We start from the raw sequence: 113,279 nt of genomic DNA, 5'->3' as shown, positions 1-113,279 counted from the left end.
GTGGAGCTGCACCGGCGCTGGATTCTGGCGGACGGCGCCCGGAAGCGGGCGCGGGTGGAGGGCGCGGCTCCGGAGGCGGTGGCGGAGGCAGCCCCAGCAGCCCCCGAGATCGCGTCCGAGGTCGCGCCAGAAGCCGAGGCCGACGTCGCGCCACACGCCGACGCCACGCCGCCCGCCCGCGGCCCCAAGCGGCTGCGGATCGGCCTTGCCGCGGGGGCTGTTGTCGCCCTTGCCGTGCCCGCCGCAATCGTCGTCGGCCACGCGGTCACTGGGGACGAGAACGGGAAGAGGACCGGCGCCGTCGCCGGGGCCGGCGCCCCGCCAGACACCGCCCCGCCCCGTTCCACGTCCCCGAGCGCCTCGCCGAGCGGCAGTCCTTCCACGAGCGCGTCGCCGACCGGGAGCCCGTCGGCCGCGACGGCTCCGAGCCGCCGGGTCACGCCCGCGGCGACCGGCGGCGTACCGCTGCGGGTGGGCGTCAGCTCGTACAACTGGGACGAGCCCTGCGGGCAGTTCTATGTGCTGGACCAGGGCCCGGACGCCGTCCCGCCGCCGCCCGCACCGCAGGACGTCCGCAGCTGGGCCCGTGCGCTGGGAGGTATCGACGGCGGCCACATGCGGCTTCAGCTGACAGCGACGGGCAAGACCGCGGACTCGGTGGTGCTGAATGCCGTGCACGTACGGGTCGTCGGGCGCGGCGCACCTCTCGACCGGGATGCGTACTCGATGGGAGACGGCTGCGGCGGCGGTGTCACCCCGCAGACCTTCGACGTCGACCTGGACGCGTCGCATCCGCTGGTGAAGCCCGTGGCGGGGCAGGACGGCGACACCGTCGTGCCCGCCAAGGACTTCCCGTACAAGGTCGCGTCCAACGATCCGCAGGTGCTCAACCTCGACCTCCACACCGAGGGACACGACGTCAGCTGGTACCTGGAGCTCGACTGGAGCAGCGGGGACCGGCGCGGGACGGTACGTATCGACGACGGCGGGAAGCCGTTCCGCATGAGCGCGATCAAGGGATCGACCGAGTACGGGTACTGGCCGGACAAGAGCAGTTGGGTCGAACAGCCCAATTCCTCCTGAGGGCCCCTGGGGTCAGAGACGCTCGGGGGTGCGGATGCCGAGGAGTGCCATGCCCTGGTGGAGCGTACGGGCCGTGATGTCGCAGAGGAACAGACGGTTCTCGACCTGGGCCGGGGTGTCCGCCTTGAGGACCGGGCACTTGTCGTAGAACGTCGTGTAGAGCGACGCCAGCTGGTAGAGGTACGCGGCCAGCTTGTGGGGCTCGTACGAGGTCGCGACCTCCGCGAGGGTCTCACCGAACTGGTCCAGGTGAAGGCCCAACGCGCGCTCTGCCGGGGCCAGTTCGAGCTCCGGGTGCGCGGCAGGCTTGACCTCGCCCGCCTTCCGGAGGATCGACTGGATACGGGCGTACGCGTACTGGAGATACACGGACGTGTCGCCGTTGAGCGAGACCATCTGGTCCAGGTCGAACTTGTAGTCCCGCGCCGCCGACGTGGACAGGTCCGCGTACTTGATCGCGCCGATGCCCACCTGCGTACCGCGCTCCGCGATCTCCTCCTCGGTGAGCTGCTTCTGGACGTCCTTCTCGCGAACGACCGCCGTCGCCCGCTCGATCGCCTCGTCCAGCAGGTCCACCAGCCGCACCGTCTCGCCCTCACGGGTCTTGAACGGCTTGCCGTCCTTGCCGAGCACCGTGCCGAACGCCAGCTGGACGGCCTTCACCTCGTCGTTCAGCCAGCCCGCCCGGCGCGCGGTCTCGAAGACCATCTTGAAGTGCAGGGACTGCCGGGCGTCCACGACGTAGATGAGCGTGTTCGCCTTGAGGTTCTGCACCCGGTCCCGGATGGCGGAGAGGTCGGTGGCCGCATAGCCGTAGCCGCCGTTGCTCTTCTTGACGATGAGCGGGGTCGGGTTGCCGTCCGGTCCCTTCACGTCGTCGAAGAAGACGCACAGCGCACCCTCCGAGCGGACCGCCACGCCGGACTCCTCCAGGAGGCGGCAGGTCTCGTCGAGCATGTCGTTGTAGCCGGACTCGCCGACGATGTCGGGGTCGCGGATCTCCATGTCGAGCTTGTTGAAGACCGAGTAGAAGTAGATCTTCGACTCGTCGACGAAGCGCTGCCAGTGGGCACGCGTCTCCGGGTCCCCGGCCTGCAGGGCCACCACCCTGTTGCGGGCGCGGTCCTTGAACTCCTCGTCGGAGTCGAAGAGCGCGCGGGAGGCCTTGTAGATGCGGTCAAGGGACGACATGGCCTCCTCGCCGGAGACCTCCTCGACGCCCTCGTGGTCCAACTCGTGCGGGTGCTCGATCAGGTACTGGATGAGCATGCCGTACTGGGTGCCCCAGTCGCCGATGTGGTGGCGCCTGATCACCTTCTCGCCCGTGAACTCCAGGATCTGCACCATCGCGTCGCCGATCACCGCGGAGCGGAGGTGGCCGACGTGCATCTCCTTGGCCACGTTCGGCTGGGCGTAGTCGATGACCGTCGTGCCCGCGTGCTCGGCGTACGGAACTCCCAGCCGGTCGTCGGCGGTGCGGGCGGCCAGGGTCTCGGTGATCGCCTGGTCCGTGATCGTGATGTTCAGGAAGCCGGGGCCCGAGACCTCGATGTCCCCCAGCACATCATTGGCCGGGATCGCCTCGACGACCTGGGTCGCCAGCTCGCGCGGATTGCCCTTCAGCTTCTTGGCGAGGGCCAGGATGCCGTTGGCCTGGAAGTCGGCCCGATCGCTTCGGCGCAGCAGCGGGTCGGCGGAGTCGGCCTCCGGCAGAGCTGCCGAGAGGGCGTCCGCGAGGTGCTGCTGCACGGTCGAAGCGAGGGAAGGGACCGAGGCCATGAGCTTCCGTTCCTGTCGAGGGTGTCGTGGGGTGTCTGGACGGTTGTCAAGTATCCCATGGAGACACAAGCCATTTCCCGCGAGAATGGCGGGGGAGCGGGCAACCTCGGAGGGGTGCCTCCCGTCTGGGAGAATGGTTTACATCCCAAGCAACCGAACCAACCCGAGCAACCCGAGCATCAAGGACGAGGACGTGCCGATCGTGGCTCAGAGCAGCACCGAGACCGACTGGGTCTCCCGTTTCGCGGACGAGGTCATCGCCGAGTCGGAGCGACGTGCGCCTGGCAAACCGGTCGTCGTCGCGTCCGGCCTGTCGCCCTCCGGCCCGATCCACCTGGGCAATCTGCGTGAGGTGATGACCCCGCACCTGGTCGCCGACGAGGTCCGGCGGCGTGGGTACGAAGTCCGGCATCTGATCTCCTGGGACGACTATGACCGGTACCGCAAGGTGCCGGCCGGGGTCCCCGGCGTGGACGACTCGTGGAGTGAGCACATCGGCAAGCCGCTCACCTCGGTGCCCGCGCCGGCCGGGTCGGCGTACCCGAACTGGGCCGAGCACTTCAAGGCCGCGATGGTCGAGGCGCTGGCCGAGCTGGGTGTCGAATACGACGGCATCAGCCAGACCGAGCAGTACACGGCGGGTGCGTACCGCGAGCAGATCCTGCACGCGATGAAGAACCGGGCGAAGATCGACGCGATCCTCGACCAGTACCGGACCAAGAAGGCTCCCGCGAAGAAGTCGCAGAAGCCGGTGGACGAGGCGGAGCTGGAGGCGGCGGAGGGTTCCGGCGCGGCCGCCGAGGACGACGGCAGCGGGGGCGCCGGGGGCTACTTCCCGTACAAGCCCTACTGCGGGCAGTGCGGGAAGGACCTGACGACCGTCTCGTCGTACGACGACGAGACGACCGAGCTTGCGTACACCTGCTCGGCGTGCGGCTTCGGGGAGACGGTGCGGCTGAGCGAGTTCAACCGCGGCAAGCTGGTCTGGAAGGTCGACTGGCCGATGCGCTGGGCGTACGAGGGCGTGATCTTCGAGCCGAGCGGCGTCGACCACTCGTCGCCGGGGTCGTCGTTCGTCGTCGGCGGGCAGATCGTGCGGGAGATCTTCGACGGTGTGCAGCCGATCGGCCCGATGTACGCGTTCGTGGGTATCAGCGGCATGGCGAAGATGTCGTCCTCGCGCGGTGGCGTGCCGACGCCGGCCGACGCGCTGAAGATCATGGAGCCGCAGCTGCTGCGCTGGCTGTATGCGCGGCGGCGGCCGAACCAGTCCTTCAAGATCGCCTTCGACCAGGAGATCCAGCGGCTCTACGACGAGTGGGACAAGCTGGACGCCAAGGTCGCGGAGGGGACGGCGCTGCCCGCGGACGCCGCGGCGCACGCGCGGGCGGCGCGTACCGCCGCGGGTGAGCTGCCGCGTACGCCGCGCCCGCTGCCGTACCGCACGCTCGCCTCGGTCGTCGACATCACGGCGGGCCACGACGAGCAGACGATCCGCATCCTGAGCGACCTGGACCCGGCGAACCCGCTGTCCTCGCTGGACGAGGTCCGGCCCCGGCTGGACTGCGCCGAGAACTGGATCACCACCCAGGTCCCGGCCGACCAGCGCACCCTGGTGCGCGAGGAGCCGGACACGGAGCTGCTCAGCTCGCTGGACGACCAGGGGCGCGAGTCGCTGCGGCTGCTGCTCGAGGGGCTGGACACGCACTGGTCCCTGGACGGTCTGACGACGCTGGTCTACGGCGTACCGAAGGTGATGGCGGGCCTGGTGCCGGACGCCAAGCCGACGCCGGAGCTGAAGGTCGCGCAGCGGTCGTTCTTCGCGTTGCTGTACCACCTGCTGGTGGGCAAGGACACGGGGCCGCGGCTGCCGACGCTGCTGCTGGCGGTGGGCGCGGACCGGGTGCGGAAGCTTCTGGGGGCGTAGGGCTCGCCTGCGGCGGGCCTGTTCCCCAACCCTCCCCCTACGCCCTTTCGGGCGTGGGGGGACCCCCACTTCCCGAACTGGGGGCAAGCCCCCAGACCCCCGTACGCCCTTCGGGCGTTGTCCTCAAATGCCGGACGGGCTTGAATTTCCGCCCGTCCGGCGGAAACTTGAAGCCCGCCCGGGCAAATCAAGCCCCGTGGAGGTCCCCCCGGACGAAGTCTGGGGGAGATTGAGGCGCGGGGTCTGGGGCGGAGCCCCAGTTGCGGGAGGGGCGCGGCCCGGGCTACGCGATGTGTTCCGCCTCGAGATCCGACTGGTAGCGGTTCCTGAACGCCGGGATCAGCCGGCGCAGCAGCGCGGGGCTGCGGGGGTGCTGGACGCCGTGGCCGTCGTTGAGGTGTATGTCGAGCTGCTCGGCGCTGGGGAAGTCCCCGTGCTGCTGCACGTACGTCCGGAAGACCGGGTACGCGAGCTCGGCGAACTCCTCGTCCTCCGCCGGGCCGGGAACGGCAGGCACCTCCAGCACCTCGTCCACCGGCTCGGGGAAGGCCTGGGGCTCCGGCTGCTGGGCCTCCGTACGGGGGCCGGGGACCATGCCGCCGAGAGGGCGGGTGCGGCCCGGGCCCGCGGGGACGCGTACGGGGGTGGGCTCCAGGCCCTCGACGTACGTCGGGTTGAAGGCGGCGCTCTCGTATGCCTCCTGCGGCACCTGCGGCGCGGCGAACCAGGGGCTCTCGTGGATGTCTGAGCCGCCCTCACCGGGCTGCGACTGGGGCTGGGGCTGCTGCGCGGCGTACTGCTCCTGCTGCGCGACGTATTGCTGGTCGTACTGCTCGTACTGCTGGTCGTACTGCTCCTGGTACTCGTCGTGCTCCTGCGGCCACTCCTGCCCGCGCGGCAGCTCAGGATGGGGCTGCGGCTGGGCCTGGACCTGGACCTTCGGCTGGGGCTGCGCCTCGACCTGGGACTGGGGCGCCGGAGGCAGCAGCACCGGCTCGACGCCCGCCGCGGCCAGCCCCGCCGGGGCCGTCTCCGCGAGAGGTACGCCGTACTTCGCGAGCCGCAGCGGCATCAGCGACTCGATCGGAGCCTTGCGTCTCCAGCCCCGCCCGAACCGGGCCTGGAGGCGCGCCTGGTAGATCAGCCGGTCCTGCTCCAGCCTGATGACCTGCTCGTAACTGCGCAGCTCCCACAGCTTCATCCGGCGCCACAGCTTGAAAGTCGGGATGGGGGACAGCAGCCAGCGGGTGAGGCGCACGCCCTCCATGTGCTTGTCCGCCGTGATGTCCGCGATCCGGCCCACCGCGTGCCGCGCGGCCTCGACGGAGACCACGAACAGCACCGGGATGACCGCGTGCATGCCGACGCCGAGCGGGTCGGGCCAGGACGCCGCGCCGTTGAAGGCGATCGTGGCGACCGTCAGCAGCCAGGCCGTCTGGCGCAGCAGCGGGAACGGGATGCGCAGCCAGGTCAGCAGCAGATCCAGGGCGAGCAGGACGCAGATGCCTGCGTCGATGCCGATGGGGAAGACGAGGGAGAAGTCGCCGAAGCCCTTCCGCACGGCGAGCTCGCGTACGGCGGCGTACGACCCGGCGAAGCCGATCGCGGCGATGATCACCGCGCCCGCGACGACGAGCGCAATGAGTATTCGGTGCGTGCGTGTCAGCTGCATCGCGGCCACCCGCGATCCCCTCCCGTTTTCGAATCCAGCGGGCACAGCCTGGCACACGCTTGCGGAGCCCGTCGCTCCGGGCGTGCTTCGAAAGGGTTACGGGCTCCGTCAACAAGCGGTGGCCGGGACGTACTTGAGGCCGTGGCCGGAACTTACTTGTTGGCGACGCCGACCGAGGCCACGGCCTCCTTGGCGGCCGCCGTCGCGCTCGCCAGCAGGTCGGCGGAGTCCGGGGACTTCGCGCCCGCGTAGCCGGTGCCGTTGTAGGTGAGCGTGATCACTATGTTGTCCGTACGTGTCACGATCGTGGCGTAGGAGAAGTCCTCGCCGGTCTTCTTGAGCTCGTAACGGATGGCCGTGGCCGCCTCGCCGACGCCCTTCACGGCCGAAGTCCGGGCATTCTTCGCGCCCTCGGTGGCCTGCGTCTTGGCGATCTCCTTGGCGTAGTTGTCCTCGGCGCGCTTCTGGCCGCTGACGCCGAGGGAGGTCTCGGAGTCGTACCGGAGGAAGGAGACGTCGAACCAGCGGTACTGCGAGCCCTTCACGCCGTTGTCGTCCAGACCGTTCCAGGAGCAGCTTCCGCGGCTGGTGATATCGCTGGACTTGCCCGATGTGCCCGCCTTGGACTTCGTCGCCGGGACCAGCTTCTCGATCGTCTTCGTGGAGACCGACTTGCAGGGGTTGGGCAGCTTTGCGTACTTGGCGGGCGCGACGGTCGCGGGCTTCTGCCCGCCCTGCTGGTCCTTGGCGGAGGCGGAGGAGGACGAGCCCGAGTCCTTGCCGGAGTCCGAGCCGGAGTCCGAGGAGCAGCCGGCGACGACGAGCATCACCGGGACGGCTGCGCAGGCGAGTATGCGGGTGAGTCGCGGGGCTGAACGCTGCATGGTTCCTTCAGTGGATCGATTGTCGTGTCGTACGGGCTGTCCGGCTTCCGGCGGTCCGTCCGTCCGACTGCCCGTCCGGTCGGCGAGGCCACGGTACGCGGACATGGCGCGTCCGCGGGTGTGTCTGCCGATTCGTACGCCACTGACCGGCCGGTCCGCGGGGCCGGTCAGTCGCTGAACTCCTCGGCGAGTTTGCCGGCCAGACTCTGTGCCTTTTCCTGCAGTTCCTTGCTGTCCGGGACCTCTGTCGTACGGGCGGGCTGCGCGCCGTAGACGATGGTCACGATCACGTTCGATGTGCGGAAGACCACGCTCACGGTGCGGCGCTGGGCGGTCGATCCGGCACCCGCTCCGGTGAGGACGTCGTCGATGAAGGCGGCGTCGCCGAGGCTGTCGAGGACGCGGGGTTCGAGCCCGTCGGGGGTGCCGGACGGGGTGCCGGAGGGAGTACCCGTCGGCGTCGCGCTCCCCGTCGGTGTCGGCTTCGGCGTCGTGGACGGTGACTGGGGCTGGGAGGGGGAGGAGCCGGTGGCCGTGGACTCCTGGCCCTTCTCGTCGCGGGGATCGGCGGGGACCGGCAGCGCGGCCGCGGCCTGCTTCTTGGCGAAGACCTCTTGCGCCCGGTCGTCGTCGCTCACAGCCGGGTCGTACGAGACGACCCGCTCGAAGTCGACGCTGAGGATGTGGGAGGCGTCCGCGGAGTCCGCCTTCCAGCCGCAGCCGACGCGGCGGTCGGTGTCGTAGGTGACGACGGCCGTGCCGCGGAAGATCCTCTGCTGCTGTTCCTCGGGCAGCTCGGCGGCTCCGGGCAGCAGGTCCTTGAGGGTGGAGCGCCCGATGGAGCCGCAGGGCTCACGGAGCGTGCGGTACTTGCCGGGGGCGGCGACGGAGGACTTGGGACCGCCGGCCTTGGAGTCGATGGTGGAGCCGCCGGTGCCGGTGCCGGCGGTGCAGCCGGCGACGAGCGCCGCGAGGAGCGCCGCGAGGCCGGGTACGTACGCCTTTCGTTGCACGGTCCCAGGCTCCCTTCGAGAGGAAAAACGGTTGCCGCCCGACAGCGGCCGATGGACACAATGTCTATCGCACGCGCAGCCGTGGATGCCGGTCCGTTGAGTCTTTTGCGGGCCTTTGAGCAGGTTTTGCGCTTTGAGACTTTTATGGGCTTTCGGGGGAATCGAGGAAGTATGTCGTACGTAGAGGTACCGGGTGCCAAAGTCCCGATCCGGATGTGGACAGACCCTTCGACGGTCGAGGGCGGCGCCATGCAGCAGCTGCAGAACGTCGCCACCCTGCCGTGGATCAAGGGTCTCGCCGTGATGCCGGACGTCCACTACGGCAAGGGCGCGACGGTCGGCTCGGTGATCGCGATGCGCGGGGCGGTCTGCCCGGCGGCGGTCGGCGTCGACATCGGCTGTGGCATGTCGGCGGTGAAGACCTCGCTGACCGCGAACGACCTGCCGGGTGACCTTTCCCGGCTCCGCTCGAAGATCGAGCAGGCGATCCCGGTCGGCAGGGGGATGCACGACGATCCGGTGGACCCGGGTCGGCTGCACGGTTTTCCGACGGCGGGGTGGGGTGACTTCTGGAGCCGGTTCGACGGGGTGGCCGATGCGGTCAAGTTCCGTCAGGAGCGGGCGACGAAGCAGATGGGTTCGCTCGGAAGCGGAAATCACTTCATTGAGTTCTGCCTGGACGAGTCGGGATCGGTCTGGCTGATGCTGCACTCCGGATCCCGGAACATCGGCAAGGAGCTCGCCGAGTACCACATCGGCGAGGCCCAGAAGCTGCAGCACAACCAGGGTCTGATCGACCGTGACCTGGCGGTCTTCATCGCGGACACGCCGCAGATGGGGGCGTACCGTAACGATCTTTTCTGGGCGCAGGAGTACGCGAAGTACAACCGCGCGATCATGATGGGACTCTTCCAGGACGTGGTCCGCAAGGAGTTCAAGAAGGCGAAGGTGACCTTCGAGCCGGTCATCTCCTGCCAGCAGGAAGATGCTGAAGGTCAGATGAGGACCGTCGAGTACCGCCCTGGTGTGATCAGCTGCCATCACAACTATGTCAGCGAGGAGCGGTACGAGGGGATGGATCTGCTGGTCACCCGCAAGGGTGCGATCAGTGCGGGGTCGGGGGAGTGGGGGATCATCCCGGGTTCGATGGGTACCGGCTCGTACATCGTCCGTGGTCTGGGTAACCCAATGTCGTTCAACTCCGCTTCGCACGGGGCCGGCCGGAAGATGAGCCGGAACGCGGCGAAGCGGCGGTTCTCGACGAAAGATCTGGAGGAGCAGACGCGGGGTGTGGAGTGCCGTAAGGACTCCGGCGTCGTGGATGAGATCCCGGGTGCGTACAAGCCGATCGAGAAGGTGATGGAGCAGCAGCGGGACCTGGTGCAGGTCGTGGCCAAGCTCAAGCAGGTCATCTGCGTGAAGGGCTGAAGTCCTGTGCTGGTGAGTGAGGGCCCCGGTCGTTGTGTGCCGGGGCCTTCTGCTGCTCCTGGCTACTACCGCTGGATGAGGATGCAGGACCGGGATCAGCCTAGCTCGCGGCGCGAGCCCAGATCATCCAGCACCTGGCGCTGAGCTTGGCCCATATCCGGGCTTTGCACCTCGGCGAAAACGGCGATGAGCTGTCGGCCCCGGAGTCCTAAAGGATTCGGGTCAGGACAGATAGCGCTCGACCTGGTGGGCTCGCTCGTCCATCTGCGCCGTGATCGATTGTGCGACTTCCGTGACCAGGGAAGCGAGGTCCGTCGCCTCAAGCCCCAGCGCGTTCAAGGCCCGATTCATGCGCCATTCGGCATTCGCCTCCAAGCCCTTGCCAGCTGCTGCGACGGCGATGCCCCAGGCCAATGCAATCGCCTTGGCCTGCCAGTCCCCGCCTTCCATGTGCCGCATCCGGGCTTGGTGTAGACCTGCCTGCACGCCCATCCCACTCATGGTGCGGGCAGTTCGCAGCGTCCTCCAGCTGCCCTTGACCTGCCTGACCACGGTATCCGCGATGACGTTCGGTAGCGTGAACTCAATCCGAAACTTGCCGTCGGCGATTCCATACGACCGGCAGATATCCAGGACGATCGGCGTGAGCTTCCTTGTCAGTGAGCTATGCAGAGACGCCAACACCTTGTCCATATGTAAGACGTCGCGGATCAGCGCGTTAGTCTTTTTGCGTCCCCTCACCTCATTCCAGTTACCACCTGTGTCCGCCATGAACTGCATGTACAGCGTTTCCTTGATGGCCGCCAATGCAGCGAGCAGCGCACTGCGGATGTGCTTTTCGAACTCCGGCTGGCCGCTCAGTGCTCGGATATCGCGCCGGAAGCGGGCCACGTTGACACGGTGCCGTCCATTGCTCGCCAGTCCCCGTGCCACGGTCAGGGCAGGTTCCTTGTCATTCTCCACCTTCGTTTCGGGGAAAGCGGTGGCACACAAGTCGCGGACGCACGGCATCCGGGAACCGCCACCTGTGAGCACGATCAGCTGAGGCTGCGAGTCTCCCAGCTCAGTGCGTGCTATGGAGAGCAGGTCCGCGAAGCGGTCCGCCCAGCCGCCCCGCTCCACGACGATCCCTGGGATTTCGGCATTGATGAGCCACCTCCCGGCGAGGTGGACGATGGCAGAGAAGTCGCCGTCGTATGTCGAATCCCACTCCATAAACTCCGTTGGTCTGCGGGCGAACTGTGCCTCCTTTGCCCGTCGGCAGGTCAGAAGCAACATATCCCTGCCTCCGCCAGCCTTGAGTACGCGAGTGAATTCGGAGTTGTCGCCGCACGCCCTGCGTACCCGTTTGGCCAACTCCTGATCGATCTGCTGGCAGCCGAATTCGGAGCCGATGGACAGGTTGTGCGGTTTCAGGTCGTCCACGAAGGTGAAGTCGGTGGTGGATGAGCCGATGTCGATGACGAGCACCCGCTCGAGCTGCTTGTCCTCTTGCTGGCTCGCCTGCTTGTCACGTCCTGCCCTGTGGTCCCGCACATGCAACAGAGCCGAATGCGACTCGGGCATGAGCCGTAGATCCAACTGCATACCCGCGAAATGGCGTCGATAGGTGTCGACTGAGGGGCCGTCCCAGCCAGCCGGATGGCCGACGTACACCACGCAGTCGTTAATTATCCCGGGATGCTCGGCAAAGAACTCGGCCAGCAGTGTCTGCGCGAACAGAACAGCATCGGGCGTGACGATGCCGTTGGGGAGGGGCCGATCCTTGAAGTTGACGCTGAACTGGATTGCTCCACTGGCCAGGACGGCCTCCTCGCCGATCAGGCGGCCAGGAGGTGCGTCAGTGCGCGCCATAGCTGTCACGATGCTGGACTCGCCGGTGCGCGGCCGGACATAGATGCCAGCAGGTTCCGGAGCATTCCCGGTCAGCTCTTTTAGGGGCTTGGTCGACAGCCAGGACAGAGCGCTTTCCCCGTCGCCGATGTCCAGGCCGACTACGTGTCCCACATCCGGGTCGACATCTCCACTCATGGGAAGCCCCGCGCTCACTGGGGACTTCCGGAGCCTTGGGGGTCCAGCCCGCTTGTGATGGTGAGGACTTCGGTCAAGGTCCGAATCTGGTCGGTGGTCGGCGGCGCCGGGAAGTCGAACTCCGGGCGGCCGGCGGAGATTGCGGAGATCAGAGGCATCAGGTTCCGGTCGGCATCGGCTATGAGGGATTCCTCACGGCTGAGCGGGGCCACGCCACGATTGGCGCTGTCGAAGCGGGCCCAAATCTCCGGATCGCGCAGAACGCTTTGGAAGAAGTCCGGGTGCTGGATGCGCAGGGCGAGCAGCATGGCGGCATGCATCAGTCGCTCGCGTGATGGGTGATTGTGGAGCCTTAGAGTGAGTCCCGTGAGATTGAGCGCGTTGATAAAGCGCCTTACCCGGCGTGGGTTGGAGCCGAACGCGGTCCGGATGAGCGTCCACAGGGATTTGTCGTTGGCCAACTCCGGGTCCAGGATCTGCCCGCGCAGGTGGTGGTACATCGCTTCGTACGGGACTCCCGGCAGGTGGTACGGGAACTGGATGAGCTTCTCGAGGTATTGGCGGCCGCGCTCGGTATCGCCACCCAGCCGCTCTGCTGCAGCCTCGGCGATCAACTGGTGGTCCATCGCAAGTACGAAGACACACGATGCCTCGCCGAGGAACAGCTTGAGCGAGTCCAGAACTGTGACCGAGGCTTCGCGGGTGCACCGGTCCAGGTCATCGATGAAGAGTACGAGCCGCCCGTTGCCGGTGTAGGCATCAACGACGTCCCTAAAGTCCTTCTCGAACTCGTTGATGTGCCGATACCGCACGGCATCTACGGCGTCGGATACCGCTTGGAGTTTGTCGACGGTGTCCGGTGTGACCGTCCCGCCCGTGAGCGGACCGACGGAGTTACGAGCGAGCAGCCAGGCCATGGCCCGGCTTAGGCGCCGCGCCTTCTGCAGCGCTAGCGCCAACTTCTCCTTGCCCCCGACTTCTCCAGCGGCCTCTCGTACCTCAAGATCGTGGGCGATCTCGGTGAGCACTGTCTGGATGAGTGCGTGCCAGACCTCATCCTTCCTGTCGTATTTCCATGGGTTGAACGAAATCGTCCGAACGCCCTGCTGCCGAAGCAGATCGCCGCAGATGTTCATGAAACTTGACTTGCCCATACCCCAGGGCCCGAAGATCCCCACCGTCAGCGGCAGGTCGCTGGTCGCCTGGATAGCGTCGCAGAGGACATGGGCGTGCGTGCTGAAGCCAAACCGGTCGCCATCAGCGGTCAAGACAGCATTGTCTGTGAGCAAGATTCCCCCCAGATGGACGGCCGATCCGACGAGCGCAACCACTCTCCGGATTTGGCCGTATACCCATGGTGCCCGTGCTGCCCGACTGCTGGGGCGGTTTTGCCAAGGTTGCGGCGCCACTTCATCCAGGGGACAGCATGGGTTGCTGTCTTGGCTGTGGACCGTCGCTCAACTCGGCCGACGGCGAGCTATGACGGCAGCTCTATCGGGCAGCCCTTCGCTGAGAATCCCCACGTCAGCAGAAGCGGACGAGGACCTCAGAGCCTTGCGCCCGACCGTGGTGGATCAGTTGCACGAAGCGGGATGCAGATCTACGACAAGACCGTGCAAGATGATCACGAGAAGCTCGCGGCGGAATCACGTATCTCTTTGGCTTCGCAGAGGCTGCGGCAGCAGCTTCAACGTGGCGGCGGAGTACGCAGCCGCGAACTCCCTCGACGGAGCAGGTCAGTTGTAGTCACCACAACTATGTGGCGGAGGAGCGGTACGAGGGCATGGACCTGCTGGTGACCCGTAAGGGCGCGATCCGGGCGGGCAGCGGGGACTTCGGCATCATCCCGGGATCGATGGGCACCGGCTCGTACATCGTGAAGGGTCTGGGGAACGAGAAGTCGTTCAACTCGGCCTCGCACGGGGCGGGTCGGAAGATGAGCCGGAACGCTGCGAAGCGGCGGTTCTCGACGCGGGATCTGGAGGAGCAGACGCGGGGTGTGGAGTGCCGTAAGGACTCCGGCGTCGTGGATGAGATCCCGGGTGCGTACAAGCCGATCGAGAAGGGGGCTCGGTCACGTGCGTTGGGCCGAAATCACTTCGACCGACTTGAGGTCCCCGTGCGCTGCGAGGGCTGGTCCCTGGTCCGCACAGGCGCTCGGTCAGGCGGCTCGACCCAGGGCCCGGCAACCAGCAGCGCCGATGCCCAGGAAAATGCCGAGGATGCCGCCGGAGCTGGGCGAGAGGGCCACCTCGACCAGGAACTGCAGCAGGATGTCGCAGCCGGGTTCCGAGGGCTTCGTACAGACCGATCTCGCGGGTGCGCAAATCTCGCAACCGTGTCGTGGACCGGCAGCGGTCCGGGGGCCTGCCGCTGTGATCGTGATTGTCGGAGCCTGGTGTCACAGCGCCGCCTGTCCGGCCAGTCGTGGTGTTCTGGAGGTTGAGCGGCCCCCCACTCCGGTCGTCACACGCCGGCCTCCGCTGCCCAGTGATCACCAGCTGTGGTTACTTTGCGTAAGAGGCAGCCCGGCGTCCGCTGCGAGATGCTGATTGCACCGACAGCCGTGCTGGGTTCGGTGGCGAAGGAGGCCCTTACGGCATGCACCCCGATTACGCCGCGGCACTGCTCCACGCGCTGTTCACCGAGCCCCCGATCGGCCTGCACGTACTGGACCCTGATCTACGGATCGTGCGGTTCAACGCCGCCGCGCCGGGCGCGCAGGGCTTCAGCGAGAGTGAGGCCGTGGGCCGTACCTTTCGGGACCTTGGGTTCGTCGTGGACGACGTCGAGCGTATGCTCCGCGGGGTGCTCGCCACCGGGGAACCGGTCAGCAACTTCCAGTACGAAGGCCGTCTGCCCCGCGGTCCCGAGGGAGTGCGGGTGCTGGCTGTCTCGGCATTCCGCCTCCAGGGCACCGACGGCCGCACCCTGGGGGTCGCCGCCACGGTGGTCGACATCACCGAGCAGCATCGCGCCCAGCGACGGCTGGAACTTCTGTACCGCGCCGGTGAACAGATCGGGACCACCCTGGACGTGTTCCGTACGGCGCAGGAGCTGGCTGATATCGCCGCGCCGGGCCTGGCCGACGTGGTGGCGGTCGACGTTCTCGATACCGTGCTGCACGGCGAAGCCCCCGCTCCGGGGCCCTTGCTCAACCCGGTCACCCTGCGGCGGGCGGGCTTCCAGGCGGCCGCCCCGGAGGCAGTGCGGACCTCGTACGAGGTTGGGGATGTCAGGGTGTTGCGGTACGGCAGCCCGTACGCCCAGTCCCTGACAGACCTGCGGCCCCGTCTCATTCGCAGACTCGGTGCGGACGAAAGGTGGCCCACCAGGGATCCGGTTGCCGCCCAGATGCTGCGGGACGCGGGTGCGCACTCGCTCATGGCCGTGCCGCTGGCGGCGCGTGGAGTAGTCCTCGGGATGGCGGCCTTCTTCCGTACGAAGGGTTCATCGCCCTTCGAGGAAGCCGACCTGAGCGTCGCCGCTGACCTGGTGGCCCGTGCCGCGGTATGCATCGACAACGCCCGCCGCTACACGCGCGAGCACACCCTCGCCCGACTCACTCAACGGTCATTGGTGCCCACCCGGCTGCCCACACACACGGCCGTGGAGACCGCGTACACCTATTTGCCGGTGGCCTCCAGCGGCGCCTGGTACGACGTCATCCCGTTGTCCGGCGCGCGGGTCGCGCTCGTGGCCGGCGAAGTGTCCGGGCGGGGCATGGGGACCGTGACCACCATGGGGCGACTGCGTACGGCAGTCACGGCCTTCGCCGCCATGGACCTGCCGCCCGACGAGCTTCTCGAACGCCTCCACAGCCTGACCGAGGAACTCTCACACGGCTACCCGCCTGCGCGGGACGACCACAGGCCGGCGCTGACGGCGACCTGCCTCTACACCGTCTACGACCCCTCCGACGGCAGCTGTGTCCTCTCCCGCGCCGGCCACCCTCCGCCCATCCTCGGCGTACCCGATGGCACGGTGCGGATCGTTGAAAGCCCGACCGGCCCCGTCCTGGGACGAGGAGCCTCCTCGTACACGACCACGCGCGTGGACGTGCCCGAGGGCAGCATCCTCGCCCTCCACAACACCGGGCTCATCCAGGGCACCACGGAAAGCCGGCTCCCCCACTACCGGGAAGCACTCGGCAGACCCACGGGAACCCTGCAGGACACGTGCGACGCACTGGCTGCCGCACTGCTCCCCGAGCCCCCCGACGACGACGCCCTGCTGCTACTGGCACGTGCCCGCGCACTCGGCCCGGACAAGCTGGCCTCCTGGACGCTGGCCAACGCCCCGGAGAGCGCCGCCGAGGCCCGCCGTCTGGTCAGCGGCCGACTCGCGGAATGGGACCTCACCGACCTCGACTTCACCACCGGGCTCATCGCCAGCGAACTGGTGACCAATGCCGTCCGCTACTCCGAAGGGCCGATCGGGCTCCGCCTGATCCGCGACGCTGTTCTGACCTGTGAGGTCGCGGACTCCGGCAACGCCTCTCCACATCTGCGACACGCCGAGGACGACGACGAAGGCGGCCGCGGCCTGTACCTGGTCGCCCAGTTCACCCAGGACTGGGGCACCCGACGCACGGGGAGAGGCAAGACCATCTGGACGGAGCAGCCGCTCCACTGACGCAGGCATATGTGCAGGTGATCGACAGGCCCCGGACCGAAAGGGTCCGGGGGCGTCTGCTGCTTCGGCTCAGCCTTGCTGATATCCGGGAGGGATCTGGTCCATCGGCTCCAAAGCAGCCGACGGGTGGGGCTCTGGCCAGTCGGTGTCCCAGACGAGCTCGGCCACCTGAAACAGAAGCTTGTATGTCGACAGCTTTCCCGAGATGCGTACGTAGTACGAGTGCCCATCCGCATACCGGAAGACCTGACGGCGCTTCGCCTGAGAAAGGGTGTCGGGGAGGTATGTGCTTGCCACTTCGCCGAGCGCGGCCTCGGCTTCCTCCCGTGTGCCGTCCAACGTCTTCACCGTCTTGAAGCGGTACTTCTCGGAACCCACCGTCTGCGCGGTGATCACCCATTGAGCCACGTCAGACTCCCTCCCCTCAGTGGGACGCGACTGCGAGTCGCGCATGCTGCCGTGGAGATCATGGAGTGTGCGCGGCGCGTTTGCACAGAGCCGTCGGTAGCTGTGTGAGCCGAGGGGCGTAGGGGTCTATATGATCCGCCCATCATTAGATCGTTTCGAGTACACGTACTCGAAAGTTGCACACATCCTGGGGGGATTGGGTGCGTTTCTCTTCTTCGCGCGTCGTTCGCGGCGCGCTCACGGCCGGTGCCGCCGCGGGGCTGATCGCCACCGTCACCACCGCGCCGGCCCAGGCTTCGAGCGGGTATGACCGCTGTGTCTGGGGCAAGCTCTGCGTCTTCAGCGAGCCGCTGGGCCAGGGCGAGATGCTGGTCGTCAATGGGGGCACGCTCAAGCTCGGGGCGTGGGACAACCGCATCAGCTCGTTCGTGAACTCCACCGACTGGCCGGTGTGCTTCTACCCCGAGCCGGGGCTCGACCCGTCGGGTGCCACGCACTACTACTCGTCGCAGGTGTCCTTCGACGAGAGCACGAGGCCCGACCTCGACAACGCCGTCAGCTCCATCGACCTGGGTCCCGAGGCGGACGACTTCTGCGGGTCCGAGAGCCGGTTCGCGGTCTACCAGTGGGACAACCAGCCCAAGCCCCGGCCCGCCGGGCTGCCGGTCAACGGCGCCTTCGGCGATGCCAACGGCGACGGGTACGCCGATCTGTTCTCCCGTAACAAGTTCGGGCAGCTGTGGACGTCCCACGTCTACGAGAGCACGGGGCAGACCCGGCTTGTCGGGGCGGGCTGGAACTCCATGACCAAGCTCACCCGGCACGGCGACTACAACCAAGACGCCAAGGAGGACCTGTTCGCCCGGGACAGCGCCGGGGTGCTGTGGTTCTACCCCGGCACGGGCGCCGGCACCTTCGGTACGAGGGCCAGGATCGGCAGCGGCTGGAACACCATGCGCGACCTCGTCGCCGCCGGTGACCTGACCGGGGACAGCAAGGCCGATCTGCTTGCCGTCGACAGCGCGGGCGTCCTGTGGACGTACCCGGGCAACGGCAGGGGCTCCTTCGGGGCACGGCAGAAGGTCGGCACCGGCTGGAAGGTCATGAACGAGCTCGTCGGTGCGGGCGACATGAACTCCGACAAGCGGGCCGACCTCGTGGCCCGCGACACCGCCGGGAAGCTGTGGTTCTACCCGGGTAACGGCAAGGGCGCCTTCGGCGCCCGCAAGCTCATCGGGAGCGGCGGCTGGAACGGGCTCACCGAGCTCGCCGGCCTGGGCGACATCACCGGGGACGGGCGGCCGGACCTGGTCGCGCACGCGCCGGGCGAGAGCTCCGTCCGCGTGTACCCGGGGACGGGCGCGGCGGACGGCACCCTCAAGGCCCCGAAGACGCTCGCCTCGGCCCAGGCCACCCACCTCGTCTTCTGATCAGTCTTCTGCATCTCAGTCTTCTCAGTCTTCTGCATCGAACGGAGTTCGGTTCATGCTCGGATCCACCCTGGGCCGGCGCGCCCTCGGCACGGCTGCCGCCGTCGCCGCGTCGCTGGCCACGCTCGTCACCGCGGCCCCGGCGGCATCGGCCGCGGACAACTCCGCCCGCTGCCCCGCCGGCAAGTTCTGTGTCTTCCAGTACAAGGACTACCTGGGCGAGATGAAGATCTACTCGTCCTCCCAGCCCACGCTCGGCACGTGGAACGACAAGATCTCGTCGATCGTCAACAACAGCGGCCTGTGGGCGACGCTGTACGTGCAGCCCAACTACGGCACCGACCCCGACTTCCTGGTGGTCTCGCCGCACAACGGCGCGATCTCCCTCGGAGACGGCGCGTTCGACGGAGCATTCGACAACAAGATCAGCTCCATGCGGGTCACCACGACCGAGTACGAGGCCTTCCAGGGCGTCCCGTACATGTCCTGGTCCACTTTTCCCGAGGCCAAGCGGCCCGCCGGGCTGCCGGCCGTCGCCCAGTTCGGTGACCTGAACAACGACGGCCGCGCCGATCTCCTGGAGCGCGCGAACGACGGCCGGCTGTGGTTCCTGTCAGGCATCAGCGACGCCAATGGGGTTACGCAGGGGAAGCTCGTCGGCGGCGGCTGGAACGCCATGACCCAGCTGGTCCGCCACGGCGACTACAACGCCAACGGCAGGGAAGACCTCTTCGCCCGCGACAAGTCGGGGGTGCTGTGGTTCTACCCCGGCAGGGGCGACGGCACCTTCGGTACGAGGGTGAAGGTCGGCGCGGGCTGGAACACCATGCGCGAGATCAGCGCGGCCGGAGACCTGACCGGTGACGGGCGCCGGGACCTGCTCGCCCGCGACACGGCCGGTGTGCTGTGGACGTACCCGGGCAACGGTAAGGGTGCCTTCGGTGTCCGCAAGAAGGTCGGCGGCGGCTGGAACGTCATGAACCGGCTCACCTCGCCCGGCGACTTGACCGGTGACGGCAAGGCCGACCTGCTCGCCCGCGACGGAGCGCGGGCGCTGTGGCTGTACCCCGGCAACGGCCAGGGCGCCTTCGGCACGCGCAAGAAGCTCCCGTACGCCTGGCCCGCCGACCAGCCGGTCATGGCCACCGGCGACGTGAACGGCGACGGACTGTCCGACATCATGCGGCCCATCGACTACCAGCTGTTCCTCTACCACGGGAACGGGGCCGGCGGGATCAGCGGCCCGAACGCAGACATGCTCTGGGACTCCGCGCCCAACGTCCGCGTCTTCTGACGCCCAGGTGGTGTGGGTGAAGGGCTGAGGCCCAGCCCAGTACGGAAGGCCCCGGACCGTCGTCAACGGTCCGGGGCCCTCCGTTTGCCGTCACAGCTCCCTGTGGACCTTGGAGTTGGAGGCCTGGGCGCGGGGGCGGACCACCAGTAGGTCGATGTTCACGTGGGCGGGGCGGGTGACCGCCCAGGTGATGGTGTCGGCGACGTCGTCGGCGGTGAGGGGCTCGGCCACGCCCGCGTAGACCTTTGCGGCCTTCTCCTCGTCGCCGCGGAAGCGGGTCGTGGCGAACTCCTCCGTCTTGACCATGCCGGGGGCGATCTCGATCACGCGGACCGGGGTGCCGACGATCTCCAGGCGGAGGGTCTCGGCGAGGACGTGGGCGCCGTGCTTGGCCGCGACGTAGCCTCCGCCGCCCTCGTAGGTGGAGTGGCCCGCGGTGGAGGAGATGATCACAACGGTGCCGTCGCCGTCGGCGGTGAGGGCCGGGAGCAGGGCCTGCGTCGTGTTGAGGGTGCCAATCACGTTGACCTCGAACATCTGGCGCCAGTCGGCGGGGTCGCCGGTGGCGACGGGGTCCGCGCCGAGTGCGCCGCCCGCGTTGTTGACGAGGACGTCGCAGCGGTCGAGGGACGCGGCGAAGTCGTCGACGGCCGGGCGGTCGGTGACGTCGAGGACGTATGCGGTGGCCCGGTGGCCCGCGCCGGTGAGCTCGTCGGCGAGCGCTTCGATGCGGTCCTTGCGGCGGGCGGTGAGGACGACGTGGTAGCCGGCGGCCGCGAGCCGGCGTGCGGTGGCGGCGCCGATGCCGCTGCTGGCTCCGGTGATGACGGCGACGGCGGTCCCAGCGGCGGTCATGTCCTACTCCTCGCGCGTGTGATCGATACGCGGCCCAGGATAGGCGGCCGACCCGGCGGGCGGAGCGGTCGTGGCGGGCGGGCGGGCGGGTGGGTCGTGGCGGGGTGGGCGGTCGTGGCGTCAGCGGCCCCGCGGGGCGTACATGATCAAAGCCATGCCCGCGAGGCAGACCAGCGCGCCGATCACGTCCCACCGGTCCGGACGGTAGCCGTCCGCGACCATGCCCCAGGCGATGGAGCCCGCGACGAAGACTCCGCCGTACGCGGCGAGGATGCGGCCGAACTCGCCCTCCGGCTGGAGCGTGGCCACAAAGCCGTACGCACCGAGAGCGATGACGCCCGCGCCTATCCAGATCCAGCCCCGGTGTTCCCGGAACCCCTGCCAGACGAGCCAGGCGCCGCCGATCTCGAAGAGGGCGGCGAGGAGGAAGAGAGCGGCGGAACGGACGACGAGCATGGCGTCAGCGTGCCACGCGACGAACCCAAGACTCGCCGGAGCTGATGGACAATCAAGGGCAATAGCCTCCAACAGGTATCTTCGGGTTATGTGCCTGAAGCGCAAGGCGCTGTCGGCGGTTTCCGCCGCAGTGGTGATGGTGGTTGGTCTGGGTACGAGCGCGGGCGCCGGTGAGCGGGCAATCGCGCCGGAGGCGGACGTGGCGCACCACGGCCATGTCTCGTTGGCGAGCGGGCGGCTCGGGGTCTCGCTGGTCACCGAGAATCATGGTCCGTCGAGTCTCGCGAACGCGACGGTGCGGCTGTCCTTCTCGGTGCGGCTGCCCGCCGCTCAGGCGCTGCCCGCCGGGTGTCTGTGGGCTGGTGACGAGCTGGTGCTGTGTGCGACGGGCCCGCTGCGGGCCGCCGGCAGAGGACACCGGGTCACGCTCGATCTGCGGACGGTGGGTACGCCGGACGAGGTGATCGTGCGGGTCGGAACGCAGTGGAACGGCGGCGCGACCGACCGGAACCCGGACAACAACGAGCACGAGGTGCTGGTGCCGGCCACTGGCGACCGGTACGTGTTCTGACGTCTGCGTCAGGTGTCGGACGCGGCATGCGTCTGCTCCGTACAATCTCTGCATGACGCAGAAGAATGCGGCCGGGCGCGGCAGGCTGATGGACGAGCTGTCCACCGCCTCGCGCCGCTACATGGCCTCGTACGCGCTGTTCAACCAGGCTCTCGCCGACCATCTGCGGCTCCACCCCACGGATCTGCAGTGCCTCAACCTGCTGGGGCTCGAACCCGGTCCGGTCACCACCGGCAGGGTCGCCGAGCTGACCGGGCTGACCACCGGGTCCGCGACGCGGCTCGTCGACCGGCTGGAGCGGGCGGGGTATGTCACGCGCGAGCGTGACGCCGAGGACCGGCGGCGGGTGCTGGTGACGCTGGTGCCCGAGCGGATGGCGGAGTTCGGTGCGGTGTGGCAGAAGCTGAACGGCTCCTGGTTCGCCATGTTCGACGCGTACAGCGACGAGGAGATCGCCCTCCTCACCGCACATATGCGGCGGACCGTGGAGCTCAGCGCCGCGCAGGTCGAGCGCCTGCGGGAAGGTGAGCTGTAACGACTGTCCTGGGCGGCCGGGGCGAACTACGCGGCTGCGCCGCCGAATTCTCGCAGCGCCTCCGCGACGATGGCCTCCAGCCGGGCGTGGTGCGCGCCCCGCCAGTACACGCGCTCGCACGCCGTGCACTGTGCGAACACGTCGTACGTGCGCTGCGTGCCCTGCTCCAACTGGTCCTGGACCGAGTCCTTGTCGGCGTCCGTCAGCCGGCCGTTGCAGGCCGTGCAGCGGGTCCAGGGCGCAAGCGCGGGCGTGAACCGCTCCAGTACGTCGCGCAGTTGGTCCTCGGGCCGGTCGCTGTACACGTACGCCCCCGCCCAGATCTCCCGGCGCCGAAGCAGCCCGCGGTCCCGGGAGAGCAGCACCCGGCGCTCCTGCGCCGAGAGGGTGGCCAGCGCCGGGTCGCCGATGTCCTCGCTCTCGTACGCCGCATCGACGCCGAGGAGCCGCAGCCGCCGCGCCAGCGTGCCGAGGTGGACGTCGAGCAGGAACCGCAGCGGGGCGCCGGGGACCTGCTGCGGCCGTTCGACGCCGTACACCTCGACGTGTTCGCCCGCGCGGGGGATGTGCGAGGCGGCCACCTGGATGCCGTCGACAAGCAGTCGGCCCGCCTCGGTGAGCGGGACGCCGACCGACTCGACGACGTGGCCGAGCGTCGACGATCCGTCGGTGACCAGGGTCGTACGCCCCTGGCGGCGCTCCGGAGGGACGAAGAGGCGCAGCTCAGGAGCGACGCTGAGGTGGATTTCCGGTCCGTTCACGCTGTCAGCATGTCATCGGGCGGCGTGTGCCAGCCAGGCTGTTTCGGGGGACTCAGGCGCGGAAGGCGTCCGCGTTCTCCTTGGCCCAATCGGCGAAGGTGCGGGCGGGGTGGCCGGTCAGTTCCTCGACGCTGCGGGTGAGGGGAGCGGGCGAGTCGTCCGTCGAGGCCCAGTAGTCGAGCAGCGCGTCCGCGAAGGCGCTCGGCATGTACTGGGCCATGGACTCTTTCCATGCCTCACGGGTCACGGTGTTGAAGGGGACGGGTCGGCCTGAGGCGCGTTCGATGATCGCGATCTGCTGGGTGAAGGTGAGCGTTTCGGGGCCGGTCAGGTGGTACGTCGCGCCCCGCAGCGGCGGCCGGGTGAGGACGGCGAGCGCGGCTTCGGCGATGTCCCGTTCGTGGATGGGATCTCCGTAACTGCCCGGGTAGGGAAGGTCGATCGCGCCCGTGGACTTCAGCGCCCACGGCCACTGGAGCGTGTTGCTCGCGAACGCGCCCGGTTGCAGCACGGTCGTCTCGATCGGCGAGGCCGCCAGCGCCTGCTCGACCGCGAGGTGGGAGGCGGCGATCGGGTTGTCGGCGGCGTCGGGGTCCAGAACGGAGCTGGAGGAGAGCAGCACGATGTGTTCGACGCCCGCCGCCCCCGCCTCGTCGAGGAACGCGTCGATCTGCGACGCCTCGGCGTACAGGAACACGGAGGTCACGGAGGCCAGGGCGGCCGGGAAGGTCGCGGGGTCGTCGAGCGCGCACTTAACGGCGTCGACGTCCGCGGGGAGGCTGAGCTTCTCGGGGCTGCCGGACGCCGCCCGGACCGCGGCTCCCGCCTCGTGGAGGAGCGCGAGGAGGGTGGAGCCGACTTTGCCCCGGCTTCCGGTGATGAGGATGGTCATGTCTGGGGTTCCTTGAGGGAGTTGGGGGCAGCCTGAACACAAAGGAGCAATAGCCGATGTCACACAGAAGCTGCGTCGCGCAGATAAATATCCGCGAAAAGGGCTTGCTCGTCAAGCGGGTCCAACCCTGGCGCGGTTACGCCACAACGCGGTCACGCGCAGGGGGCGGGGAGCTACGGCGTCGGCTCCTCCTGGTCCCACCGCTCCTCCAGGTCAAACCGCCAGTCGTTCGACCGCAGCAGGTTCCCCGGTGGGTATTCGAAGTCGCACTCGCCCACCAGCGAGAAGCCCGCCTTCCTGCACACCGCGTTCGACGGCCCGTTGGCGAGGGACGGGAACGCGTGCAGATATCGGTGCTTGTGCTCCGCCCTCGCCTCCTCGACCACCGCCACCGTGCCCGCCGTGGCTATGCCCCGTCCCTGGAAGGCCGGCAGGACGCTCCAGCCCGTCTCGTACACCTGCTGCCCGCCCCACGTCTGCTCCCAGAAGCCGATCGTGCCCGCCGCCTCCCCGCCCGCCGACAGGACGATGCGGTACATCCGGCCCCTCCCCGTCCGGTCTCCGCTGAGATCGACATACCGCCCGTGCCGCTTGATCAGCTGTTCTTCCGTCTCAGGGCCTCCCAGGTGATCCATCAGCTCCGGCGCGTTAGCAGCGCGGAGCAGGTCGAAGTCGTCCTCGGACCATGGCTCGATCCGTACCGCCGGTGCTTTGATCTCCATGTCACGCACTGTAGGACGAGGGTCTGACAACCGGGGGTCGGACGATGAGCTTCATCGGCCTATGGGCGGTCGGCGCCGTCCCCGATGCCGAAGTCGCGGCCCTGCCGGGGCGGTTCGCGCACCTCGAGGGGGAGTGGACCACGCCCCCCAACTACGCCGCGGACCTGACTTGGTGGCTCAGCGGTGGCGACCGCGAGCCGTACTTCACACCCGAACCCACGCCCGCTGCCCGCCGTTTCGCCGCCTTCGCGCGCAGCGGCGGCCCCAGCGCACCGGCCGTCGCCGCCATGAAGGAGGCCGGAATGGATCTGCTCCGCGACGCAGAAGGGGCTGGGGATACGGAGGGCAGCGCCGCCTTTGCCGCCGCCGTGTGCAAGGGGGATCCGGCCGTCGCCCTCTGTTACGGCCTCGGGGCGGAGGCCGCGGCCCGGCTCCCCGGCTGGTTCGGCGACTTCCTGCTGACCGCCGCCGAGGTACGGGCCGTCCTCCCGCACGCCGAGTCCGTCCTCGCCGTCGCCGGGCCCCGCCGCACCGAGATCCTGGCCCGTATCGACGCCTGGATGTCGGCCATGAGCGACGACCCCGGCTTCGACGCGCACACGCTGCTCGACGGGCCGCTGCGGGTGCTGCGGTACGCGGCCGCCAATGGCAGGGGCGCGGTCGGCGTCACCGACTCCTACTGACAGTCATCAACTGCTACGGACAGCTACTGACCGCTTCTGGCAGCAGCTACATGGGTGCCGGGCGGGCGTATGCGGTCGGCGGCACGCCCACCGTCGCCGTGAAGTCCCGTACGAGATGGGCCTGATCGCTGTACCCGAGCTCGGCGGCCAGCGCCGCCCAGTCCAGCGCACCCGCCCCCGTCCCCGCCCCGGCCTCCACCCCCGCGCCCGGGTCCTGCGAGGCCTCACCCGACTCGGCGCGCTCCAGCGCCTCGTGGATGCGGTAGCGCAGGATGACCCACTTCGGTCCGACCCCGACGTACGCCGCGAAGAGCCGCTGCAGCGAACGCACCGAGTCCCCCTCCACCGTCGCCAACTCGGCGACCCGCCGGATCGTACGGTCCGTACGCACCAGGTCGACCAGCTCCATCGCGCGCACCGCCTGCGGATCCGCCACCGGTTCGAGCCCCAGCAGAAAGGCGTCCAGCGCGGCGACCCGCGTGTCCTCCCGCTCCGGTCCGAGGATTCCGCGCACAGTCTCCGGGTCCGCGCCCGCCAGGACGTCCGCGACCGGCACCCGCTGTCCCGTCCAGTCGGACACCGGCCGCTTGGGCGCGAACGGCCGGAAGCCGCCGGGCCGGAACTGCACCCCGCACACCCGCCCCCGCCCCTCCAGCTTCTGCGTGAACAGCCCAAGGCCGATGCCCGCGACCTCGCCCCACGGCGCCTCGTCGCCGTAGCGCTGGAAGACCACGTTCACTGACGGATGCGGCACCACATGGGAGGCATACGGCTCCGAAAGGTCCCAGTCGATGAGCCAGTAGTGCTCGAGATACGGACGCAGCGCCGGGGGCAGGCTCGCGGCGGCGGAATCGCACCCGCGCGAAGTGTTCGCGGGCTTCGACGATGCCCCTGGTGTCGCGTCGCGGACCTGCCATGCGGGGGATCCTATGTCGCGTTTGTTCAATACGCAGGGCGCAGGCCGCCCCTACCGTCGAGCCATGACGAATGCCATCAGTGACCTGCTCGAATCGGCGGCGCAGCGTGCCGTTCCGGTGGTGCTTGGCATCACCGACGAGCGGCTGGCCGACCCCACGCCGTGCAGCGAGTACGACGTACGCGCCCTGACGGATCACCTCATCCAGGTGGTGATCAACTTCCAGGCGCTGGCGGCGAAGAGGAACGCCGACTTCGCCGCCGTACCGCATTACATCGACGACGACGCCGGCGACTGGCGGGCCCGGTTCGCCGACGAGACCGCCAGGCTCGTCGCGGCGTGGGCGGCCCCCGGCGCCGAGGAGGGCACCTCGGGGACCATGGGTTTTCCGGCCAGGACCGTCGGCCACATGGTGCTGGGCGATCTGACCGTGCACGCCTGGGACCTGACCCGCGCGACCGGGCAGGAGTTCACGCCGGACCCGGCCGTGGTCGGTGAAATCGGGCCCGCGCTCGCGGAGATGGCGCCGATGGGCCGCAAGGGGGGCGTGTTCGGCGAGCCGTTCCCGCTGCCCGACGAGGAGGGAGTCTCGGACTTCGACCGGGTGCTGGCCCTGACCGGCCGGGACCCGTATTGGCAGCCGCCCGCGTAGCGCGCCCGTACCAAGCGGGACGGCGAGCGCGTGGACGCCGCCCCGCTGAGGCTCAGGGCCAGACCAGGCAGTACGGCTGGTGCCCCGCCTCGTGCAGTCGTACCGAGAAGTCCTGCCATTCGTGCAGCAGCTGGTAGACGTTGAACGCGTCCCGCGGCCCGCCCCGGTCCGGGACCGTCGACCAGATGAACGCCGCCGCGCCCACCGACTCCTCGCCAATGCCGCGCAGTGGGTCGACCACCGTCATCGGAAGTTTGACCACCGCATAGTCGGGGTGGAGCACCACCAGCTCCAGCGGCGGCACCTTGTTCAGCGGCATGCCCTGGATGCCGGTCAGCACCATCGCGGCTATGGTCTCCGGCTTGATCTTGGCGAACATCCCGCCCATGCCGAGCTCGTCGCCGCCCAGTTCCTCCGGGCGCATCGAGATCGGCACCCGTGCGGCCGTAGCTCCGTCAGGCGCGCCGAAATATTTGTAGGTCACCCCCACTCGGCCGCTCCTGCTTCCCATGGGCTCGTCCGCGCCCGCGTCGCCTCGCCGGTGCTTTCCACGCCGGGCAGGCTCAGGACCCAGGTCGTCGGTCCCCTCGCCCAGTCCGCCACCGCGATGCATATCTCCACCCGACCACTCGCAGCCCCCGCCGCGCAACCCGATCATCGTGACAGTGACCTCCCCCACGAACGTGCTGTGAAACACCACTCGCCAAGAACGTCAGGGCCTCTGACACCATGGATTCCGTGAGCTTTCCCTATGTCGCCCCAGTTTCGCAGACGCGAGAGGGGTGACGCCCTTTCGTAATACGAGGAGACCGCGCTCCCTGCTCACCGGTGGCCGAGATCCTCCGTCCCGGCCCCCCGCACATCCGAATCGCAGATCAGGACCAAAGTGGCGTATTCATACGAAGCCCCAGTTTCGCAGACGCTGTTCGACCGTGCGTCCCTTGTGACGCCCGGCGGCGTGAACTCTCCCGTCCGTGCCTTCCGAGCCGTGGGCGGTACGCCCCGGTTCATGGTGTCCGGTACCGGCCCGTACCTCACCGACGCGGACGGCCGCGAATATGTCGACCTCGTCTGCTCGTGGGGGCCGATGATCCTCGGCCACTCGCACCCGGCCGTCATCGAGGCGGTGCAGGCGGCGGTCGCCCGCGGCACGTCCTTCGGCACGCCCGGCGAGGGCGAGGTCGCACTCGCCGAGGAAATCGTGGCCCGGATCGAGCCCGTCGAGCAGGTACGGCTGGTTTCCAGCGGTACGGAAGCGACGATGTCCGCGATCCGGCTCGCCCGCGGCTTCACCGGCCGGGCCAAGGTCGTGAAGTTCGCCGGCTGCTACCACGGTCATGTCGACGCTCTGCTCGCCGCGGCCGGTTCGGGAGTGGCGACTTTCGGGCTGCCGGACACCCCGGGGGTCACGGGCGCGCAGGCCGGGGACACGATCGTCCTGCCGTACAACGATCTGGAAGCGGTGCACGAAGCCTTCCACGCGCACCCGGGCGAGATCGCCTGTGTGATCACCGAGGCGTCGCCGGGCAACATGGGCGTCGTGCCGCCGCGGCCGGGCTTCAACGAGGGGCTCAGGTCGGCCTGCGAGAAGAACGGTGCGCTTTACATCTCCGACGAGGTCATGACCGGCTTCCGTACATCGAAGGCCGGCTGGTACGGCGTCGACGGCGTCGCGCCCGACCTGATGACCTTCGGCAAGGTGATGGGCGGCGGCTTCCCCGCCGCGGCCTTCGGTGGCCGCGCGGACGTCATGGCGCACCTCGCACCCAGCGGGCCCGTCTACCAGGCGGGCACCCTCTCCGGTAACCCGGTTGCCACCGCGGCCGGGCTCGCGCAGCTGCGGCTGCTCGACGACGCCGCGTACGAGAAGGTCAACGCGGTCTCGGCCGAGATCCAGGCTCTGGTGACGGACGCGCTCGGCAAGGAGGGCGTGGCCCACCGGCTGCAGACGGCGAGCAACATGTTCTCGGTCTTCTTCACCGGCGCCGACGTCAGGAACTACGAGGACGCCAAGCGGCAGCAGTCCTTCCGCTTCACCGCCTTCTTCCACGCGATGCTCTCCCGGGGTGTCTATCTCCCGCCGTCCGCCTTCGAGTCCTGGTTCGTCTCCACGGCCCACGACGAGCGGGCGATCGAGCGGATCGCCGCCGCGCTGCCGGCCGCCGCGCGGGCCGCCGCCGAGGCGACGGAGGCATCGGCATGAGCGAGAACACCCTGAACAGCGAGAGCGGCGCCAACGGCGAGGGCAGCCGGGACAACGAGATCACCGTCGTCCACCTGGTGCGGCACGGCGAGGTCGAGAACCCCGACGGCGTTCTCTACGGCCGCCGGGCCGGCTACCACCTCTCCGAACTCGGCCGCCAGATGGCCGACCGGGTCGCCGAGCATCTCGCGGACCGCGACATCACCCATGTCGTCGCCTCCCCGCTGGAGCGCGCCCAGGAGACCGCGGCCCCCGTCGCCAAGAGCCACAGCCTCACCCTCGACACCGACGAGCGGCTGATCGAGGCGGCCAATGTCTTCGAGGGCAAGACCTTCGGGGTGGGCGACGGCGCGCTGCGCAAGCCGGCCAACTGGAAGCACCTGACCAATCCGTTCCGCCCGTCCTGGGGGGAGCCGTACGTCGATCAGGTCGTACGGATGATGGGCGCGCTGGGCGCCGCGCGCGACGCCGCCCGCGGGCACGAGGCCGTCTGCGTCAGCCACCAGCTGCCGATCTGGATCGTGCGGAGTTTCGTCGAGCGGCGCCGGCTGTGGCACGACCCGCGCCGCCGGCAGTGCACGCTCGCGTCGCTGACCACGTTCACGTATCAGGGCGACCGGATTGTCTCCGTCGGCTACTCCGAGCCCGCGCGAGATCTTGTTCCGGCGCATCTTCTCGCGGGTGCAAAACCCGTGAAGGGCAAGGCCAAAGCATTCGGCGCGTAGTTGGCTGCGTAGTTGGCCGTGTAATTGGCCGGGCAGTTCCTCCTGAATCCTTTCGAAAATAGGCGCCAGTCCACGGAACCCCCGTCTTCCGTACGGCATCTAAACCGGTAGCGGTTTGGATCGGCTCTCCGACCAGGAGAGCGCGGATGGGGGCGATATGCGCGACATCAGCCGAAGGGGCTTGCTCGGGGCGGGACTTGGGGCCGCAGCCGCGATCGGAATCGCGGGCTGCGGCCTGGCCGAACAGGACAGAGTCGGACAGGCCGGACATGACGGGAGTGCCGGCGAGGGTAGCGGCGGCAACCCCTCCCCCTCCAAGAGCGAGGGCCGGCCCATAGGCGACGGCTCCACGTCCGACACCGGAAAGCAGCCCAACCAGCCGGACAGGCCCGTGCCCCTCGAACCGGGTCAGACGCCGCCGCAATTCGTGATCTTTTCCTGGGACGGCGCGGGCGAGGTAGGCAATGGTCTCTTCCCGCGCTTCCTCGAACTCGCCAAGAACCACGACGCGGCGATGACCTTCTTTCTCTCCGGGATCTATCTGCTCCCCGAGTCCAAGAAGACGCTCTACCGCCCGCCGAACAATGGCATCGGCGCGTCCGACATCGGTTATCTCACGGACGGTCACATCAAGGAGACGCTGAAGTACGTACGCCAGGCATGGCTCGACGGCCATGAGATAGGCACGCACTTCAACGGACATTTCTGCGCGGGATCCGGATCGGTCGGCAACTGGACACCCGCGGACTGGCGGAACGAGATAGACCAGGCTGTGTCCTTCGTCACGCAGTGGCGTACGAACAGCGGCTGGCAGGACATCGATCCGCTGCCCTTCGACTACCGCAAGGAACTCGTCGGCGGCCGCACCCCCTGCCTGCTCGGCCAGGACAAGCTGCTGCCCACCGCCAAGAAGCTCGGCTGGCGCTACGACGCGAGCTCGCCCGGCGGCCTCCAGAAGTGGCCGGAGAAGCGTGAGGGCCTGTGGGATCTGCCGCTGCAGCAGGTGCCGTTCCCCGGGCGTTCCTTCGAAGTCCTCTCGATGGACTACAACATGCTCGCCAATCAGTCGCAGAATTCGACCCAGGGCGTGCCCGAGCGTTATCCCAGGTGGAAGAAGCAGGCCACCGAGGCGTACCTCGCCGGATTCAATCGCGCCTACGAGTCCAATCGCGCGCCCTTCTACATAGGCAACCACTTCGAGCGGTGGAACGGCGGCATCTACATGGACGCCGTCGAGGAAGCCCTCAAGGGCATGGCCGGCAAGAAGGACGTACGGCTCGTCTCCTTCCGGCAGTTCTGCGACTGGCTCGACGTCCAGGATCCGCAGATGCTCGCCAAGCTCCGTACGCTCGAGGTCGGCCAGTCCCCGGCGGGCGGCTGGAACACTTTCCTCAAGGCAGCCTGACAACGGGTTCCTCAGGCGCCTGTATCGGGTTCCTTAAGGCGGCCTGACATCGGGCCTTACGGGCACCCAGGGGGGCGCGGAAAGATCCCCGTATCGTCCATGCGAAACTTTTCACATGAGCCTTAGCCGTGCCCCCCGCGCTGCCCTGCTGACCGGCCTGGTCGCCGTCGGCGCGCTCACCCTGTCGGCCTGCGGCGGCGGGGGCGGCGCGAAGTCCGGCGGTGGCGGTGACACCAACTTCGTCACCGACACCGGCGGTATCTCCACCGCCGCGAAGGGGAAGCGCACGGCCCCCAACAGGCTCTCCGGCGAGACCCTCGAAGGCAAGCCGCTCGACGTCGCCGACTTCAAGGGCAAGGTCGTCGTGATGAACGTCTGGGGCTCGTGGTGCCCGCCCTGCCGCGCCGAGGCCCCGCATTTCGCCAAGGTCGCCCAGGAGACCAAGGCCAAGGGCGTGGAGTTCGTCGGGATCAATACCCGCGACGCCAACAAGGGCCCGGCGATCGCCTTCGAGACGGACTACAAGATCAGCTATCCGAGTCTGTACGACCCGATGGGCAAGCTGATCGTCAATGGCTTCCCCAAGGGCAGCCTCAATCCGCAGTCCATTCCCTCCACGATCGTGCTCGACCGCGAGGGGAAGATCGCGGCCCGCTCGCTGAAGGCGCTCGACGACGAAGAACTCCACAAGATCATCGATCCGTTGATCGCGGAGAAGTGATCCTGTGGACGTTGGTGAATACCGGTGAACGAGACGGTCTTCGGCGGGGCGCTGATCCTCGCACTGCCCATCGCCGTACTGGGCGGCCTGGTTTCCTTCTTCTCGCCCTGTGTGCTGCCGCTCGTACCCGGCTATCTCTCGTACGTCACCGGAGTCAGCGGCACTGACCTGGCCGAGGCCAAGCGCGGCCGGATGGTCGCGGGAGCCTCCCTCTTCGTACTCGGCTTCACCGCCGTCTTCGTCTCCGGCGGCGCGCTCTTCGGCTACTTCGGCTCGACCCTGCAGGGGCAGAAGGAGATCCTCACCAAGGTCCTCGGGGCTCTGATGATCCTGCTGGGCGTGTTCTTCATGGGGCTGATGCCCTGGCTCACCCAGCGTGAATTCCGCCTCCACAAGCGTCCGGTGACCGGGCTTGTGGGCGCGCCGCTGCTCGGCGCGCTGTTCGGCGTCGGCTGGACGCCGTGCATCGGACCGACGCTCGCGTCCGTGAACGCCCTCGCCGCCGAGCAGGCGAGCGCGGGCCGGGGGGCCATACTGACCGTCGCGTACTGCATCGGTCTCGGACTGCCCTTCGTGCTCGCGGCGGTGGCCTTCCGCAAGGCGCTCGGCGCGTTCGGCTGGGTCAAGCGCCACTACGCCTGGGTGATGCGGATCGGCGGCATCATGATGATCGCGACCGGTCTGCTGCTGCTGACCGGGGTCTGGGACAGCCTCGTGCAGGAGATGCAGGTCTGGTCCAACGGCTTCACGGTGGGGATCTAGTTCGATGAGCAGGACAGAGGCAGAGGCTCACAAGGCAGAGGCCGAGAAGCAGGACACAGGGCAGGGCACAGCGCAGGACCTCGGCGCGGCCGGTGCGCAGCTCTCCACCGCCCCCAGGGAAGAGCTCATCGGCGGGCCATCCCTCTCGGTCATCGGCTGGGCCCGCTGGTTCTGGCGGCAGCTGACCTCCATGCGGGTCGCCCTGATCCTGCTGTTCCTGCTCTCGCTCGGCGCGATCCCCGGCTCGCTCATCCCGCAGAACAGCGTGGACGAGCTCAAAGTGCAGACGTTCAAGGAAAACAACGAGTTCTGGACGCCGGTCTTCGAGAAGCTGCAGTTCTTCGACGTCTACAGCTCGGTCTGGTTCTCGGCGATCTACATACTGCTGTTCGTCTCACTCATCGGCTGCATCGTGCCGCGCTCCTGGCAGTTCGTCGGCCAGTTGCGCGGCCGCCCGCCGGGCGCCCCCGGCCGCCTGACCCGGCTGCCCGCGTACACCACCTGGCGCACCGACACCGGTCCCGAGCAGGTGCGCGAGGCGGCGCTCGCGATGCTGAAGAAGCGCCGCTTCCGCGCCCACACCGTCGGCGACGCGGTCGCCGCCGAGAAGGGCTATCTGCGTGAGGCCGGCAACCTCCTCTTCCACATCGCCCTGATCGTGATGCTGGTGGCCTTCGCCGCGGGCCAGCTCTTCAAGTCCGAGGGCGGCAAGCTGATCGTCGAGGGCGACGGCTTCTCCAACACCCTCACGCAGTACGACGACTTCAAGTCCGGATCGCTGTTCAGCACGGACGAACTCGCGCCGTTCAGCTTCCGGCTGGACGCCTTCACGGGGACGTACCAAAAGGGCGGCCCGCAGCGCGGCACCCCGCGTACCTTCGAGGCCGACGTCACCTACTCCAAGGGCGGCGGCCCGGACAAGAAGTCCGTCATCCAGGTGAACAAGCCCCTGGTCATCGACGGCACCAAGATCTATCTGCTCTCGCACGGATACGCGCCCGTCGTCACCGTCCGGGACGGCAAGGGAAACGTCGTCTTCAACGGCGCGGTGCCGCTGCTGCCGATCGACAACAACATCACCTCGACCGGCGCGATCAAGGTGATGGACGGCTACCGCGACAGAAACGGCAAGAAGGACCAGCTCGGTTTCCAGGCCTTCTTCGTGCCGACGTTCGGCGGCGCCGGCAAGGGCGACATGTTCTCGCAGTTCCCGGGCCTCGAGTTCCCGGTGCTCGCACTCACCGGGTACCACGGCAGCCTGGGCGTAGACGCGGGCCTGCCGCAGAACGTGTACCAGCTCGACACCGGCAAGCTGACCCAGTTCAAGGACGCGCACGGCCAGATCCTCAAGGCACGGCTGCTTCCCGGCGAGAAGATGACACTGCCGGACGGCGCGGGCTCCATCACCTTCGAGAAGGAAGTGAAGGAGTGGGCCAGCTTCCAGGTCTCGCAGCAGCCCGGCAACGGATGGGCTCTGACCGGTGCGATCGCCGCCATCGCGGGCCTCGTAGGCTCGCTGTTCATTCAGCGCCGCCGGGTCTGGGTCCGGGCCGTGGCGGGTGCGGACGGCGTCACCGTCGTCGAAATGGCGGGGCTCGGCCGCAGCGAGTCCGCGAAGCTGCCCGAAGAGCTGGCCGACCTGGCCGTAACCCTCAACTCCGAGGCGCCGACGGCGCCCGATCCCTCAGACGTACCTGCCGAAGGGGCTGAGAAGTGACTCTCGCCGCCGCAACCAACGAAAATCTGGCTCAGTTCAGCAATTCGCTGATCTACGCCTCGATGGCCGTCTACACGCTGGCGTTCTTCGCGCATATCGCGGAATGGGTCTTCGGCAGCCGCAGCAAGGTCGGCCGCACGGCCGCCGCGCTGACCGGCGCCGGGACGGCCGCCGCGGCTCCCGCGGTAAAGGTCCAGGTGAAGCAGCAGGGCGGGGGCACCGCCGTACTGGACAAGCCGAAGATCGTCACTCGCTCCGCGGTCGGCAGCCGGGACGTCCCGGACGGGCCCGGCGCGGCGGGCGGCACGGTGAAGGGCGATCTGTACGGGCGGATCGCGGTCTCGCTGACCGTACTGGCCTTCCTCATCGAGGCGACCGGGGTCGTCACCCGCGCGGTGGCGGTACAGCGTGCCCCCTGGGGCAACATGTACGAGTTCTCCACCACCTTCTCCACGGTGGCGGTCGGCGCGTACATCGGCTTCCTGCTCGCGAAGAAGCCCGTCCGCTGGATCGGTCTGCCGCTGGTCACCACGGTCCTGCTCGACCTGGGCGTCGCCGTCACCTGGCTGTACACAAAGAGCGACCAGCTGGTCCCGGCCCTGCACTCGTACTGGCTGTGGATCCATGTCTCCACCGCGATCTTCTGCGGCGCGGTCTTCTACCTCGGTGCGGTCGGCACGCTGCTCTACCTGTTCCGTGACTCGTACGAGAACAAGCTCGCCCGCGGCGGCAACCCGGGCGCCTTCGCCCGCTCCGTGCTGGAGCGGCTGCCCGCAGCGGCGAGCCTGGACAAGTTCTCGTACCGCATCAACGCCGCGGTCTTCCCGCTGTGGACCTTCACGATCATCGCCGGTGCGATCTGGGCCGGTGACGCCTGGGGCCGTTACTGGGGCTGGGACGCCAAGGAGGTCTGGTCCTTCATCACGTGGGTCGCCTACGCCGCGTATCTGCACGCCCGCGCGACGGCGGGCTGGAAGGGCCGCAAGGCCGCGTACATCGGTCTTGTCGCCTTCGCCTGCTTCCTCTTCAACTACTACGGCGTGAACATCTTTGTGAACAGCCTGCACTCGTACGCGGGCGTCTGAGCTAGCGCGTGGGCCGCCCCGGAGCGACGCTGGTGCCATGACCGTAGTCATCCGACATGGCACCAGCGAGACCCGGGACGGCGGCATTCACCTGCTGCACTTCGAGCTGCGGCTGCCGCACCCGGTGATCCGGGTATGGGCCGCCGTCGCCACGCCCGAGGGCCTGCCGACCTGGCTCGCCGCCGCCGACGTCCTCGAACCGCGCATCGGCGGTGCGGTCACCCTGCGCTGGCTCAACACCGATCCGCAGGGCCGCCACACCATCGCCCAGGGCACGGTCACCGCCTGGGACATGGAGCGGGTCGCCGAGTACACGGTCAGCGTCCACGGCCGGATCCGCTTCCACCTGGAGCCGTTCGGCTCGCGCGGGAGCGCGGACGGCACGGTGGTCCGCTTCACCAATGAGTTCCGCGGTACGGACGAGCTGCGTCTCGACTACCTGGCGGGCTGGCACCACCACTTCGAGCTGCTGGCGGACGCGCTGGACGGGCACCCGATGACGGCCGAGGACTGGGCGCAGTGGACGCCGGCGCGCCGGCAGGAGCTGCGGGACCAGTACGTCAGCCGGCCGTGATCGCGTCGAGCTGGGCGCGCAGATACGTGTGCGAATCGATGCCCCGGACGGCCGTGCCCGGATCGCACTCGTAGAAGTACACCAGCGAGATCAGCTCCTCGGCCGGTGCGTCCGCCGGCGGCGGCAGCACCCGGTGGCGGCCCGAGCGCCAGCGGTCGCCCGTCCAGCGGGCCATCAGATCGCCGATGTTGATGGTGAAGGCCTCCGGGTCGTACGGCGCGTCCTCCCAGCCGGCGCCTCCGTCCGCGGGGTCCGTGAAGACCTGGAGCCCGCCCTTGCCCGCCTGACGGTCGAGGACGGTGACGGTGCCGAAGTCGGTGTGCGGGCCGATGCGGAACTGGCCCGGCTGCGGTTCGCCCACCCGGTCCCGGCCCGGGTACCAGTTGACGTTGAAGCCCCAGGTCGGGTGCGTGGTGTGCCGGGTGAAGAAGTCCTCGGGCTCGCCCAGCGCGACGCCGAGAAGCTCAAGCAGCTGGTCGGAGAGGGTGCGCATACCGGCGAGGTAGGACTCCACCAGGTCCCTCAGGTGCGGCACCTCGGCGGGCCAGGTGTTGGGCAGGAACCACTCGGCGTCGACCGCCGGGTCGCCGGTCGGGTCCTCCGCGGCGAAGGACAGCGACTCCTTCAGGTCCGGGGGAGTCTCGGTCCCTTCCGCATACGCATTGGCCTCCGCGCCAGGACCCAGCCAGCCACGCCCGCCGACCTTCACGGCGTACGGCTCCTTGTCCCGGTCCGGAAGCCGGAAGAAGTCCCGCGCCGCCTCCCGGATCCCGCCGCGCAGCCCCGGATCGACTCCGTGTCCCGTGACCAGCAGGAAGCCGGCGGTCCGCAGGGCCTGGTCGACACGCTCCGCGGTCCGGGCGCGGGCCGCCGGATCCCCGGAGCGCCATGTGCGCAGGTCAATGGTGGGAATCCTGGCGTCAGTCACCGATGTCCTCACTCCACAGTTCGGGGTTGGCCCGGATGAAGTCGCGCATCAGGCCCTTGCACTCGACGTCGTCCAACAGCACGATCTCCACGCCGTGTTCGGCCAGCCAGTCGTGCCCTCCGCAGAAGGTCTCCGCCTCGCCGACCACCACCCGGGAGATCCCGAACTGCCGGACCAGACCACTGCAGTACCAGCAGGGCGAGAGGGTCGTCACCATCGTCGTACCCCGGTACGAGCGCTGTCTCCCGGCGGCGCGGAAGGCCGCGGTCTCCGCATGCATCGACGGATCGCCGTCCTGCACCCGCCGATTGCGCCCGCGCCCCAGCAGGGCCCCGTCCGCCCCGTACAGCGCGGCCCCGATCGGAATCCCGCCTTCGGCCAGCCCGGCCCTGGCCTCCTCGACGGCTGTCGTCAGCCACTTCGCGTACTCCATGGCGCTCACCATCCGAACGTACGTCATCGGCCGGGCCGATCGGGCCATCGGCAGGACGCCCCACTGGCTCGTGGACCGGCCGCTGCCCCGCTCGTAGCGTCAATGCCATGACAAGCGACAAGTCCCTCGAGAACAAGGGCACCCTCGAACTGACCGCGGCCATGGTGCTCTCCGGCACCCTCGGCATCTTCGTCGTCGAGTCCGGCGCGTCGGCCTTCAACGTCGTGTTCTTCCGCAGTCTCTTCGGCGCGCTGGCGCTGGGCGCCTACGCGCTGGCCCGCGGCTACTTCACGAACCACGGTTTCACCCCGAAGAAGCTCGCCCTTGCCGCGCTCGGCGGCGTGTTCATCGTCTTCAACTGGGTGTTTCTCTTCGAGGCGTACGAGGCCACCTCGATCTCGCTGGCGACCGTCGTCTACCACACCCAGCCGTTCTACGTGGTGCTGCTCGGCGCGCTGCTCTTCCGCGAGCGGCTGACCGCCGCCAAGCTCGGCTGGCTCGTGGTGGCCTTCGCCGGTCTTGTCCTCGTCTCCGGGGTGAGCCCCGCCGATCCCGGCTCCCTGTCCGGCCTCGGCCTCGCGCTCCTCGCCGCGCTCTTCTACGCGATCTCGACCGTGATCACCAAGCGGGTGAGCGGCGTACGGCCCCACCTCGTCGCCCTCGTCCAGGTTCTGGTGGGCATCCCGCTGCTGCTGCCCTTCGCCGACTTCGCCGCCGCGAGCGGACTGGGGAGTGGCTGGGCGTGGCTGGTGGGGCTCGGCCTGATCCACACCGGCCTGATGTACGTCCTGATGTACGCCGCGTACCAGAAGCTGCCCACCGCGAAGATCGCCGTGCTCGCCTTCACCTACCCGGCCGTCGCGATGGTCGCCGACTGGGCGGTGTACGGGCACCACATCGGCCTCGTCCAGGCGCTCGGCGTCCCGCTGATCGTGCTCGCGAGCCTGAAGGTCAACCTCGCCAAGGCGCCCCGTACGGTGGCTGGTTCGCCGACTCCTGCTCCCGTACCAGCCGCATCGTCTCGTCGATGAACAGCCGCACATGGCGCGGCAGCCGCTTCCCCTCCCGCCACGCCACCTGTGTGTACAGCTGGAACGGCGGCTCCCAGGGCAGTGCGACGAGCGTCCCCGACGCCAGCTCCTGACGTACCGCCATACGCGGCAGGAGCGCCACGCCCAGCCCGCCGGCCACGCCCCGCTTGGTCGCCTCGATCGTGCCGAACTCCATGAAGGGCGGGGGAGCGCCATTGCGCTCGCGCAGCTCGTCCTCGAACAGATCGCGGTACGGGCAGCCAGGCTCCGTACCCACCAGCTGCACCTGTGCCAGATCGACGGTCGCGAGCTTCGCCGCCCCGGCGAGCGCGTGCGTGGGCGCACAGACCAGCACCAGCGGCTCGGCGGTGAGCACCTCGCTCTGCAGGCCCGCGTGCACGGTGTCGGGCTCCATCAGGAAGCCGATGTCGTACACGCCCTGGCGCAGCGCCTGCCGGGTCTCGTCGCCGAGAGTGGGGCGCAGCGACAGCTTCACCTGCGGATAGCGGTGGTGGAACAGCTCCAGCAGCGCGGGCAGCCGGTAGGAGGTGAGCGATTCCATGGTGCCGATGTTGATCGTCCCGGCGGGCTGGTCGGCGCCGGTGACGGCGGCCCGGGCCTCGTCGGACAGCTCGATGATCCGGCGTGCGTACGGCAGCAGCCGCTCGCCCGCCTCGGTGAGCCGGATCCGGCTGCCGAGCCGGTCGAAGAGCTCCGCGCCGAGCGAGGTCTCCAGAGATCGGATCTGGCTCGTGACGCTGGACTGGGCGTACTTCAGCTCGGCGGCCGCCTGCGTGAAGCTGAGGACGGTGGCGACCTTCTCGAAGGTGACCAGCAGACGCAGCTCCATCAGGGCTGGTCTTCCCCGTCCTGCTTCTTCTTGTCGTTGTTCTCGTTGTGCTTCTCGTTCTGCTTCTCGTCCTTGAGGGACCGCAGGAAGTCGGGGTTGTCGTCGGGCGCGACCCAGCCGCGCGAGCCGGCCGAACTCCGCGAGCCGGGCACCGCATGGCGCTGCTTGCCCGCTACCAGCCAGACGACGGGGCCGACGATCGTGAAGATGAGGATGATCAGCACCCAGACGACCTTGGGCAGGTGCTTGACCTCTTCCTCGGGCGTGTTGAGGCAGTCGATGAAGGCGTAGATCGTCAGCGCCAGCATCAGAAGGAACGGCAGGTACCTGAGCATCGTGGAGCGGGTCCCCCCAAGTACGGCGGCAGGGGCTGGGTGCGGCCCCGGTGACAGGTCCAGGGTAGTCGGTGGCCGATACTGGGGGACATGGCTTATGACGATCTTCGCTCCCTGCTCCGGGCGCTGGAGCGCGAGGGAGACCTCAAGCGCATCAAGGCCGAGGTCGACCCGTATCTGGAGGTCGGGGAGATCGTCGACCGCGTGAACAAGGCGGGCGGCCCGGCCCTGCTGTTCGAGAACGTGCGCGGGTCGGCGATGCCGCTCGCGATGAACGTCTTCGGCACGGACCGCCGGCTCCTCAAGGCGCTCGGCCTCAAGTCCTATTCGGAGATCAGCGACAAGATCGGCGGGCTGCTCAAGCCCGAGCTGCCGCACGGCTTCGTCGGCGTGCGTGAGGCGTTCGGGAAGCTCGGCACGATGGTCCACGTACCGCCGAAGAAGGTGAAGGACGCGCCGGTGCAGGAGGTCGTCCTGCGCGGCGACGACGTCGACCTAGACCAGCTGCCGGCGCTGTTCACCTGGCCCGAGGACGGCGGGTCCTTCTTCAACTTGGGCCTGACACACACCAAGCACCCGGAGACGGGGGTGCGCAACCTCGGTCTGTACCGCCTCCAGCGCCACGACCGCCGCACCATCGGCATGCACTGGCAGATCCACAAGGACAGCCGCAACCACTACCAGGTGGCCGCCAAGCGCGGCGAGCGGCTGCCGGTCGCGATCGCCTTCGGCTGCCCGCCCGCGGTGACGTACGCGTCGACCGCACCGCTGCCCGGCGACATCGACGAGTACCTCTTCGCGGGCTTCGTGCAGGGCAAACGGATCGAGATGGTCGACTGCAAGACGGTCCCGCTGCAGGTGCCCGCGCAGGCCGAGGTCGTGATCGAGGGCTGGCTGGAGCCGGGGAAGATGCTGCCGGAGGGCCCGTTCGGCGACCACACCGGCTTCTACACCCCGCAGGAGCCCTTCCCGGCGCTGACCATCGACTGTCTGACGATGCGCAAGCGCCCGCTGCTCCAGTCGATCGTGGTGGGCCGCCCGCCGACGGAGGACGGGCCGCTGGGACGCGCGACGGAGCGTTTCTTCCTGCCCCTGCTCAAGATCATCGTGCCGGACATCGTGGACTACCACCTGCCCGAGTCCGGCGGCTTCCACAACTGCGCGATCGTCTCGATCGACAAGAAGTACCCGAAGCACGCGCAGAAGGTCATGCACGCGATCTGGGGCGCGCACATGATGTCGCTGACGAAGCTGATCGTGGTGGTGGACGCGGACTGCGACGTCCACGATCTGCACGAGGTCTCGTGGCGCGCGCTCGGCAACACGGACTACGCCCGCGACCTCACGGTGGTGGAGGGCCCGGTCGACCACCTTGACCACGCCTCGTACCAGCAGTTCTGGGGCGGCAAGGCGGGCATCGACGCGACGAAGAAGCTCCCCGAGGAGGGGTACGTCCGGGACGGCGGCTGGCCGAACATGGTCGAGTCCGACCCACAGACGGCGGCGAAGGTCGACCGCCGTTGGAAGGAGTACGGCCTGTGAGCGCGTCCGCCGCAGCGGTACCGGGTCCGGGCAGGACCAAGGCCTTCCTCCGGCTGGTGATGATCGAGCACTCGGTCTTCGCGCTGCCCTTCGCGTACATCGCCTCCCTCACCGCGATGTTCCAGCTCGACAGGAACATCCACTGGGGGCGGCTGCTCCTGGTGACGATCGCCATGGTCGGGCTGCGTACGTTCGCGATGGCCTGCAACCGGATCATCGACCGCGAGATCGACGCCCGTAATCCCCGTACCGCCGGGCGTGAGCTCGTCACCGGCGCGGTGTCGGTGAAGTCCGCCTGGACCGGCGCGCTGATCGCGGTGGTTGTCTTCCTGGGCGCCGCGGCCGCGCTGAACCCGCTGTGTCTCGCGCTCGCTCCCATCGCGGTGATCCCGATGGTGGTCTATCCGTACGGCAAGCGGTTCACGAACTTCCCGCACGCCATCCTCGGCCTCGCCCAGGCCATGGGCCCGGTCGGCGCGTGGATCGCGATCACCGGGCAGTGGTCCTGGGACGCGGTGATCCTCGGCCTCGCGGTCGGCATCTGGATCGGCGGCTTCGACCTGATCTTCGCCTGTCAGGACGTCGATGCCGACCGTGCCCACGGTGTGCTGTCGGTGCCTGCCCGTTTCGGCGTCCCGGCGGCGCTGTACGGTGCGCGGGCCTCGCATCTTGTGGCGGCGGTTCTGCTGGCCTGGTACGCGCTGGCGACGGACGCGGGTGTGTTCTTCTGGACGGGCCTGGTGATCGTCGCGGCGGCGTTCCTCTACGAGCACACGATCGTGAAGCCGAACGACCTGTCCCGCCTCAACCGCGCGTTCTTCACCGTCAACGGGTTCATCGGGATTGCCCTGTTCGGGTGTGCGCTGCTGGATCTCCTGGTTCGTGGCCTGACCGTTTAGCCACGGCGCGACATACCGTCGCCGGCCGACCCGAACGCCTGACGTATCGCTCCACAGGCCGCCGGATAGGCTCACCGGTGTGGAGCCAGGAGAAGTGAAGAGCCGCCGCCCCTGGATCGTCGGGGTCTCCGGCGCGTCCGGGACGCCGTACGCCGCCGCCGTGCTGCGTGGGCTGCTTGCCGCGGGCGAGAGCGTGGACCTGGTGGTCAGCCGTGCCTCGCGGCTGACGCTGCTCGACGAGACGGGGATCGCCTTCCGCGACGCGCACTGGCGCGAGGATCTGCGGGAGTGGCTGGCGCGAGGGGCCGACGGAAAGCCGGGTACCTTCCGGGTGGACATCGACGATGTCCGGCACTGGGCCGCCGGGGACCTGGCCGCTGGGCCTTCGTCAGGTTCGTATCCGGTCAAGGGGATGCTGGTCGTCCCGGCGTCCACGGCCTGTGTGGCCGGGGTCGCGCTCGGACTCTCGAAGGATCTGCTGCAGCGCGCCGCGAGCGTCACGCTCAAGGAACGGCGGAAGCTTGTGGTCGCGATCCGGGAGACGCCCTTGAACGGGCAGACCCTCAAGCATCTGGTGACGCTGGACGAGGCGGGCGCCGTGGTGCTGCCCGCCTCTCCGGCGTTCTATGCGGGAGCGACGCACATCCAGGATCTGGTGGACTTCGTCGCGGGGCGGGTGCTGGACGCGGCAGGCGTGCCGCATCAGCTGTACCGCCGTTGGGAGGGAGAGCTCGGTGGCTCTCGTACGGATTAGCCGGGTCAGCGCTTCTTGGCGCGGCGTGCGGTACGGGTCTTGTCGACGCGGTGCGCGGCAGCCGGCTGGTGGGCACGCGAGCGGTTGGCCAGCTCCTGCAGCTCTCGCATGTGGGCGTAGGCCATCTCGATCGTGTACACGGTGAGTGTCATCTCCTGAAAGATCGTCTTTGATCGTTTGAAAGATTCGCAGGGTGTTTGCCCTGCATGCCTTAGATTCTATACGTAGACTTGCGAGATTGCTAAACAATGGAAGGGTCCAGGCATATGGACACGGTGGACAGGCAGCTCATCCAGGCCCTCAGAGAGAACGGCAGGGCCTCGTACGCCGAGCTCGGCCGGCTCGTCGGGCTCTCCGGGCCCTCCGTCACCGATCGCATCAACCGCCTCGAGGCGGCAGGCGTCATCACCGGCTACCGCGCCACCGTCGACGCTGCCTCGCTCGGCCTCGGCGTCACCGCCCTGATCGGCATCTCGCTCTCCGACGCCGCAGACCACGAAGACGTGGCGCGCCGGCTGAAGGACCTCGCCGAGATCGAGGACTGCTGGTTCATCGCGGGCGACGACTCGTACATGCTCAAGGTGCGGGCGAGCGACGTGGACGGTCTGGAGAAGACGATCCGCCGGCTGTCCGGGACCAGGGGTGTGTCCCGTACGCGTACGACCATCGTGCTCTCCACCAAGTGGGAGAACCGGGTCGGGGATCTGCCCGAGGAGCGCTAGGGATACGGTGGGCGGAGCCTGTTACGAGACATATGGGAGGCGGCCGTCTATGGACGCGGGACTCAAGCGCGAGCTGGAGGAGAAGGTCCGGGCCGGGGAGCGGCTGACCCGTGAGGACGGCATCGCCCTCTACGAGTCGGACGACCTCGCGTGGCTCGGCGGCCTCGCGCACGAGGTGCGTACGCGCAAGAACGGTGACGTCGTCCACTTCAACGTCAACCGCCACCTCAATATGACAAATGTGTGCACCGCGTCGTGCGCGTACTGCTCGTTCCAGCGCAAGCCGGGCGAGAAGGACGCGTACACCATGCGCATCGAGGAGGCCGTCCGCCTCGCCAAGGCGATGGAGGGCGAGAACCTCACCGAGCTGCACATCGTCAACGGGCTCCACCCCAACCTGCCGTGGCGCTACTACCCGCGCTCCCTCAGCGAGCTGAAGAAGGCCCTGCCGAACGTCTCCCTCAAGGCCTTCACCGCCACCGAGATCCACCACTTCGAGACCATCTCCGGCCTGTCCGCGTCCGAGATCCTCGACGAGCTGATCGAGGCCGGTCTGGAGTCGCTGACCGGCGGCGGCGCCGAGATCTTCGACTGGGAGGTCCGGCAGCACATCGTCGACCACCGCACCCACTGGGAGGACTGGTCGCGCATCCACCGGCTCGCGCACGAGAAGGGTCTCAAGACCCCGTGCACGATGCTGTACGGGCACATCGAGGAGCCCCGCCACCGCGTCGATCATGTGCTGCGGCTGCGTGAGCTGCAGGACGAGACCGGCGGCTTCCAGGTCTTCATCCCGCTGCGCTACCAGCACGACTTCGTCGACATGCAGGACGGCAAGGTCCGCAACCGCCTGCAGGCCCGTACGACCATGGCGACCGGCGCGGAGGCGCTGAAGACCTTCGCGGTCTCGCGTCTCCTCTTCGACAACGTCCAGCACGTCAAGGTCTTCTGGGTGATGCACGGTGTGCAGACCGCCCAACTGGCCCTGCAGCACGGCGCGGACGACATGGACGGCTCGGTCGTCGAGTACAAGATCACGCACGACGCGGACAACTACGGCACGCCGAACAAGCTGACCCGCGACGATCTCCTCGACCTGATCCGCGACGCGGGCTTCCGCCCGGTCGAGCGGAACACCCGCTACGAGATCATCCGCGAGTACCCGGGCCCGGACGCCGACCGCCGTGAGTCGCCGCAGCCCATGCGGGTCTGAGGCCGCCGATGAGTCTTACGTTCCACCTCGACCCGCCGGTCGACCGCGCCCTGCGGGACGGGATCCTCGCGCTCTGGGCCGACGTGTCCAACGCCGACGGCGCGGTCGGCTTCGTGCCCCCGGTCGACCGCGAGGCCATACGGCCGGAGCTTGTGAAGCATCTGGCCTCGATGGCCGAGGGCCGCACCCGGCTGCTTGTGGGGTACGACGAGGAGGGGGCGGTCGCCGCCACCGCCTTTTTCACGCACAACCCGCACCGGCTGATGCTGCATTGGGTCTGGCTGTACACGGTCATGGTCCACCCGCGCCACCAGGGCATGGGCTATGGCCGCGATCTGATGGCCGCCGCCGCCGACGCGGCCCGCGGCTTCGAGGGCATCGAGGCGATACGGCTCACCTGCCGCGGCGGCACCGGCGTCGACCGCTTCTACGGGGCCTGCGGCTACAAGGAGGTCGGGCGGGTGCCCGGCGCGATCCGGGTGGCCGACGGTGACGACCGCGACGACATCACGATGCTGCTCCCGCTGCTCTGATGCCCGCTTGGAGCGGGCACTGCCGGCCGTGCTTCACTGGTTGGGCACGACCTGTCGTACGAAGAGAGAAGGCCCGCCGTGTCCGCTGCCAGGACGAGCGCCGCGATCCGGTACACCGCCATGCGCTTCGCCATCTTTATCGGCTGCCTCGTCGTCGTGGGCGGCCTGGTCCAGTTCGGCGTACTGCCCAAGGGGCTTGGCGACTCGAACTTCGTCTGGGTCGTCCTGCTCGCTCTCGTCCTGTCCGCGCCGCTCAGCTTCGTACTGCTGGGCAAGCAGCGTGACGCGATGTCCGAGCAGCTCGTCGGCAAGGTCGACAAGGCCAAGGCCCGCCTCGATGCGAACCGTACGCAGGAGGACGGCGCCGTCCAGTAGGCGCCGTGAGCACCGCGTAAGCCTCGTCATACTCAACTCGCGCCCCGGATCTCGTCCGATCCGGGGCGCTTCGGCGCGCACGACGTAGCCGCCACAGACGCCGCGCTCCCGCTCCGGCACAACAATTAAACGGGCAAACAGGGGAAAGCGGTCGTATTGGGTATGTTGTGCCTCCTGTTGGTCCATCAAGGCCCCTACGGTCGTCGGGCTACCGCCGCGAGGTTAAGGGTTCGACATGGCACTTTTCTCCCCTTCCCAGGCCCAGGATCGGACGCCTCCTGATGAGGGCGCCGACGCGGTTCAAGCGTCAAAAGCGCAGCGGGATGTCCGCGGGACGCTGCGTGGCGTATGGCTGTGGCCGGCGCTGGCCACACTGGCGCTGACGGTGTATCAAATCGGCCGCCCTCAGATGTGGGAGGACGAGCTGATCAGCTGGGACGTGGCCTCCCGCAGCACCGAACAGCTGTTGGCCGTTGTGCGGCAGGTGGATGCGGCGCTTGCCACGTACTACCTTTTCCTGCACGGGTGGATGGCGGTCTTCGGGGATTCCGCCCCGGCCGTGCGTATGCCCTCGGCGCTGGCCATGGCCGGCACCGCCGCTTGCGTGGCGCTGATCGGGCAGCGGTTGTTCGGCCACCGGGCCGGGCTGTTCGGCGGCCTGGTGTTCGCTCTCATTCCGGTGGTGACCCGGTACGCCCACGAGGCCCGCCCCTATGCCCTGGTTGTCCTGGCTGTGGCCTTGGCCACCTTGCTGCTGCTTCGGGCCCTGGACCGCCCCGAGAGCTGGTGGCGGTGGACGGGCTATGCCCTGTGCGTGGGCGCCATCGGCCTCCTGCACCTGGTGGCGCTGACCGCCTTGGCCGGGCACCTGGTCGCGGTGCTCCTGCGGATCCGGTCCGAGCGTCCGGTCGCCCGGCGCTTCTGTCTTGCCGCCATGACCGGCGTGGCCTGTGCGGCCCCGGTGGTACTGCTGGGCATGGAGCAGGCGCCACGGCAGATCACCTGGATTCCCAAGCCGGACATGTGGACCCTTATCCATTTCTGGCCGCAGTTGTATGCCTCGGCCCTGGCCGCCGGAGCGGTGATGACACTCGCCGTGCTGGCGTGGCGAGGGCGCCGTGACGCCGTTCTGTTCGTCATCGCGCTGGCAGCGCTGCCCCCGTTGGTGGTCTGGGCGGTCTCGCACGGGGAGGTCTCGTACTTCTTCTACAGGTATCTGCTGTTCACCCTGCCGGCGTGGGCGGTGCTGGCCGGGGCCGGTCTCGCCGCTGTGCGATCCCGAGCGGCGGTTGCGGCGGTGCTGGTGGTGCTCGCTCTGCTCACCCTGCCCGAGCAGCAGGGGGTGCGGAAGCCATACGCACACTTCTGGGAGGGGCTGGACTACGCAGGCGCCGCGCGCACCATCCAGAAGGCTCACCAGCCCGGGGACGCGGTGGTCTACGACCGCGGGGACGACGCCGGGCGCAGGCTCGACGTAGGTGTCCGCTTCTACCTCCCCCGCGACCTGCAGTTGCGCGATGTCTTCCGCTCCGCGTCAGCTGCCGAGCGCAACGGCCTGTGGTCGGCGGAGTGCCCGGACCCGGCCGCATGCGTGAGAGACGAGCGGCGTATCTGGCTGGTGGTGGCCGGCAATGTCCCGGATCCGCTTCGTTGGGGGCTGCCCAGGGACCAGTCGCAGGCCTTGCGTGCGCGCTATACGGCGACGGGGACCGAGCACCTGACCGGCCTGACGGTGACGCTGCTGCAGCGCAATCCGTAGCGTAGGACGGAGCGTCAGCTGTGGGTCTCTCCGTCAGGGTCGGGCGAGACCCGCGGCGCCGTCCAGTAGGCGTCGCGCCGCAGTTGTCAGCGTTTCTTCGAGCCCGTCCGCTGCCGCCTGGCTGCCCTGGATCTGGTGGCCGGCTCGGGAATCGCCGCAAGCCGCTGTGCCGCGAATGTGCGGTTGGCCCGTGTCTGCTCGCGATAGGCGTCGGGCACGTCGGGCATCGCCAGAAGGCGGTCGCACGCCTGGAGCGAGCCGGTGAAGTCGCCCACCCAGTAAGCCGTGATCGAGAACTCGAACAGCAGACCCCAGCGATACACCCATGGCTGGACGAACAGCAGGTCCGCCGGCTGCCTCTGGCCGAGCCCGGCGCGGACGATCGAGTGCGCGAGACGGTAGCGGCCCAGTTTGCGCAGCCGTGCGGCCAGTTCGTAACACGCTTCGAGCCGTTGCGGACGCGACTCCCAGGCGCGTGAGAAGGCGTCCATGGCTCCCGGCCAGTCGTCGGATTTGGCTCTGAGGACCCCGACCTGCAACAGCGCGTAGTACACCTCTTCTGGCCAGCCCCCCATCTCCGCGCGGCGCTCGTACAGAGTGATCGCTTCGTCGTCGTCGCCCATGTCGCGCATGGTCTGCGCCAGATAGAAGACCGTGCGTGAATTGGCGGGGTCGCGCTGGAGCTCGGCGCCGAGCAGGCGCGCGTCGCGCTCGAACTTGTCGTGACGTGAGCCCCCGTCCGCGAAGTCCTCGATGACGAGCGCGTCGAGATTCTTCTGGCTGTGCTGCTGGTCGGCGGTGATGTACTCGTGGGTGACGCCCTCGTAGCGCCAGGCGATGTCGCCGCGGACCAGGCGCTTGATGCGGTACTCAGTCGCGCCCTCGTGCCGGAGCATGTAGGAATCGGCGGTCAGACGGGGCAGGGGGCCGTCCCGCCGGATCACGAGGTCGGCGTCGAGGAGGAGCAGATAGTCGGCCTTGCCGCGGGCGTGCTCGATGTTCAGGGACCGGTTGTGGCCGAAGTTGACCCACGGCTCCTCGTGAAGCTCGCCAGGGATGCCATCCAGTGCCGTACGGATCAACTGCTGGGTTCCGTCGGTCGAGCCGGTGTCCGAGATGACCCAGGTACTCACCAGGTCACGGACGGAGGCGAGGCATCGCTCGATGACTTTTGCTTCGTTCTTGACGATCATGCAGAGGCAGATGGACGGCTTCATGACATCACCATTCCCGGCGGGTCGGACCGGCCGACCTTATGCACTGGGCCTGCGCGCCCGGTGACGGCACGCCGACCTGGGTACCCGGTTCGCTGTTGCGCATGCGCCCATTGGAGTTCCCCTGATACGCCATCCTGTTGATAGCACTGCGAGGCTCTCAAGGCATTGCGTCTGTGAACCGATGATTCCCAGGGAAGCTCGAACTCGCTTCCGGCGCATCATCCGATCCGGTTCCAAGATCCGGTTCCAAAAGGAGCAGTGAATGAATCCTGAGAACAGGACCAGGTCCTCCCTTGGTCCGCTTCCCAGACGCAGTGCCTGGCTGACCGGCGGCACCGTCGCGTCGATGGTCCTCATGCTTGCGGGGTTCGCGAGCCCCGCGGTTGCCGTATCGCACAGTCCCATGGCGCCTGGCACCGTGAGTGTGGCAGGCCCGTCGGGTGGCGACGACGACTACTGCGAGATCGCGCTGGAGGACGGGAAGGCTGTACTGTCCGCCGGCGGCGATGACTGCGGGGGCGGCAAGGGCGACAAGGGCGACAAGGGCGACAAGGGCGACAACGGCGCCACGGGTGCCACGGGCGCTACGGGCGTTACGGGTGCCACGGGTGCCACGGGTGCCACCGGTGCGACCGGTGCCACCGGCCCTGGATCGTGCAACGACATCGACACCTTTACCCCCCTCGTGGCCGAAGCGGTAGCCCTCCACCAGGTCAGCGCCACGCTCTTCGATCCGGACGGCGCGGGCCTGGGCCCTGTCGAGGCCCACGCGGGCGTCCGGACGGTCCCCGGCGGCACCTACGCCTGGACGGAAATCAGCGACGATGACAGCTTCCCGCTGGACGCCTGTTCCATCTCGGTGTCCGCCAACGGGCTGGATCCGACTGTGACGGAGGGCATCTCGATCCAGGTGACGACCACGGCCGGGGTCGTGTATGAGACCCAGTGCACCCTGAACCCCTTCGACCCTGGTCCTCCGGCGGTGGCCCCGACCCTTACGTGCGACGACGCTTGGACAGAGGTAACGCTTCAGCCGTAGCCCGCTCCAGGCGCTCGACTCGGCCAGCGGTTCTGGTCAGGTTGCAGTCCTGACCTGGTCTGGATCGTGGCGCGGCCCCCCTTTCATGCTGGAAGGGGGGCCGTTCCGCGTTTTTGGGCTCCTGTTGGGGGTCGTAGGCTTACCGCGAAGTAAGGATGTGTGGGGCGGGAGGATGTCTGACATGGGTGCTGTGAAGGGCGTCAGGAGCAAACGCATGCCGCGCGCGGTGCGCGAGCGGCAGATGATGGACGCCGCCGTGCAGACCTTCGGGCAGCGCGGCTACCGGGCGGCCTCGATGGACGAGATCGCAGAACTGGCCGGGGTCTCCAAGCCGTTGGTCTATCTGTATCTGAGCTCCAAGGAAGAGCTCTTCACGGCGTGCATCCGGCGCGAGTCCGAGGCGCTGATCGCGGCCGTGCAGGCAGGGGCCGAGCCGGGGCTGCCGGCTGACCGGCAACTGTGGGCGGGGCTCGGGGCGTTCTTCACGCACACCGCAGAGAACCCCGATGGCTGGTCGGTGCTGCACCGGCAGGCGCGGACGCACGGGGAGCCGTTCGCCGCGGAGGTGGCGGCGATGCGGGACGAGATCGTGGCGTTCGTGACCGGTCTGATCGGCGCCGCGGCTCGCGAGGCCCACCAGGGCCCCGAGCTGGCGGACCGGGATCTGGCGGGGCTCGCACAGGCGTTGGTCGGTGCGGCGGAGTCGCTCGCGGGGTGGGCGAACGAGACCGGGGGCGTCTCGGCGAAGGAAGCGGCGGGGACGCTCATGAACTTCGCCTGGATGGGGCTGGGCGACCTGATGAAGGGTGAGCGCTGGTCTCCCCGGTGAGGTGGACGCGGTCGCCGCTGCGGAGTTGGAAGGCAGTGCCGCCGGCTGCGTAGGTCACGGTCGTGGGGAGCGGTACAGGGGCCTTGAACTCCGCTCGTACGTAGCCCACTTGACCCGTATCCGCCTCGGCCAGACAGCGGGCGAGCGTCCACATGCCGTGGGCGATCGCGCGCGGGAAGCCGAACAGCTTCGCGGTCAACGGGTGCAGATGGATGGGGTTGCGGTCGCCCGAGGCCGCGCCGTAGCGGCGCCCGAGGCCGGCGGGGAGCTGCCACTCGGCGACCGCGGGGAGGGGGAGACCGGGGGTGCTCTCGCGAGCGCCGTCGGGAGGACCGGACTGGATGGTTCTGTGACGGGCCAGATAGGCGCTGCGGGATTCCCACACCGGCTTCCTGTCCAGCCGTGCCTCCGTCACCATCGTGACTTCCGTGCCGCGGTGGTGTGGCCTCAACTCATCTGCGTACACGGCGAGTTCAAGCGGATCCTCGGGACGCAGGGCGCGGTGCTGGGTGATCTCGATACGAGTGTGGACCAGGCCGAGGAGAGGAAGCGGGAAGCTCCGGTCCGCCATCAGCCGTATCGCGAGCGGGAATCCGAGGATGTGCGGATACGGGAGGGGCAGCGGGTCCGCCTGCTGGAAGCCGCAGATATGTGCGTACGCGGCGAGGCGGACCGGGTCGATCCGTACGCCCGGATCCACCAGCCGGGTCCCGGGGAGCCGGGCTCCCGCATGGATGTTCCGCTTCAACGGCGACGTCAGCGCGCCTCGCGCCAGGGTGAGCGCGAGGGGCACTGTCCTGCTCCCAACAGCCTCTGCCCGTCGACGCGTACGACCTGGTCGGTCGGTCATTGTCCTGACTCCCCTGCTGGGTCGCAGATTTACTGCGAAGTAACGTTACTCAGCCACTCCTGGGTGTGAGTACGGCTGAACACGTCGCCTGAACGCCCCTTCTTTGCCGGTCAAGCAGCACGCGTCTGACAGCCGCCCCGCATGAACGCAGGGTGACCGGCGAGTGCCCTTCGCCACATTCGGGCGGTCGGCGCCGGGCCGGGACGCCGTACGGAGAGTGGCTCCATCCACCCTTCCGAGCAGGGGTGATGCCGTTCGATCGCGGTCCGGGCGGGCCGACGGGAACGAATGGCCTGTGCCTCGCACAACAGGCGAGTCGGGTTAACGCTGGATAAACTCGCCGATTGCCGTGCGCGGAATGGGGATTCGCAGCGCACTCGACACGACCTACGGAGAGTGAGAGATGCGTACGAACCGGGCCGTCATCCACAGGAACCAACCTCTACCGGTCGACCTGCGGGACGCTGTATGACCGTGGCCGCCGAGTCCCTGACGTTGCTCGACCCGCTGCTCGACCAGGCGCCCGCGCCCGCGCTCTTCATCGCGGGAGCCGCAGCCCCCGAGCGCACCCTCCTCGACATCCTCGACGAGACCACCCGCCGTCACCCGAATGCATCAGCCGTCCACGACGGCACCGCGCCCCTCACGTACCGCGAACTGCTCGCCGAGGTCGAGACGATGCGGCTGCGTCTGGCCGCCGCCGGGATCGGTGTCGGCGACCGCGTCGGCGTACGCGTGCCGTCCGGGACCGCCGACCTGTACGTGTCGATTCTCGCCGTACTCGCGGCGGGCGCCGCCTACGTCCCGGTCGACGCCGAGGACCCCGACGAGCGCGCCGAGCTGGTTTTCACCGAGGCCGCGGTGAGCGCCGTCATCGGCGCCGGGCGGACGATCGTGCCGTGCGGTGCCCCCGCCGGTGACACGGGCAAGCGCCCGGGGCCGGACGACGACGCGTGGATCATCTTCACCTCCGGTTCCACCGGCAAGCCCAAGGGCGTCGCGGTCACCCACCGCAGCGCCGCCGCCTTCGTCGACGCCGAGGCCCGCCTTTTCCTGGCGGAGAAGCCCCTCGCCCCCGGCGACCGCGTTCTCGCCGGGCTGTCCGTCGCCTTCGACGCCTCCTGCGAGGAGATGTGGCTCGCCTGGCGGCACGGCGCCTGCCTGGTCCCTGCGCCCCGCTCCCTCGTACGTACCGGCCTCGACCTCGGCCCCTGGCTGGTCGAGCAGCGCATCACCGTCGTCTCGACGGTCCCCACCCTCGCCGCGCTGTGGCCGGCCGAGGCGCTCGACGACGTACGGCTGCTGATCTTCGGCGGCGAGGCCTGCCCGCCCGAGCTGGCCGAGCGCATGGCCGTCACGGGGCGTGAGGTCTGGAACACCTACGGCCCGACCGAGGCCACCGTCGTCGCCTGCGGCGCGCTCCTGACCGGCGAAGGACCGGTACGGATCGGGTTGCCGCTCGACGGCTGGGAGCTCGCAGTCGTGGACGCCCAGGGCGACCTCGTGTCCATGGGCGAGACCGGTGAGCTCGTCATCGGCGGCGTCGGCCTGGCCCGTTACCTGGACGCGGAGAAGGACGCCGAGAAGTACGCACCCCTGCCCGCCCTCGGCTGGGACCGCGCCTACCGCAGCGGGGACCTGGTGAGGGCGGAGGCGGACGGCCTGCTCTTCGTCGGCCGCGCGGACGAGCAGATCAAGCTCGGCGGCCGCCGTATCGAACTCGGCGAGATCGACGCGGCGCTGCAAGCCCTGCCGGGCGTGGCGGGAGCGGCGGCCGCGGTTCGTACCACCGCAGCCGGACATCAGCTGCTGGTCGGCTATGTCGTCGAGAGCGACGCCGCCGGAAGGGACGGCGCCGAGAGCGAAGGTGCCGGGACTGACGGCGTCGAGAGCGAAGGCGTCGAGAGCGACGGCTTCGACCAGGCGGACAGCGTGAAACGGCTGCGCAAGGAGCTGCCCGCGGCCCTCGTGCCGCTGCTCGCCGTCGTCGACACCCTCCCCACCCGTACCTCCGGCAAGGTGGACCGGGCCGCGCTGCCCTGGCCCTTGCCGAACGTGGACACACCGGCCGAGGATGCCGAACTCACCGTCACCGAAGCCTGGCTGGCCGAGCAGTGGGCCGAACTCCTCGGCACCCCGGTCACCGGCCCCGACGCGGACTTCTTCGTGAACGGCGGCGGCAGCCTGGCCGCCGCGCAACTCGTGTCACGCATCCGGGAGCGGTACGCGGCCGGGTCGGTCGGCGACATCTACCAGAACCCGACGCTCGGCGCGCTCGCCCGGACGCTGGACGCGTCCTCCACCGGCGGACCCGAGGCCGGGGAGGTGCGGCCGGTGCCGCGCCGTACCGGATTCGCACAGACGCTGCTCATGCTGCCGCTGCTCGGCGTTGTCGGGCTGCGCTGGGGCGTGGTGGCGGCGGCGGTCAGCAATCTCCTGGGGAACGTGCTCGGCCTGCCGTGGGCGCCCACCGTGTCGTGGTGGTGGGTGGGCCTCGGCTGGCTGCTCATCGTCAGCCCGCCCGGGCGGATCGTGATCGCGGCGGGTGGTGCGCGGTTGCTGCTGCGCGGCTTGCGCCCCGGTACGTATCGGCGCGGCGGCGGCGTCCATCTGCGGCTGTGGACGGCCGAACGCCTCGCCGAACTCAGCGGCGCCACCAGCCTCGCCGGCGTATGGCTCACGTACTACGCACGGGCGCTCGGCGCCCGTATCGGCGACGACGTCGATCTGCACGCGCTGCCGCCGGTGAGCGGGATGCTGCGCCTCGGCAAGGGCTGCGCGGTCGAGCCCGAGGTGGATCTGTCCGGGCACTGGCTCGACGGCGACCGGCTGCACATCGGCACCGTACGGATCGGCGCCGGAGCCACCGTCGGCGCACGCAGCACGCTCTTCCCCGGCGCCCGTATCGGCAAGCGCGCCGAGATCGCGCCGGGCTCCGGTGTGACCGCAACGGTCCCGGCCGGCGAGCGCTGGGCGGGCGTGCCCGCCTCCCGCAAGGGGAAGGCCAACCGCCATCTCCCCGACGGCCGCCCGCCGCGCAGGCGGCGTTGGACCACGGTCTACTCGCTCACATCCCTGGCGCTCGGGCTGCTGCCCGCGCTCGCGGCGCTGCCGGGCCTGCTGGTGATCGGCCTGTTCCTGCGCGGCCGCACCGGCATCGGTGAAGCGCTGACGGCCGCCCTGACCGCCGTGCCGCTCGCGACGGTCGTCGCCGTGGTCACGTACGCGCTGATCGTCCTGGTCGGCGTACGGCTGCTCAGCATCGGCCTGCGAGAGGGCTACCACCCCGTCCACGGCCGGGTCGCCTGGCAGGCGTGGGCGACCGAGCGGCTGATGGACATGGCGCGGGTGCACCTCTTCCCGCTGTACGCGAGCCTGTTCACGCCCGTGTGGCTGCGGGCCCTGGGCATGAAAGTGGGCCGCCGGGTCGAGGCGTCGACCGTGCTGGCGCTGCCCGCGATGACGACGGTCGGCGACGGGGCGTTCCTCGCCGACGACACGATGGTCGCCTCGTACGAACTCGGCGGCGGCTGGCTGCGGATCGCCGAGGCGCGGATAGGCAAGCGGGCCTTCCTCGGCAACTCCGGGATGACGGCCGCGGGCCGTTCCGTACCCAAACGCGGCCTGGTCGGCGTACTGTCCGCCACCCCGAAGCGGGCGAAGGCGGGCAGCTCCTGGCTCGGGATGCCCCCGATGAAGCTGCCCCGGTCGGCCGAAGAAGGCGACCAGAGCCGTACCTTCCACCCGCCGAAGCGGCTCATGTGGGCCCGCGCGGCCGTCGAGGTCTGCCGGATCGTGCCGGTCATGTGCGGAGCGGCACTCGCCGTACTGGCCCTCGCGGCCTTCGAGCTGCTTGCCGCCCGCATCGGCGCCGGCCTCGCGGTGCTGTGCGGCGGCGGGGTGCTGCTCGCCGCGGGATTGGTGGCCTGCGTCGTCGCGATCGCGGCGAAGTGGCTGCTGGTCGGCCGTTTCCGGGCCGTTGAGCACCCGCTGTGGTCGTCCTTCGTGTGGCGCAACGAGCTCGCCGACACCTTTGTGGAGGTGCTCGCCGTGCCGTGGCTGGTCGGCGCCATCAGCGGGACCCCGCTGATGAACCTGTGGCTGCGCGGGCTAGGCGCCCGCATCGGCCGTGGGGCGTGGTGCGAGACGTACTGGCTGCCGGAGGCCGACCTTGTGACGGTCGGCGGCGGGGCGAGCGTCAATCGCGGGTGTGTTGTGCAGACGCACCTCTTCCATGACCGGATCATGCGTATGGACAATGTCGTCCTCGAAGCGGGCGCGACGCTGGGCCCGCACGGCATCGCGCTGCCCGGCGCGGTCATCGGCGAGCGGGCGACGGTCGGCCCGGCGTCGCTGGTGATGCGAGGGGAGAGGGTGCCGGCGGGGACCCGCTGGCTGGGGAACCCGATCGCGGCCTGGCAAGGCGATGAGCGGGGCACGGAAACTGCACGATGAGAAAGACCGCGGCACCGAACTCGCACGATGAGAAAGACACAGAGGGCGTACAAGGGTGACGGATTCGTACCTGCCGCAGCACGGTGACAGCGGCTACCGGACGACGGAGTACGACCTGGAGCTGGACTACCGTCCGTACGCCGGCCGGCTCTCCGGCCGGGCCAGGATCAGCGCCGTCGCCGAACGCGAGCTGGCCGAGGTCGCCCTGGACCTCGGCCCGTTCCGTATCAACCGCGTACTCGTGGACGACGCCCGACCGGCCCGGTACACGCACCGCGCCGACAAGCTGCGGGTACGGCCCGCCCGGCCGTTGCGCGCCGGGGCCGCCTTCACCGTCGAGGTGCGTTACACCGGCGTCCCGCGGCCCGTCCGCACCCGCGACTGGGGCGACCTCGGCTGGGAACAGCTGGAGGAGGGCGCGCTGGTGGCCTCCCAGCCGAGCGGCGCCCGCTCCTGGTTCCCCTGCAACGACCGCCCCAGCGACAAGGCCGCCTACCGGATCGCGGTGACCACCCCGTCCCCGTACACCGTGGTCGCCAACGGCACCCTCACCTCTCGTACGATCAGCGCCTCCACCACTACTTGGGTGTATGAGCACCCGGCGCCCATGGCCAGCTATCTCGCGACCGTCCAGATCGGCCCGTACGAGCTCGTCGAGGTGAAGCAGGCCGGGCAGGTGCCGCAGCCGGCCGCCGTGCCCCGGCGGCTGCTCAGCCGTTTCGAGCACGACTTCGCCCGGCAGCCGCAGATGATGACCGCCTTCACGGACCTTTTCGGCCCCTACCCCTTCGACGACTACGCGGTCGTGGTGGTGGACGAGGAACTGGACGTGCCTGTCGAGGCACAGAGTCTTTCGATCTTCGGTGCCAATCATGTGGACGGGCGGCGCGGCAGCGAACGCCTGGTCGCGCACGAGCTGGCCCACCAGTGGTTCGGCAACAGCCTGACCGTCGCGGACTGGCGGCACATATGGCTCAACGAGGGCTTCGCGAAGTACGCGGAGTGGCTCTGGTCCGAGGTGTCCGGCGGCCCCTCGGCGGCCACGCTGGCCGCCAAGTCCCGGGCCAAGCTGGCCCTGATGCGCCAGGACATCCGGATCGGCGACCCGGGGCTGCGGCGGCTGTTCGACGACCGGCTCTACGAGCGGGGCGGGCTCGCGCTGCACGCGCTGCGTACGGTGATCGGGCACGCTGCGTTCGTGAGGCTGCTGCGGGAGTGGACCGCGAGCCACCGCCACGGGGTGGTGACCACGGAGGAGTTCATCGCGCTCGCGCAGCGGCACTCCTCGCACCCGCTCGACGGGCTGTTCACGATGTGGCTGTACGACGCGAAACTGCCGACTCTGCCGCAACCGCGCCACTGACGTCGGGAGACTCTCAGCCTGCGGGCCGGCCGGAGCGCCAGTCGCGTACGACAGCGTCCACGTCGAAGGGCTGGAGCCCCAGCGGGGGACCCGGCGGAGGGCGGCGGATCGCCGCGGCGATCTTCTCGTTGACCTCCGCCAGGATCCGCCGAACCTCGGCCGCGGACGGCGCCCGCCGGGCGGCCTCCAGGGCGTCCTCTGCCTCCTTGCGGAGGGCGAGCGTGGGCGGCAGGTAGGAGAGGTGCTCGCGGTGCATCTTCTGCTTGACCCACCACAGGTCGTCGTAGGTGCGATCAACGTCGGGCAGCGGCTTCCCGAACCCCGGCAGGTCCTTGAAGTCCCCTCGCTCGGACGCCTCGCGGATCTGCTTGTCGACCCACGACTCGAAGCTGACGCCCGGCGGCTTGCGTTCGGTCACGACTCGTCCTCCCGCTCGACCCGCTGCTTTCACACCTCTGTCCCCAATCGTGGCACGTGTCGCACGCGGTGATGGTGGGGGAGAAAGGCCAAAAGCCGGAAAGGCAGGAGCCCCGATCCATAAAGAACGGGGCTCCTTGGTACTGCTAAGTCGTTCGCGATCGCCGACCCGTGGCTGACTAGGCCGGGGTGACGTTCTCCGCCTGCGGGCCCTTCGGGCCCTGGGTGACGTCGAAGTTCACGACCTGGTTCTCCTCGAGGGAGCGGAAGCCGGTCGCGTTGATCGCGGAGTAGTGGACGAAGACATCCGGGCCGCCGCCGTCCTGGGCGATGAAGCCGAAGCCCTTTTCAGCGTTGAACCACTTGACGGTTCCGGTAGCCATAAGCCCTCCTTGGGCCAAAGGGTTGCCCTGCTCCAGAACCTGCAAGAAGTCTGAAAACTACAAAAGCCTGCGGGTTACATGCTCCGCAGGCTCTGTACTGCAAGGGAAACCAAACTGCAACTTGCGTTGAGCCTAGCACGCAGCGTGTGCGCAGCGGTAGAGGGAAAGATCACGTCACCCGGACGTTTTACGGGGCCTTGATCCGCTGACGATTGGCCGGTGAATCGCGGACGAATCGCAGCTCGGGACGGGTGCGTGCACGGGCGCGCGTACGGGCGTGAGTACGGCCCCGGCGCCCCCGCCCGTAGGCCACAGGTCTAGCCTCGCGATGTGGACAGTCTTGGAGAAGGCACAGCAACCGACCACCGTCGCAGCCGGCCCCGCGTCGGTCACATCCAGTTCCTGAACTGTCTTCCCCTGTACTGGGGGCTGGCGCGTACCGGAACTCTCCTCGATCTCGAGCTGACAAAGGACACCCCCGAGAAGCTCAGCGAGCAGCTGGTGCGCGGCGCCCTCGACATCGCGCCGATCACCCTCGTCGAATTCCTGCGCAACGCCGATCAGCTCGTCGCCTTCCCCGACCTCGCGGTCGGCTGTGACGGGCCGGTCATGTCCTGCGTGATCGTGTCCCAGGTGCCGCTGGAGCAGCTCGACGGGGCGCGGGTGGCGCTCGGCTCCACGTCGCGTACGTCGGTACGGCTTGCCCAGCTGCTGCTCGCCGAGCAGTACAAGGTGACGCCCGACTACTACACGTGCCCGCCCGACCTCGGCCTGATGATGCAGGAGGCGGACGCGGCCGTGCTGATCGGCGACGCCGCGCTGCGGGCCTCGCTGCACGACGCGCCGAAGCTCGGCCTCCAGGTCCACGACCTGGGGCTGATGTGGAAGGAGTGGACCGGGCTGCCGTTCGTCTTCGCGGTGTGGGCGGCGCGCAAGGACTATCTGGCGCGCGAGCCCGTCGTCGTACAGAAGGTGCACGAGGCCTTCCTCGCCTCGCGGGATGTCTCCCTGGAGGAGGTCACCAAGGTGGCCGAGCAGGCGGCGCGCTGGGAGACCTTCGACGCGGAACTCCTTGAGCGCTACTTCACAACTCTGGACTTCCGTTTCGGGGCCGAGCAGCTCGCGGGCGTACGGGAATTCGCGCGCCGGACCGGGCCGACGACCGGGTTCCCGGCTGATGTGACGGTGGAGCTGCTCGGCGGCCGGCAGTGGTGACGAGGCGGGGCCGGGGTCAGGACGCGGGGATGGGAGCCTGCATGTGCTCGCTGATCCACTGGATGGTTCCGTCCCCCATGCCCTTCACATAGGTCTTGGCGTTGTGCTCGCCGTCCTGGATGACCTGGAGGCGGGTCTTGACCGGGCCCTTGCCGTAGTCGCGGATGAAGTCCTTGAGCTTGTTCATGCCGGACTCCTTGGTACCGATCTGGAAGGCCAGATAGACGTCGTTGTCCTTGGTGTCGGGCTTGGCGGACAGGGCCTTGGCGAGCTTCTCCGGGTTGTTGGCCTGCCGCTGCGCCTCGTGGCCCGACCAGAGCGGCGAGTCCGGCACGGTGTCCGGGCCCGAGGCGATCACGGCCTTGAACTTGTCCGAGTGCTGCAGCACGGACTTCAGGCCGACGAACGCACCGGAGGACGAGCCCATGAAGGCCCAGCCGTCCCGGGACTTGAACGTACGGAAGTTGGCTTTTACGAACTCGGGGACGTCCTCGGTCATCCAGGTCCCCATCTTCGGCCGGCCCGGTATGTCGCTGCCGTCGTAGTAGTACTTGGCGTCCGGATTCAGCACCGGCATGACCACGATGAACGGCAGGCTCTTGCCCTCCTGCGACCACTTGCTGATGCTGCTCTGCAGTTTGAGGTCGGTGCCCATCCAGTAGTTCTTGGGGTAGCCGTTGCCGCCGGGGAGGGCGATCAGCACGGGGAAACCGCTGTTCGCGTACTTGGGGTCGAAGTACTCCTTCGGGGCCCAGACCCACACCTTGCCCTGGAAGCCGGACTTCTTGCCGTCCAGCGTGGTGACGCCGATCTTGGTGCCGTCGTCGAGAGTGTTCTGGGTGGTGAACTCGGCCTTCGGGCCGGTCGGCATCAGTGTCTTCGCCGCGGCTTCCGCGGCCGCCTTGTCGGCCGTACTGCCGCCGGAGCCGCCGCCCGACTGCTGGGCGGCGGGGGCCTTCGCGGTGGGCCCGTCGAAGGAGACCGGGTCGCCCTCGTCCGAGCAGCCGGCGACGAGCGCGACAGAGCCGAGGGCGACGGCGGCTATGAGGGCCTTGGGCAGGCGTTTCATTGGGGGACTCCGAGGGTTCTGGCACAGGCGGTTTTTGGACAAGCCGTGTGATTTACGACCAGAGAGATGACGGAACTCCCGGTTCGGTTCGCTCCGTGGCCGCGGGAATCCTCGTGATGCCGAACACGCCGGGCCTAGGCTGAAGCGCAGTAGGTGCGACGCGACACGAGGCAATGCAGGGCAACAGGCAATCGGGGGAGTGCAGATGCAGCCGCTGGATCCGGGCGAGCCGCAGAGCATCGGGGCGTACCGGCTGCTCGGCAGGCTGGGGGCGGGCGGGATGGGCCGCGTCTATCTCGGGCGCAGCGCGGGCGGCCGTACGGTCGCGGTGAAGGTGGTCCATCCGCATTTCGCGCTCGACGAGGAGTTCCGGGCGCGGTTCCGGCGTGAGGTGGAGGCGGCGCGGCGGGTCGGCGGGCAGTGGACGGCGCCGGTGCTGGACGCCGACCCGGAGGCGCCGGTGCCCTGGGTGGCAACTGGGTATGTGGCCGGTCCTGCCCTGTCCCAGGCGGTGGCCGACCACGGTCCGCTGCCCACGCATTCGGTACGGGTGCTGGGCGCCGGCCTCGCGGAGGCGCTGGCGGCCGTGCACGCTCTCGAGCTGGTGCACCGGGATGTGAAGCCGTCCAATGTGCTGATGACCCTGGACGGGCCGCGGCTGATCGACTTCGGGATCGCCCGGGCCACCGACGGCACCGCCTCGCTCACCTCCACCGGGGTCTCGGTCGGCTCGCCCGGCTATATGTCGCCGGAGCAGATCCTCGGCAAGGGCGTCGCGGGCGCGGCCGATGTCTTCTCACTGGGCGCGGTGCTGGCGTACGCGGCGGTGGGCGCGGCGCCCTTCCCGGGCGACTCCTCGGCCGCGCTGCTGTACAAGGTGGTGCACGGGGAGCCCGAACTGGGTTCCCTGGAGGGCGACTTGCGCGAGCTGGTCGCAGACTGCCTCGCCAAGGACCCGGCCGCGCGGCCCGCGCCCGCCGACATCGCGAACAGGCTGGCCCCGGGTGGGGCGGCCGCGCTGGTCGGGGCGGGATGGCTGCCGGGCCCGCTGGTCGAGCAGGTCAGCCGGTCGGCGGTCAGACTGCTGGATCTGGAGCCGTCGCAGGCGGGGCCGGTGGGTTCGGGGCCGGTTGCGTCGGGGCCGGTGGCGTTCAGCAGCGCGGCGGTCGGGGCCTTCGGGCCGCCGGTGGAGCCGCCCAGGGACTCGTCGCTGCCGGGCCAACACAGCTCCAACGGAGGGCTCTCCGTCTCGATGACGGCCGACTCCGTACCGACCGGGTCCGGCGAGCCGGGCGAACGCCGGGGCCGGAAGGTGAGCTGCACGGTGGCCCTGGCGGTGGCGGGTGCGCTGGCGGCGGTGACGGTGGGCGGGGCGGTGCTGTCCGGTCTGTTCTCGGGCGGGAACGACACGAGCGACAGTTCGGCGGCCGGGCAGCAGAAGACCAGGAGCCCGTCCGTGTCGGACAGCTTCATCGGCACTTGGAAGGGTCCCTTCCAGGTCGAGTTCGCCGGGAGCAAGATCAACGCCGGGACCTTCACGATCGTCATCGGCTCCGGGAAGACGGGCGCGAAGGTCGGCACGGTCAACCAGTTCGACGCCCTGGGGAGCTTCGCCTGCGAGGACAACCTCGTACTGCGCAGCGCGAGCAGGACGGAGCTGGTCGCCGAGGGCAAGTCCAGCGGCAAGGAAGGCAGCACCTGCACGGCGGGCACGCACACGGTGAAGCTGCGGCTCACCGAAGGCCGCCTGGAGTACACCTCCCAGGACCCACGGGCGGGCAACCCGCGTGCCCTGCTGGAAAAGTCGAGGTGATCGTCACCGTGGCGGGCCACGCACCGGCGCCGTGCCGACCGTGCCCGCAGGTTGCCACAACCCCTGGCGTAGGCTGGATCGGCCCGCAGATGCTCTGAAACACCGCCGAAAGGTGACGCCCGGTGACCGAGAAGGCCGACCTTCAGTCCGTGCTGGACCGTGCTGCCGAGGGTGGGCGGATCACGCCCGAAGAGGCGCTCGACCTCTACCGCTCGGCACCGCTGCACGCGCTCGGCGTGGCCGCGGACGCCGTACGCAAGCGGCGCTACGCCGGTACGGAGCACATCGCGACGTACATCGTCGAGCGCAACATCAACTACACCAACGTGTGCGTCACCGCCTGCAAGTTCTGTGCCTTCTACGCCCCGCCGAAGGACACCGACAAGGGCTGGACGCGCGACCTCGACGACATCCTGCGGCGCTGCGCCGAGACGGTCGAGCTGGGCGGCACCCAGATCATGTTCCAGGGCGGGCATCACCCGGACTACGGCGTCGAGTACTACGAGAAGCACTTCTCGGCGATCAAGACGGCGTACCCGGAGCTGGTGATCCACTCCCTCGGTGCCTCCGAGGTCGAGCACATGGCCCGTATCTCCAAGGTGCCGGTCGAGGATGCGATCTCCCGGATCCACGCCGCCGGCCTCGACTCCTTCGCGGGCGCCGGCGCCGAGCTGCTGCCCGAGCGGCCGCGCAAGGCGATCGCGCCGCTCAAGGAGTCCGGCGAGCGGTGGCTGGAGATCATGGAGGCCGCGCACCGGCTGGGCGTCGAGTCGACGTCGACAATGCTGATGGGCACCGGCGAGACCAACGCCGAGCGGATCGAGCACCTGCGGATGATCCGCGACGTGCAGGACCGGACGGGCGGCTTCCGGGCCTTCATCCCGTACACGTACCAGCCCGAGAACAACCACCTCAAGGGCCGTACGCAGGCGACGCTCTTCGAGTACCTGCGCATGATCGCGATCGCGCGCCTCTTCCTCGACAACGTCGCCCACATCCAGGGCTCGTGGCTGACCACGGGCAAGGAGGTCGGCCAGCTGTCGCTGCACTACGGCGCGGACGACCTGGGTTCGATCATGCTCGAGGAGAACGTCGTCTCCTCGGCGGGCGCGAAGCACCGGTCGAACCGGCTGGAGATCATCGACCTGATCCGTAAGTCGGGCCGGGTGCCCGCGCAGCGGACGACCACGTACGAACACATCGTCGTGCACGACGACCCGGCGGACGACCCGGTCGACGAGCGCGTCGCCTCGCACATCTCGTCCACGGCGATCGAGGGTGGTACGGCCCACCCCGAGCTGAAGCTGCTCGCCTCCAACTAAGAGCGGTACGAGGCCGAGTTGCAGACCATCCATGTGGCGGACGACGTCTTTGCGGGCGGCCGCCGGGGGGTCCACGCGGTTGCCGTGGACGCCGGGTTGATCATCGCGATGGGCACGTACGAGGAGATGGCTGCCGCCCGCCCGCAGGCGCGGGTGCGGCGCTGGCCCGGGCTGCTGACCCCCGGGCTGCGGCACCCGCAGGCCGCCGCGCTGCTTGAGGCTGCCTACCACCCCGATCCGCGCGAGGCTGACCGGCTCGGCACCGAGCCGCTGACCGGCGAGGCGCTGGCGGCGCTGGAGATGGACGAGGCTCGCTGGGGCGCGAGCGCGCGGCGCGGGCTGCAGCGGTTGCTGCGGCACGGGGTGACCGCGGTCTGCGGCCCGTTCACCCGGCCCGCGGTGCGGACGGCGGTGGCACGGTCGGGGCTGTATGTACGCGAACCGATGGGTGGTGCCGAGCGCGAGGCGCTCACGCTCGACCCGTTCAAGGGCTACCCGCTGACCGTCTTGCTCGACCGGAGCCTCACGGTCGGCGGGCCCGCCGACTTCGCGGTCTTCGACGTACCGGTCGACGATGTCCTGGCTGACGACGTCCCGGCGCGGATGCTGCGGCTGCACGGCGCGGGGACCTGCGTCGCGACCGTACTCGGTGGACGTCTGGTGTACCGGCGCGCGTAGGGTGACCCCCGCCGAAGTGACGGGAGGGGCCTGTGGTTTACATGGTGCGGATGGTGTCAGCAGCCGCCGTCTTGGTGCTCGCGGCGGGCGGCACGGCCCACGCGGCAGCCACGGCGGCAGTCGCGGCTGACCCGCCGCCCACCCGCGCCGACATCGCCGCCGACGCCCTGCGCAAGGACCCCGTCCATCTCAGCCCGCACCTCGAACCGGGTGCGGTCGGGCCGCAGGACGCCGGGCGAATACGTACTGTCGCACGGGAGTTGAAGGCCGCAGGCATCCCCGTCTACGTCTCGGTCAGCCCGGTCTGGGAGGGCGACGGGAGCGGCAAGTTCGGCGTCGCGTACCTCGCGCTGCTGCACGACCGGCTGCGCAAGGACGGGGCCTACGTCCATGTCGACCAGAGCGGGCGGGCGCGGATACGGGCGTACGGCGTAGCGCCCAAGGGGGATGCCGAGAGCGTCGAGTACCGCATGCGCGGCTGGAGCAATGATGAGAACGCATCGCTCGGCGACATCACCGTCGTCGCGCTGAACGGCCTCCGTACCGGTGAAGTGCCGCGCGGGCAGGGCTCGATCAACGACGACATGTCCTACCGCGAGCCCGAGTACCGGGCGGAGACGGCCGCGCTCGTGGTCGGGATCGTGGGCGCGGTGGTGGTGGCGCTGCTGGGGCTGCTGCACCGGCTCACCGATCTGCCGCTGTGGCCGCGGCGCGGGCGTGTCCCGGCGGACGACGTGCCCGACGTGGACTGGCGGTCCGCGCCGGAGCTTCCCGACGAGGCGTACGGGACGTTGTTCAATCTGGCCGTACGCCGCAGGAACGCGCTCGACGCGGCGCTGCGGGCGGCGAGTTCGGCGGGGCTGCCGGTGGACGGATCGCTTGCCGAGAACGCTGCGGACCTCGCGGACGACCTGGTGATCTGTTCCATCCCGCCCGACTTCGAGACGGAACACCCGGAGGGGAGGCGCGTCGTCGAGGCGATGGACCTGCCCGACATCGTCGCCTCGATCGAGATCAGCCGGATCGGCATCCGGGCGCTGGCGGCGATGCGCGACGGAGTGCCCTTCGCGCTCCAGCCTCCTTGCTTCTACAACCCGTTGCACGAGCGTGGGGCCGAGCGCATTCCGTATCCCGGCGAGGAAGACGATCCCGCCGACGTCACCGTCTGCCCGGCCTGCGCCGCGCACAGGCCCGATCCACTGCTCGTGTGGGACGACGACGGGACGGTGCCGTACTACGAGTCCGGCTACACGAATGCGGTGTGGCAGGCGACCGGATACGGGGCGGCCACCCTGGACTGGGATGCGGAGCTGCTGCTGCACGTCCTCGGGACATGGGCCGACGAGGACGAGGACGCCGACCAGGACACGGACACGGACGCGGACACGGACGAGGAGGTCCGGGCATGAGGGCGGCGGGGATTCTGCTCGTCGCGGGCGCGCTGCTCGGGGTCGGGGCGGCCGCTCCGTACGACTACGACCCCGTGGAGCGGGCGGCCGGGGTGCTGCGGGAGCGGCCGGTGCATGTCGACCCGGACGTCGGCCATCTCCTCAAGCCCGCGGACCGCAAGAAGCTCGAGGACGGGCTGAAGAAGCTGAAGGCCCCGGTGTACGTCGCGGTCATGCCCGGCGTGCCGCAGGGGTACATCAACGACGCGCGGATACGGGCGCTGGCGAAGCAGACCGGCAGGAACGGCGCGTACATCCTGGTCATCGACGACGGCTGCTTCGGCGTCAACACCCAGACCCTGCCCAAGAAGAAGCCCCTGGAGATCCCGCAGCAGTGCGAGCGCGACAGCGGCAGAATCCGCGATCTGGCGCTGGACTACGCGCGGGCCACCGACCGGCTCGCGGACGGGCCGCCCGGCAGGCTGACCGGCTCGACGACCTGGGACGAGCCGCGCGAAGGCGATCCGGTCGACGAGAAGGCGAGCGAGCACCCCGACGACCGGCTCTCGGGCGACGACTGGGCGGAGATCGCGACGGCGCTGATCCCCGGCGCCTTGGTCGGCGGGTACGTGCTGCGGCCGGTCGTGCTGCTCCTGGTCCGTCTTGTACGGCGCAGGCCCACCCCGCCCCGTGCGGTCCGCCGGGCCGGGGCCGCGCTCGACGCCCAGCTGGAGGGGGTCCGATGACGACCATGCGACGTCGCGCGTGCCGCTCGGCCGCCGCGCTCGCGCTGCCCGTGCTGCTGCTCACCGCCGGCCCAGCCGTCGCGGAGCAGCCCGACCGGGCCCGGGCCATTGCCGAGCACCTCGCCCGTGACCCGCTCTACGTCGACCCGGCGAGGACCGCGTTGCTGAAGCCTCCCGTTCAGCGCAAGATCCGCGAGCGGCTCGGTGCGTCCAAGGTGCCGATCTATGTCGTGGTCACGCCGAACAACCACGACCACACCGACCCGTACGAAGGCGACCCGGAGATCCTGCTCGCCTTCGTGTACGACCGGCTGCGGCGCGACGGCGTGTACGTGGTCGCGGACGAGGACGGTGACGACCTGGTCGCCCAGGAGTACGGAGTCGAGCGGGACGCGGAGACGGCCACACTGCTCGGCGAGTACGGCGACCCGCTCCGCGTCTCGCTGCCCCGCTTCGTGGATGTCGTCGCCTCCGGCACGGCCGCGGAGCGGTACGAGAAGGAGAACGGCTGGGGCGACGAAGGCGAGGACGGGGCCCAGGACCGGAAGGGGACCATGTCCTGGTGGACCGCGCTCGGCGTGTTCGGCGTGATCATCGTGGTCGGCCTCGGGCTCTTCGCGTACGCCATCAGGAGGTCGCAGAGAGGTGGCGGGAGCCGGCCCCGGTTCCGGTGAGCCCTGCCGGGCGGCGTGCTGTTTCAACGTGCTGCTTGAATGGGGTGCGTGACCCGAGCAACCCTGGACAAGCAGCCGCACGAAGTCGCCTCGATGTTCGACGACGTGGCGGCGAACTACGACCTCACCAACGATGTGCTCTCGCTCGGTCAGGACCGGCGGTGGCGCAAGGAGGTCGCGAAGGCGGTGGACGCCCGCCCGGCGCAGAAGGTCCTGGACCTGGCCGCGGGCACGGGCACGTCCTCGCTTCCGTTCACCGCCACCGGCGCATACGTAATCCCCTGCGACTTCTCCCTCGGCATGCTGCGCGAGGGCAAGAAGCGCAACCCGTGGCTGCCGCTCACCGCGGGCGACGCGACGAAGCTGCCGTTCCGCGACGGTGTCTTCGACGCCGTGACGATCTCGTTCGGGCTGCGCAATGTGCAGGACACGGACGCGGCGCTGCGCGAGCTGTACCGGGTGACGAAGCCGGGCGGGCGGGTCGTGATCTGCGAGTTCTCGCAGCCGACCTGGGCGCCGTTCCGTACGGTCTACACCGAGTATCTGATGCGGGCGCTGCCGCCGGTGGCGCGGGCGGTCTCGTCGAACCCGGACGCGTACGTCTATCTCGCCGAGTCGATCCGTGCCTGGCCCGACCAGGCGGGGCTGGCGCAGCGGCTCCAGCAGGCAGGCTGGTCCAAGGTCGCGTGGCGGAATCTGTCCGGCGGGATCGTGGCGCTGCACCGCGGCACCAAGCCGCAGTAACCCGCGCCGCCATGGACTACCAGGCGGTCCTCGAACGGATCGCGGCAGACATCGCACCGCAGATCGGCAGCGGCAGACCCGCCGAGTACATCCCGGCACTCGCCGCCGTCGACCCGCGCCGCTTCGGCATGGCCATCGCGGACGTGGACGGCAAGGTGTACGGAGTGGGGGACTGGCAGCACCCCTTCTCCACCCAGTCGATCACCAAGGTCTTCTCCCTCGCGCTGGCCATGACCCACGGCGACGCCGACCTCTGGGAGCGCGTCGGCCGTGAGCCGTCCGGCAACCCCTTCAACTCGCTGGTGCAGCTGGAGTACGAGAACGGGATTCCGCGCAATCCCTTCATCAACGCGGGCGCGCTCGTCGTCACCGACATCCTGCAGACCCTGACCGGCGACGCGAGCAGCGAACTGCTGGAATTCCTGCGGCAGGAGAGCGGCAACCCGCACCTGGCCTTCGACCCGGATGTCGCCGAGTCGGAGGCCGCGTACGGCGACCGCAATGCCGCCCTGGCCCACTTCATGGCCTCGTACGGCAATATCGTCAACCCCGTACCGACCCTCCTCGACCACTACTTCTGGCAGTGCTCGATCGAGATGAGCTGCGCCGATCTGACCCTGGCGGCCCGCTTCCTGGCCCGCCACGGGCTGCGCGCCGACGACTCCCGCCTGCTGACCCGCAGCGAGGCCAAGCAGATGAACGCCGTGATGCTCACCTGCGGTACGTACGACGCGGCCGGCGACTTCGCCTACCGGGTCGGACTGCCGGGCAAGAGCGGCGTGGGCGGCGGCATCGTCGCGGTGGTGCCGGGGCGCTGCACCTTGTGCGTCTGGAGCCCGGGCCTGGACGCGCGCGGCAACTCGGTGGCGGGGGTCGCGGCGTTGGACCGCTTCACGACGCTGACCGGGCTTTCGGTGTTCTAGCCGGGACTGCTGCCGTGAACAGCCGTCAGCAGCCGCGAACTGCCTTGAAAGTGGCGTGAATTGGCCCAACCCAGCCGGATGTTGACGGGAACCGGCGGGCGGGGAAGATGAGTCAGTTGTTTACGACGTTCTTATCGCCCCGCCCGTCCCCACTTGTCACCTCGGAGTCTCCCCATGGCGTCGTTCTGCCCGCACTGCGGCAATCCATCTCCGGATGAGGCTCGCTTCTGCATGAAGTGCGGACGGGAGAGGTTGCCGGAGGCTTCGGCCCCGCCCGCGATGCCTCCGGCCCCACCCGCTTTTGCGGTTGGGCAGCCCGCCCGGCCTTCCCCCGTCGGGGCGTTCTTCGGACGGGTGTTCCGCGGCGACTGGCCGGCAGCCGCGAAGGCCGCGGTCTGGCCGGCCGGACTGCTGCTGGCGCTGGCGGTGGTGCTCGCCATTCCGTCGTACGGCCAGGACGACGAGGTCGTCGTCGGCTGGAGCGACCGGCTGCGGATCGCGCTCGCGATGCTGCTGCAAGGGTTCGGCGGCGGCTTCGAGGTGAAGGCGGCGGGCGGCTCGTCACCGTTCGGCTCGGGCTCGGATTCGGGCTCCGGCTCCGGTTCCTCGGGCGGGATCTTCGGCGGCGGAGGATACCCCGACACCTCGGGCGGAGGCCCCTCGGACTATGGCGACTCGGGCATCGACGCGATGGGCGCGGCCTCGCTCTCCGTGGTGCCGCTGACGGTGACGCTGCTGTGGATCGGCGCGCTGTACGTGGGCGCGCGGATGCTGCGTACGCGAGGGGCCGGGCTGGAAGCCGCCGTACGGCTCTCGCTGCTGGTCACCGGTGTGGTCCTCGTGCTCGGCCTGTTCGCGCAGCCCGAGATCGCGGGCGTGGCGGTCTCCTCGTCCCCGCTGCTCGCGGCGCTCGGCGCCCTGGCGATCTCGCTCGCGGTGACCTGCGGGGTGCTGCAGCGCGACGACCTCGCGGCGTGGCTGGCGCAGCGGCCCGCGGCACGCTCGACGGTACGTGCGCTGGGGACGGCGGTGCGCGCGCTCGGCGCCGTGCTGGCGCTCTGCTCGCTGGTCGGCTTCGTCGCGTACGCCAACGCGGACGACGTGGACGGCACGGCCCTGCTGGTCGCGCTGGCGATCCTGCCCAACATCGGCTTCGCGGTGCTCGGGCTGAGCTGGGGCGTGCCGGTGGAGTACGACGTCCAGGGCCAGTTCAGCGCGATCGGCTCCAGCACGGAGCACGGCAGTTTCGGACTCCCGGAGATCAACGAAGTGTGGGGCGGAGGAGCGGTCGCCGGGGCGCTCGCCCTCGGTGCGGTCTGCGCGCTCACGCTCGGCGTGTGGGCGGCTCGCCGCTCGGCGGACCGTCGCGAGCAGCTGCTGGCCGGCGGCTTCTCGCTGGGGCTCGTCCTGCTGTTCACGGGCGTCAGCGGAGTCTCGGCCGACTTTGCGGGCGGCCTCGCGGACTTTGGCGGTCAGGGCACTTCGGAGTTTGCGCCGAGCGTTCCGGACGCGCTGCTGTTCGGGCTGCTGTGGGTGGGGGCGGCGACGTTCCTGGGCCCGTATGTGCTGCGGATGGTGGGGCAGCAAGCGGCAGTTCTGCCGGTTGTGCCGGTTCCGCCGGTTCCGGCGCATGGCCCGCTGTCGGCCCCGGTGACTCCGGCGGCCCCCGCCACGGCCCCCGCCACGCCTCCTGCCGCTCCCTATGCGGCCGACCCCCACACCGTGCACCTCGCCGCCGCGCCGGGGGTTGCCCACGATCCGGCCGCCACGGCAGCCGCGGCCGAGCGCAAGCGCAAGGTCCTTGTCTGGACGGCCACCCTCACCGCCGCGTTCGTCATCGGCGGCGGCGCGACAGCCGGGGCGCTGCTCCTGAAGAAGAACAACGACGAGTCCGACCAGGCACAGAACAAGCCGCCCGCCGCCTCGCAGTCGCCCACCCCCAAGCAGGACCCGCCTGCGTCCGCCTCACCATCCGCCTCACCATCCGCCTCGCCTTCCGACTCGGCTCCTGTGTCCCCCGCCGCCACCCCGTCCACCAACCCCTCCCAGTCCCAGTCCCCGGGCGGCGCCGCGCTCCCCGCCGGCTTTGTACTGAAGCGGGACCCCGCCGGGTTCACCGTCGGGGTGATGGACGGCTGGAAGCGCCGGCAGGCGGGCAGCCAGATCTTCTACGAGGCCCCGACGGGTGGTTCGTACATCCAGATCGGGATCGTCAAGAACACCCCCATGTCCTCGTACGAGAACTTCCTCGGCCTGGAGAAGAAGCACCTGGAGACCCCCGTGACCGACTACCAGCGCAGCCGGCTGGCGCAGAACACCTACCAGGGACGGCCGGGCGCGCTCTGGGAGTTCACCCACATCCCCGAGCCGGACGAGGGCGGCCTGCGGCGGCACGTCATCGACCAGGCGTTCGTGGCCGCGGACGGCACGGAGTACGCGATCCTCGCCGCGGGCCGCGCCGACCTCTGGGACGCGAACAGGGACGTGGTGTTCTCCACCGCGATCAACACGTTCAAAGCGAACTGAGTTCCAGCCGGAAGCAGTACCCCTTCTGCTGGGACACCGGCGTCGTGAACGTCTCGGCCAGCTCCATCCCCAGCCGCCGGATCACCGCGATCGAGCGCTCGTTGCGGGCGTTCACCATCGCCACGACCCGCTCGACGCCCGCCGCCCGCACCCGCTCCAGCGTGGTGCGGGCGGCGGCCGTCGCGTACCCCTTGCCCCACGCGGACCGCGTCAGCCGCCAGCCGATCTCGATCTCGCCGACCGGGCCGAAGCCCTCGTGCGGCCAGGGCTGCGCGCCGGTGAAGCCGATGACCTCGCCGTCCTTGTCGAGCATGGTCCAGAAGCAGAAGCCGCGCTCGGCGTCGTGTCTGCGCTGCCGGGCGGTCAGCTCCTCGTAGACCGAAAGCTCGGCCGACGTCCCGCCGTGGAACTCCATGACGTCCGGGTCGTTGAAGATCCTGTGCCAGGCCAGGGCGTCCTCGTCGGTGGGCACGCGCAGCTGTACGGCGGGGAGCGGCCTGCTCATAGGGGGGAACCCTTCAGTTTGTGGATCAGTACGCCCCCATAGACTGCACATGTCCTGTGCCATTCGGTACGCAATATCGAGTCTTCGGGAGAACCCGCCGTGACCGAGCCCCTCTCCGAACACACCGCCGATGTGATCGTCGTCGGGGCAGGCCCGGCCGGCTCCACAACCGCGTACTACCTCGCCAAGGCCGGACTCGACGTCCTGCTCCTCGAGAAGACCGCCTTCCCGCGCGAGAAGGTGTGCGGCGACGGCCTTACGCCCCGCGCCACCAAGCAGCTGGTCGCGATGGGCATCGACATCTCCGAGGAAGCCGGCTGGCTGCGGAACAAGGGCCTGCGGATCATCGGCGGCGGGGTGCGCCTGCAGCTCGACTGGCCCGATCTCGCCTCCTACCCGGACTACGGACTCGTCCGCAAGCGCGACGACTTCGACGAGCAGCTGGCCCGGCAGGCGCAGAAGGCGGGCGCGCGGCTGTACGAGCGGTGCAATGTCGGGGCTCCGATCATCGACGACGGCACCGGCCGTATCACCGGCGTGAACGCCAAGGTGGGTGAGGAGAAGACCCCGGTCACCTTCCACGCGCCGCTCGTCGTCGCCGCCGACGGCAACTCCTCGCGGATCTCCCTCGCCATGGGGCTGCACCGGCGTGAGGACCGGCCGATGGGCGTGGCCGTACGGACGTACTTCACCTCGCCCCGCCACGACGACGACTACCTGGAGTCGTGGCTGGAGCTGTGGGACCGCCGCGGCCCGGGCGAGGACCGGCTGCTGCCCGGCTACGGCTGGATCTTCGGCATGGGCGACGGCACCTCCAACGTCGGCCTCGGTGTGCTCAACACCTCCGCCTCCTTCAAGGAGCTGGACTGGCGCGAGGTGCTCAAGGCCTGGTGCGCCTCGATGCCGGAGGACTGGGGGTACACCGAGGAGAACATGACGATGCCGATCCGCGGCGCCGCGCTCCCGATGGCCTTCAACCGCCAGCCGCACTACACCAAGGGCCTGCTGCTGGTCGGCGACGCGGGCGGGCTGGTCAACCCGTTCAACGGTGAGGGCATCGCGTACGCCATGGAGTCCGGGCAGATCGCCGCCGATGTGATCGTGCAGGCGCACGCCCGGCAGACCCCGGCGCAGCGGGAACTGGCGCTGCACCGCTACCCGAAGGTCCTCAAGGACACATACGGCGGCTACTACACCCTCGGCCGGGCGTTCGTGAAGCTCATCGGCAACCCGAAGGTCATGAAGATCGCGACGCAGCGCGGTCTGACCCACCCGCTGCTGATGAAGTTCACGCTGAAGATGCTGGCGAACCTGACCGACCCGACGGGCGGCGACGCGATGGACCGGATCATCAACGGTCTCTCGAAGGTGGCCCCGAAGGCCTGATACGGGCCCACTGCCCACCCCGAGTGAGCAAACCGCGCCTATGTGTAACCGAAATGGGCAGGCCGGTGAACGGACGAAGGGCCGCGGCTCCACCCCCGAGCGGGGGAGCCGCGGCCCTTCGTGGTGTGCGTGCCGTCAGAGAACCCGGACCGCACCGCTCGCCGGGTAGCCCGACAGGTCCTGGATGACGACGCCCTTGCCGGGGTTGGCGGCGTCGAGGTACTTGCCGTCGCCGATGTAGACACCGGTGTGGTACGCGGAACCGGCGCCGCCCCAGTAGAGGATGTCGCCGACCTGGAGGTTGGAGGTGCCCACCTGGGTGCCGGCCACCGACTGGTCCTGCGAGACGCGCGGGAGGTCGACGCCGACCGTCCGGAAAGCGGCCTGGACGAGGCTGGAGCAGTCCCAGGAGTTGGGGCCGGAGGCGCCCATGACGTAGGCGTCGCCGAGCTGTGCCTTGAGGAAGGCGACAACGGTCGCTGCGGAGCCCGTGGCGTTCGAGGTGGGGGCGGAGAGCGTGGTGCGCTCGGAGGAGCGGGAGGCGCGCTCCTTGGCCTCGGCCTCGGCGCGCTTCTTCGCCTCGGCCTTCTTCTTGGCCTCGGCCTTGCGCTCGGCCTCGGCGTGGGCCAGCTTGGCGGACTTCGCGGCCTTGGCGGCGGCGGCGTCCTCCTGGGCCTGCAACTCGAGGTCGAGGGCGACCTGCTGAGTGGCCTCGGCGGACTGCGAGACGGCGGCGGAGAGGGCGCCGGAGGTGAGCGTCGGCATTTCGATGGTCTCGGTCACCGGCTCGGCGGTCGCCGGCCCGGCAGCTCCGGCCACTGCCATGGTGCTGAGGACGCCACCGGCAACTCCGGCCCGGAGCGCGAGTTTCGATGCGCTGCGGCGGGGCTTCCGGTGGCTGGGTATGTGAGCGGTGTGGGACATGAGTACAACCGCTATCAGGGGCGCGCGGTTCCCTTCAAGAAACGTGTGTTGCGCCACAGTTACGACCGGAATCTCTGAATCCGCTCCCCCTGGACCCTTATTGACGCCGTAACGGGCAATACGGGCATGCGTGATCACGGCTTTGATCAAGGGCTTTCCGTAAAAGGTCCGAATTGCCTGGCGCTTACCACCCCTTCACTCCGTTGGCCAAGCCTGCTTTTGTTGAAGTCACAAGCGCGTGGCGCAGGTCACAGAAAGGTCAACGTCCGGGTGGCCGGAGGCTCGTGAATGCGGGCACGTTGTCCACTTCGGTCCGCCCATGCCCCCACCCGGGTGGGACGGCGTCCACTATCACCCGTTGAGGTCCATCGCCAATTTGCCCGTACGGGCCACTGCTTGGTAGGGCGCACAGCCTCCGACCAGCGGTAACACCCTCGGATGTCACGCCTGGTGACCACTCGGGCGCTTCGCGTATGAAGATCACCGCTCATCCGACTTCATGATCGTTCGACGGGTGGTGGAGATCACAAAGGCGTTGTCGCACCCCGTGTCGCAGATCACAGACCGGCAGGCATAGGATGCGGAGCAGTCGGGCTTGTGAACTGCCTCACATGTACACGATCTTCGCTGAGGCGGCGAGGCGGATGCCCGGCGCGGTCCAACGGTCAAGGACGACTGGAAGGAGCGAGGAGGGTGAATGCTTACGCGCCCATCCTTGTGCTCGGCGCCCTCGGGGCAGGGTTTGCGATCTTCTCCGTGGTCATGGCCACGCTTATCGGCCCCAAGCGGTACAACCGGGCGAAAATGGAGGCGTACGAGTGCGGCATCGAGCCGACTCCGACGCCGGCCGGAGGCGGCCGCTTTCCCATCAAGTACTACCTGACGGCGATGCTCTTCATCGTCTTCGACATCGAGATCGTCTTCCTCTACCCCTGGGCGGTCACCTTCGACGCCCTGGGGCTTTTCGGGCTCGTGGAGATGCTGCTCTTCGTGCTCACCGTCTTCGTCGCCTACGCGTATGTGTGGCGGCGGGGCGGCCTGGAATGGGACTGAGGGGCTGAGGAGCACACCAATGGGAATCGAAGAGAAGCTGCCGAGCGGTTTCCTGCTGACCACCGTCGAACAGGCCTCGGGCTGGGTGCGCAAGTCATCCGTCTTCCCGGCGACCTTCGGTCTGGCCTGCTGCGCCATCGAGATGATGACGACCGGCGCCGGCCGTTACGACCTGGCCCGCTTCGGCATGGAGGTCTTCCGCGGCTCGCCGCGCCAGGCCGACCTGATGATCGTGGCGGGGCGGGTCAGCCAGAAGATGGCGCCCGTCCTGCGGCAGGTCTACGACCAGATGCCCAACCCCAAGTGGGTTATTTCCATGGGTGTTTGCGCATCATCGGGCGGAATGTTCAACAATTACGCGATTGTGCAGGGCGTTGACCACATTGTTCCTGTTGACATCTATTTGCCAGGCTGCCCGCCGCGTCCGGAGATGCTGATGGACGCGATCCTCAAGCTCCACCAGAAGATCCAGACCTCCAAGCTCGGCGTGAACGCGGAGGAGGCGGCCCGCGAGGCGGAGGAAGCGGCCCTCAAGGCGCTCCCCACCATTGAGATGAAGGGGCTGCTCCGGTGAGCGAGACCAGTGAGCCGAACCCCGACAAGGAAGTCGGCGCGCAGAACCTGCCCGGCCAGCGTGGTGAGCACGGCGAGGAGATCCGCGTCCAGCGCGGCATGTTCGGTGCGAACAACGGCGGCGACACCTCCGGCTACGGCGGGCTCACCCGCTCCGTACGCCTCCCGGGGCCCGCGAGCCGCCCCTACGGCGGGTACTTCGACGAGGTGGCCGACGAGCTGGAAGGCGCGCTGGAAGAACAGGGACTCGTCCCCGAGAACGCCATCGAGAAGACGGTCGTCGACCGCGGCGAGGTCACCTTCCACATCGCCCGCGAGCACCTCCTGAAGGTGGCGCGCACCCTGCGGGACGACCCGGCGCTCCGCTTCGAGCTCTGTACGGGCGTCAGCGGCGTCCACTTCCCCGAGGACAAGGGCCGCGAGCTGCACGCCGTCTACCACCTGCGCTCGATCACCCACGGCCGGCTGATCCGCCTCGAGGTCTGCGCCCCGGACAGCGACCCGCACGTCCCGTCGCTGGTCGCGGTCTACCCGACCAACGACTGGCACGAGCGAGAGACGTACGACTTCTTCGGGCTCGTCTTCGACGGCCACCCCGCCCTGACGCGGATCATGATGCCGGACGACTGGCAGGGCTTCCCGCAGCGCAAGGACTATCCGCTCGGCGGCATCGCCGTCGAGTACAAGGGCGCTCAGATCCCGGCTCCGGACCAGCGGAGGTCGTACAGCTGATGTCTACTTCTCACGCTTCCTCCCGCGAGACCACCGAGGGGACTGTCTATACAGTCACCGGCGGCGACTGGGACGAGGTCGTCCAGTCCGCGGCCAAGGCCGACGACGAGCGGATCGTCGTCAACATGGGCCCGCAGCACCCCTCCACCCACGGTGTGCTCCGGCTGATCCTGGAGATCGACGGAGAGACGGTCACCGAGGCCCGCTGCGGCATCGGCTACCTCCACACCGGCATCGAGAAGAACCTCGAATTCCGGACCTGGACGCAGGGCACCACCTTCGTCACGCGCATGGACTACCTCACCTCGTTCTACAACGAGACGGCGTACTGCCTGGGCGTGGAGAGGCTGCTCGGCATCACGGACCAGATCCCGGACCGGGCCACCATCATCCGCGTCCTGCTGATGGAGCTCAACCGCCTCTCCTCCCACCTGGTGGCCATCGCCACCGGCGGTATGGAGCTCGGCGCCACCACGATCATGATCTACGGGTTCCGGGACCGCGAGATGATCCTGGACCTGTACGAACTGATCACCGGCCTGCGGATGAACCACGCGTTCATCCGGCCCGGAGGACTTGCCCAGGACCTGCCGCCCGGCGCGGTCGACGCGGTGCGCGAGTTCGTCAAGAAGATGACCAAGAACCTGCCGGAGTACGACAAGCTCGCCACCGGCAACCCCATCTTCAAGGCCCGTATGCAGGACGTCGGCTACCTCGATCTGACCGGCTGCATGGCACTGGGCGCCACCGGGCCGATCCTGCGCGCCGCGGGCCTCGCCCACGATCTGCGCAAGACCGACCCCTACTGCGGTTACGAGACGTACGAGTTCGACGTCCCGACCGCCGACAGCTGCGACGCGTACGGCCGCTTCCTCGTCCGCCTGGAGGAGATGCGGCAGTCGCTGCGCATCGTCGAGCAGTGCCTGGACCGGCTCGAGCCGGGACCGGTCATGGTCGCCGACAAGAAGATCGCCTGGCCCGCGCAGCTCGCGCTCGGCCCCGACGGTCTCGGCAACTCCCTCGACCACATCAAGAAGATCATGGGCACCTCGATGGAGGCCCTGATCCACCACTTCAAGCTGGTGACCGAGGGCTTCCGGGTGCCGCCCGGACAGGCGTACGCGGCCGTCGAGTCGCCCAAGGGCGAGCTCGGCGTCCATGTCGTCTCCGACGGCGGAACCCGCCCCTACCGGGTCCACTTCCGCGACCCGTCCTTCACCAATCTGCAGGCCATGGCGGCGATGTGCGAGGGCGGCCAGGTCGCCGACGTCATCGTCGCCGTCGCGTCCATCGACCCCGTGATGGGAGGCGTCGACCGGTGACAGCCACACCAGCTAATCAAGAGGTGAGCCTGGGCATGCCCCAGCTCCCCGCCCCCGACTACCCGGCCGATGTACGCGCCCGGCTCGAAGCGGACGCGAGGGAACTCATCGCCCGCTACCCCGACAGCCGGTCCGCCCTGCTGCCGCTGCTGCACCTCGTGCAGTCCGAGGAGGGGTACGTCACCCGCACCGGCGTCCGCTTCTGCGCCGAGATGCTGGACCTGACCACCGCGGAGGTCACCGCGGTCTCCACCTTCTACACGATGTACCGGCGGGTGCCCTCCGGCGACTACCAGGTCGGCGTCTGCACCAACACGCTCTGCGCGGTGATGGGCGGCGACGCCATCTTCGACGAGCTCAAGCAGCACCTCGGCGTCGGCAACAGCGAGACGACCGAGGACGGCAAGGTCACTCTCGAGCACATCGAGTGCAACGCGGCCTGCGACTTCGCCCCGGTGGTGATGGTCAACTGGGAGTTCTTCGACAACCAGACACCCGAGACCGCCAAGCGCCTCGTCGACGATCTGCGCGCGGGACGGCCCGTCGAGCCGACGCGCGGCGCTCCCCTGTGTACGTACAAGGAGACCGCGCGGATCCTCGCGGGCTTCCCCGACGAGCGCCCGGGCGCGGTCGGGGCGAGCGGCGGTGCGGGACCCGCCTCGCTGATCGGCCTGCGCCTGGCCAAGGGCGAGAGTCCGACGGCGCGAGTGGTCTCCCCGCGCGGCGAGGCATCACACGACGCACCGCCCCAGCCCGGTTCCGAGCACCTCAGCTCGCATGACGCACCGCAGCAGACCTCGGCCTCCGACCCTGACCACCCGGCCGGACCCGCAGCCGAGGAGGGGGAGTGATGACCTTGTCCACCGAGTTTGGGGGCACCGCCCGACCGGAGGCCGGGGGAGAGACGAGTCCCGAGAAGCTTCTCGTGCCCGTCCTCTCCGCCTTCTGGGACGAGGCGGAGTCCTGGACGCTGGACACCTACCGGCGGCACGAGGGGTACGAGGGACTGCGCAAGGCGCTGGCCATGTCGCCGGACGACCTCATCGCGTACGTCAAGGACTCCGGACTGCGCGGCCGCGGCGGCGCGGGCTTCCCCACCGGGATGAAGTGGCAGTTCATTCCGCAGGGCGACGGCAAGCCGCACTACCTCGTTGTCAACGCCGACGAATCGGAGCCCGGGACCTGCAAGGACATCCCGCTCCTGTTCGCCAACCCGCACTCCCTCATCGAGGGAATCGTGATCGCCTGCTACGCGATCCGGTCGAATCACGCGTTCATCTATCTGCGCGGTGAAGTCGTCCCCGTACTGCGGCGGCTGCACGAAGCCGTACGCGAGGCGTACGAGGCGGGCTTCCTCGGCAAGGACATCCTGGGGTCCGGACTCGACCTCGAAGTCACCGTGCACGCGGGCGCGGGCGCGTACATCTGCGGTGAGGAGACCGCGCTGCTGGACTCCCTGGAGGGACGTCGCGGTCAGCCCCGGCTGCGTCCCCCCTTCCCCGCGGTCGCCGGTCTGTACGCGTGCCCCACTGTGGTGAACAACGTCGAGTCCATCGCGTCCGTTCCCGCGATCCTTCATCGCGGCAAGGACTGGTTCAAGTCGATGGGCAGCGAGAAGTCCCCGGGCTTCACGCTGTACTCGCTCAGCGGCCATGTCACCAACCCCGGCCAGTACGAGGCCCCGCTCGGCATCACGCTGCGCCAGCTGCTCGACATGAGCGGCGGCATGCGCAAGGGCCACCGCCTCAAGTTCTGGACTCCGGGCGGCTCCTCGACCCCGATGTTCACCGACGAGCACCTTGATGTGCCGCTGGACTACGAGGGCGTGGGCGCCGCCGGTTCGATGCTCGGCACCAAGGCGCTGCAGTGCTTCGACGAGACGACCTGCGTGGTGCGGGCCGTGACGCGGTGGACCGAGTTCTACGCCCATGAGTCCTGCGGCAAGTGCACGCCGTGCCGCGAAGGCACGTACTGGCTGGTGCAGTTGCTGCGCGACATCGAGGCCGGCAAGGGCGTCATGTCCGACCTCGACAAGCTGAACGACATCGCCGACAACATCAACGGCAAGTCCTTCTGCGCACTGGGCGACGGAGCCGCGTCCCCGATCTTCTCCTCGCTCAAGTACTTCCGCGAGGAGTACGAGCAGCACATCACCGGCAAGGGCTGCCCCTTCGACCCCGCGAGGTCGACCGCCTGGGCCGACAAGCACCTGGAGGTGACCGCATGACTGAGGCGTATGCGCCGAGCCCCGGCCGCGGCTTCGCCGCCCACCGCCCTGCGGGCGAAGCACCGCAGTCCGACTCACCTCGTGCGGAGGTACGGGCATGACCGTCACGACGTCCAACCCCGCCGGAGGCGGCAACGCGGCCGTTCCGCCGGAAGATCTCGTGTCGCTGACGATCGACGGCATCGAGATCAGCGTGCCCAAGGGCACTCTGGTCATCCGGGCCGCCGAAATGCTCGGCATCGAGATCCCGCGGTTCTGCGACCACCCCCTCCTCGACCCGGTCGGCGCCTGCCGCCAGTGCATCGTCGAGGTCGAGGGCCAGCGCAAGCCGATGGCGTCCTGCACCATCACCTGCACCGACGGCATGGTCGTCAAGTCGCAGCTCACCTCGCCGGTCGCAGAGAAGGCCCAGCGCGGTGTGATGGAGCTGCTCCTCATCAACCACCCGCTGGACTGCCCGGTCTGCGACAAGGGCGGCGAGTGTCCCCTGCAGAACCAGGCGATGCAGGTCGGCGACCCGGACACCCGCTTCGAGGGCAAGAAGCGGACGTTCGAGAAGCCCGTCCCGATCTCCACACAGGTGCTGCTCGACCGCGAGCGGTGCGTGCTGTGCGCCCGGTGCACCCGGTTCTCCAACCAGGTCGCGGGCGACCCGATGATCGAGCTGCTCGAGCGCGGTGCGCTCCAGCAGGTCGGCACCGGAGAGGGCGACCCGTTCGAGTCGTACTTCTCCGGGAACACCATCCAGATCTGCCCGGTGGGCGCGCTGACGTCGGCCGCGTACCGCTTCCGCTCCCGCCCCTTCGACCTGGTGTCGTCGCCTTCGGTGTGCGAGCACTGCGCGGGCGGCTGCGCGACGCGTACGGACCACCGCCGCGGCAAGGTCATGCGGCGGCTTGCGGCCGAGGACCCCGAGGTCAACGAGGAGTGGATGTGCGACAAGGGGCGCTTCGGCTTCCGCTACGCGCAGAAGCCGGACCGGCTCACGACTCCTCTCGTACGCAACGGCCAGGGTGAACTGGAGCCGGCGAGCTGGCCGGAGGCGCTGGAGGCGGCGGCCCACGGACTGAGCGCGGCCCGCGGCCGGGCCGGTGTCCTGGTGGGCGGCCGGCTGACCGTCGAGGACTCGTACGCGTACGCCAAGTTCGCCCGAGTCGCCCTCGACACCAACGACGTCGACTTCCGCGCACGCGTGCACAGCAGCGAGGAGGCCGACTTCCTGGCCGCCCGCGTCGCGGGGCGCGGCCGGGACGTGGACGGCAGCGGGGTCACCTACACCTCCCTGGAGCAGGCCCCGGCGGTCCTGCTGGCCGGGGTCGAGTCCGAGGAGGAGGCCCCCGGTGTCTTCCTGCGGCTGCGCAAGGCCAACCGCAAGCACGGGCAGCGCACCTTCGCGCTGGCCACGCACGCCACCCGCGGCTTGACGAAGGCGGGCGGCACACTGCTCCCCGCCGCCCCCGGCACCGAGACCGAGTGGCTGGATGCGTTGAGCGGGGGCGCCGGCCTGGACGGCGACGGCGCGAAGGCGGCAGAGGCGCTGCGCTCCGACGGCGCGGTGATCGTCGTCGGCGAGCGGCTCGCTGCCGTGCCCGGCGGACTGACCGCCGCGGTACGGGCCGCGACCGCGACCGGCGCGCAGCTGGTGTGGATCCCGCGCAGGGCGGGCGAGCGCGGCGCGCTCGAGGCGGGCGCGATCCCCTCGCTGCTGCCCGGCGGCCGCCCGGCCACCGACCCGCGGGCCCGCGAGGAGACCGCGGCGGCCTGGCGCGTACGCGAACTCCCGCACCGTTACGGCCGCGACACCGGCCAGATCGTCGAGGCCGCGGCCACCGGCGAACTGGGCGCGCTGCTGGTGGCGGGCGTCGAAGTCGCGGACCTGCCCGATCCGCAGCGCGCACGTGAGGCACTCGACGCGGTCGGCTTCCTGGTCTCCCTGGAGCTGCGGCCCAGCGAGGTCACCGAGCGGGCGGACGTGGTCTTCCCGGTCGCGGCCGTCGCCGAGAAGCCGGGCACGTTCCTCAACTGGGAGGGCAGGGCGAGGCTGTTCGAGGCCGCGCTGAAGCCCGAGCACATGACGCGCCGCCTGGCTCCGGCCGATGCGCGGGTGCTGCACATGCTGGCGGACGCGCTCGACGTCAGCTTCGGGCTGCCGGACCTCAAGTCCGTACGCAACGAGCTGGACCGGCTGGGCACGTGGGACGGACCGCGGGCCACCGAGCCCAATGAGTCCGCACAGTCCCTGCCCCGCCCGGGCGAGGGCGAGGCGGTCCTCGCCGGCCACCGGCTGCTGCTCGACCAGGGCCTGCTCCAGCAGGGCGACGAGGCGCTGGCGGGCACCCGCCACGCGGCGGTCGCCCGGCTCTCCGCGGCGACGGCGGCCGAGACGGGTGTGAAGGACGGCGACGTCCTCGCCGTCACCGGCCCCGCCGGCTCGGTCAGGTTCCCGCTCCAGGTGAGCGAGATGCCCGACCGGGTGGTGTGGCTCCCGCTGAACTCGGCCGGAGGCGGCATCACTTCGGACACCGGTGCAGTCCCCGGGCAGCTGGTCCGCATCGGCCCGGCGGCGGCAGAGACCGCCACCCCTGACGTACCGGAGGTGCGAGCGTGAACCCGACCCTCGCAAATATCGCGGAGGCCCAGCGGAGCGTGCTCGCGGCTGAGGATCTTTCGATGTTCGGACGCGACCCCTGGTGGCTCGTCGCCATCAAGGCCGTGTTCTGCTTCGCCTTCCTGATGATCACCGTGCTCTTCTCCATCGTGTGGGAGCGCAAGGTCGTCGCCTGGATGCAGCTGCGCATCGGCCCCAACCGGCACGGCCCCTGGGGCATGCTCCAGTCGCTCGCCGACGGCATCAAGCTGATGCTGAAGGAAGACTTGATCGTCAAGCGGGCGGACAAGGTCGTCTATGTCCTCGCGCCGGTCATCGCCGCGATCCCGGCCTTCATGGCGATCGCCGTGATCCCCTTCGGGCCGGCCGGCAACGAGGTCTCGATCTTCGGTCACCGCACCTCGATGCAGCTCACCGACCTGCCGATCGCGATGCTCTACATCCTCGCGGTCGCCTCGGTCGGGATCTACGGCATCGTGCTGGCCGGCTGGTCGTCGGGATCGACGTATCCGCTGCTGGGCGGCTTGAGGTCGTGCGCGCAGATGATCTCGTACGAGATCGCGATGGGCGCGGCCTTCGCCTCCGTCTTCCTCTACTCCGGGTCGATGTCGACCTCGGCGATCGTCGAGGCGCAGGCGGACCGCTGGTTCATCATCCTGCTGCCGGTCTCCTTCATCATCTACGTCGTCACGATGGTCGGCGAGACCAACCGTGCTCCGTTCGACATGCCGGAGTCCGAGGGCGACCTGGTCGGCGGCTTCAACACCGAGTACAGCTCGATCAAGTTCGCGATGTTCATGCTGGCCGAGTACGTCAACATGGTCACCGTCTCCGCCGTCTCGGCCACCCTCTTCCTGGGCGGCTGGCGGGCCCCGTACCCCATCTCGACCTTCTGGGAGGGCGCGAACCACGGCTGGTGGCCGATGCTCTGGTTCGTCATCAAGGTCCAGCTGCTGCTCTTCTTCTTCATCTGGCTGCGCGGCACGCTGCCCCGCGTCCGCTACGACCAGCTGATGAAGCTCGGCTGGAAGGTGCTGATCCCGGTATCGGTGGTCTGGCTGATGCTGGTGGCGACCGTACGGGCGCTGCGGAACGAGAACTACGACTTCCAGCAGATCGTGCTGTACGTCGGTGGCGCGGTCATCGCGGTGCTGCTCCTCTCCTTCGTCGCCGACATCTTCCGCGGCAAGAAGGAGAAGGAGGCGGAGGCGGAGGCCGCGGAGGCGGAGCCCGCCTTCGACCCGATGGCGGGCGGATTCCCCGTACCGCCGCTGCCGGGGCAGACCCTGCCGCCGGTGCCGCGCAGGCGGCCGCGCCGCGAGCGCGAGTTGATTGTCAGTGGTGGCCCCGGCAGCGACATTTCCGGGGGCGACCCCCGAACCCCCGGGGCGAGTGACGGTCCTAGCGACGGAAAGGAGGCTGACGGTGTCTGAGGAATCCGAGAACAAGTTCCAGAACCCGGTCGCCGGCTTCGGCGTGACCTTCAAGGCCATGTTCAAGAAGCGGCTGACCGAGCAGTACCCGGAACAGCAGAAGGTCACGGCGCCGCGCTTCCACGGCCGGCACCAGCTCAACCGTCATCCGGACGGGCTCGAGAAGTGCATCGGGTGCGAGCTGTGCGCGTGGGCCTGTCCGGCGGACGCGATCTATGTGGAGGGCGCGGACAACACCGAGGAGGAGCGTTACTCCCCGGGGGAGCGGTACGGCCGGGTCTACCAGATCAACTACGCCCGCTGCATTCTGTGCGGGCTGTGCATCGAGGCCTGTCCGACGCGGGCGCTGACCATGACGAACGAGTTCGAACTGGCCGACAGCTCCCGCGAGAGCCTCATCTATACGAAGGAGCAGCTGCTCGCCGGTCTCGAGGAGGGCATGGTCGACTCCCCGCACTCGATCTTCCCGGGCATGGACGAGCAGGACTACTACCGGGGGCTGGTCAGCGAGGCCGCTCCCGGCACGGTCCAGCAGGTCGCCGTCTCCAAGGGGGAGAAGGGCGAGGAGGTGGACGTATGAACACCCTCGCCGCCTCCACCACCTCCATGGGCGAGGCCGTCCAGTTCTGGGTGCTCGGCACCATCGCCGTCGCCGGGGCGCTCGGCACGATCCTGATGCGGCGGGCCGTGCACAGTGCGCTCTGCCTCGCCGGGACCATGATCGTCCTGGCGGTCTTCTACCTCGCCAACGGCGCGTACTTCCTCGGTGTCGTCCAGATCATCGTCTACACCGGTGCGATCATGATGCTGTTCCTCTTCGTCGTCATGCTGGTCGGGGTCACCGCCGCCGACTCGCTCAAGGAGACGCTGAAGGGGCAGCGCTGGCTGGCCGCGGCCTGCGGTCTGGGCTTCGGCATGCTGCTGATCGCCGGCATCGGCAATGCCTCGCTGAAGACGTTCAACGGCCTGAGCGCGGCCAACACCGCGCACGGCGGCAATGTCGAGGGCCTGGCCCAACTCCTCTTCAGCAAGTACGTCTTCGCCTTCGAGATCACCAGCGCGCTGCTGATCACGGCGGCCGTCGGCGCGATGGTCCTCACCCACCGGGAGCGCACCGAGCGGGCCAAGACCCAGCGCGAGCTGGCCGAGCAGCGCGTACGGGAAGGCAAGCACCTTCCGCCGCTGCCCGCGCCCGGTGTCTACGCCCGGCACAACGCCGTGGACATCGCCGGTCTGCTGCCGGACGGCACGCCGTCCGAGCTCACCGTCAACAAGACGCTGCGGGCGCGCGGTCAGATCCGCGATGTGTCGAGCGAGGCGCTGAACGACCTGCGAGTGCTGGAGCAGCGCGCGGAGGAGAGGCTCGGCCGTGAGACCGAGTCGCACGAGTCGCGCGAGTCGCACGACCGAAACAACTCGCACGGCTCGCACGACGAGGAGGTCGCGAAGTGAATCCCGTCAACTATCTGTATCTCGCGGCGCTGTTGTTCACCATCGGCGCGGCCGGGGTGCTGATCAGGCGGAACGCGATCGTGCTCTTCATGTGCATCGAGCTGATGCTCAACGCCTGCAACCTCGCGTTCGTCGCCTTCTCCCGTATGCACGGCAATCTCGACGGCCAGATCATCGCCTTCTTCACGATGGTCGTCGCCGCCGCTGAAGTCGTGGTCGGGCTCGCGATCATCGTGTCGCTGTTCCGTTCCCGCCACTCGGCCTCGGTCGACGACGCCAGCCTGATGAAGTTGTAAGGGGTCGCTGAATCGTGGAGAACCTGATTGCGCTGCTTGTCGCGGCGCCTTTGCTCGGAGCGGCGGTCCTGCTGTGCGGCGGGCGGCGGCTCGACCGCAGCGGCCACTGGATCGGCACGCTGTTCGCGGCCGCGTCCTTCGTGGTCGGCGCGGTGCTGTTCGTGGACATGCTGGGCAAGGGCGCGGATGAACGCGCCCTGTCCCAGAGGCTGTTCAGCTGGATTCCCGTCGAGGGCTTCCAGGCTGACGTGGCCTTCCAGCTGGACCAGCTGTCGATGACGTTCGTCCTGCTGATCACGGGCGTCGGCTCGCTGATCCATGTGTACTCGATCGGGTACATGGAGCACGACGAGCGCCGCCGCCGCTTCTTCGGCTATCTGAACCTCTTCCTCGCGGCGATGCTGCTGCTGGTCCTCGCAGACAACTACCTCCTGCTGTACGTCGGCTGGGAGGGCGTCGGCCTCGCCTCGTACCTGCTGATCGGCTTCTGGCAGCACAAGCCCAGCGCGGCGACGGCGGCGAAGAAGGCATTCCTGGTCAACCGCGTCGGCGACATGGGTCTGTCGATCGCGATCATGCTGATGTTCACCACCTTCGGGACGTTCGCCTTCGGGCCCGTGCTGGAGGCGACCGGTGAGACGAGCGAGGGCAAGCTGACGGCCATCGGGCTGATGCTGTTGCTCGCGGCGTGCGGCAAGTCCGCACAGGTGCCGCTGCAGTCCTGGCTCGGGGACGCGATGGAGGGCCCGACTCCGGTCTCGGCCCTGATCCACGCGGCGACCATGGTGACCGCGGGCGTCTACCTCATCACCCGGTCCGGGGAGATCTTCAACGCGGCCCCGGACGCGCAGTTGGCGGTCGCGGTCGTCGGCGCGGTGACGCTGATCTTCGGTGCCATCGTCGGTTGCGCGAAGGACGACATCAAGAAGGCGCTGGCCGGTTCGACGATGTCGCAGATCGGCTACATGATCCTCGCGGCCGGCCTCGGCCCGATCGGATACGCCTTCGCGATCATGCACCTGGTGACGCACGGCTTCTTCAAGGCCGGGCTGTTCCTCGGCGCGGGCTCGGTGATGCACGGCATGAACGACGAGGTCGACATGCGCAAGTACGGCGGCCTGCGGAAGTACATGCCGATCACCTTCGTCACCTTCGGGCTCGGCTATCTGGCCATCATCGGCTTCCCCGGTCTGTCCGGCTTCTTCTCCAAGGACAAGATCATCGAGGCGGCCTTCGCCAAGGGCGGTACGGAGGGCTGGATCCTCGGCGGTACGGCACTGCTGGGCGCCGCGATCACCGCGTACTACATGACGCGCGTGATGCTGCTGACGTTCTTCGGCGAGAAGCGCTGGCAGCCCGCGCCCGACCCGGACACGGTGCCCAGTGTCGAGCCCGGCATCGAGGTGCACGTCGGTGAGATGCCGCATCCGCACGAGTCGCCGAAGTCGATGACCATCCCCATGGTGGTGCTCGCCTTCGGGTCCGTCTTCGCCGGAGGCCTGTTCAGTCTCAACGACGCGTTCGTGAACTGGCTGAAGCCCGTCACGAACTTCGAGCACGGGCATCCGCCCATCAGCGCGACAGCGGTGACTTCGGCAACGGTCGTCGCTCTCGTCATCGGCCTGGGCATCGCCTACGCCCAGTACGGGCGGCGCCCGGTTCCCGTGGTCGCCCCGCGAGGGAGTCTGCTCACCCGGGCCGCCCGCCGCGATCTCCTCCAGGACGACTTCAACCATGTGGTCCTGGTCCGCGGCGGCGAGCACCTCACCCGCTCCCTGGTCTACGTCGACCACACCCTTGTCGACGGCGTGGTCAACGGCACGGCCGCCTCGTTCGGCGGGCTCTCCGGCCGGCTGCGCAAGCTGCAGAACGGCTACGCCCGCACCTACGCGGTCTCGATGTTCGGAGGTACGGCAGTGCTGATCGCCGCGACCCTGCTGATGAGGGCGGTGTAACTGTTATGTCGTTCCCTCTCCTTACGGTGACGGCGGCACTCCCGGCGGTCGGCGCGATCGCCACCGCCGCCGTCCCGGCCGCGCGGCGCACCGCCGCCAAGTGGCTGGCGCTGCTGGTCTCGCTCGGCACACTGGTGCTGGCCGCCATCGTGCTCGTACGGTTCGAGCCCGGTGGCGACCGCTATCAGCTGACCGAGTCGCACGCCTGGATCAAGGACTTCGGTGTCCGGTACGAACTGGGCGTGGACGGCATCGGGGTGGCGCTGCTGGCGCTGACCGCGCTGCTGATCCCGTTCGTGATCCTGGCGGGCTGGCACGACGCCGACCCGCTGGAGACGAAGTCGTCGCGGTGGCGGCCGACGCAGGGCTTCTTCGCCCTGATCCTGGCCGTCGAGGCGATGGTGATCCTCTCCTTCGAGGCCACCGACGTCTTCCTCTTCTACATCCTGTTCGAAGCCATGCTCATCCCGATGTACTTCCTCATCGGCGGCTTCGGGGACCGTGCCCACGCGGGCAGCGACGAGAACGCCGCGGCCCAACGCTCGTACGCGGCCGTGAAGTTCCTGCTCTACAACCTGGTCGGCGGCCTGATCATGCTGGCCGCGGTCATCGGGCTCTATGTCGTCGCGGGCAGCTTCTCGCTCAACGAGATCGCCGAGGCCCGCGCGTCCGGGACGCTCGACATGGCGACCAACACCGAGCGGCTGCTGTTCCTCGGCTTCTTCTTCGCCTTCGCGGTGAAGGCGCCGCTGTGGCCGCTGCACACCTGGCTGCCCAACGCCATGGGTGAGGCGACCGCGCCGGTCGCCGTGCTGATCACCGCGGTCGTCGACAAGGTCGGCACGTTCGCGATGCTGCGCTTCTGCCTCCAGCTCTTCCCGGACGCCTCCAAGTGGGCCACGCCCGTGATCCTGGTGCTTGCGCTGATCAGCATCGTCTACGGCGCGCTGCTCGCGGTCGGCCAGCGCGATATCAAGCGCCTTGTCGCGTACGCCTCGATCTCGCACTTCGGCTTCATCATCCTGGGCATCTTCGCGATGACGTCCCAGGGGCAGTCGGGCGCGACGCTCTACATGGTCAACCACGGGATCTCGACGGCCGCGCTGATGCTGGTGGCCGGGTTCCTGATCTCCCGGCGCGGCTCGCGGCTCATCGCGGACTACGGCGGGGTCCAGAAGGTCGCCCCGGTACTCGCCGGCACCTTCCTGATCGGTGGTCTGGCCACGCTCTCGCTGCCGGGTCTCGCGCCCTTCGTGAGCGAATTCCTGGTCCTGGTCGGCACATACTCGCGCTATCCGGTGGCCGGAATCATCGCCACCTTCGGCATTGTGCTCGCCGCGCTCTACACCCTCGTCCTCTACCAGCGGACGATGACGGGCCCGGTGAAGACCGAGGTGCGGGAGATGCCAGACCTCAAGGTCCGTGAGCTGGCCGTGGTCGCTCCGCTGATCGCGCTGCTGCTCTTCCTCGGCGTCTTCCCGAAGCCGCTGACGGACATCGTCAACCCGGCGGTGGAGCACACGATGTCCGACGTACAGAAGAAGGACCCCCAGCCCGAGGTGGAGGCGGCCAAGTGAGCGCTACAGCTGTCCACAGCCTGTGGACAACGGCAGCCGAGCCGATCGACAAGATCCCGGCTCCGACTGTCGAGTACGCCCAGCTGGCACCGGCGCTGATCGTCGTCGGCGCCGCCGTCGTGGGTGTGCTCGTGGAGGCATTCGTTCCACGCAAGGTCCGTTACCACGTCCAGGTGTTCCTGACCGTCGTCGCCCTCGTGGCCGCCTTCGCGGCGGTCGTCGCTCTCGCGGCCGGCGGATACGGCACCACCAAGGCGAAGATCGCGGCGATGGGCGCGATCGCGGTCGACGGCCCGGCGCTCTTCCTGCAGGGCACCATCCTGCTGGCCTCGCTGGTCGCGGTCTTCACCTTCGCCGAGCGCCGCCTCGACCCGGAGGTGCACGGCAACCGCGTCGACTCGTTCGCCGCGCAGGCCGCGTCCGTACCCGGCAGCGACAGCGAAAAGGCCGCGGTCAAGGCCGGGTTCACCACCACCGAGGTCTTCCCGCTGGTGCTCTTCGCGATCACCGGCATGCTGGTCTTCCCGGCCGCCAACGATCTGCTGACGCTCTTCATCGCGCTGGAAGTCTTCTCACTCCCGCTCTACCTCCTGTGCGCCGTCGCCCGCCGCAAGCGGTTGATGTCGCAGGAGGCGGCCGTGAAGTACTTCCTGCTGGGAGCCTTCTCGTCGGCGTTCCTGCTGTTCGGGATCGCCCTTCTGTACGGGTACGCGGGCTCGGTGTCGTACGCGAGGATCGCGGACGTCGTCGACGGCAGCGTGCGCACCATCGACCCGGCGCTCGCCGACACCATGGGGAACGACGCGCTGCTGCTGATCGGCGGCGCAATGATCCTGATGGGGCTGCTGTTCAAGGTCGGCGCGGTGCCGTTCCACATGTGGACGCCGGACGTCTACCAGGGCGCGCCGACTCCGGTCACCGGCTTCATGGCGGCGGCGACGAAGGTGGCCGCGTTCGGCGCGCTGCTGCGCCTGCTGTACGTCGTGCTGCCGGGGCTGCGCTGGGACTGGCGGCCGGTCATGTGGGCGATCGCGATCGTCACCATGCTGGGCGGTGCGATCGTCGCGATCACGCAGACCGACATCAAGCGGCTCCTCGCGTACTCCTCGATCGCGCACGCCGGATTCATCCTGGCCGGTGTCATCGCGACGACGCCCGACGGTATCTCGTCCGTCCTCTTCTACCTTGCGGCGTACTCCTTTGTGACGATCGGCGCGTTCGCGGTGGTCACGCTGGTGCGGGACGCGGGCGGCGAGGCGACGCATCTGTCCAAGTGGGCGGGGCTCGGGCGGCGTTCGCCGCTGGTGGCGGCGGTCTTCGCGGTGTTCCTGCTGGCCTTTGCCGGCATTCCGCTGACGTCGGGCTTCTCCGGGAAGTTCGCGGTCTTCAAGGCGGCGGCGGAGGGCGGCGCGGGCGCGCTGGTCGTGGTCGGCGTGATCTCGTCGGCCATCGCCGCGTTCTTCTACATCCGGGTCATCGTGCTGATGTTCTTCAGCGAGCCGAAGGCGGAGGGCCCCACGGTGGCGGTGCCTTCGCCGCTGACGATGACGACGATCGCGGTGGGTGTGGCGGTGACGCTGGTGCTGGGCGTGGCCCCGCAGTACTTCCTGGACCTGGCAAGCCAGGCGAGCGTGTTCGTGCGCTGAGCCGGCATGCGTGAGGGCCCGGCACCCCGCTGTGGGGGCCGGGCCCTCACGCATGTCCGGCGGCGTCAGGTGGGGTTGACGCGTCCCGCGTACGCGCGCACGTCCGCGTCCGTGTCCTGGACCGCCGTGGCCAGGGCGGCCCGGGCCTCCGTGTCGGCCGGGTGCTTCAGCAGGGCCAGGACGGCGGCCTTGCGGACGTCGGCGTTCGGGTCCTGGAGGGCCTTGGCCAGGGGCGGGACCGCCAACTCCGGGGCGGCAGCGCCCAGGGCCGTGGCCGCGCCCGCGCGGACCTGCCAGGCCGGGTCGGCCAGTGCGGTGACGGCGACGGTGCCGTACGGGGCGGGGCACCCGGCGGTGGACAGGGCGGCGAGGGCGGCCGCGCGGACGAGGATGTCCCGGTCCTGGATCAGGGGTTCCAGGGCCCCCGGGTCGGTCAGGCTGCGGGCCACCGTGACGCGGACCTCGCGGGCCGGGTCGGCGGTGGCGCGGGCAACGGCATCGAGGGCGTCGACGGAGACCAGGGCGCGTACGGACGCGATGCGGACCTCGATGTCCGGGTCGGCGAGCGTACGGGGGTAGGCGGCGGCGTCGCCCAGGCGCAGGGCGCGCAGGACGTCGAGTGCGGTGGAGCGGACCGTGGGGTCGTCATTGCCGAGTGCCTCGGTGAGGCCTCGGGCCAAGTCGGCTTCCGGGGGCAGGACTTCGACCAGTTCGAGCAGGGACGCCGCAGCGGCGCCGCGGACGCCTGGGTCCGGGTCCGCGAGGGCCGCCGCGAGCGCCGGTCCGGTGCCCGCCGGGACGGTCTCGGTGAGCGCGGCGATCGCGGCGCGGCGCACGGCCGGGTCCGGATCGGTCAAGAAGGGGCGCAGCTGGGGGAGTTCGGGCTCGTCCTCAGCGAGGCCGAGCAGCTCCAGGATGCGGGGGGAGTGGGAGGCGGCGGTCGTGTCCTGCCGGATCGTGACGCGGACGCCAGAGCCGATGGGGGCGATGTCGCGCTGTCCGGCAGTGGAGACCTGCTCCGGGTGGACCTCCCCGAGGTGGCGGGACAGCCCGCCGGTGGGGCTGAATTCGTCGACCGGCACCAGATAGGGCGAGACGGGGCGGGCCGTGAACTCCATTGCCCCGGACGGGGATTTGCGCAGGTCCAGGTGGTGCAGCCAGTCCTCGTCGTCGCGCTGCGGGTGGTCCGTACGCTCGTGGTAGAGGCCCCAGCGGGATTCCGTACGGGCGAGTGAGGAGCGCGCCGCCATCTCCGCGCAGTCGCGGATGAAGCTCACCTCGGCGCAGCGCATCAGCTCGTGCGGGGTCTCGGCGCCCATCTCGGCGATCTCGCCGCGCATCCGCTCGAAGTGTTCCACGGCGAGGGAGAGCCGGGCGCCGGACTTGGGCGGGGCGACGTAGTCGTTCACGAAGCGGCGGAGTTTGTACTCGACCTGGGTCTGCGGCGGGCCGTCGGGGTTGCGCAGGGGGCGGTAGATCAGGTCATGGGCGTCCCGGATCTGGTCGGCGGGCAACTCACCTTCGTACGCGGTGAATTGTGAGGCGTCCGCCCCCGCCAGGTCGCCGAAGACGAACGCGCCGATCATGTAGTTGTGCGGGACGCAGGCCAGGTCCCCGGCCGCGTACAGACCGGGCACGGTGGTGCGGGCGTGGTCGTCGACGCGTACGCCGGAGGCGGAGTGGCCGCCGCACAGCCCGATCTCCGAGATGTGCATCTCGACATCGTGGGTGCGGTAGTCGTGGCCGCGCTTCGCATGGAACGTCCCGCGGGTGGGGCGTTCGGTGGAGTGCAGGATGCCCTCCAGCGCGCTGATGGATTCCTCCGGGAGATGGCTGAGCTTGAGATAGACCGGGCCGCGGTCGGAGGCGAGTTCGGCGGCGAACTCCGACATCATCTGGCCGGACCAGTAGTCGGAGTCGACGAAGCGCTCGCCGTGCCGGTTGACCTGGTAGCCGCCGAAGGGGTTGGCGACGTACGCGCAGGCGGGGCCGTTGTAGTCCTTGATCAGCGGGTTGATCTGGAAGCACTCGATGCCGGTGAGTTCGGCGCCTGCGTGGTAGGCCATGGCGTAGCCGTCACCGGCGTTGGTGGGGTTCTCGTACGTGCCGTAGAGATAGCCGGAGGCCGGCAGGCCGAGGCGGCCGCAGGCGCCGGTGGCGAGGATGACCGCGCCCGCGCGGACCGTGACGAACCCGCCGGTGCGGGTGTTGAGCCCGGCCGCGCCCACGGCCCGGCCGTCCGCCGTCAGGACACGGACCGGCATGACGCGGTTCTCGATCCGGATGCCTTCGCGCATCTCGCGGCGGCGCAGCCGGCGGTAGAGAACCTTCTTGACGTCCTTGCCCTCGGGCATCGGCAGGACGTACGAGCCGGATCGGTGCACCTGGCGGACCGCGTACTCGCCGTGTTCGTCCTTCTCGAACTTCACGCCGTACGACTCCAGGCGCTGCACCATGCCGAAGCCGCGGGTAGCGGTCTGGCGGACCGTGGACTGGTCGACGATGCCGTCGTTGGCGCGGGTGATCTCGGCGACGTAGTCGTCGGGCTCGGCACGGCCGGGGATGACGGCGTTGTTGACGCCGTCCATGCCCATGGCGAGAGCGCCCGAGTGGCGGACGTGTGCCTTTTCGAGGAGGAGTACGTTCGCGCCGCGCTCGGCGGCGGTGAGCGCGGCCATCGTCCCGGCCGTGCCGCCGCCGATGACGAGGACGTCGCAGGTCAGTTCCTCGGCGTCGGTGAGAGCGGGGATCTGCATGGCGGGGCCTTTCACGAGCCGAGGGACTGGAGAGCGGAGCGGTGCAGGGCGACGGTCGCGGGGTCGCCGTGGGCCTCGCGGTCGCGCGGCCGGGGCACTTCGAGGACGCGGCCGGTGCCCAGCAACGCCACGCGGTCGCCGAGGAAGAGCGCCTCGTCCACGTCGTGCGTGACGAAGACGACGGTCGCGCCGGTGCCGCGCAGCACGTCGACGAGCAGCTGCTGCATGCCCGCCCTCGTCTGCGCGTCGAGCGCGCCGAAGGGCTCGTCCATCAGGACGGCGCGGGGCTCGGCGGCGAGGGCGCGGGCGAGCTGGACGCGCTGCCGCTGCCCGCCGGAGATACGGTGCGGCAGCTTGGCCTCGTGCCCGGGCAGCCCGACCCGCTCCAGCCAGCCCTCGGCGCGGATTCTGCGCTCGGCCCGCGGAACTCCCCTGATCGCGAGGGGCAGTTCGACATTGGCGCGCACCGTGCGCCAGGGCAGCAGCGCGTCTTCCTGGAAGACCAGCGCCCGGTCGGCGCGTGGCCCGGTGATGGGCTCCCCGTCCTGCGCGGCCTCCCCGCCGAGCGGGGGCAGCAGCCCGGCGAGGGTGCGAAGAAGTTCGACTTGCCGCAGCCGGAGGGCCCGACGACGGTCAGGATCTCCCCGGGCGCGACGTCGAGATCGAGCCCGTCGAGGGCGGCGGCCGCCCCGGGCCGCCCGAGGGCGGCACCACGAAGGGTGAGCCGCGCTCCGCGGGGCGGGGTCCTCGTGGCGGGGGAGAGCGTTTCGGAGGGGGTGGTCACTGGTTTCGCCTCCTTGCGTAGGTGGATGGTGTGGTGGGCGTTTGCGCTGCGCGGGGCGTTCCCCCACCCCGCCCCTTCCCTGAACCGGGGCTCCGCCCCGGACCCCGCGCCTCAATCGCCGACGGGGCTTGAATTTCCCGCCGGTCGGCCTGAGGGTTCAGGCCGACCGGCGGAAATCAAGCCCGTCCGGCGATTGAGGACACGACCGAAGGTCGTACCGGGGCCTGGGGGCTTGCCCCCAGTTACGGGAAGGGGCGGGATGGGGGAAACCCGCGCACGCCGCACCCGGACCGCGGCCGGTCCCGCGTGCTCCACCCGCGGCAGCCACCTCGTCACCCGGCGGCCCAGCAGTTCCACCGCCGTCGACGTCAGAGCGGTGGAGCAGCCCGCTCATGGTGATGCGGTCGCCGCGGAAGCGGATGAACTCCAGGTCCACAGGGCGTCCGTCGGACAGATGCGTGAGCCGTTCGAGCATGAGCACGGCCGCGCCGCGCGGGGCCTGCAGTACGGCGGCGGAGTGCGCGTCGGCGTTGACGGCCTCCAGGGTGATCTCGGCCGTGCCCAGCGGCTGCCCCGTCAGGGTCTCGAGCAGCCGGAACACATCGGTGTGCTCCAGGTCGCAGCCGAGCAGACCGGCGCCGATGTCGAGGGGGATGTAGGTGAGGTCGAGGGAAAGGGGCAGCCCGTTCAGCCGGCGCAGCCGCTCGATGTAGAGGACGTCGGCGTGGTCCGCCAGGCCGAGCCGCCGGGCCACGGGTGCGGGCGCGGGGACGGGGCCGACCGTACGGACTTCATTGGTGACGTCGCCGTGTTCGTGCAGGGTCTCGGCGAGACCCTGCAGCCGGTCCAGGCCGTGCGGGTACTTCTCGGACACCACGACGGTGCCGACGCCGGGCTGCCGCTCGACCAGCCCTTCCGTGCGGAGGAGATCCAGCGCCTGCCGGACGGTGTTGCGGGAGACGCGGTAGTCGTCGCCGATGGTGCCTTCCAGTGGCAGTACGCCGCCGGGGAAGCCGCCCGTACGCACCTGGTGGCGCAACAGGTCGGCGAGCTGCCGCGCCTGGTCCGCGCGCAGCCGCCGCCGGCGCGCCGCGGCGACCGGCACGGTGTGCTCACGGATTCGTTCGGCTGGCATGCGGTGGACCATACCGAGGCTTTCCCACCCGTGGTGTTGCCAGAGTGTTGCGCCACCGGCGACCGCCGGAACACCCCGATGACCTGCGGTGATGCCGATCAGCAGGGAAGATCTGCCACCCCGGGGGCGTCAGTCGCCGCCGCCCCCACCGTCGCCTCCGCCGTCGGACCCGCCCCCGACGCTGATGCTGTTACTGCTCGACCGCTTGTCCTGCTGCACGGCGCGGTGCACCGCGTACGGTGCCCACTGCTCCCGTACGAGAATGCGCAGCGCGCCGCTCTCCCGCCAGGTCCGGCCCGGATGCAGCACCCGGGCAAGACCGATCGCCGTGGTGAAGGCGGCCAGCAGCCTGCTGCGGCGGTCCGGGAAACCGGCCGCCACCGACTGGGCGTAGCGCCCACGCGCCGGGGCCGACCAGTCCTGGGCCGCCGCGGGGTAGCGGTGGTACGGGAAGAGACCCAGGAAGCGTCGGGTCTCCACCCTCAGCGCACCGCGCCCCACCAGGTGGTGCAGGCACAGCTCCTCGACCTGACGCCCGGTGCGCCTGACCCAGGGCCGGGCGCGTACGCCGTCGCCGAACCGGCTCCTGCCCGGAGCCGGGAGGCTCGCCAGGATCTGCGCCGACAGCGGGTCCTGCGGCGGCAGCGGACTGACCACCGTCACCCGGCCGCGTGCCTCGGCGACCCTGCCCTGGAGCTCCAGTTCGGCGAGGGCCGCGCCGGCCAGCCCGTACTGGAGGTAGCGCCTGTTGCAGTGCCGGCGGCCCGTCGCCGGGTCGAGGGCGAGCAGCAACAGCTCCTCGGGCAGGGTGAGTTCACTCATCAGCCGGCGCTCGGGACGATCCGGCCGGTCACTTCGCCGAGGCCCACCCGGGTGCCGTCCGGGCCGGGCGCCCACGCGGTCATCGTCACCACGTCGCCGTCCGCCAGGAACGTCCGCTTGCCCTCCGGGAGCTCGAACGGGTCCCGGCCGTTCCACGTGAGCTCCAGCAGAGAGCCGCGCTGGTGGACCTCGGGGCCGCTGACCGTTCCGGAGCCGTAGAGATCGCCCGTACGCAGCGAGGCACCGTTGACCGTCATATGGGCCAGCTGCTGGGCGGCCGTCCAGTACATGGTGGCGAACGGCGGCTCGGCGATCACCTGGCCGTTGACCGCCACCGTGATGCGCAGGTCGAAGCCGCCCGGCTCGTCCTCGTCCGAGTCGTCGAGGTAGGGGAGCAGATCGAAGTCGCGGGCGGGCGGGGCGGACCGCGCCGCGTCCAGGGCCTCCAGCGGGGTCACCCAGGCGGAGACGGAGGTGGCGAACGACTTGCCGAGGAACGGGCCGAGCGGGACGTACTCCCAGGCCTGGATGTCACGCGCCGACCAGTCGTTGAGCAGCGAGACGCCGAAGACATGCTCGCGGAAGTCCCCGAGGGCCACCGGCCTGCCCAGCTCGGAGGGGGTGCCGACGAGGAATCCGACCTCCGCCTCGATGTCGAGTTTGACCGAGGGACCGAAGACGGGGGCGGCGTCGGCGGGCGTCCTGCGCTGGCCCGAGGGGCGCACCACGTCCGTGCCGGAGACGACGACGGTGCCGGAACGGCCGTGGTATCCGATGGGCAGGTGCTTCCAGTTGGGGGTCAGCGCGTCCCCGTCCGGCCGGAAGATCTTGCCGACGTTGGTGGCGTGGTGCTCGCTCGCGTAGAAGTCGACATAGTCGGCGACTTCGTACGGGAGGTGCAGTGTGACCGAGTCGAGCGGGTGCAGCAGCGGCTCCACGTCCAGCCGGTGGGCGGGCACGGTGAGCCAGGCGGTGAGCGCGCGGCGTACGTCGCGCCAGGCGGTGCGGCCCGCCGCAAGCAGCGGGTTGAGGCTCGGCCGGGCGAGCAGGGCGGCGTAGGGGGAGCCGAGGACGTGGGCCGCCGCTCCGGCGTCGAGCACGTGGTTGCCGATGCGGACGCCGAGCCGCCGGCGGCCGGGCTCGTCGGCAGTGGTGAAGACGCCGTACGGGAGGTTGTGCGGGCCGAAGGGATCGCCCTCGGCCAGATCGAGCGGGCGCTGCTCGGGCATCGGTGCTTGCCTCGCTTTCCACGGGTGTGGGACACACGTTACGTGGGCGTCGCCCCGCCGCGGCACTGCGCCCGGACCAGCCGGAAGGACCGGCTTGGACCGGCCGGAAGGTCCGGCCCGGACCAGCTGTCAGCCGGCCATCCGCGGGATGCGCTTTTCCCACGTGCGGTGGAAGACGACCTCGTTGTGGTCCTTGCACACCACCTCGTTCGACGTGATGAAGTCGGCCGCGTCGCAGGTGATTTCGGAGCGCGTCTCGATCCGTACGTCCCAGGCCAGCTCCGGTCGGTGCAGCCGGATCGTCCAGTCCGAGCGGGCGCGGGCCGAGTGCGGGTCGTCCTGGCGGATCGAGTACGTCTCCAGCGCCTCCTCGGTGAATTCCAGGCCGTCCGGGTAGACGCGGGTGCCGTCGTGGCGCGGGTCGACCTCCAGCCGCCATTCGCCCTTGGCGACGTCCCGGACCACCAGCCGCTCCGGGCGCTGCTCATCGAGCGTGGCGGGGGAGCTGACACCCAGTGGCGCGGACTGCTCGGGCTCCTCGAAGGTGATCGTGTCCGCTGTGCTCTCACCGGTCTCGCGTACGGGGAGTTCGAGGCGGGAGCCCGCCGGGTCCAGGGTGAAGCCGGCCGAGCCGGTCTGCGGCCAGATCCACGGCCAGTACGCGGAGGAGACGGCGAGCCGGATGCGGTGGCCGGGCGGGAAGGTGTGGCCGATGCCGTTCAGCTCGAAGGAGACGTCCTCGCTCGCACCGGGTGTCCAGGCGTTGGCGCGTTCGCGGCCGTGGCGCGCGGAGAGGTTGAGGACCCCGCGGGTGACCAGGGTGGACGCGCCGTCCGGGGCGACGTCGCAGATCCGGGCGATCGCCTGGCCGTAGGGCACGTCCAGGCGCAGCCGCAGGGTGAGGCGGGGGCGGCCCAGGATCTCGATCGGGTCGCCGGTGACCGGGAATTCGAAGCAGGCAGAGCGGGCGTCCTCCTCGCGCTGGTCGGGCGGCAGGTCGGCGTCGTTGCCGTAGGGGAGGAAGCTGCCGGCGTCCACTCCGGTGTGCTGGGGCGAGTCGACGATCACCGGTTCGCCCCGGAGTGTGTACGGGACGGGCGTGATGTGCGGCGAGGGCCAGGCGGGCTCCCCGGCCCAGCGGCCCGGCAGCACGGGGTAGCTCGCCGCGGGCGGGTGCGACTCGCTGATCCAGGAGCGCAGCAGGGGCTCGGCCATGACGCCCGTGTCAGCGTCTTTGAGCCAGTGGTCCCACCACCGGAGCGTCTCCTGGAGGAAACCGATCGCCGGACCCGGCGGCCGGCCCCGGTCGGGGTACTGGTGGGACCACGGGCCGATCAGGCCCCGTACGCGATCGGGCGGCAGATGCCCGACGAGCCGCAGCACGGTGTCCCGGTAGGGATCGTGCCCGCCGCCCACCGCCAGGACCGCCGCGTCGATGGCCGCGTAGTCCTCGCAGACACTGCCGTGCTTCCAGTAGTCGTCGCGGATCTGGTGGCCGAGCCAGGTGTGGATGAGGGGGTCGACGGCCTCCAGCCGCTTCAGCCACATCTCGCGCCACTCGTCGCCGGCAAAGAGCGGGTCCGGCGGGCGGGAGACGAAGGCGAGCATGGTGGCGGCCCGGGCGTGCATGGCGGCGGCCAGCACCGAACCGCCCATGTAGTGCACGTCATTGTCGTAGCGGTCGTCCGTCGAGCAGACGGTGACGATCGCCTTGAGCGGCTCCGGTGCGAGAGCGGCGATCTGGAGCGAGTTGACGCCGCCCCAGGAGATGCCGAACATGCCGACCCGGCCGGTGCACCACGGCTGCCGGGCCAGCCAGTTGACGACCTCGACGCCGTCGGCCAGCTCGGTCGCGTCGTACTCGTCGCCGGGCAGGCCCTCACTGTTGCCGTGTCCGCGCACGTCGACACGTACGGAGGCGTAGCCGTGGCCCGCGTACCAGGGGTGGCGCTGCCAGTCGCGCGGCGCGGTCCAGTCGGTCAGCCGGCAGGGCAGATACTCGAGCAGGGCGGGGACGGGCTCGTCGGTCAGTGGCCGCCAGATCCGCGCGTACAGCCTCGTACCGTCCGGCATCGCGATACGGATGTCCTCGTGGGCGGTCTCGTACGGGAAATCGGTGCGGATGTGCATGGCATGACCTCAGCGAATGTTCCGGGCAAAGGGGCCACTCATGGTCGTATGGACTGATCACGAACATACCGGGGGAGGCGGGAAGGCGCCCACGGTGATCGAAAGGCGACCGGATACGCTGACTTGAGTGATTCCAGCGACACATCGACAATCCGTGTGATCGTCAGCAGACAGGAGATCCCCTCGTGACCGTCGTCGGGCCGTTCGGGCTGAGCGTGCGGGACCAGGCTCTTGAGGCCGATGTCCAGACCGGATTGGCGGCCGTCGAGGCGGGACTGCTCGATGCCACCAAGAGCGAGGTGCCCTTCATTACGGAGGCCGCACGGCACCTCGTACGCGCCGGGGGCAAGCGCTTCCGGCCGTTGCTGGTGATGCTCGCGTCCCAGTTCGGTGATCCGTACGCGCCGGGTGTGGTGCCCTCGGCCGTGGTCGTCGAGCTCACCCATCTGGCGACGCTGTACCACGACGATGTGATGGACGAGGCCGATGTGCGGCGCGGCGTGGACAGCGCCAACGCCCGCTGGGGCAACTCGGTGGCGGTGCTGACCGGCGACTTCCTGTTCGCGCGGGCCTCGCACATACTGGCCGACCTTGGCCCGGAGGCCGTCCGCATTCAGGCGGAGGCCTTCGAGCGGCTGGTCACCGGCCAGATCCTGGAGACGGCGGGGCCGCGCGACGGCCGCGACCCGGTCGAGCACTACCTCGATGTCATCGGGGGCAAGACGGGCTCGCTGATCGCGGTCTCGGGCAGGTTCGGCGCAATGATGTCCGGCGCGGACGAGGGTGTCGTGGACATCCTCACCCAGTACGGCGAGCGGCTCGGCGTGGCGTTCCAGCTCGCCGACGACGTACTCGACATCGCCAGCGACGCGCACGAGTCGGGCAAGACGCCCGGCACCGATCTGCGCGAGGGCATCCCGACGCTGCCGGTGCTGCATCTGCGCGCGCAGGCGGCGGCGCAGGGGCGGGCCGAGGACCTGGAGCTCGTCGCCCTGCTCGACGGGGATCTGACGGACGACGACCGGCACGCCGAGGCGCTGCGACTGCTGCGCGTCCACCCGGCGCTGGAGCAGGCCAGGCGGGACACCGTGCGGTACGCGGAGGAGGCGCGGGCGATGCTCGCTCCACTGCCCGACTGCTTCGCGAAGGCCGCCCTGGAAGAGCTCTGCGACGCGGTGGTCCACCGGGCCGGCTGACCGGCTGGCGGGCCCAATACCACGGCCGCGGCCGGCTCCGGGATCATCTCGGATTATGTGATGCAGGTCACATTCTTGGATTGAGTCTAACCTCGGACCCACTTCGTACTTATGCCCGGAAGTCGACGCAACGGGCGTAGGCATCATGTACGGGGAGATTTCAGAATGAAGCGGAACAAGGCCCTCCTTATCGGTACCACCGCCGTCGCCGCCGCCGCGGGCGTAACCCTCGCCGTTCTGCCGGCCTTCGCCGACAGCAAGAGCTCCACCGCCGGTCACTCGGGGCACGGGGACAGCGCCGCGAGCATCTCGGTGCAGAGCGGCGCGGGCGGCAGCGGCTCGGACCGCGCCGCCTCCCTCTTCGTGGCGAGCCTGAACGGCGCGAACGAGGTGCCGGTGCAGGGCGGACCCGCCGTCGGTGACCGCGACGGCGCCGCGCTGGAGTTTGTGAAGGTCAAGGGGGACAAGGTGTCCGTCGCCGTGAAGTTCCGCGGCACCGACAAGCCGACCGCCCTCCACATCCATCAGGGTGCCAAGGGGACCAACGGCGGAATCAAGATCGACTTCACGGAGCTGCTCAGCAAGGGCAAGACCCACTCCAAGGGCTGGACCGGCGCGGTCGCCGGCACGGTGAAGGTCAAGGACAAGGCGGTGCTCGACGCCTTCAAGACCGACCCGAACGGCTTCTACGCCAATCTGCACACCGCGCAGTTCCCGGGCGGCGCCGTCCGCGGCCAGTTCCACAAGGTGACCGGCTCCTTCAACTTCGCCGACACCCTCGACAACTTCCAGGCCTCCGTGGTCAAGGGCAAGCAGATCTACGAGTGCAAGAAGGGCGACGACGGCAAGCTCTCCTTCCAGCAGCGCGATGTCCGCGCCGTCCTCGGCGGGAACATAGCCCACTCCTTCATCGCCCCCAACTCGGGCACGCCGCAGTGGGTCGCGCAGGACCACAGCGCCGTCACCGGCAAGCTGATCAGCAAGACCCCGAACGGCGACAAGAACATCCCTGAACTGGACCTGAAGGCCACCCAGTCCGGCAAGAAGCGGGGGCTGTTCGCGGGCACCCAGGAGATCTTCCGGCTGAACACCGTGGGCGGCGTCGCCCCGGCCGGCAGCTGCGAGAAGGGAGCGATCGTCGGCGTCCCCTACGGGGCGGACTACGTCTTCATCCAGAAGTAACCCTTCCGGCAACAGGGCTCGCGGCGCTTCCCCTACTGGTTGGGGGAGGCGCCGCGTCCTACTGTCATCCCATAGCAGTACGCCAAGTTGCTCCCGCGGTCTGACGCTTCTGTACGCCCCATTTGGTCAGATGAATACCACCACGCCTGACCAACCACGGAGGTAGGGCACACCATGGCACCGAACGACAGCGCACAGACCACCGAAGAGGCCAAGGACCTCGCAGCGGGCCGCCGCAAGGCGGCGCGCTACATCGTCCCGGCCGCGGTGGCCGGGGTGGCGGCGGCGACCATCGGGCTCGTCCCGGCGCTCGCTGCCTCCGGTGACCCCGATCTGCCGAAGATCACCGCGCAGGAACTCATCGAGAAGATGGCCGCGTCGGACACCCAGCAGCTCTCCGGCACCGTGAAGATCAACACGGACCTCGGCCTTCCGTCCCTGGGTGCCCTCGGCGACCTGGGCGGCGGCTCCTTCGCCCCCAAGGGCGGGGACGGAGGGACGGGCTCGTCCGCGTCGCCGGACAGCAAGCTGATGGAGCTGGCCTCCGGCTCGCACACCCTGCGGGTCGCGGCCGACGGCCCCGACAAGCAGAAGCTGTCGATCCTTCAGGACACCGCCGAGTACAGCATGATCCACAACGGCGACGAGGTCTGGGCGTACGACAGCGCGTCGAACGAGGCCTTCCACTCCAAGGACGACGGCTCCGGCAAGGGCTCCGGCAAGGCGCACGAGGCCGCGCCGAAGGACCTGCCGACCACGCCCAAGGAGCTCGCCGACGAGGCGCTGAAGGCCGCGGACGAGACCACGTCGGTGACCGTGGGCGGCACCGCGCAGGTGGCCGGCCGTGATGCGTACCAGCTGGTCATCAAGCCGAAGCAGAGCGGTTCGACGATCGGCTCGATCAAGATCGCGGTGGACGCGAAGAACGGCGTGCCGCTGAAGTTCACGCTCACCCCGAGCAGCGGCGGCAAGGCCGCGATCGACGCCGGCTTCACCAAGGTCGACTTCTCCAAGCCGGCCGCGTCCACCTTCGACTTCACCCCGCCCAAGGGCGCGAAGGTGACCGAGGCAGACGAGGTGGAGAAGGAGAAGGGCCAGGAGCACGGCGCGAAGAACCACGAGGAGTTCAAGGGCCTGGAGGACTTCCAGGGGCTGAACATCATCGGCAAGGGCTGGACCTCCATCGCCAAGATCGAGACGCCTGGCGGCGAGGGCTTCAGCGCGCCGAAGGACGGCGAGGTTCCGCCGGAGGCCGAGAAGTTCCTGAACGCGCTGGGTGACCAGGTCGACGGGAAGTTCGGCTCGGGCACGGTCTTCAAGACCCGTCTGGTCAACGCCCTGATGACGGACGACGGCACGGTCTACGTCGGCGCCGTCACCAAGGACGCACTCGTGAAGGCCGCGAACGAGGCGAAGTAACCCAAGGCGCGCTTTCTGTCCGCCCCGCCGTACGCTCCGTACGGTGGGGCGGAGCGCTGACCCGAGTGAACGGGGGACCGGAATGACAGCCGGCATGGAGACTGTCGTCGAGACCGGCGTCGAGACCGGCGTCGAGACTGTCATCGAGACGCGCGGGCTCACCAAGCGTTACCGGGGCGGGCAGTTGGCCGTCGACGGGCTCGATCTCACCGTGCCCGCCGGCAGCGTCTTCGGGTTCCTCGGCCCCAACGGGTCGGGCAAGACCACCACCATCCGGATGCTGATGGGACTCATCGACCCCACCGCGGGCAGCGCCACAGTCCTCGGCAGGCCCATGCCACGCGCCGTGCGCACGGTGCTGCCGCAGGTGGGCGCGCTGATCGAAGGGCCCGCGCTGTACGGGTATCTGACCGGCCGGGACAATCTGCTGCGGTACGACTCCGCCGACCCGAGCGCCGATCCGCGTACCCGCGGCTCCCGCGTCGCCGCCGCGCTGGACCGGGTCGGTCTCACTTCGGCCGCCGGCAAGAAGGCCAAGGCGTACTCCCTCGGGATGAAACAGCGGCTCGGGCTCGCGGCCGCGTTGCTGCAGCCCCGCAGACTTCTGGTGCTCGACGAGCCGACGAACGGTCTCGATCCGCAGGGCATGCGGGAAATCCGTTCCCTGGTACGGGAGTTGGCGGCCGACGGCACCACCGTCTTTCTCTCCTCCCACCTCCTCGACGAGATCGAGCAGGTCTGCACGCATGCCGCGGTGATGGCTCAGGGGCGGCTGCTCACCCAGGGGCCGGTCGCCGATCTCGCGGCGGGCGCCCGGGGCAGGCTGGCCGTCGTCACGCCCGACCCGGGGGACGCGGCCCGGCTGCTCAAGGAGCTGGGCGTCACCGAGCTGACCGTCGACGAGGACCGGGTGACCGGTGAGCTGCCGGCCGCGGATGTGGAGCTGGCGGAGCTCAATGCCGCGCTGGTGCACGGCGGTGTACGGGTACGAGGGTTCGGGATCGAGCGCGCCTCGCTGGAGGACGCGTTCGTCGCGCTGACCGGGGAGGGATTCGATGTCGCGGGTTGAGGAGGTCGAGGGGGCCGGGGCGGCTGACGCGACAGCTGACGCGGTCGGGACGGCTGACGCGACCGGGACGTTTCGCAGGCCCGGCCCGCTGTGGACCCTGGGGCTGTTCCGCTCCGAGCTGACCACCACCTTCCGGCGCTGGCGAACGCTCGCGCTGCTGGGGGTGCTGGCAGCCGTCCCCGTACTGATCGGCATCGCCGTGAAGATCGAGACGAGCGACGGCGGTCCGGCCGGTGACGGCAGCGGGCACGGCCCGGCCTTCGTCACACAGATCACCAACAACGGGCTGTTCCTGGTCTTCGCCGCGCTCGCCGCGACCCTGCCCGTCTTCCTCCCGATGGCCGTCGGCGTCGTCGCGGGCGATGCGATTGCGGGCGAGGCGAACTCCGGCACCCTGCGCTATCTGCTGGTCGCCCCGGCCGGACGCACCCGGCTGCTGTTCGCCAAGTACGCCGCGGCCTGCACGTTCTGCCTGGTCGCGACCCTGGTCGTGGCGGCTTCGGCGCTCGCGGTCGGGGCGCTGCTCTTCCCGCTCGGCGATGTCGTCACGATCTCCGGCACCCGGATCTCGTTCGGGGACGGGCTGCTGCGGGCCGCACTGGTCGCGGTCGTCGTCGCGGCCTCGCTGACCGGAATCGCGGCGCTCGGCCTGTTCGTCTCGACCCTCACCGGCAGCGGCATCGCGGCGATGGCGACGACCGTCGGACTGCTGATCACGGTGCAGATCCTGGACACGATTCCGCAGCTGCACGGGATCCACCCCTACCTCTTCCCGCACTACTGGCTGTCTTTCGCCGACCTCATGCGGGAGCCCGTCTACTGGGACGAGGTGGTCAAGAACCTCGGCCTGCAGGGCGTGTACGTGGCGGTGTTCGGGTCGGCGGCGTGGGCCCGCTTCACGACGAAGGACATCACGGCGTAGTCGGAGCGGCCGGCGTACGTACTCAAGCACTCCAAAGACGACTGCATGCGTGCGCAGTATCTGCACACGCATGCAGCCTGTGGGGGGTGGCGGTCAGAAGGTGAGCTTCCAGCTGTCGATGTAACCGGTGTCCTGCGCCGCGACGTCCTGGACGCGCAGCTTCCAGGCCCCGTTCGCCGTCTTGCTCGACGCGTCGACGGTGTACGTGGCGATGACGTTGTCGGCCGAGTCGTTGCCGCTGGAGTTCTTCAGCCGGTACGCCGTCCCGTCGGGCGCCACGAGGTCGACGACCAGGTCGCCGCGCCAGGAGTGCTTGATGTCCACGCCGACCTTGAGGGCGGCCGGGGCGTTGCCGGTGCGGCCCGAGACGGTCACGGTGGAGGTGACGGCCGCGCCGATGTCCGGGATGGCGACGTCGGCGGCGTTCTCGTAGAAGTCGCCGGGCGGGACGGTCGGCTCGGTGGACAGGGTCCAGACAGCGTGGGCGATCGCGTCGCTGTTGCGGTCCAGTGCGGTGTCGTTGATGTTCGTGCTGGAGTCGCAGGAGGAGTGGTAGCAGCGGTCGAAGGCCTGGCCGGCCGTGCCGCCCCACTTCTGGGCCTGGGCGCTGGACTTGGTACGGCTCGCGCCGGTGAACAGACCGCCGACCGGTATGCCCACGTTCTTGAACGAGGCGTGGTCGGAGCGGCCGTCGCCCTCGGTCTCGATCTCGGTGGCCACGCCGAGGCCCGCGAAGTAGTCCTTGAAGGTCTTCTCGATCGCCGGGTCGTCGTCGTAGACGAAGTAGCCGGGGTTCGGGGAGCCGATCATGTCGAAATTGAGATAGCCGGAGATCTTTGAACGCTCGGCCGAGGGAAGGTTGTTGACGTAGTACTTCGACCCGACCAGGCCCAGCTCCTCCGCGCCCCACCAGCCGAACCGCAGGTGTTTCGTCGGCTTGAGCTGGGCGCGGGAGACGGCGAGGGCGGTCTCGAGTATGCCGGCGGAGCCCGAGCCGTTGTCGTTGATGCCGGCGCCCGAGGTGACCGAGTCCAGGTGCGCGCCGGCCATGACGACCGAGTTGGCGTCGCCGCCGGGCCAGTCGGCGATCAGGTTGTAGCCGGTGGCACCGCTGCTGGTGAACTGCTGGACGGATGTGGTGAATCCGGCCGCGTCCAGCTTGGCCTTCACATAGTCGATGGAGGCCTTGTAGCCGGCCCGGCCGTGCGCGCGGTTGCCGCCGTTGGCGGTGGCGATCGACTGGAGCTCGCTGAGATGCGCCTTGACGTTGGCGAGCGGTATGTCGGGGGCGGCGAGCGCGGACGCCGGGGCGGCGGGGGCCGCGGTCGCGGCGGGGGCGGCCGCGGCGGAGGCGAGCAGCCCGGCGAGGGCGAGCGCGGCCGCCGCGGCGGTTCTTCTGGGGGCGGAGAGCTTCACGTGGGGGGTCATGTGTGGGGGCTCCGACTTCCGTACGGGGGCAGGACGGAACGTGCGAGACGCCCTGGGACGGCGGGTCCCAGGGCGTTGGAGCTAGTGGTGCGCAGTGCGTGCTGTGAGTTCAGCGAGAGTTTGACTCACCGTCAAGGGCGGAAACCGGTCAGTGGTGTTCACATAACGGACGCCCATTCCCCGTCTTCCCCCTCCGCTACTCCACGCAGAACTCATTTCCCTCGGGGTCCGACATGGTGGTCCAGACGCCGATCGGCTCGTTCGCGTGGTACAGAACGGACGCCCCCAGACCCTCCAGGCGCGCGACCTCCGCCTCCCGGTTCTCCTCGCCTGCGTGCAGGTCGAGATGGAGCCGGTTCTTGGTCGTCTTTCCTTCCGGTACGCGCTGGAACAGGAGCCTGCGTCCGAGCCCCGCACCGCTGACCTTGTCGAAGGGGTCGTCCGGATGCCGGACGGCGGCGTAATCACGCCAGGCGTCCCGACCGTGCGACTGGACCGTCGATCCTTCCGGCAGTTGTCCGTATCCGCGCAGGCGCTCGATGAGCGCGCTGTTGTCCTCGAGTTCGTAGCCCAGTGCCGCGGCCCAGAAGTCGGCCTGCGCGTGCGGGTCGGACGTATCGATGACGAGCTTCCAGTGCAGTGTCATGGTAACCAGTTATATTGGTTACATGAGCGAGCCTGCAATAGGTCTGACCCTGCGCACCCCGGAAGGCCGTCCGTACCGTTTCGACCCCGGAGCGCTGAGCCTTGAGCTGCTGCCCACCGGTGGACCGGGCGGCTTCGCGCGGTACGAGGTGCTGCACGAGCCCGCCGACCTGGTGCGCTGGGCGGCGGAGAGCCGGCTGCCAGCCGGTCTGGAACCGGTCGTCAGCGCCGAGGAGTTGGCGGCGGCCCGCACGCTGCGCGACGCGCTGTGGCGGCTGACCGCCGACCGGGCACACGGCCGTGAGCTGCGCCGCGCCGACCTGGCCGTGGTCAACGAGGCCGCGGAGCAGGCCCCGCCCGCTCCCCGGATCACTGCCGACGGCGAGCGCGGCTGGGCGCCCGGGGCCACCGGCACGCAGCTGCTGTCGGCGGTGGCGCGCGACGCGGTGGATCTGTTCACCGGGCCGTACGCACACCGCATCCGCGAATGCGGCTCGCACGACTGCTACCTGCTCTTCGTCGACACCTCACGACCGGGCCGCCGCCGCTGGTGCGCGATGGAACGGTGCGGCAATCGCAGCAAGGTGCGGGCGCACCGCGTCCGCCACGCGGAACACGCAGAAGGAGACGGACGATGACAGAACGGCCCGCAGAACGGCCCACGGGACTGACCCAGGACGCAGGCTGGGAGATCGGTGTGTCGAAGACGCTGCCACTCCCCGTCTCCGCCGTGTGGGACTTCATCACGAGCCCCGAGGGTGTCGCCCTCTGGCTCGGCAAGGGCGCCCAACTGCCCACCGAGAAGGGCGAGTCGTACGAAACCGGGGACGGTATCGCAGGCGAGCTGCGCAGTTACCGGCCCGGGGACCGGGTCCGGCTCACGTACGGCGCGACCACCCTCCAGGTCGCGGTCTCCGCGTCGGCGTCCGCGTCGGGGGGCGGGGGCGGGGGAGAAGACCGTACTCCGCTTCCATCAGGAGCATCTGGCGAACGCGGTGGAGCGTGAGCGGCAGCGGGCGCACTGGAAGGCCGTGATGGCCGATGTCGTACAGGCCCTTGGGGTGCCTCGTCGGGTGGCGTCGTAGGCGGTGCGGGACCTTCACATCGGGTCGATGTTCTCCGGTTCGTCCGCCGGACTTACGCGTCCTGGCGGGCGAGTCCGCCGCTCGGTGGGCGGCCGGCCCGCAGTCGTGTCCCGCCCGCCTCGTTCGTACGCGCCGGTGGTGCCGCGGGCCCGGGCCGCCTCCTGTTCGGCGGCCGACAGCCATCGCTCCCAGCGGTGGCGCATCGGGTTGATCAGGCCGCCGCCGACGCCCACGATCAGGATGCCCGCGATCGCGGCGAGCGCCGCCGTGAGCACCGGGCCGGTCACCGAGGTCGCGATCTCCGCCTGGCTGAGCGCCGCGATCACGCCGAGTGCCACGATGAACCCCCAGGCCACCGTGGACAGGATCTTGCCGTACGAGGTCTCGCCCAGCGCCCCCTGGACGATGTCGCGGACCGCGCGTGCGATGGCCAGGGCCACGACGACGATCACACATGCGACGATCGCCTTCGGCAGCCACCCGACAACACTGTTGATCATGCCGCTGACAGGGTTCGGTCCGAAGACGCCGAAGCCCAGCTGCAGCGCGATCAGCAGGATCCCGTAGTAGAGGATCTTGACGAGGATCCCGGTCGCGTCGTACTTCGACCCCTGCAGAGCATTGGCGACCCCGCTGCGTTCCGAGAGCCTCTCGAAGCCGACCCTGCGCAGGAGTTGGTCGGCGACCCGGGCCACCAGCTTCGCCACGAGCCAGCCGATGAGCAGGATGACCAGGAAGCCGATGAACTTCGGCACGAACCTGGCCACTGCCGACCACGCGTCGGTGATCCCCTGTCCGAAGTCGACTGTAAGGGCGAGGGGCGGGACGAGGGGCTGGGCGAGGGGCTGCGACATGACGCACTCACTCCGCTCCGGGGGCCGCGCATATCGGGGCCTGTACTTCCGGTGGTAGCACCGGTCGAGCGGTGGGGGCCTGCGCCCAGCCCCGCAGGTGAGCCGATCGAGTGTTAATTCCCCGGGGACTGATGCGTCAGGCGGTGGGCTCCGCGGGAGCCGGCGTCGCCCGCGTCGGAGCGGGAGCGGGAGCAGGAGCCGTCGCAGCAGCCGTCGCCGCGGCCAGCCGCAGCGCCGCCGCCTTCGTACGCCGTGCCGTGCGCAGTGCGTCCCAGGTCAGACAGGTCAGCGCCAGCCAGACCAGAGCGAAGCCGGCCCACCGCTCCGCTGGCATCTCCTCGTGGAAGTACAGGATCCCCAGCAGGAACTGGAAGACCGGCGCCAGGTACTGCAGCAGCCCCAGCGTCGAGAGCGGCACCCGGATCGCCGCCGCGCCGAAGCAGACCAGCGGCGCCGCCGTCACCACTCCCGTCGCGGCGAGCAGCGCCGCATGCCCCGCGCCGTGCGCCCCGAAGGTGGCGGACCCGTCCGCGCCGAGCCAGAGCAGAAAGCCCAGCGCCGGGAGGAACTGGATCGCGGTCTCGGCGGCCAGCGACTCGAGACCGCCGATGTTGACCTTCTTCTTGACCAGGCCGTACGTCGCGAACGAGAAGGCCAGCACCAGCGAGATCCACGGCGGCTGCCCGTACCCGATCGCCAGCACAAGCACCGCGGCGAAGCCGGTGCCGACCGCCGCCCACTGGGCAGGGCGCAGCCGCTCCTTCAGCAGCAGCACGCCCATCGCGATGGTGACCAGCGGGTTGATGAAGTAGCCGAGCGACGCCTCGACGACATGGCCGGAGTTCACGGCCCAGATGTAGACGCCCCAGTTGACGGTGATCACCGCCGCGGCGACCGTGATCAGCCCCAGCTTGCGGGGCTGCCGTATCAGCTTCCGTACCCAGCCCCAGCGCTTCAGCGCCAGCAGCGCGACGCCGACGACGGCCAGCGACCAGACCATCCGGTGGGCCAGGATCTCCGTCGCTCCCGACGGCTTCAGCAGCGGCCAGAAGAGCGGGACCAGGCCCCACATTCCGTAGGCCCCGATCCCGTACAGCAGTCCTGCCCGCTGTTCACCGTCCGACTTCACTGGCCCCTCCCGCCCTGCGCGCATCACCACGAAGAAGGTACGCGGCGCAGGGCCGGGCTGTCATGTACGTATCGCTATACGGTCATGACGGATCTTGGCCGGTCGGTCCGTCGGTCTCAGTTGGGCGGTCTGCAAGTCAGGCGGTGGCGAGCGCCGCCGCCACCGAGTCGGCGAGCGGCGTCGTGGGGCGCCCGGCCAGCCGCGCCAGGTCGCCCGTCGTGCCGGCCAGCAGCCCACGTCCGACCGCCGCGTCGACGTCGACGAGGATCTCGGCGAACGGCCCGGGCACGCCCGCGCCCGTCAGGATTCCCACGTGCGCCTCGGCGGGTACGTTGCTGTAAGCGATCGTCCGGCCGGTCTGCCGGGACAGCTCGGCCGCGTACTCCGCGAAGGACCAGGCGGCGTCGCCGCTCAGTTCGTACGCCTTGCCCAGGTGGCCTTCGCCGGTCAGCACGGCGGCCGCTGCGGCGGCGTAGTCGGCGCGGGCGGCCGAGGCGATCCGGCCATCGCCGGCGCTCGCGACGACGGCGTTGTGTGCGAGGACCGGGGCGAGGTGCTCGGTGTAGTTCTCCGTGTACCAGCCATTGCGCAGGAAGGTGTACGGCAGGCCCGAGTCGAGGATCACCCGCTCGGTGACCTTGTGCTCTGCGGCCAGCTGGAAGTCGGCGTCAGGGCCGCCCAGTACGCCCGTGTACGCGAGCTGCGCGACGCCTGCCGTCTTCGCGGCCTCGACCACGGCGGTGTGCTGCGCCACCCGCTGTCCGACCTCGCTGCCCGATATCAGCAGCACGCGGTCACCGGCGCGGAAGGCCCCGGCCAGCGTCTCGGGAGCGCTGTAGTCGGCGATGCGCAGTTCGACGCCGCGCGCCGCGAGGTCCGCGGCCTTCGCCTTGTCGCGGACGACCGCGGCGACTTGGTCGGCCTGGACCGTGGCGAGCAGCTCGTCGATGACGAGACGGCCGAGGGCTCCGGTGGCTCCGGTGACGACGATGCTCATGGTGTTTCTCCAATTCGTAGGGCTCGCCACTCACCCTACGAAAGGTGCTAACTAAACGAAAGTACCAACTTTGAAGTAAGGTACTGGTATGAGCGTAAGCAGGAATCCGGACGTGAACGACAGGATGTGCCCCTCTCGCATCGTTCTGGAGCACGTCACCAGCCGCTGGGGGGTGCTCGTCCTCGCCGCGCTGCTGGAGCGTTCGTACCGCTTCAGCGAACTGCGCCGGGAGGTCGGCGGCGTCAGCGAGAAGATGCTGGCGCAGACCCTCCAGACCCTGGAGCGCGACGGCTTTGTGCACCGCGACGCCAAGCCGGTGATCCCGCCGCGTGTCGACTACTCCCTGACCGCGCTCGGCAAGGAGGCCGCCGAGCAGGTGTGGGGGCTGGCCCGTTGGACCGAACGGCGGCTCGACGAGGTGCAGCAGGCCCGTGCCGTGTACGACGAAGCCCGGACCTCCTGACGACAGGAGATCCGGGCTTCGGGGCGCCTCAGCGACACATCAGCCGACGACGGTCCAGGTGTCATTGCCCGCGAGCAGCGCGGCCAGGTCTCCCTTGCCGTTCTGCTCGATGGCGGTGTCGAGCTGGTCGGCCATCATCGTGTCGTAGACCGGCCGCTCCACACTGCGCAGTACCCCGATGGGGGTGTGGTGCAGGGTGTCCGGGTCGGCGAGCCGGGAGAGTGCGAAGGCCGTGGTCGGGCTGGCGCTGTGGGCGTCGTGGATCAGGATCCGGCTCTCGTTCTCCGGCGTGACGGCGACGACCTTCAGATCGCCGGTCGCCGGGTCCCGTACGACACCCTTGTCGCTGTCGGTGCCGAAACGGATCGGCTGCCCGTGCTCGAGGCGGATGACCGCCTCCTGGGCCTGCTGCTTGTCCTTGAGCGCATCGAAGGCGCCGTCGTTGAAGATGTTGCAGTTCTGGTAGATCTCCACCAGCGCCGTGCCCTGGTGGTCGGCGGCCTGGCGCAGCACCTCGGTGAGGTGCTTGCGGTCGGAGTCGATGGTGCGGGCCACGAAGGACGCCTCCGCGCCGATCGCCAGCGACACCGGGTTGAAGGGCGCGTCCAGCGAGCCCATCGGCGTCGACTTGGTGATCTTGCCGACCTCGGAGGTCGGGCTGTACTGGCCCTTGGTGAGTCCGTAGATCCGGTTGTTGAAGAGCAGGATCTTCAGGTTCACATTGCGGCGCAGCGCGTGGATCAGGTGGTTGCCGCCGATGGACAGCGCGTCGCCGTCACCGGTGACGACCCAGACGGACAGGTCGCGGCGGGAGGAGGCGAGGCCGGTCGCGATGGCGGGCGCGCGGCCGTGGATGGAGTGCATCCCGTAGGTGTTCATGTAGTACGGGAAGCGGGAGGAGCAGCCGATTCCGGAGACGAAGACGATGTTCTCCTTCGCCAGACCGAGCTCGGGCATGAAGCCCTGCACGGCGGCGAGGATCGCGTAGTCACCGCAGCCTGGGCACCAGCGCACTTCCTGATCGGACTTGAAGTCCTTCATGGACTGCTTGGCCTCGGCCTTGGGCACCAGCGAGAGCGCCTCAGTCATTGATGGCCTCCTTGAGAGCCGTGGCGAGCTGCTCGGCCTTGAACGGCATGCCGTTGACCTGGTTGTAGCTGTGCGCGTCGACCAGATACCTCGCCCGGATCAGGGTGGCGAGCTGACCGAGGTTCATCTCGGGTACCACTACCTTTTCGTAACGCCCCAGAACCTCCCCGAGATTCCCCGGGAAGGGGTTGAGGTTGCGCAGATGGGCCTGCGCGATGGGGATCCCGGCGGCTCGCAGACGGCGTACGGCGGCGGTGATCGGCCCGTACGTCGATCCCCAGCCCAGGACCAGGGTCGTCGCGTTGTGCGGATCGTCGACCTCGATGTCCGGGACCTCGATGCCGTCGATCTTGGCCTGGCGGATACGGACCATGAAGTCGTGGTTGGCCGGGTCGTAGGAGATGTTGCCGGT

General features: G+C 69.3%; 100 protein-coding genes and 5 pseudogenes (2 of these 105 running past the window's edge). 66 read left to right on the top strand and 39 right to left on the bottom strand.

The window, feature by feature from the left end; genetic code table 11:
* On the top strand, window positions 1–1,083 hold the 3' portion of the coding sequence (locus ACZ3H8_RS10625) for a helix-turn-helix domain-containing protein (RefSeq protein ID WP_467399852.1). 204 nt of this gene lie to the left of the window's left edge; only the last 1,083 of its 1,287 coding nucleotides appear in the window; its start codon lies beyond the left edge, outside the window; its stop codon occupies window positions 1,081–1,083.
* Window positions 1,084–1,095: 12 nt separating this feature from the next.
* Here ACZ3H8_RS10625 and argS read toward each other — a convergent pair whose 3' ends face one another.
* Window positions 1,096–2,862 carry an arginine--tRNA ligase gene (argS, locus tag ACZ3H8_RS10620; protein WP_467399849.1) on the bottom strand — a complete coding sequence of 589 codons (1,767 nt, stop codon included), beginning with the start codon at window positions 2,860–2,862 and terminating at the stop codon, window positions 1,096–1,098.
* A 193-nt stretch (window positions 2,863–3,055) separates the two neighbouring features.
* Between argS and lysS the strand changes: the two genes are divergently transcribed.
* On the top strand, window positions 3,056–4,789 hold the full coding sequence (gene lysS / locus ACZ3H8_RS10615; RefSeq protein WP_467400006.1) for a lysine--tRNA ligase: 1,734 nt from the start codon (window positions 3,056–3,058) through the stop codon (window positions 4,787–4,789).
* Window positions 4,790–5,072: 283 nt separating this feature from the next.
* Here the strand turns inward: lysS and ACZ3H8_RS10610 are convergent, their stop codons facing one another.
* From ACZ3H8_RS10610 to ACZ3H8_RS10600, 3 genes are all read right to left on the bottom strand, one after another.
* Window positions 5,073–6,470: a DUF2637 domain-containing protein gene (locus ACZ3H8_RS10610; protein WP_467399847.1), complete on the bottom strand. Its 1,398-nt coding sequence runs from the start codon at window positions 6,468–6,470 to the stop codon at window positions 5,073–5,075.
* A gap of 143 nt (window positions 6,471–6,613) precedes the next feature.
* Window positions 6,614–7,345: a DUF3558 domain-containing protein gene (locus ACZ3H8_RS10605; RefSeq protein WP_467399846.1), complete on the bottom strand. Its 732-nt coding sequence runs from the start codon at window positions 7,343–7,345 to the stop codon at window positions 6,614–6,616.
* A 167-nt stretch (window positions 7,346–7,512) separates the two neighbouring features.
* The gene (locus ACZ3H8_RS10600) at window positions 7,513–8,358 is read right to left on the bottom strand and encodes a DUF3558 domain-containing protein (RefSeq protein WP_467399843.1); all 846 of its coding nucleotides are present in this window, start codon (window positions 8,356–8,358) and stop codon (window positions 7,513–7,515) included.
* Window positions 8,359–8,529: 171 nt separating this feature from the next.
* Here ACZ3H8_RS10600 and ACZ3H8_RS10595 point away from each other — a divergent pair, with 171 nt between their 5' ends.
* A complete protein-coding gene (locus tag ACZ3H8_RS10595) occupies window positions 8,530–9,786 on the top strand; it encodes an RtcB family protein (RefSeq protein WP_467399841.1) in 1,257 nt (418 codons plus the stop codon).
* Window positions 9,787–10,008: 222 nt separating this feature from the next.
* Here ACZ3H8_RS10595 and ACZ3H8_RS10590 read toward each other — a convergent pair whose 3' ends face one another.
* Together ACZ3H8_RS10590 and ACZ3H8_RS10585 are read right to left on the bottom strand one after the other, a co-directional pair.
* On the bottom strand, window positions 10,009–11,817 hold the full coding sequence (locus ACZ3H8_RS10590; protein ID WP_467399838.1) for an Hsp70 family protein: 1,809 nt from the start codon (window positions 11,815–11,817) through the stop codon (window positions 10,009–10,011).
* 14 nt (window positions 11,818–11,831) lie between these two features.
* The gene (locus ACZ3H8_RS10585) at window positions 11,832–13,085 is read right to left on the bottom strand and encodes a KAP family P-loop NTPase fold protein (RefSeq protein WP_467399836.1); all 1,254 of its coding nucleotides are present in this window, start codon (window positions 13,083–13,085) and stop codon (window positions 11,832–11,834) included.
* Between the two features lie 461 nt (window positions 13,086–13,546).
* On the opposite strand from ACZ3H8_RS10585, the pseudogene ACZ3H8_RS10580 reads away from it, so the two are divergent.
* Window positions 13,547–13,882: pseudogene (locus ACZ3H8_RS10580) on the top strand (RtcB family protein); the annotation flags it as partial.
* A gap of 536 nt (window positions 13,883–14,418) precedes the next feature.
* Window positions 14,419–16,452, top strand: coding sequence for an ATP-binding SpoIIE family protein phosphatase (locus ACZ3H8_RS10575; RefSeq protein ID WP_467399833.1), 2,034 nt, complete (start codon window positions 14,419–14,421; stop codon window positions 16,450–16,452).
* A gap of 69 nt (window positions 16,453–16,521) precedes the next feature.
* Here ACZ3H8_RS10575 and ACZ3H8_RS10570 read toward each other — a convergent pair whose 3' ends face one another.
* Window positions 16,522–16,860 carry a hypothetical protein gene (locus ACZ3H8_RS10570; protein WP_467399831.1) on the bottom strand — a complete coding sequence of 113 codons (339 nt, stop codon included), beginning with the start codon at window positions 16,858–16,860 and terminating at the stop codon, window positions 16,522–16,524.
* Between the two features lie 200 nt (window positions 16,861–17,060).
* Here ACZ3H8_RS10570 and ACZ3H8_RS10565 point away from each other — a divergent pair, with 200 nt between their 5' ends.
* Complete coding sequence (locus ACZ3H8_RS10565; RefSeq protein ID WP_467399828.1) at window positions 17,061–18,290, top strand: FG-GAP-like repeat-containing protein; 1,230 nt, start codon at window positions 17,061–17,063, stop codon at window positions 18,288–18,290.
* Between the two features lie 55 nt (window positions 18,291–18,345).
* Window positions 18,346–19,584 (top strand): FG-GAP-like repeat-containing protein, encoded by a 1,239-nt coding sequence (locus ACZ3H8_RS10560; protein WP_467399826.1) that lies wholly within the window; start codon window positions 18,346–18,348, stop codon window positions 19,582–19,584.
* Window positions 19,585–19,674: 90 nt separating this feature from the next.
* Here the strand turns inward: ACZ3H8_RS10560 and ACZ3H8_RS10555 are convergent, their stop codons facing one another.
* Window positions 19,675–20,439, bottom strand: a complete 765-nt coding sequence (locus tag ACZ3H8_RS10555) for an SDR family NAD(P)-dependent oxidoreductase (protein WP_467399823.1) — start codon at window positions 20,437–20,439, stop codon at window positions 19,675–19,677.
* A gap of 120 nt (window positions 20,440–20,559) precedes the next feature.
* Window positions 20,560–20,895 carry a YnfA family protein gene (locus tag ACZ3H8_RS10550; protein WP_467399821.1) on the bottom strand — a complete coding sequence of 112 codons (336 nt, stop codon included), beginning with the start codon at window positions 20,893–20,895 and terminating at the stop codon, window positions 20,560–20,562.
* 88 nt (window positions 20,896–20,983) lie between these two features.
* Here ACZ3H8_RS10550 and ACZ3H8_RS10545 point away from each other — a divergent pair, with 88 nt between their 5' ends.
* Together ACZ3H8_RS10545 and ACZ3H8_RS10540 are read left to right on the top strand one after the other, a co-directional pair.
* On the top strand, window positions 20,984–21,466 hold the full coding sequence (locus ACZ3H8_RS10545) for a hypothetical protein (RefSeq protein ID WP_467399819.1): 483 nt from the start codon (window positions 20,984–20,986) through the stop codon (window positions 21,464–21,466).
* 52 nt (window positions 21,467–21,518) lie between these two features.
* Window positions 21,519–22,001, top strand: coding sequence for a MarR family winged helix-turn-helix transcriptional regulator (locus ACZ3H8_RS10540; RefSeq protein ID WP_356227176.1), 483 nt, complete (start codon window positions 21,519–21,521; stop codon window positions 21,999–22,001).
* A 26-nt stretch (window positions 22,002–22,027) separates the two neighbouring features.
* On the opposite strand, the gene ACZ3H8_RS10535 is transcribed toward ACZ3H8_RS10540, so the two are convergent.
* The 3 genes from ACZ3H8_RS10535 to ACZ3H8_RS10525 all read right to left on the bottom strand — a co-directional run bounded on the left by ACZ3H8_RS10535 (window position 22,028) and on the right by ACZ3H8_RS10525 (window position 24,376).
* Window positions 22,028–22,762 (bottom strand): Mut7-C RNAse domain-containing protein, encoded by a 735-nt coding sequence (locus tag ACZ3H8_RS10535; protein ID WP_398992279.1) that lies wholly within the window; start codon window positions 22,760–22,762, stop codon window positions 22,028–22,030.
* Between the two features lie 52 nt (window positions 22,763–22,814).
* Window positions 22,815–23,654, bottom strand: coding sequence for an NmrA family NAD(P)-binding protein (locus ACZ3H8_RS10530; protein ID WP_467399815.1), 840 nt, complete (start codon window positions 23,652–23,654; stop codon window positions 22,815–22,817).
* A gap of 173 nt (window positions 23,655–23,827) precedes the next feature.
* Window positions 23,828–24,376 (bottom strand): GNAT family N-acetyltransferase, encoded by a 549-nt coding sequence (locus tag ACZ3H8_RS10525; protein WP_467399812.1) that lies wholly within the window; start codon window positions 24,374–24,376, stop codon window positions 23,828–23,830.
* 44 nt (window positions 24,377–24,420) lie between these two features.
* Here ACZ3H8_RS10525 and ACZ3H8_RS10520 point away from each other — a divergent pair, with 44 nt between their 5' ends.
* Entirely contained in the window at window positions 24,421–25,059 is a 639-nt protein-coding gene (locus ACZ3H8_RS10520) for a hypothetical protein (protein ID WP_467399810.1), read from the top strand.
* Window positions 25,060–25,105: 46 nt separating this feature from the next.
* Here the strand turns inward: ACZ3H8_RS10520 and ACZ3H8_RS10515 are convergent.
* Window positions 25,106–25,976: pseudogene (locus ACZ3H8_RS10515) on the bottom strand (DUF6597 domain-containing transcriptional factor).
* Between the two features lie 63 nt (window positions 25,977–26,039).
* Between ACZ3H8_RS10515 and ACZ3H8_RS10510 the strand changes: the two are divergent.
* Window positions 26,040–26,627 carry a TIGR03086 family metal-binding protein gene (locus ACZ3H8_RS10510; RefSeq protein ID WP_467399807.1) on the top strand — a complete coding sequence of 196 codons (588 nt, stop codon included), beginning with the start codon at window positions 26,040–26,042 and terminating at the stop codon, window positions 26,625–26,627.
* Window positions 26,628–26,679: 52 nt separating this feature from the next.
* Here the strand turns inward: ACZ3H8_RS10510 and ACZ3H8_RS10505 are convergent, their stop codons facing one another.
* Window positions 26,680–27,240 (bottom strand): hypothetical protein, encoded by a 561-nt coding sequence (locus tag ACZ3H8_RS10505; protein WP_362678782.1) that lies wholly within the window; start codon window positions 27,238–27,240, stop codon window positions 26,680–26,682.
* A gap of 273 nt (window positions 27,241–27,513) precedes the next feature.
* Between ACZ3H8_RS10505 and hemL the strand changes: the two genes are divergently transcribed.
* The 8 genes from hemL to ACZ3H8_RS10465 all read left to right on the top strand — a co-directional run bounded on the left by hemL (window position 27,514) and on the right by ACZ3H8_RS10465 (window position 35,819).
* Window positions 27,514–28,830 carry a glutamate-1-semialdehyde 2,1-aminomutase gene (gene hemL / locus ACZ3H8_RS10500; protein ID WP_398992291.1) on the top strand — a complete coding sequence of 439 codons (1,317 nt, stop codon included), beginning with the start codon at window positions 27,514–27,516 and terminating at the stop codon, window positions 28,828–28,830.
* Window positions 28,827–29,555, top strand: a complete 729-nt coding sequence (locus ACZ3H8_RS10495) for a histidine phosphatase family protein (RefSeq protein ID WP_467399805.1) — start codon at window positions 28,827–28,829, stop codon at window positions 29,553–29,555. Before hemL ends, ACZ3H8_RS10495 begins: the two co-directional genes overlap by 4 nt.
* A gap of 157 nt (window positions 29,556–29,712) precedes the next feature.
* Complete coding sequence (locus ACZ3H8_RS10490; protein WP_467399802.1) at window positions 29,713–30,960, top strand: polysaccharide deacetylase family protein; 1,248 nt, start codon at window positions 29,713–29,715, stop codon at window positions 30,958–30,960.
* Window positions 30,961–31,075: 115 nt separating this feature from the next.
* Entirely contained in the window at window positions 31,076–31,681 is a 606-nt protein-coding gene (locus ACZ3H8_RS10485) for a TlpA family protein disulfide reductase (RefSeq protein WP_467399800.1), read from the top strand.
* Between the two features lie 24 nt (window positions 31,682–31,705).
* Window positions 31,706–32,443: a cytochrome c biogenesis CcdA family protein gene (locus tag ACZ3H8_RS10480; RefSeq protein WP_467399798.1), complete on the top strand. Its 738-nt coding sequence runs from the start codon at window positions 31,706–31,708 to the stop codon at window positions 32,441–32,443.
* A 4-nt stretch (window positions 32,444–32,447) separates the two neighbouring features.
* The gene (gene resB, locus ACZ3H8_RS10475) at window positions 32,448–34,160 is read left to right on the top strand and encodes a cytochrome c biogenesis protein ResB (RefSeq protein WP_467399795.1); all 1,713 of its coding nucleotides are present in this window, start codon (window positions 32,448–32,450) and stop codon (window positions 34,158–34,160) included.
* The gene (ccsB, locus tag ACZ3H8_RS10470) at window positions 34,157–35,245 is read left to right on the top strand and encodes a c-type cytochrome biogenesis protein CcsB (RefSeq protein WP_467399792.1); all 1,089 of its coding nucleotides are present in this window, start codon (window positions 34,157–34,159) and stop codon (window positions 35,243–35,245) included. Before resB ends, ccsB begins: the two co-directional genes overlap by 4 nt.
* A gap of 37 nt (window positions 35,246–35,282) precedes the next feature.
* The gene (locus tag ACZ3H8_RS10465) at window positions 35,283–35,819 is read left to right on the top strand and encodes an SRPBCC domain-containing protein (protein ID WP_467399790.1); all 537 of its coding nucleotides are present in this window, start codon (window positions 35,283–35,285) and stop codon (window positions 35,817–35,819) included.
* Here ACZ3H8_RS10465 and ACZ3H8_RS10460 read toward each other — a convergent pair.
* Together ACZ3H8_RS10460 and ACZ3H8_RS10455 are read right to left on the bottom strand one after the other, a co-directional pair.
* Entirely contained in the window at window positions 35,806–36,747 is a 942-nt protein-coding gene (locus ACZ3H8_RS10460) for an isopenicillin N synthase family dioxygenase (protein WP_467399787.1), read from the bottom strand. The genes ACZ3H8_RS10465 and ACZ3H8_RS10460 overlap by 14 nt on opposite strands.
* Window positions 36,740–37,180 carry a nucleoside deaminase gene (locus tag ACZ3H8_RS10455; RefSeq protein ID WP_467399785.1) on the bottom strand — a complete coding sequence of 147 codons (441 nt, stop codon included), beginning with the start codon at window positions 37,178–37,180 and terminating at the stop codon, window positions 36,740–36,742. Before ACZ3H8_RS10455 ends, ACZ3H8_RS10460 begins: the two co-directional genes overlap by 8 nt.
* A 107-nt stretch (window positions 37,181–37,287) precedes the next feature.
* Here ACZ3H8_RS10455 and ACZ3H8_RS10450 point away from each other — a divergent pair, with 107 nt between their 5' ends.
* Entirely contained in the window at window positions 37,288–38,211 is a 924-nt protein-coding gene (locus ACZ3H8_RS10450; RefSeq protein ID WP_467399782.1) for a DMT family transporter, read from the top strand.
* Here the strand turns inward: ACZ3H8_RS10450 and ACZ3H8_RS10445 are convergent.
* Entirely contained in the window at window positions 38,132–39,061 is a 930-nt protein-coding gene (locus tag ACZ3H8_RS10445; protein ID WP_467399780.1) for a LysR family transcriptional regulator, read from the bottom strand. The two genes, ACZ3H8_RS10450 and ACZ3H8_RS10445, sit on opposite strands and share 80 nt — an antisense overlap.
* A complete protein-coding gene (locus ACZ3H8_RS10440) occupies window positions 39,061–39,396 on the bottom strand; it encodes a PLD nuclease N-terminal domain-containing protein (protein ID WP_467399777.1) in 336 nt (111 codons plus the stop codon). The genes ACZ3H8_RS10445 and ACZ3H8_RS10440 overlap by 1 nt, the downstream gene beginning before the upstream one ends.
* A 90-nt stretch (window positions 39,397–39,486) precedes the next feature.
* Here ACZ3H8_RS10440 and ACZ3H8_RS10435 point away from each other — a divergent pair, with 90 nt between their 5' ends.
* The 3 genes from ACZ3H8_RS10435 (at window position 39,487) to ACZ3H8_RS10425 (ending at window position 42,591) form a co-directional block, all read left to right on the top strand.
* Complete coding sequence (locus tag ACZ3H8_RS10435) at window positions 39,487–40,938, top strand: menaquinone biosynthesis decarboxylase (RefSeq protein ID WP_467399775.1); 1,452 nt, start codon at window positions 39,487–39,489, stop codon at window positions 40,936–40,938.
* The gene (gene mqnP, locus ACZ3H8_RS10430; RefSeq protein ID WP_467399772.1) at window positions 40,935–41,837 is read left to right on the top strand and encodes a menaquinone biosynthesis prenyltransferase MqnP; all 903 of its coding nucleotides are present in this window, start codon (window positions 40,935–40,937) and stop codon (window positions 41,835–41,837) included. Before ACZ3H8_RS10435 ends, mqnP begins: the two co-directional genes overlap by 4 nt.
* A 79-nt stretch (window positions 41,838–41,916) precedes the next feature.
* Window positions 41,917–42,591 carry a UbiX family flavin prenyltransferase gene (locus ACZ3H8_RS10425; protein WP_467399770.1) on the top strand — a complete coding sequence of 225 codons (675 nt, stop codon included), beginning with the start codon at window positions 41,917–41,919 and terminating at the stop codon, window positions 42,589–42,591.
* Window positions 42,592–42,596: 5 nt separating this feature from the next.
* Here the strand turns inward: ACZ3H8_RS10425 and ACZ3H8_RS10420 are convergent, their stop codons facing one another.
* Window positions 42,597–42,743 (bottom strand): hypothetical protein, encoded by a 147-nt coding sequence (locus ACZ3H8_RS10420; protein WP_356224052.1) that lies wholly within the window; start codon window positions 42,741–42,743, stop codon window positions 42,597–42,599.
* Between the two features lie 114 nt (window positions 42,744–42,857).
* Here ACZ3H8_RS10420 and ACZ3H8_RS10415 point away from each other — a divergent pair, with 114 nt between their 5' ends.
* From ACZ3H8_RS10415 to ACZ3H8_RS10395, 5 genes are all read left to right on the top strand, one after another.
* Window positions 42,858–43,313: an Lrp/AsnC family transcriptional regulator gene (locus ACZ3H8_RS10415; RefSeq protein WP_356224055.1), complete on the top strand. Its 456-nt coding sequence runs from the start codon at window positions 42,858–42,860 to the stop codon at window positions 43,311–43,313.
* Window positions 43,314–43,362: 49 nt separating this feature from the next.
* Window positions 43,363–44,526 carry an aminofutalosine synthase MqnE gene (gene mqnE / locus ACZ3H8_RS10410; protein ID WP_398992314.1) on the top strand — a complete coding sequence of 388 codons (1,164 nt, stop codon included), beginning with the start codon at window positions 43,363–43,365 and terminating at the stop codon, window positions 44,524–44,526.
* Between the two features lie 8 nt (window positions 44,527–44,534).
* Window positions 44,535–45,059: a GNAT family N-acetyltransferase gene (locus ACZ3H8_RS10405; RefSeq protein ID WP_467399765.1), complete on the top strand. Its 525-nt coding sequence runs from the start codon at window positions 44,535–44,537 to the stop codon at window positions 45,057–45,059.
* Between the two features lie 78 nt (window positions 45,060–45,137).
* Entirely contained in the window at window positions 45,138–45,434 is a 297-nt protein-coding gene (locus ACZ3H8_RS10400) for a DUF4229 domain-containing protein (protein ID WP_307661781.1), read from the top strand.
* Window positions 45,435–45,669: 235 nt separating this feature from the next.
* Complete coding sequence (locus ACZ3H8_RS10395; protein WP_467399761.1) at window positions 45,670–47,193, top strand: glycosyltransferase family 39 protein; 1,524 nt, start codon at window positions 45,670–45,672, stop codon at window positions 47,191–47,193.
* Window positions 47,194–47,279: 86 nt separating this feature from the next.
* Here the strand turns inward: ACZ3H8_RS10395 and ACZ3H8_RS10390 are convergent, their stop codons facing one another.
* Window positions 47,280–48,410, bottom strand: a complete 1,131-nt coding sequence (locus ACZ3H8_RS10390) for a tetratricopeptide repeat-containing glycosyltransferase (protein WP_467399758.1) — start codon at window positions 48,408–48,410, stop codon at window positions 47,280–47,282.
* Between the two features lie 262 nt (window positions 48,411–48,672).
* Here ACZ3H8_RS10390 and ACZ3H8_RS10385 point away from each other — a divergent pair, with 262 nt between their 5' ends.
* Together ACZ3H8_RS10385 and ACZ3H8_RS10380 are read left to right on the top strand one after the other, a co-directional pair.
* On the top strand, window positions 48,673–49,449 hold the full coding sequence (locus tag ACZ3H8_RS10385; RefSeq protein ID WP_467399756.1) for a hypothetical protein: 777 nt from the start codon (window positions 48,673–48,675) through the stop codon (window positions 49,447–49,449).
* A gap of 181 nt (window positions 49,450–49,630) precedes the next feature.
* Window positions 49,631–50,278: a TetR/AcrR family transcriptional regulator gene (locus tag ACZ3H8_RS10380; protein WP_398992325.1), complete on the top strand. Its 648-nt coding sequence runs from the start codon at window positions 49,631–49,633 to the stop codon at window positions 50,276–50,278.
* Here the strand turns inward: ACZ3H8_RS10380 and ACZ3H8_RS10375 are convergent.
* The gene (locus ACZ3H8_RS10375; RefSeq protein WP_467399753.1) at window positions 50,214–51,071 is read right to left on the bottom strand and encodes a MaoC/PaaZ C-terminal domain-containing protein; all 858 of its coding nucleotides are present in this window, start codon (window positions 51,069–51,071) and stop codon (window positions 50,214–50,216) included. The two genes, ACZ3H8_RS10380 and ACZ3H8_RS10375, sit on opposite strands and share 65 nt — an antisense overlap.
* A 525-nt stretch (window positions 51,072–51,596) precedes the next feature.
* Here ACZ3H8_RS10375 and ACZ3H8_RS10370 point away from each other — a divergent pair.
* Entirely contained in the window at window positions 51,597–55,583 is a 3,987-nt protein-coding gene (locus ACZ3H8_RS10370) for a Pls/PosA family non-ribosomal peptide synthetase (RefSeq protein WP_467399751.1), read from the top strand.
* Window positions 55,584–55,638: 55 nt separating this feature from the next.
* Window positions 55,639–56,946, top strand: coding sequence for a M1 family metallopeptidase (locus ACZ3H8_RS10365; RefSeq protein ID WP_467399747.1), 1,308 nt, complete (start codon window positions 55,639–55,641; stop codon window positions 56,944–56,946).
* Window positions 56,947–56,959: 13 nt separating this feature from the next.
* On the opposite strand, the gene ACZ3H8_RS10360 is transcribed toward ACZ3H8_RS10365, so the two are convergent.
* Together ACZ3H8_RS10360 and ACZ3H8_RS10355 are read right to left on the bottom strand one after the other, a co-directional pair.
* A complete protein-coding gene (locus ACZ3H8_RS10360; protein WP_467399745.1) occupies window positions 56,960–57,364 on the bottom strand; it encodes a DnaJ family domain-containing protein in 405 nt (134 codons plus the stop codon).
* Between the two features lie 178 nt (window positions 57,365–57,542).
* Window positions 57,543–57,746, bottom strand: coding sequence for a cold-shock protein (locus tag ACZ3H8_RS10355; RefSeq protein ID WP_017948713.1), 204 nt, complete (start codon window positions 57,744–57,746; stop codon window positions 57,543–57,545).
* A 330-nt stretch (window positions 57,747–58,076) separates the two neighbouring features.
* Here ACZ3H8_RS10355 and ACZ3H8_RS10350 point away from each other — a divergent pair, with 330 nt between their 5' ends.
* Window positions 58,077–58,961 carry a menaquinone biosynthetic enzyme MqnA/MqnD family protein gene (locus ACZ3H8_RS10350; protein WP_467399742.1) on the top strand — a complete coding sequence of 295 codons (885 nt, stop codon included), beginning with the start codon at window positions 58,077–58,079 and terminating at the stop codon, window positions 58,959–58,961.
* 16 nt (window positions 58,962–58,977) lie between these two features.
* On the opposite strand, the gene ACZ3H8_RS10345 is transcribed toward ACZ3H8_RS10350, so the two are convergent.
* Entirely contained in the window at window positions 58,978–60,030 is a 1,053-nt protein-coding gene (locus tag ACZ3H8_RS10345; protein WP_467399740.1) for an alpha/beta hydrolase, read from the bottom strand.
* Between the two features lie 205 nt (window positions 60,031–60,235).
* Here ACZ3H8_RS10345 and ACZ3H8_RS10340 point away from each other — a divergent pair, with 205 nt between their 5' ends.
* The 10 genes and pseudogenes from ACZ3H8_RS10340 (at window position 60,236) to ACZ3H8_RS10295 (ending at window position 70,844) form a co-directional block, all read left to right on the top strand.
* Window positions 60,236–61,843 (top strand): serine/threonine-protein kinase, encoded by a 1,608-nt coding sequence (locus ACZ3H8_RS10340; protein WP_467399737.1) that lies wholly within the window; start codon window positions 60,236–60,238, stop codon window positions 61,841–61,843.
* A 122-nt stretch (window positions 61,844–61,965) separates the two neighbouring features.
* Window positions 61,966–63,165, top strand: a complete 1,200-nt coding sequence (gene mqnC, locus ACZ3H8_RS10335) for a cyclic dehypoxanthinyl futalosine synthase (protein ID WP_467399735.1) — start codon at window positions 61,966–61,968, stop codon at window positions 63,163–63,165.
* A gap of 18 nt (window positions 63,166–63,183) precedes the next feature.
* The gene (locus ACZ3H8_RS10330; protein ID WP_467399732.1) at window positions 63,184–63,843 is read left to right on the top strand and encodes a hypothetical protein; all 660 of its coding nucleotides are present in this window, start codon (window positions 63,184–63,186) and stop codon (window positions 63,841–63,843) included.
* Between the two features lie 50 nt (window positions 63,844–63,893).
* Window positions 63,894–65,252: a hypothetical protein gene (locus tag ACZ3H8_RS10325; protein ID WP_467399730.1), complete on the top strand. Its 1,359-nt coding sequence runs from the start codon at window positions 63,894–63,896 to the stop codon at window positions 65,250–65,252.
* Window positions 65,249–65,977, top strand: a complete 729-nt coding sequence (locus tag ACZ3H8_RS10320) for a hypothetical protein (RefSeq protein ID WP_467399727.1) — start codon at window positions 65,249–65,251, stop codon at window positions 65,975–65,977. The genes ACZ3H8_RS10325 and ACZ3H8_RS10320 overlap by 4 nt, the downstream gene beginning before the upstream one ends.
* Window positions 65,974–66,651: a hypothetical protein gene (locus ACZ3H8_RS10315; RefSeq protein WP_467399725.1), complete on the top strand. Its 678-nt coding sequence runs from the start codon at window positions 65,974–65,976 to the stop codon at window positions 66,649–66,651. Before ACZ3H8_RS10320 ends, ACZ3H8_RS10315 begins: the two co-directional genes overlap by 4 nt.
* A 48-nt stretch (window positions 66,652–66,699) precedes the next feature.
* Window positions 66,700–67,395, top strand: a complete 696-nt coding sequence (locus ACZ3H8_RS10310; RefSeq protein ID WP_467399721.1) for a demethylmenaquinone methyltransferase — start codon at window positions 66,700–66,702, stop codon at window positions 67,393–67,395.
* An 11-nt stretch (window positions 67,396–67,406) separates the two neighbouring features.
* Window positions 67,407–68,318: a glutaminase gene (locus ACZ3H8_RS10305; RefSeq protein WP_467399720.1), complete on the top strand. Its 912-nt coding sequence runs from the start codon at window positions 67,407–67,409 to the stop codon at window positions 68,316–68,318.
* Between the two features lie 174 nt (window positions 68,319–68,492).
* Window positions 68,493–68,561 (top strand): annotated as a pseudogene (locus tag ACZ3H8_RS10300) (zinc-ribbon domain-containing protein); the annotation flags it as partial.
* Window positions 68,562–68,672: 111 nt separating this feature from the next.
* Window positions 68,673–70,844 carry a hypothetical protein gene (locus ACZ3H8_RS10295; protein ID WP_467400002.1) on the top strand — a complete coding sequence of 724 codons (2,172 nt, stop codon included), beginning with the start codon at window positions 68,673–68,675 and terminating at the stop codon, window positions 70,842–70,844.
* On the opposite strand, the gene ACZ3H8_RS10290 is transcribed toward ACZ3H8_RS10295, so the two are convergent.
* Window positions 70,831–71,349: a GNAT family N-acetyltransferase gene (locus tag ACZ3H8_RS10290; protein ID WP_467399717.1), complete on the bottom strand. Its 519-nt coding sequence runs from the start codon at window positions 71,347–71,349 to the stop codon at window positions 70,831–70,833. The two genes, ACZ3H8_RS10295 and ACZ3H8_RS10290, sit on opposite strands and share 14 nt — an antisense overlap.
* Window positions 71,350–71,448: 99 nt before the next feature.
* Between ACZ3H8_RS10290 and ACZ3H8_RS10285 the strand changes: the two genes are divergently transcribed.
* Window positions 71,449–72,735 carry a geranylgeranyl reductase family protein gene (locus ACZ3H8_RS10285; protein ID WP_467399715.1) on the top strand — a complete coding sequence of 429 codons (1,287 nt, stop codon included), beginning with the start codon at window positions 71,449–71,451 and terminating at the stop codon, window positions 72,733–72,735.
* A gap of 135 nt (window positions 72,736–72,870) precedes the next feature.
* Here ACZ3H8_RS10285 and ACZ3H8_RS10280 read toward each other — a convergent pair whose 3' ends face one another.
* Window positions 72,871–73,659, bottom strand: coding sequence for a C40 family peptidase (locus tag ACZ3H8_RS10280; RefSeq protein WP_467399713.1), 789 nt, complete (start codon window positions 73,657–73,659; stop codon window positions 72,871–72,873).
* Between the two features lie 693 nt (window positions 73,660–74,352).
* Between ACZ3H8_RS10280 and ACZ3H8_RS10275 the strand changes: the two genes are divergently transcribed.
* The 14 genes from ACZ3H8_RS10275 (at window position 74,353) to nuoN (ending at window position 90,533) form a co-directional block, all read left to right on the top strand.
* Window positions 74,353–74,712, top strand: a complete 360-nt coding sequence (locus tag ACZ3H8_RS10275) for an NADH-quinone oxidoreductase subunit A (RefSeq protein ID WP_307661762.1) — start codon at window positions 74,353–74,355, stop codon at window positions 74,710–74,712.
* 19 nt (window positions 74,713–74,731) lie between these two features.
* Entirely contained in the window at window positions 74,732–75,286 is a 555-nt protein-coding gene (locus tag ACZ3H8_RS10270) for a NuoB/complex I 20 kDa subunit family protein (protein WP_266533888.1), read from the top strand.
* Window positions 75,283–76,017, top strand: a complete 735-nt coding sequence (locus ACZ3H8_RS10265) for an NADH-quinone oxidoreductase subunit C (protein WP_467399709.1) — start codon at window positions 75,283–75,285, stop codon at window positions 76,015–76,017. Before ACZ3H8_RS10270 ends, ACZ3H8_RS10265 begins: the two co-directional genes overlap by 4 nt.
* Entirely contained in the window at window positions 76,017–77,339 is a 1,323-nt protein-coding gene (locus ACZ3H8_RS10260; protein ID WP_467399706.1) for an NADH-quinone oxidoreductase subunit D, read from the top strand. Before ACZ3H8_RS10265 ends, ACZ3H8_RS10260 begins: the two co-directional genes overlap by 1 nt.
* A 35-nt stretch (window positions 77,340–77,374) precedes the next feature.
* A complete protein-coding gene (gene nuoE, locus ACZ3H8_RS10255; protein WP_467399704.1) occupies window positions 77,375–78,190 on the top strand; it encodes an NADH-quinone oxidoreductase subunit NuoE in 816 nt (271 codons plus the stop codon).
* Window positions 78,190–79,566, top strand: coding sequence for an NADH-quinone oxidoreductase subunit NuoF (gene nuoF, locus ACZ3H8_RS10250; RefSeq protein WP_467399701.1), 1,377 nt, complete (start codon window positions 78,190–78,192; stop codon window positions 79,564–79,566). Before nuoE ends, nuoF begins: the two co-directional genes overlap by 1 nt.
* 97 nt (window positions 79,567–79,663) lie before the next feature.
* The gene (locus ACZ3H8_RS10245) at window positions 79,664–82,174 is read left to right on the top strand and encodes an NADH-quinone oxidoreductase subunit G (RefSeq protein WP_467399699.1); all 2,511 of its coding nucleotides are present in this window, start codon (window positions 79,664–79,666) and stop codon (window positions 82,172–82,174) included.
* 62 nt (window positions 82,175–82,236) lie between these two features.
* Window positions 82,237–83,607, top strand: coding sequence for an NADH-quinone oxidoreductase subunit NuoH (gene nuoH / locus ACZ3H8_RS10240; RefSeq protein ID WP_467400001.1), 1,371 nt, complete (start codon window positions 82,237–82,239; stop codon window positions 83,605–83,607).
* Window positions 83,600–84,187 carry an NADH-quinone oxidoreductase subunit NuoI gene (gene nuoI / locus ACZ3H8_RS10235; protein WP_467399696.1) on the top strand — a complete coding sequence of 196 codons (588 nt, stop codon included), beginning with the start codon at window positions 83,600–83,602 and terminating at the stop codon, window positions 84,185–84,187. The genes nuoH and nuoI overlap by 8 nt, the downstream gene beginning before the upstream one ends.
* Window positions 84,184–85,059: an NADH-quinone oxidoreductase subunit J gene (locus ACZ3H8_RS10230; protein ID WP_467399694.1), complete on the top strand. Its 876-nt coding sequence runs from the start codon at window positions 84,184–84,186 to the stop codon at window positions 85,057–85,059. The genes nuoI and ACZ3H8_RS10230 overlap by 4 nt, the downstream gene beginning before the upstream one ends.
* Entirely contained in the window at window positions 85,056–85,355 is a 300-nt protein-coding gene (gene nuoK, locus ACZ3H8_RS10225; protein WP_307661754.1) for an NADH-quinone oxidoreductase subunit NuoK, read from the top strand. The genes ACZ3H8_RS10230 and nuoK overlap by 4 nt, the downstream gene beginning before the upstream one ends.
* Before the next feature lie 14 nt (window positions 85,356–85,369).
* Entirely contained in the window at window positions 85,370–87,310 is a 1,941-nt protein-coding gene (gene nuoL, locus ACZ3H8_RS10220) for an NADH-quinone oxidoreductase subunit L (protein WP_467399690.1), read from the top strand.
* A 5-nt stretch (window positions 87,311–87,315) separates the two neighbouring features.
* The gene (locus ACZ3H8_RS10215) at window positions 87,316–88,887 is read left to right on the top strand and encodes an NADH-quinone oxidoreductase subunit M (protein WP_356224125.1); all 1,572 of its coding nucleotides are present in this window, start codon (window positions 87,316–87,318) and stop codon (window positions 88,885–88,887) included.
* A complete protein-coding gene (nuoN, locus tag ACZ3H8_RS10210; RefSeq protein ID WP_467399687.1) occupies window positions 88,884–90,533 on the top strand; it encodes an NADH-quinone oxidoreductase subunit NuoN in 1,650 nt (549 codons plus the stop codon). The genes ACZ3H8_RS10215 and nuoN overlap by 4 nt, the downstream gene beginning before the upstream one ends.
* Window positions 90,534–90,598: 65 nt before the next feature.
* On the opposite strand, the gene ACZ3H8_RS10205 is transcribed toward nuoN, so the two are convergent.
* The 6 genes and pseudogenes from ACZ3H8_RS10205 to ACZ3H8_RS10180 form a co-directional block, all read right to left on the bottom strand.
* Complete coding sequence (locus ACZ3H8_RS10205; protein ID WP_467399685.1) at window positions 90,599–93,289, bottom strand: fumarate reductase/succinate dehydrogenase flavoprotein subunit; 2,691 nt, start codon at window positions 93,287–93,289, stop codon at window positions 90,599–90,601.
* An 11-nt stretch (window positions 93,290–93,300) separates the two neighbouring features.
* Window positions 93,301–94,073 (bottom strand): annotated as a pseudogene (locus tag ACZ3H8_RS10200) (ABC transporter ATP-binding protein).
* 370 nt (window positions 94,074–94,443) lie between these two features.
* Window positions 94,444–95,208, bottom strand: a pseudogene (locus ACZ3H8_RS10195) (GntR family transcriptional regulator); the annotation flags it as partial.
* A gap of 129 nt (window positions 95,209–95,337) precedes the next feature.
* Window positions 95,338–96,030: a GOLPH3/VPS74 family protein gene (locus tag ACZ3H8_RS10190; protein ID WP_467399682.1), complete on the bottom strand. Its 693-nt coding sequence runs from the start codon at window positions 96,028–96,030 to the stop codon at window positions 95,338–95,340.
* Window positions 96,030–97,259: a fumarylacetoacetase gene (gene fahA / locus ACZ3H8_RS10185; RefSeq protein WP_467399680.1), complete on the bottom strand. Its 1,230-nt coding sequence runs from the start codon at window positions 97,257–97,259 to the stop codon at window positions 96,030–96,032. The genes ACZ3H8_RS10190 and fahA overlap by 1 nt, the downstream gene beginning before the upstream one ends.
* A gap of 129 nt (window positions 97,260–97,388) precedes the next feature.
* On the bottom strand, window positions 97,389–99,389 hold the full coding sequence (locus tag ACZ3H8_RS10180; protein ID WP_467399677.1) for a CocE/NonD family hydrolase: 2,001 nt from the start codon (window positions 99,387–99,389) through the stop codon (window positions 97,389–97,391).
* 185 nt (window positions 99,390–99,574) lie between these two features.
* On the opposite strand from ACZ3H8_RS10180, the gene ACZ3H8_RS10175 reads away from it, so the two are divergent.
* From ACZ3H8_RS10175 to ACZ3H8_RS10155, 5 genes are all read left to right on the top strand, one after another.
* Window positions 99,575–100,585, top strand: a complete 1,011-nt coding sequence (locus ACZ3H8_RS10175) for a polyprenyl synthetase family protein (RefSeq protein WP_398992389.1) — start codon at window positions 99,575–99,577, stop codon at window positions 100,583–100,585.
* Window positions 100,586–100,750: 165 nt separating this feature from the next.
* Window positions 100,751–101,767 carry a CHRD domain-containing protein gene (locus ACZ3H8_RS10170; RefSeq protein WP_467399674.1) on the top strand — a complete coding sequence of 339 codons (1,017 nt, stop codon included), beginning with the start codon at window positions 100,751–100,753 and terminating at the stop codon, window positions 101,765–101,767.
* A gap of 174 nt (window positions 101,768–101,941) precedes the next feature.
* The gene (locus ACZ3H8_RS10165; RefSeq protein WP_467399671.1) at window positions 101,942–103,186 is read left to right on the top strand and encodes a LolA family protein; all 1,245 of its coding nucleotides are present in this window, start codon (window positions 101,942–101,944) and stop codon (window positions 103,184–103,186) included.
* Between the two features lie 82 nt (window positions 103,187–103,268).
* Window positions 103,269–104,255 carry an ABC transporter ATP-binding protein gene (locus tag ACZ3H8_RS10160; RefSeq protein WP_467399669.1) on the top strand — a complete coding sequence of 329 codons (987 nt, stop codon included), beginning with the start codon at window positions 103,269–103,271 and terminating at the stop codon, window positions 104,253–104,255.
* Window positions 104,242–105,177, top strand: a complete 936-nt coding sequence (locus ACZ3H8_RS10155) for an ABC transporter permease (protein WP_467399667.1) — start codon at window positions 104,242–104,244, stop codon at window positions 105,175–105,177. Before ACZ3H8_RS10160 ends, ACZ3H8_RS10155 begins: the two co-directional genes overlap by 14 nt.
* A gap of 93 nt (window positions 105,178–105,270) precedes the next feature.
* Here ACZ3H8_RS10155 and ACZ3H8_RS10150 read toward each other — a convergent pair whose 3' ends face one another.
* Both ACZ3H8_RS10150 and ACZ3H8_RS10145 read right to left on the bottom strand, forming a co-directional pair.
* Window positions 105,271–106,605: a M28 family metallopeptidase gene (locus ACZ3H8_RS10150; protein ID WP_467399664.1), complete on the bottom strand. Its 1,335-nt coding sequence runs from the start codon at window positions 106,603–106,605 to the stop codon at window positions 105,271–105,273.
* A gap of 196 nt (window positions 106,606–106,801) precedes the next feature.
* Window positions 106,802–107,251 (bottom strand): VOC family protein, encoded by a 450-nt coding sequence (locus ACZ3H8_RS10145; RefSeq protein ID WP_467399663.1) that lies wholly within the window; start codon window positions 107,249–107,251, stop codon window positions 106,802–106,804.
* A 22-nt stretch (window positions 107,252–107,273) separates the two neighbouring features.
* Between ACZ3H8_RS10145 and ACZ3H8_RS10140 the strand changes: the two genes are divergently transcribed.
* Both ACZ3H8_RS10140 and ACZ3H8_RS10135 read left to right on the top strand, forming a co-directional pair.
* A complete protein-coding gene (locus ACZ3H8_RS10140) occupies window positions 107,274–107,888 on the top strand; it encodes a CGNR zinc finger domain-containing protein (protein ID WP_467399660.1) in 615 nt (204 codons plus the stop codon).
* The gene (locus ACZ3H8_RS10135) at window positions 107,885–108,256 is read left to right on the top strand and encodes an SRPBCC domain-containing protein (RefSeq protein WP_467399658.1); all 372 of its coding nucleotides are present in this window, start codon (window positions 107,885–107,887) and stop codon (window positions 108,254–108,256) included. Before ACZ3H8_RS10140 ends, ACZ3H8_RS10135 begins: the two co-directional genes overlap by 4 nt.
* A gap of 93 nt (window positions 108,257–108,349) precedes the next feature.
* Here the strand turns inward: ACZ3H8_RS10135 and ACZ3H8_RS10130 are convergent, their stop codons facing one another.
* The 3 genes from ACZ3H8_RS10130 to ACZ3H8_RS10120 form a co-directional block, all read right to left on the bottom strand.
* The gene (locus tag ACZ3H8_RS10130; RefSeq protein WP_467399656.1) at window positions 108,350–109,189 is read right to left on the bottom strand and encodes a mechanosensitive ion channel family protein; all 840 of its coding nucleotides are present in this window, start codon (window positions 109,187–109,189) and stop codon (window positions 108,350–108,352) included.
* Between the two features lie 136 nt (window positions 109,190–109,325).
* Entirely contained in the window at window positions 109,326–110,318 is a 993-nt protein-coding gene (gene rarD / locus ACZ3H8_RS10125) for an EamA family transporter RarD (protein WP_467399653.1), read from the bottom strand.
* A gap of 136 nt (window positions 110,319–110,454) precedes the next feature.
* A complete protein-coding gene (locus ACZ3H8_RS10120; RefSeq protein ID WP_467399651.1) occupies window positions 110,455–111,315 on the bottom strand; it encodes an SDR family oxidoreductase in 861 nt (286 codons plus the stop codon).
* Between the two features lie 88 nt (window positions 111,316–111,403).
* On the opposite strand from ACZ3H8_RS10120, the gene ACZ3H8_RS10115 reads away from it, so the two are divergent.
* Window positions 111,404–111,778: a winged helix-turn-helix transcriptional regulator gene (locus ACZ3H8_RS10115; RefSeq protein WP_467399648.1), complete on the top strand. Its 375-nt coding sequence runs from the start codon at window positions 111,404–111,406 to the stop codon at window positions 111,776–111,778.
* Between the two features lie 39 nt (window positions 111,779–111,817).
* On the opposite strand, the gene ACZ3H8_RS10110 is transcribed toward ACZ3H8_RS10115, so the two are convergent.
* Both ACZ3H8_RS10110 and ACZ3H8_RS10105 read right to left on the bottom strand, forming a co-directional pair.
* Window positions 111,818–112,867, bottom strand: coding sequence for a 2-oxoacid:ferredoxin oxidoreductase subunit beta (locus ACZ3H8_RS10110; RefSeq protein WP_467399646.1), 1,050 nt, complete (start codon window positions 112,865–112,867; stop codon window positions 111,818–111,820).
* A protein-coding gene (locus tag ACZ3H8_RS10105) for a 2-oxoacid:acceptor oxidoreductase subunit alpha (RefSeq protein WP_467399643.1) crosses the window boundary here: on the bottom strand, window positions 112,860–113,279 show its 3' end. It continues 1,521 nt past the right edge of the window; 420 of the gene's 1,941 nt are visible here — the last part of the coding sequence; its start codon lies beyond the right edge, outside the window; its stop codon occupies window positions 112,860–112,862. Before ACZ3H8_RS10105 ends, ACZ3H8_RS10110 begins: the two co-directional genes overlap by 8 nt.

This window comes from Streptomyces sp. NPDC002868 (assembly GCF_055563295.1).
Note: the sequence above shows the minus strand (reverse complement) of the source record. Positions and strands in the feature narration are given on the sequence as shown.

Coding starts and splice junctions, on each gene's coding strand:
- argS (WP_467399849.1), bottom strand. CDS start 2,862: ATGGCCTCGGTCCCTTCCCTCGCTTCGACCGTGCAGCAGCACCTCGCG.
- ACZ3H8_RS10605 (WP_467399846.1), bottom strand. CDS start 7,345: ATGCAGCGTTCAGCCCCGCGACTCACCCGCATACTCGCCTGCGCAGCC.
- ACZ3H8_RS10595 (WP_467399841.1), top strand. CDS start 8,530: ATGTCGTACGTAGAGGTACCGGGTGCCAAAGTCCCGATCCGGATGTGG.
- ACZ3H8_RS10590 (WP_467399838.1), bottom strand. CDS start 11,817: ATGAGTGGAGATGTCGACCCGGATGTGGGACACGTAGTCGGCCTGGAC.
- ACZ3H8_RS10575 (WP_467399833.1), top strand. CDS start 14,419: ATGCACCCCGATTACGCCGCGGCACTGCTCCACGCGCTGTTCACCGAG.
- ACZ3H8_RS10560 (WP_467399826.1), top strand. CDS start 18,346: ATGCTCGGATCCACCCTGGGCCGGCGCGCCCTCGGCACGGCTGCCGCC.
- ACZ3H8_RS10555 (WP_467399823.1), bottom strand. CDS start 20,439: ATGACCGCCGCTGGGACCGCCGTCGCCGTCATCACCGGAGCCAGCAGC.
- ACZ3H8_RS10550 (WP_467399821.1), bottom strand. CDS start 20,895: ATGCTCGTCGTCCGTTCCGCCGCTCTCTTCCTCCTCGCCGCCCTCTTC.
- ACZ3H8_RS10545 (WP_467399819.1), top strand. CDS start 20,984: ATGTGCCTGAAGCGCAAGGCGCTGTCGGCGGTTTCCGCCGCAGTGGTG.
- ACZ3H8_RS10540 (WP_356227176.1), top strand. CDS start 21,519: ATGACGCAGAAGAATGCGGCCGGGCGCGGCAGGCTGATGGACGAGCTG.
- ACZ3H8_RS10530 (WP_467399815.1), bottom strand. CDS start 23,654: ATGACCATCCTCATCACCGGAAGCCGGGGCAAAGTCGGCTCCACCCTC.
- ACZ3H8_RS10525 (WP_467399812.1), bottom strand. CDS start 24,376: ATGGAGATCAAAGCACCGGCGGTACGGATCGAGCCATGGTCCGAGGAC.
- ACZ3H8_RS10520 (WP_467399810.1), top strand. CDS start 24,421: ATGAGCTTCATCGGCCTATGGGCGGTCGGCGCCGTCCCCGATGCCGAA.
- ACZ3H8_RS10510 (WP_467399807.1), top strand. CDS start 26,040: ATGACGAATGCCATCAGTGACCTGCTCGAATCGGCGGCGCAGCGTGCC.
- ACZ3H8_RS10505 (WP_362678782.1), bottom strand. CDS start 27,240: ATGCATCGCGGTGGCGGACTGGGCGAGGGGACCGACGACCTGGGTCCT.
- ACZ3H8_RS10495 (WP_467399805.1), top strand. CDS start 28,827: ATGAGCGAGAACACCCTGAACAGCGAGAGCGGCGCCAACGGCGAGGGC.
- ACZ3H8_RS10490 (WP_467399802.1), top strand. CDS start 29,713: ATGCGCGACATCAGCCGAAGGGGCTTGCTCGGGGCGGGACTTGGGGCC.
- ACZ3H8_RS10485 (WP_467399800.1), top strand. CDS start 31,076: ATGAGCCTTAGCCGTGCCCCCCGCGCTGCCCTGCTGACCGGCCTGGTC.
- resB (WP_467399795.1), top strand. CDS start 32,448: ATGAGCAGGACAGAGGCAGAGGCTCACAAGGCAGAGGCCGAGAAGCAG.
- ACZ3H8_RS10465 (WP_467399790.1), top strand. CDS start 35,283: ATGACCGTAGTCATCCGACATGGCACCAGCGAGACCCGGGACGGCGGC.
- ACZ3H8_RS10455 (WP_467399785.1), bottom strand. CDS start 37,180: ATGGAGTACGCGAAGTGGCTGACGACAGCCGTCGAGGAGGCCAGGGCC.
- ACZ3H8_RS10450 (WP_467399782.1), top strand. CDS start 37,288: ATGACAAGCGACAAGTCCCTCGAGAACAAGGGCACCCTCGAACTGACC.
- ACZ3H8_RS10445 (WP_467399780.1), bottom strand. CDS start 39,061: ATGGAGCTGCGTCTGCTGGTCACCTTCGAGAAGGTCGCCACCGTCCTC.
- ACZ3H8_RS10440 (WP_467399777.1), bottom strand. CDS start 39,396: ATGCTCAGGTACCTGCCGTTCCTTCTGATGCTGGCGCTGACGATCTAC.
- ACZ3H8_RS10435 (WP_467399775.1), top strand. CDS start 39,487: ATGGCTTATGACGATCTTCGCTCCCTGCTCCGGGCGCTGGAGCGCGAG.
- ACZ3H8_RS10420 (WP_356224052.1), bottom strand. CDS start 42,743: ATGACACTCACCGTGTACACGATCGAGATGGCCTACGCCCACATGCGA.
- ACZ3H8_RS10415 (WP_356224055.1), top strand. CDS start 42,858: ATGGACACGGTGGACAGGCAGCTCATCCAGGCCCTCAGAGAGAACGGC.
- mqnE (WP_398992314.1), top strand. CDS start 43,363: ATGGACGCGGGACTCAAGCGCGAGCTGGAGGAGAAGGTCCGGGCCGGG.
- ACZ3H8_RS10405 (WP_467399765.1), top strand. CDS start 44,535: ATGAGTCTTACGTTCCACCTCGACCCGCCGGTCGACCGCGCCCTGCGG.
- ACZ3H8_RS10395 (WP_467399761.1), top strand. CDS start 45,670: ATGGCACTTTTCTCCCCTTCCCAGGCCCAGGATCGGACGCCTCCTGAT.
- ACZ3H8_RS10390 (WP_467399758.1), bottom strand. CDS start 48,410: ATGAAGCCGTCCATCTGCCTCTGCATGATCGTCAAGAACGAAGCAAAA.
- ACZ3H8_RS10385 (WP_467399756.1), top strand. CDS start 48,673: ATGAATCCTGAGAACAGGACCAGGTCCTCCCTTGGTCCGCTTCCCAGA.
- ACZ3H8_RS10380 (WP_398992325.1), top strand. CDS start 49,631: ATGGGTGCTGTGAAGGGCGTCAGGAGCAAACGCATGCCGCGCGCGGTG.
- ACZ3H8_RS10370 (WP_467399751.1), top strand. CDS start 51,597: ATGACCGTGGCCGCCGAGTCCCTGACGTTGCTCGACCCGCTGCTCGAC.
- ACZ3H8_RS10355 (WP_017948713.1), bottom strand. CDS start 57,746: ATGGCTACCGGAACCGTCAAGTGGTTCAACGCTGAAAAGGGCTTCGGC.
- ACZ3H8_RS10345 (WP_467399740.1), bottom strand. CDS start 60,030: ATGAAACGCCTGCCCAAGGCCCTCATAGCCGCCGTCGCCCTCGGCTCT.
- ACZ3H8_RS10340 (WP_467399737.1), top strand. CDS start 60,236: ATGCAGCCGCTGGATCCGGGCGAGCCGCAGAGCATCGGGGCGTACCGG.
- ACZ3H8_RS10325 (WP_467399730.1), top strand. CDS start 63,894: ATGGTGTCAGCAGCCGCCGTCTTGGTGCTCGCGGCGGGCGGCACGGCC.
- ACZ3H8_RS10320 (WP_467399727.1), top strand. CDS start 65,249: ATGAGGGCGGCGGGGATTCTGCTCGTCGCGGGCGCGCTGCTCGGGGTC.
- ACZ3H8_RS10315 (WP_467399725.1), top strand. CDS start 65,974: ATGACGACCATGCGACGTCGCGCGTGCCGCTCGGCCGCCGCGCTCGCG.
- ACZ3H8_RS10305 (WP_467399720.1), top strand. CDS start 67,407: ATGGACTACCAGGCGGTCCTCGAACGGATCGCGGCAGACATCGCACCG.
- ACZ3H8_RS10290 (WP_467399717.1), bottom strand. CDS start 71,349: ATGAGCAGGCCGCTCCCCGCCGTACAGCTGCGCGTGCCCACCGACGAG.
- ACZ3H8_RS10280 (WP_467399713.1), bottom strand. CDS start 73,659: ATGTCCCACACCGCTCACATACCCAGCCACCGGAAGCCCCGCCGCAGC.
- ACZ3H8_RS10270 (WP_266533888.1), top strand. CDS start 74,732: ATGGGAATCGAAGAGAAGCTGCCGAGCGGTTTCCTGCTGACCACCGTC.
- ACZ3H8_RS10260 (WP_467399706.1), top strand. CDS start 76,017: ATGTCTACTTCTCACGCTTCCTCCCGCGAGACCACCGAGGGGACTGTC.
- nuoE (WP_467399704.1), top strand. CDS start 77,375: ATGCCCCAGCTCCCCGCCCCCGACTACCCGGCCGATGTACGCGCCCGG.
- nuoF (WP_467399701.1), top strand. CDS start 78,190: ATGACCTTGTCCACCGAGTTTGGGGGCACCGCCCGACCGGAGGCCGGG.
- ACZ3H8_RS10245 (WP_467399699.1), top strand. CDS start 79,664: ATGACCGTCACGACGTCCAACCCCGCCGGAGGCGGCAACGCGGCCGTT.
- nuoH (WP_467400001.1), top strand. CDS start 82,237: ATGTTCGGACGCGACCCCTGGTGGCTCGTCGCCATCAAGGCCGTGTTC.
- ACZ3H8_RS10230 (WP_467399694.1), top strand. CDS start 84,184: ATGAACACCCTCGCCGCCTCCACCACCTCCATGGGCGAGGCCGTCCAG.
- ACZ3H8_RS10215 (WP_356224125.1), top strand. CDS start 87,316: ATGTCGTTCCCTCTCCTTACGGTGACGGCGGCACTCCCGGCGGTCGGC.
- ACZ3H8_RS10205 (WP_467399685.1), bottom strand. CDS start 93,289: ATGCAGATCCCCGCTCTCACCGACGCCGAGGAACTGACCTGCGACGTC.
- ACZ3H8_RS10190 (WP_467399682.1), bottom strand. CDS start 96,030: ATGAGTGAACTCACCCTGCCCGAGGAGCTGTTGCTGCTCGCCCTCGAC.
- fahA (WP_467399680.1), bottom strand. CDS start 97,259: ATGCCCGAGCAGCGCCCGCTCGATCTGGCCGAGGGCGATCCCTTCGGC.
- ACZ3H8_RS10180 (WP_467399677.1), bottom strand. CDS start 99,389: ATGCACATCCGCACCGATTTCCCGTACGAGACCGCCCACGAGGACATC.
- ACZ3H8_RS10170 (WP_467399674.1), top strand. CDS start 100,751: ATGAAGCGGAACAAGGCCCTCCTTATCGGTACCACCGCCGTCGCCGCC.
- ACZ3H8_RS10165 (WP_467399671.1), top strand. CDS start 101,942: ATGGCACCGAACGACAGCGCACAGACCACCGAAGAGGCCAAGGACCTC.
- ACZ3H8_RS10160 (WP_467399669.1), top strand. CDS start 103,269: ATGACAGCCGGCATGGAGACTGTCGTCGAGACCGGCGTCGAGACCGGC.
- ACZ3H8_RS10155 (WP_467399667.1), top strand. CDS start 104,242: ATGTCGCGGGTTGAGGAGGTCGAGGGGGCCGGGGCGGCTGACGCGACA.
- ACZ3H8_RS10150 (WP_467399664.1), bottom strand. CDS start 106,605: ATGACCCCCCACGTGAAGCTCTCCGCCCCCAGAAGAACCGCCGCGGCG.
- ACZ3H8_RS10145 (WP_467399663.1), bottom strand. CDS start 107,251: ATGACACTGCACTGGAAGCTCGTCATCGATACGTCCGACCCGCACGCG.
- ACZ3H8_RS10140 (WP_467399660.1), top strand. CDS start 107,274: ATGAGCGAGCCTGCAATAGGTCTGACCCTGCGCACCCCGGAAGGCCGT.
- ACZ3H8_RS10135 (WP_467399658.1), top strand. CDS start 107,885: ATGACAGAACGGCCCGCAGAACGGCCCACGGGACTGACCCAGGACGCA.
- ACZ3H8_RS10130 (WP_467399656.1), bottom strand. CDS start 109,189: ATGTCGCAGCCCCTCGCCCAGCCCCTCGTCCCGCCCCTCGCCCTTACA.
- ACZ3H8_RS10120 (WP_467399651.1), bottom strand. CDS start 111,315: ATGAGCATCGTCGTCACCGGAGCCACCGGAGCCCTCGGCCGTCTCGTC.
- ACZ3H8_RS10115 (WP_467399648.1), top strand. CDS start 111,404: ATGAGCGTAAGCAGGAATCCGGACGTGAACGACAGGATGTGCCCCTCT.
- ACZ3H8_RS10110 (WP_467399646.1), bottom strand. CDS start 112,867: ATGACTGAGGCGCTCTCGCTGGTGCCCAAGGCCGAGGCCAAGCAGTCC.